This window comes from Blastococcus carthaginiensis (genome assembly GCF_030731085.1).
Classification (GTDB): Bacteria; Actinomycetota; Actinomycetes; order Mycobacteriales; family Geodermatophilaceae; genus Blastococcus; species Blastococcus carthaginiensis.
Window position 1 is genome coordinate 282,813 of record NZ_JASNFN010000001.1, and the last position, 111,147, is coordinate 393,959.

Consider the following 111,147-nt stretch of genomic DNA (forward strand, 5'->3'; position numbering starts at 1 on the left):
CCGGTGACGGCGTAGACCGCGTCCGCGGGGAGCTCCACCCCGCCGGCGGGGCCGAACGCGTCGACGTCGGTCATGTCCTCGACGACGAAACCGGGCCGGCCGTCGAGCTCGAGCAGCGGGGCGAGCGCCGACACCGGGGCCCGGTCGGGGTGCACCACCAGCAGGGCACCCGGGGGGAGGGTGCCCGCGGCGGCGCGGAGCTCCGCCGGGTCGAGGCCGGCGATCCCGGGCACGCCGAGGGCGATCAACCGCTCGGCCTGCGCGGTGGCGGCCGGGAGCGGGGCGGCCGGGAGGGGGGCGGCCGGGAGCGGGGCGAGCGGGAGCGGCGCGAGCGGGTGAGCGGTGGGCGTGGTGGGCACGGCGGGACCTCCGAGGCGGCGAGGGGGTTGCCGCTCAACGCGGGTGGGGCTGGTGAGGTTCCCGTCGGAGGTGGCCGGCCGGGCGCGGATCCGGTCGGTGACCAGCGAGGACGGTCCGGCGACAAGGCGCGGTGCGCGCGAGCGCCTCGGAGGCGAGGTGACGGACGCCGGTACGCTCGACCTCGTGCCCCGTGGTGATGGACGGCTGACGCACGACCTCGATCCCCAGTTCCCCGGCCCCCAGGACGCCTGCGGCGTCTTCGGTGTCTGGGCGCCGGGTGAGGAGGTCGCGAAGCTGACCTATTTCGGCCTGTACGCCCTGCAGCACCGAGGGCAGGAGGCGGCCGGCATCGCGGTGTCCGACGGCGTCTCGGTCGTCGTCTACAAGGACCTCGGCCTGGTCAGCCAGGTCTTCGACGAGCCGACCCTCGGCAGCCTGCGCGGCCACCTGGCGGTCGGCCACGCCCGGTACTCCACCACCGGGGCCTCCACCTGGGAGAACGCCCAGCCCACGTTCCGCACCACCGAGGCCGGCACCGGCCTGGCGCTGTGCCACAACGGCAACCTGGTGAACACCGCCGAGCTCGCCAGCAGGGCCGCCGACGCCGGGGTTCCGGGTGCCTTCGTGGCCACCAACGACTCCGACCTGGTCACCGCGCTCATCGCCGCCCGCCCCGACCTCTCGGTCGAGGCCGCCGCCATGGAGGTGCTGCCGCAGCTGCGCGGCGCGTTCAGCCTCACCTTCATGGACGAGGACACGCTCTACGCCGCCCGCGACCCGCAGGGCGTGCGGCCGCTGGTGCTCGGCCGCCTGGAGCGCGGCTGGGTCGTGGCCAGCGAGACGGCGGCACTCGACATCGTCGGGGCCTCGGTGGTCCGCGAGGTCGAGCCCGGTGAGCTGATCGCGATCGACGAGAACGGCCTGCGCAGCCAGCACTTCGCCCCTGCCGACCCCAAGGGCTGCGTCTTCGAGTACGTCTACCTCGCCCGCCCGGACACCACGATCTCCGGCCGCGGGGTGCACGCCGCCCGCGTCGAGATCGGCCGGCGGCTGGCCGCCGAGCACCCGGCCGAGGCCGATCTGGTCATCCCGGTCCCCGAGTCCGGCGTGCCGGCCGCGGTCGGGTACGCCGAGGCATCGGGCATCCCCTACGGGCTGGGCCTGGTCAAGAACTCCTACGTCGGGCGCACGTTCATCCAGCCCAGCCAGACCATCCGGCAGCTGGGCATCCGGCTCAAGCTGAACCCGCTGCGCGACGTCATCCGCGGCAAGCGGCTGGTCGTCGTCGACGACTCGATCGTGCGCGGCAACACCCAGCGGGCGCTGATCCGGATGCTGCGCGAGGCCGGGGCGGTGGAGGTTCACGTGCGGATCGCCTCCCCCCCGGTCAAGTGGCCCTGCTTCTACGGGATCGACTTCGCCAGCCGGGCCGAGCTCATCGCCAACGGCCTGGACATCGACGGCGTCCGCGCCTCGATCAACGCCGACTCGCTGGGCTACGTCTCCGAGCAGGGGCTGATCGCCGCCACCGAGCAGCCGGTCAACCGGCTGTGCACCGCCTGCTTCACCGGCGAGTACCCGATCGACCTCGGCGAGCCCGAGGTGCTCGGCAAGCACGTGCTCGAGGGCATCGGTCAGCGTGCCGTGAGTGGCTGGACCGGGCAGCAGGCCGGCAGCGCGATCGTGCCCGGTGGCGCCGAGGACGCGCTGAGGCGGCCGTGAGCGAGACGTTCACCTACGCCGCCTCCGGTGTCGACATCGACGCCGGTGAGCGTGCCGTCACCCTGATGAAGGCCGCGGTCGAGCGCACCCACCGGCCGGAGGTCGTGGGCGGGCTCGGTGGGTTCGCCGGCCTCTTCGCCCTCGACGTGCAGAAGTACCGGCGGCCGCTGCTGGCCTCCTCCACCGACGGCGTCGGGACGAAGCTCGCCCTGGCCCGGCAGCTGGACCGGCACGACACGGTCGGCATCGACCTGGTCGCGATGGTCGTCGACGACCTGGTCGCCTGCGGCGCCGAGCCGCTGTTCCTCCAGGACTACGTGGCCTGCGGCACGGTCGTGCCGGAGCGCATCGCGGCCATCGTCACCGGCATCGCCGCCGGCTGCACGCTGGCCGGCGCCGCGCTGGTCGGGGGCGAGACCGCCGAGCACGGCGACCTCATGGACGCCGACGAGTACGACCTCGCCGCCACCGCGGTCGGGGTCGTGGAGGCCGACGCCGTGCTGGGCCCCGAGCGGGTGCGCGCCGGCGACGCGGTGATCGCCATGGCCTCCAGCGGCTTCCACTCCAACGGCTACTCGCTGGTGCGGCGCGTCGTCTCCGCCGCCGGGCTGGACCTCACCGCCACGCCGGCGGGCCTGGACCGGCCGCTGGGCGACGAACTGCTGGAACCCACCCGCATCTACGCCCGTGACTGCCTCGCCCTGGTCGCGGAACTCGGCGTCGGGGCGGTGCACGCCTACGCCCACATCACCGGCGGCGGGCTGGCCGGGAACACCGCGCGGGTCGTCCCCGAGGGCCTGCAGGCGGTCCTGGACCGCTCCACCTGGGCGCTCCCGGCCGCCGTCCGACTCATGGAGGAGCACGGGGTGCCGCGGGCGGAGAGCGAGCGGGCCTTCAACTGCGGCGTCGGCATGGTGGCGTCGGTGGCGCCGGAGCAGGCGGACGCCGCCGTCGCGCTGCTCACCGCGCGCGGCGTGCCCGCGTGGGTCGCCGGCACCGTGCGCGAGCACGCCGGCGGCGCGCCGGCCGCCGAGCTCGTCGGCACCTACCGCTGACGACGCCCCGGGCGTTCCACCCCGGGTCCGTGGTCGCCGGCTGAGCGCTGCGGAGCCGGGGCGGCGACGACGTGCCCGGGATCACGCGGGCTCAGGGCTCGCGCGGCGCCGCCGGACGACCCGGATCCCGGCACGCAACGCCACGACACCGCTGCCCCGGAGGGCTGCGGTGTCGTGGGATCGGACGGATCAGCTGGTCGGGCCGCCGGTCAGCGGCTGGCCGCCCAGTCGTCGTCCGAGTCGTCGTCCGCCCAGCGGTCGGCGTACTCGTCGTCCTCGTCCTCGTCGTCGTTCGCCGCGCTGGGCGCGGTGTACGTCGACGGAGAACCGGCCAGCTCCCGCTGCAGCGCGGAGAGGTCGGTGTTCGGTGAGCTGTACTTGAGCTCACGGGCCACGCGTGTCTGCTTGGCCTTCGCTCGGCCGCGCCCCATCGGCTCGACCCCCTCATTACGGAGTGCGGAGGCCCAGCCAAGCGGCTGATGCGGCCCGCGTGGCGACCCCGACTGAGTGACTATGTCTCGGACAACATTACGACACGGATCGGCGAGGGGCACACGCCCTCCCCCTCCCGAGGTGCGCGAGCCCTCCGCCGCTCAGCGCGGGAGCCGGATCGTGGCCAGCCGGCCGACCGAGTCGATCCGCTCCTGGGCCAGCCGGTCGGCGGCGACGGCGGGGGAGACGCCCTCGGCGTCGGCCAGCGCGAACACCCGCAGGGCGACGTCGAAGATCCCCGACGCCTTGGCCCGGGCGCGGTCGAACGAGAAGCCGTGCCGCTCGTCCTCCACCTGGATCACGCCGCCGGCGTTCACCAGGTAGTCGGGTGCGTAGAGGATGCCGCGGGCGCGCAGCCGCTCGGCCGCTTCCGGGTCGGCGAGCTGGTTGTTCGCGCCGCCGCAGATGATCCGGCCGGTCAGCGCCGCCACGGTCTCCTCGTCCAGCGCCCCGCCGAGGGCGCAGGGTGCGTAGACGTCGTGCGGCGTCCGCACCAGGGCGGCGGTGTCGGCGGCGGCGCGCACCTGCGGGTGCCGGGTCCGCACCCGCTCCACGGCGCCGGGATCGACGTCGGTGACCACCACGTCGGCGCCGTCCTGGACCAGGTGGTCCACGAGCCACGAGCCGACCTTGCCCACGCCCGCCACGGCGACCGTCCGGTCCGCCAGCGACGGCGTCCCCCAGCAGTGCTGGGCGGCCGCCCGCATGCCCTGGAAGACCCCGTAGGCGGTCAGCACGGAGGAGTCGCCGCACCCGCCGTAGGCCTCCGACCGGCCGTGCGCATACCGCGTCTCGCGGCCCACGAGGTCGAGGTCGGCGTTGGACGTGCCGACGTCGCAGGCGGTGAGGTAGCGCCCGCCCAGCGACTCCACGAACCGCCCGTAGGCCCGCAGCAGCGCCTCGGTCCTGTCGGTGCGCGGATCCCCGATGATCACGGCCTTGCCGCCGCCGAGGTCCAGGCCGGCCAGGCTGTTCTTGTACGACATGGCGGCCGAGAGCCGCAGCACGTCGGCCACCGCCGCGTCCTCGTCGGCGTAGGGGTAGAAGCGCGTGCCCCCCAGCGCCGGCCCGAGCGCGGTCGAGTGGATGGCGATGATCGCCCTCAACCCCGATCGGGGATCGCTGCAGAAGACGACCTGCTCATGACCGGATGTCAGCACGTCCACGATGAGAGCCTAGGCCGCCCGGACGGCGTGGAGCGCCCGATGGGCACGCTCTCCGGCGGCGAGCGGCAGTCGGTGGCGATCGCGCTCGCGCACGAGCTGGAGCGGCCCGGCGGCCAGTGCGGGGTGGTCGGGCAGGCCGCCGGTGTCGACATACCGATCGCAGCGAGACGGTCACCGAGCGTTCTCAGCGCGGCCCGGCGTGGGCACCGCGTGTTGCCTTTGTGACTCCCGGTGACAGTGGGACCGTTCGCAGGCCACACCGCCCCACCCTCTTCCCCAGGGAGCGAGCACATGTCCCAGCGCCGTTCGCACGGACCGGCGACTCCGCGGGCCGGCCGCCGCTGTCCCGTCGCGGGCCGCTCACCCCGCCCGCTGCGCACCGCCCTGGTCGGGGTCGTCGCCGGAGCCGCGCTGGTGCTCACGACTGCGCCCGCCGTCGCCGTGCCGGCGCCCCCGCCGAACCCGACCGACGGCCAGATCGGCGCGGCGCGGAGCCAGCAGGACGCGGCCGCCGCGGAGGTGGGCCGGATCCGCGCCCTCGTCGCCACCGCCGAGGCCGACCTCGAGCGCGTCGGCGTGCTGGCCGAGGCCGCCGGGACGGCCTACGAGGCGGCGGTGGAGGAGCTGCAGCTGGCCCAGGAGGCCGCGGACCGGGCGGCCGCCGAGCTGCGGGCCGCCGACGAGGCGGTCGTGGCGGCGGAGCAGCGGATCGCGGAGTTCTCCCGCGACAGCTACATGAACGGCGGAAGCCTGACCAGCTCCGCGGCCCTGCTGGACTCCGAGGGGCCCGGCGAGCTGATCCAGCGCGCCGCGATGCTCGACTACGTCGCGGCCAACCAGCTCGACGTCCTGGGCCAGTTCGAGATCGCCCGCGTCCGGCAGGCCAACGCCGAGTCGAGCGCGCGGGCGACGCGCGACGAGCGCGCGACCGCGGAGGACACCGCCGAGGCCGCCAAGGCGGCGGCCGACGCGCAGCTCGCCACCCAGCAGGCGGCCTACGCCGAGATCGAGGCGCAGAAGGCGGAGTATGAGCAGCAGCTCCAGGCGGCCCAGATCCAGCTCCTCGAGCTGCAGGGCGCGCGCAACGCCTACGACCAGTGGGCCGCGCAGAAGGCCGCCGAGGAGGCCGCCGCGCGGGAGGCGGCCGAGCGCGCCGCCCGGGAGGCCGAAGCCGAGGCGGAAGCGGCCCGGAACCGTGCCAACGCGGGCGGCGACAGCAGCAGCGGGGGTGGCGATGGCGGCGGCGGTGCGGTCGGCGGGTCCGGGTACGTCAAGCCGACGTCGGGCCGGGTGTCCAGCTGCTACGGCTGGCGCTGGGGGGCCCTGCACGGGGGCGTGGACATCGCCGCCCCGATCGGGACTCCCGTGTACGCGGTCACCAGCGGCGTCGTGCGGCGCGCCGGCACCGCCACCGGCTTCGGCTACGCGGTCTACATCGAGGGCGACGACGGCGCGGTCACCGTGTACGGCCACGTCAACCGGTACTTCGTCTCCGCCGGTGAGCGCGTGTCGGCGGGGGAGCGGATCGCCGAGGTCGGCAACCGGGGCCAGTCCACCGGCCCGCACCTGCACTTCGAGGTCCACCCGAGCGGGCGGATGCACGGTGGTCACGTCGACCCCGTGCCGTGGCTCAACGCGCGCGGGGTGTTCGTCGGCGGCTGCGGCGGCTGAGCGCGGGCCGCGCCGCCGGCGCTCAGCCGGTCGGCGCGCTCTCCTCGGTGGGCAGGCCCAGCCCGCACTCCTCGACCAGGTACTGCTCCACGTTGTCGGAGGACTGGCTCAGCTCCTGCTGCAGCGGGGCGAGCCGCTCCTGGAGGGTGGCCAGCGCGTTCGGGTCGGTGGGGTCGATGTCCTGCAGCGTGGTCGCGATCTCCTCGACGCCGTCGGCCAGCGCGTTCCAGTCCGCGGCGAGCTCCTCGGGCGCCTCGATCGCGCGGATCTCCTCCGCCGCGTCCCGGAAGGTCTGCGGCAGGTCGGCGGGGTTCCCGGTCGTGGCGTTGCTGGTGAGCCGTTCCACGATGCCGGTCGCCTCCGTGCAGAACTCGCTGCCGGCGGCGGACGGGGTCCCGGAGGCGGTGGTCTCCTCGGGCGCCGAGGTCTGCTGGGAGGCGGTGGTCTCCTCGGACGCGGTGGTGTCCTCGGGCTCCGAGCCGCTGCAGCCGGCGAGCAGGGCGAGGGCGGTCGCGGCGGGGAGCAGGCCGGAGCGGAGGAGGGAGCGATGCATGGGCGGAGGGTAGCGGCCGGCTGGGCGTCGCGGCAGCCGCGCGGCTAGCGTGCCCGGCGTGGCCGTTCCGACCGATCCCCGTGCCTCGTGGGGGCTGCCCGCGCCCGGCGCGCTGCCGCGCACCGCCGAGCTGGAGCCGCTGGTCACCCGGGTCCTGGCGCCCAACCCCTCGCCGATGACCCTCGACGGCACGAACACCTACGTGGTCGGTGCGCCCGGCAGCGGCCAGGTGGTGCTGGTCGACCCGGGGCCCGACGACCCCGCCCACCTGGCGGCCGTGGAGGCGGTGCTCGCCGCCCGGGCGGCGCGCTGCGTGGCGGTCCTGGTCACCCACCACCACGGCGACCACGCCGAGGCGGCGCTGCCGTGGGGTGCCCGTCTCGACGCGCCCGTCGCCGCCGCGTCCGGCGACGTCGCCGGGCCGGACGGGCGGCTGCTGGCCCCGGGGGAGCGGCTCCCCCTGGCCGGCACGGCGATCGACGTCGTCGGCACCCCCGGTCACACCGCCGACCACCTGGCGTTCCGCCTGGAGTCGGGGGCCGTCCTGGTGGGCGACCACGTGCTGGGGCGAGGGACGTCGGTCGTCACCCACCCCGAGGGCGACGTGGTGGCCTACCTGGAGTCGCTGCGCCGGGTGCACGACCTGGGCCCCAGCGCCCTCTACTGCGGCCACGGTCCGGAGCTGACCACCGACCCCGGCGCGGTGCTCGAGTACTACCTGGTTCACCGGGCGCACCGCGAGCAGCAGCTGCTCGACGCCCTCGCCGCCGGAGCCGGCAGCGTCGACGAGCTGGTCGCCTCCGTCTACGCCGACGTGCCCCGCGAGGTGTGGCCGGCGGCCGCGCAGTCGACCCGGGCCACGCTGGACAAGCTCGCCGCCGACGGCCGCGTGGAGCTCACCGGCGACGGCGGGGTGCGACCGGCGTGACCGGCGTCCCCGTCGTGACGGCGGCCGGCAGCGAGCGCGACCAGCGCCGTGCCGCCGCCGCGCTGACCGCGGCCGGGGTGCGGGAGGGGGACCGGCTGCTGGTCTCGGCGGCGGCCTCGCCCGCGCTGCTGGCCGTCGTCCTCGGAGCCCTGCGCACCGGCATCGTGCCGGTGGTGCTCGATCCGGCGCTGCCGGCCGGGGAGCGGGCGGCGCTCGCCGCCGACGCCGATCCGGCGCTGGACCTCGGCGCCGAGCCCGAGCGGCTGCTGGGCGAGGCCGAGGCGCCCCTCGCCCCGGTGCCGCTGGCACGCCCCATGCACTACACCTCCGGCACGACCGGCCGCCGCAAGGGCGTGTGGTCCGGCGTTCTCGCCGGGGACGACGCACGCGCCCTGGCCGGCGAGGAGATCGACCTGTGGGAGTTCGGGCCGGGGGACCGGCACATCGTCCTCTCCCCGCTGCACCACAGCGCGCCGCTGCGGTTCGCCGTCCACACGCTGCTCGCCGGTGGCGAGGTGCTCCTGCCCGGGCCCTTCGACGCCGCGCGTGCGGCGCGGGTGCTCTCCACCCTGCGGCCGACGACGGCGTTCTGCGTGCCCACCCACCTGCAGCGGCTGCTCGCGCGCGACGACGTCGACTGGTCCTCGTTCCGCCGGCTGGTGCACGCCGGCGCGCCCTGCCCCGAGCCGCTCAAGCGCGCCGTCCTGGCGGCGCTGCCCGCCGGGAGCGTCTGGGAGTTCTACGGCTCCACGGAGGCGCAGTTCACCGTCTGCTCCCCCGAGGACTGGCTGGCCCACCCGGGCAGCGTCGGCCGGGCCCGCCCGGGACGGCGGCTGGAGACCGACGAGCGCGGGCAGCTGTGGTGCGCGGTGCCCCGGTGGGCCCGGTTCGAGTACTGGCGGTCCCCGGAGAAGACGACGGCGGCGTGGCGCGGCGACCGGGTGACCGTCGGCGACCTGGGCCGGGTGGACGCCGACGGCACGGTCTGGCTGGACGGCCGGCGGGAGGACCTCGTCATCTCCGGCGGCGTGAACGTCTACCCGGCCGAGGTGGAGGCCGTCCTCGACGCCCACCCCGGGGTGGTCGAGAGCGCCGTGTTCGGCGTCCCCGACCCCGACTGGGGGCAGCGGGTGGTCGCCGCCTACGTGGGCGGGGCCGGGGCCGACGAGCTCGCGGACTGGGCCAGGGAGCGGCTGGCGCCCGCCAAGCGCCCGAAGTCGCTGCACCCGCTGGCCGAGCTGCCCCGCACCTCGACGGGCAAGGTGCGCCGGCTGGACCTGCCGGGGGTGCTCGGTCTCGCCGGTGGCTGAGCACTGGGACGTCGTCGTGGTCGGCGCGGGCACGGCCGGGTGCCCGCTGGCCGCCCGGCTGGCCGACGCCGGCCGGCGGGTGCTGCTGCTGGAGGCCGGCGCGCACCACCCCGATCCCGCGGCCGCCCCGGCCGAGCTGCGCGACGCCGCCACCCTGCGCGCCGCGGTGAGCGGCCACCCGGCCAACTGGGACCTCCCCGGGCTCCTCCCCGGCGGGCGGGAGGTGCGGGTGCCCCGCGGCCGGGTGAGCGGTGGCTCCAGCGCCGTCAACGCCGCCTACTTCGTGCGCCCGACGCCGGCCGACGCGGCCGGGTGGGCCGCCGCCGGCAACGACCTGTGGGCCTGGGAGCGGCTGCTCCCGGCGCTGTGCCGGCTGGAGAGCGACCGGGAGTACGGCGGCCGTCCCGGACACGGGGCCGACGGGCCGGTGCCGGTCACGCGCCCCACCGGCGGACCGCCGCTCGCGGGGGCGTTCGCCGCGGCCGCCGAGGAGCTGGGGCTGCCCGCCGAGCCCGACAAGAACGCCGGCGCGCCCCCCGGCTACGGCCCGCTGCCGCGCAACGTGGTCGATGGCGTGCGGATCAGCACGGCCGCGGCGTACCTGGCCCCGCGGCGCGGGCACCCCGGCCTCACCGTCCGCGGCGGCGTCCGGGTGCTGCGGGTGCTGGTGTCGCGGGGCCGCGCGGTGGGGGTGCGGACGACGGCCGGCGACGTCCGCGCCGACGAGGTGGTGCTCTCGGCCGGGGCCGTGGGCTCGGCGCACCTGCTGCTGCTGTCCGGCATCGGCCCGCCCGACCGGCTGCGCACCGCCGGCGTCGACGTGCTCGTGGCCGCGCCCGGCGTGGGCGAGGAGTGCTCGGACCACCCACTGGTCTACCTGCCCTTCCGACCCCGGGCCGGCACCACCGCCCCGACCGGCGGGTCACCGCTCGCCGGCGTCCTGCACGCGAGCTCTGCGGGAGCGGAGGTCCCCGGAGACCTCGAGGTGCTGCCCTGGCTGGCGCCGTTCGCCCAGGTGATGACCGGTCACACCGCCCCGGAGGGCGAGGTGGTCGAGGTCGGGGTCGCGCTGCAGCGGACGGCCGGCCGGGGGCGGTTGGTGCTCGCCGAGGACCCGGACGGGCCGCCGGTCGTGGCGTACGGCCACCTGGTCGAGGAGGTCGACCGGCGCCGCATGCGGGAGGGCGTGCGGCTGGCGGCGGAGCTGCTGCGCACCCGCGCGCTGGCGGCGCTGGGCGAGCCCGGTCCGGTCCCGGCCGAGGACGCGGCGCTGGACGTCTGGATCCGCGACCGGCTGACCACCGCCGTGCACCTGTCGGGGACCGCGCGCATGGGTCCGGAGAGCGATCCGGGGGCCGTGGTCGACCAGGAGCTCCGGGTGCGGGGCGTCGAGGGGCTCCGGGTGGCCGACACGTCGGTGCTGCCGCGGGTGCCCAGCCGCGGTCCGGCCGCCACCGCGGTGCTCATCGGCGAGCGGGCCGCCGAGCTCGTGACCGGCTGAGTCCGGCAGCAAGGGGGTGGGGTGGGAGACGACGGAGCCCCTCGGACCCTCTGCGCCACCCCCCGGTGAGGCCCGTGAACGTCACGTCGGGCCGCTCCACCGGACGTCCAGCCGCGTCACGGCGCGGCTGAACCTCCGGTGGCACGGCTCAACCCGCGTGCTGGCGGGGTGCTGCGGGCCCGTGGGCGCACGCACGCGGGTCCCGGCGGCGCGAGGACGCAGCCGCCGGGACCCGGGCTCGTGGCGTCAGCGGACGGCGGGCATCTCGCTGGTGGAAACGGTCGGAGCCGACCAGGCGTCGGGGTGCGGCCGGCCGGCATCGGCCACCCAGGCCGGCGTGCGCGGTCCGCTCTGCGTGCCGCGGCTGGTGGTCGCGGGACGGGCGCTCAGGCTCACGATCACGGCCAGCAGCACGAGCAGACCGACCAGCACACCGCCGATGACCAGGAGCGTCGAGAGCATGTACTCAACGTAGGCGTCTGAACGTGCGCTGTCATCAGGCAGAAGTCTCCGAAGATCGACGGCGAGTTCCGCAGAGTTCACCCGCGATCCGCCCGTCCCGCCCCGCCGAGCTCGGCACCTCTCGCCGAGGCCGCGGGGACGCGCCCGGGACAAAGCGGTGGCGCCCCTTCGCCACGCTGCGGGCCACCGGGGCGCACGGTCCGCTTGGCACCGGGCTGCGCTTGGACGCGGTCCGCAGTCCGCCCCGGGGCTGGTGGCCGGCGGTCCGCTCGCCCGTTCCCGGGAGCCGGCCTACGCGATCGGCCGCGGGTCGGCTCGTGACGCGCCGGTCACGTCGACTCACCCGATGGAGTTGGTCACGGGTTGGTCCGGAGATCGATGGGGTAGGCATGACCGGCGCAGCCGCAAGGACGTCGGTGGGCGCTGAGGACGTCGAGCGGCACCGTGGTGCTGTCGTGAGGCTCGATCGCACGAGGAGAAGCGCCGCCGCGTGACGCACGCAGAATCCCCGCTCCCGGGGCTGCCCCCTGTGCCGGGGACGGGCATCCGGGTGGTGTCCATCCCGCACGCCGCCCCCTACGTCGACGCCGTGCTGCCCCCCGGGGTGCTCCGGGTGGGCGGGCCCGCCGAACCGAGCCCGTGGCTGGACCGGGCCCACCTGACCGCCCACGCCGCCGAGGTCGACGTCGTGCACCTGCACGCCGGGCTCGGTCGCCTGGAGGTCGCGGAGCTCGAGGCGTGGGCCGAGGAGCTGCAGCGGCTGGGCATCCCCCTGGTCGTCACCGTCCACCAGCTGCGGGACCCCGGGCACCCCTCGCCCGCACGTCACGACACCCACCTCGCCGCGGTGCTGGCCACGGCGGAGGTGGTCCTCACCCTGACCCCGGGAGCCGCCGACGAGATCGCCGAGCGCTACGGGCGCACGGCGATCGTGGTGGCCCACCCGTCCCTCACCGTCCCGGACCCGGAGCTCGGTGCCGAGCGCGGGCTGGTCGGCGTGCGGCTCGGCCCGGCGTCCAGCGCGGTGCCCGACCCCGTGGGGATCGTCCGCGCGGCGCTCTCCGGCGCGCTGTCCGGCGGCGGCCGGCTGCGCATCCTGGTCGACGCGGCGGTCGCCCCGGCGCTGGACCCCGAGGTCGTCGCCCTCGCCGACCGCGGTGAGCTGGAGATCGTCCGGTACGGGGACGGTGAGTGGGCCGCCCAGCTGCAGCAGCTGCACGTGGCGGTGCTGCCGGAGCGCTGCGGCACCCACTCCCCGGACGTGGAGGTCTGCCGGGACGTCGGCACCCGGGTCGTGGCGCCGAGCTGCGGGTGGTTCGCCGACCAGTGGTCGGAGGTGGTGCCCTACACCAACGACGAGCGCGCGGGCCTGGACCCGGTGTCCCTGTCCGCCGCGATCGGTGCCGCCCTGACCCGCCCGATGCCGCGGCCGGCCGACCGCGGCTGGCGCGAGGAGCAGCGCACCGCCGTCCGCGAGGTGCACGGTGAGGTCTACGCGCAGGTGGCGGCCGACCGCAGCTGGGCCTGAACGACGACGGGCCCGGCAGCTGCCGGGCCCGTGCGGGGTGGAGGTGTGGGCAGGGGCGGGGTCGAACCGCCGACCTCTCGCTTTTCAGGCGAGCGCTCGTACCGACTGAGCTACCTGCCCCTCCCGGTGATCTCACCGGAGAGCGACCCTGACGGGACTCGAACCCGCGACCTCCGCCGTGACAGGGCGGCGCGCTAACCAACTGCGCTACAGGGCCTTGCTGGTGGTGCTGGTGCTGCGTGCCCCCAACGGGGTTCGAACCCGTGCTACCGCCTTGAAAGGGCGGCGTCCTGGACCGCTAGACGATGGGGGCTCGTGTTCGCCGGGGGCAGCGAGAACAATACATGCCCCGGGGACGGCTCCTGACGCGGGGGCCCCGAGAGGGGGGCGCGTCGCTCAGCCGACCGTGGCCCGCAGCTCCACCGAGTCGTCGGTGACACTGGAGCAGGCGAGCTCCAGGGGGCCGGCCGCCACGCTCTCGCCCTGCGCGCAGGAGACCGTGGTCCCGCCGACGCTCAGCGAGGCCCGGCCGTCCTGGACGCTGCCGACCGAGAGCGTGGTGCCGAGGATCTCGGCCTCCGCGCCCGCGCCGGAGAGGGTCACCGTGCAGGTGCCCCCGCTGCAGGAGACGTTCTCGGAGGAGAAGCTGCACCCGGTGAGGGCCGCGAGGGAGAGGCCGCCGGCGAGAACTCCTGCGGCGAACCGGGCGGCGCGCGTCGTCGACGTCATGCGGCCGAGCCTAGGACCCGGCGATCAGTCCGCCGGGGAGGCCGGGACGAGCGGCCCGTCGGCCGGGACGGGCGGACCCGCCGTGCCGCCCCCGGCCGGGAGCTCCACCCCGTCGGGGGGGGGGGGGGGCGCCGCCGCCCCCCCGGGGGGGGGGGCGGGGGCGGCGCGCGGCCCCCCGCCCCCCCCCCCCCGGCGGGCCCCCCCCCCGGGGGGGGCGGGCCCCCCCCCCCCCCCCCACGAAGGGTCGGCGGCGACGAGCGTGCGCTCCACGGTGACCTCGGTCGCGCCCAGCCCGCCGAGCGTGATGTCGTCGTAGGCCTGCAGCGCACCGGTCTCCGGGTCGAGGTAGAGCACGGTGCAGGTGAGCGGCTCGGGGTACTCGCCCTCGAGCGCCCGCAGGCCGGCACCGCCGGTCGAGCCCTGCACCATCAGCAGGGTGCCGTCCTCGAGCTCCTCGACCTGCCGGTCGTGCGTGTGCCCGGCCAGCACCAGCGGCACCAGTCCGTCCAGCGGCGGGGCCTGCTCCGGGTCGTGGACCAGCGCGATGGCCGGGTCCTCGGCGAGCGTGCGGGCGTAGTCGGCCAGTTCCTCGCCGGAGCGCTCCAGGACGTCGGCGCCCGCGTCGTCGTCACCGGTGCTCTTGTCGGGGGTGAAGCGCGGGTCGGGCGTACCGACGACGCGGATGCCGGCGACGGTCACGGCCGAGTCGTCCAGGACCGTGACGTTGGGCTGGGCGGCCAGGATGCCCGCCGTGGTGGCCGAGTCGTGGTTGCCGCGGATGTAGACGTAGGGGACGTCGAGGTCGCCGACGGAGGTGATCAGCCGGTTCTCGGGCTCGGAGCCCCAGTCGGTGATGTCACCGGTGTCCAGGATGCCGTCGACGTCGAACTTCTCCGCCACCTGCCGGACCAGGTCGAAGCCGGCCGGGTTGAGGTGGATGTCGGAGATGTGCAGCAGGACCACCGAGTCCCCCGTGTTGCTCGGGGTGGGCAGGGCGGACAGCGTGGCGTAGAGGGTGCCCACGTTGGCCACCAGGTCCTCCAGCGACGCGCGGTAGGCGTCGAACCGGGCGACGAGGTCCTGCGCGCTGCCGATGAGGCTGTTGGCGTTGACCAGCAGACCGGTGTAGGTGGGCTGGGAGAGCGCCTCCGGTCGCCACGTCGCGGCCCCGAGGCCGCCCGTGCCGGCCAGCAGCGCCGCGCTGATGCCCAGGGCGATCACGGGTTCCCGGCGCCGGCGGAGCACCGCCCAGGAGGTGAGCGCCGCGCCGGCGAGCGCCACGAGGACGGTCACCCAGACCAGCCGGACGACGGCCGCCTGCAGGTCCTCCGTCACCCGGTCCACGACGCCGGCCAGCCGCACCGGATCGGTGGCCAGCGCCTGCGCGCGGGCCTGGTCCACCGACTGCAGCGAGATGTCCAGCCGGAGGGGGCCGTCGTAGGCGTCGACCGCGAGGGAGCCCAGCGGGGGGACGGCGACCTCGGCCCCGCCGGACGCGGGACGGAAGGACAACGTGGCGTCGAAGGGGCCGATGGGGGCCGAGACCTTGGCGAACAGCAGGACGGCGACGAGCGCCCCGACGAGCGCGAGCGCGACGCGCGCCGACCAGAGCGCGGCCACGCGGGCGCGGCCCGGCCACGGGGACGTCGACGCGGTGGGCTCGCTCACCGGGCCCACGCTAAGCGATGCCCGGACCGTGGTTCAGGTCCCGGCGGCGCGTGTCAGGCCCGCGCCGGCGCCGGGCGGAAGATCCAGCGCAGCGCGATGAATCGCAGGAGACCGATGAAGGCGGTCACGCCGACGACCGTCGCGATCTGCAGGACGGGGTGGTTGTCCCCGGTGAGGGCGTCCAGCAGGCCGAGGGCGGTGCTGGTGGCCAGCAGGCCCAGGACGGTGACGCCGCCGGCCTCCCACTGCGCGGTGAACCAGTGCACCCGCTCGTCGGCATGGAAGGTCAGCCGGCGGTGCAGTTCGTTGGCGAGCACCGTCGATGCCGCCGTCGCCACGAGGTGCGCCGTCAGGTAACCCCAGCCGTGCCCGGCGACGAAGAGCAGCGCGTAGACGACGGTGCTCGCCCCACCGACCAGCACGAAGCGCAGGAACTGGGCCGGGATCGAGTCCCCGCGCAGGCAGGCGGTCAGGCGGTCGGAGACCGGGCGCTCCCCGGGCGCCGGCGCGTCCGGCAGGTCACCGACGGTGTCGGCGGCCTGGCCGCGGCGGAGCAGGGACGCGCAGGTCACGGGGGTCCTTCAGCAGGTGGGCGGGACGGTGGGACAAGGATTCACCTCGGCAGAACCGCTGTCACCTGTGAACATGCCTGGTCGAGCTGAGATCCACCCGTGTCCTTGCTCACGGTCACCTGTGCGTGCCCCGGCGCAGTCGTCGTCGTCCCGTGCGTCGGGCCGGGGTCGTGCGGGTAGGGGGCGCCCATGAGTCTCATGGGCTTCCTGGACCGCATCGCGGACGTGACGGCGTTCGACAAGGCCATCGAGCCGGCCCGGCGTGCCGTCCAGGGCATGCCGAGCGCGGTCAAGGACGTCCTGCACGGCACCTGGCTGGGGCACCCGCTGCACCCGGTGCTGGTGCAGGTGCCGGTGGGCAGCTGGGTCTCGGCCGCCCTGCTGGACGCCGTGCCGCCGCTGCGACCGGCCGCCACCGTGCTGATCGGCACCGGCGTCGCCGTCTCCGTCCCCGCCGCGCTGTCCGGTGCCGCGGACTGGTCGGAGCAGGGCGCCGGGGTCCGACGGCTGGGTGCGCTGCACGCGGTGATGAACACCGCGGCGGTGGGGCTCTACGGCGGATCGCTCGTGGCCCGCGCGCGCGGGCGGGGGACGCTGGGCCGTGCGCTGGCCTACGCGGGCCTGGGCCTGGCCGGCAGTTCGGCGGCGATCGGCGGGCACATGTCCTACGCGCAGTCCTCGGGTGCGTCGCACGCGGCGACCGCCGTCCGCGCCCTGACCACCGACTGGGTCGACCTGGGGCCGCTCGACGACCTGCCCGAGGGCCGGCCGACGATGCGCACCGGCAAGGGCGGCAGCATGTCGGTGCCGCTGGCGGTCGTGCGCCGCGGCGCGCGGGTCGACGTCTTCGTCGGCGCCTGCTCCCACCTGTCGGGCCCGCTCGACGAGGGCACCGTGGAGACGGTGCGGGGCAGCGAGTGCCTGGTCTGCCCGTGGCACGGCTCCGCCTTCGACCTCGACGACGGTGAGCCGCGCCGCGGGCCGGCGGCCAACCCGCAGGAGAAACTCGAGGTGCGCATGGACGCCGGCCGGGTCAAGGCCCGGGTGCCGAGCCGCCACCGCTGACGCGGGCGCCGCCCTACGCTGCGGCGGCATGGGGCGGAGGGCCGTGGTGCTGGCGGGGGCGCTGCTCCTCGCCGCGTGCGGCGGCGAGCCCGTCGAGCCGCGGGCGGACCCGGCGCCGGCGAGCGCCGCGCCCACCGCGCAGCCACGGGTGCCGGGGGTCGCCGCCGAGGCGGTCCGCCTGCGCACCGACGAAGCCGTCGGCGGGCGGGTCCAGGTGCGGGTCACCCACACCGGGGGTGCGCCGTACACGGTGACCGGGGTGGCGCTGGACGCGCCCGGGTTCGCGCCGCTCCCGCCGTCCGGGGTGACCGCCGGGTTCGTGCCCGGGCGGGTCATCGACCTGCCGACCCCCTACGGCGAGGCGGTGTGCCCCGCCGGCAGCGGGGCCCCGGTCGCGCGGTTGACGCTCGCCCGGCCGGACGGCTCGGTGGAGGAGGTGCGGGTGCCGCTGGAGGGCGACGCGCTCGCCCGGGTGCACGCGGAGGAGTGCAGGGCCCGCGCGGTGGCCGAGGCGGTCGAACTCCGGGTGGACGGGCTGCAGGCGGGCCCCGAGCGGCTCACCGGCCGTCTGGCCCTGGCCCGGCTGGGAGCCGACGACGAGGTCGTCGTCGGCCGCGTCGGGGGCAACGTCCAGTTCGACGTCGCGGCGGAGCTGCCCCTCGAGCTGCCCGCGGGCGCGGCGACGACGGCCGGCGCCGTGACGTTCACCCCGGCCACCTGCGACGCGCACGTCCTGGCCGAGGTGAAGCAGCCGCACCTGTTCCCCGTGGGGGTGCGGATCGGCGAGCGGCCGGAGGTGGTGGTCGACCTCCCGGTCGACGACGGCCTGCGGGAAGCGCTCACCGAGCTCGTGCGGCAGGTGTGCCGGCGCGCCTGAGGTTGCGGGGAAGAAGCCGGCCCGGCCGCCCCGGGGGGAACGGGTCAGCCGGGCCGGGGTCGTACCCGCCCGGCGCCGGGGCGCGGGAGCGGACGATGCGGCGGACGGGGCGCGGTGTCGCGCTCCCGACCGAACGACGATGACGGTACGTAATCGTCCGGGTCGGCCGCGATCCCCTGATCGGGTGGTCCGGGCCCTACCGGGGTGACGCCCTGCACATGAGGTGTGGGCTGCCGGGGTCGGCGGGCACCGGCGGAGGGTGTTCTTCCTCTTCTCCAGCCGTCTGGGCTGCCTCGGGTCGCTGCTCGTGTCGGCGCTGCTGACCCTCGTGCTGCTGCTGGCGTTCGACGTGCTGTGACGACGACGCCCGGGTGGCCCGTCCCGTGGGGGACCGGCCGCCCGGGCCCGGGGTCGCGCGGTGGATCAGCCGTTGAGCTCCAGCGTCTGCGTGGTGTCGGCGCGCACCTCGGCCAGCAGCGCGGGCTCGTCGTTGAGCGGCCGGCCGTAGGAGGGGATGGCCTCCTGCAGGCGCGGTCGCCACGCGTCCAGCCGCTGCGGGAAGCAGCGCTCGAGCAGCGTCAGCATCGCCGAGACGGCGGTGGAGGCGCCGGGCGAGGCGCCGAGCAGGCCGGCGATGCTCCCGTCCCCGCCGACGATGAGCTCGGTGCCGAACTGCAGGACGCCCTTGCCGCTGTTCGGGTCCTGCTTGATGACCTGCACCCGCTGGCCGGCGGTGACCATGTCCCAGTCGCGCTTCTCGGCGGTGGGCACGAAGGCCTGGAGGGTGCGGTGCCGGGCCGAGCGGGACTGCACCAGCTCGCCGATCAGGTACTTGGTCAGCGCCAACTCCTTGCGGGCCACACCGAGCATGGAGCCCAGGTTGTTGGGCTTGACGCTCTTGGGCAGGTCGAACATCGAGCCGGCCTTGAGGAACTTGGGCGAGAAGCCGGCGTAGGGCCCGAACAGCAGCGAGTACTCACCGTCGATCAGCCGCAGGTCCAGGTGCGGCACCGACATCGGCGGGGCGCCGACGGCGGCCTGGCCGTAGACCTTGGCCTGGTGGCGGCTGACCAGCTCGGGCGACCGGGTGCGCAGGAACATGCCGCTGACCGGGAAGCCGCCGAAGCCGCGGATCTCGGGGATGCCGGCCTGCTGCAGCAGCGGGAGCGCACCGCCGCCGGCGCCGACGAAGACGAAGCGGGTGCGCATCGTGACGCGGTCGCCGGAGCGGGTGTCGCGGACGGTCACCTTCCAGCGGCCGTCGCTTTCCTTCTCGAGGGCGTCCACCCGCTGGTTGACGTGGACGTTCACGCCGCGGGTGGCGGCGTCGTCGAGCATGAGGCGGGTGAGGGCGCCGAAGTTGACGTCGGTACCGGCGACCGAGCGGGTGGCGGCGACGATCTCCTCCGGATCGCGGCCCTCCATCATCAGCGGCAGCCACTCGGCCATCTCGGCCTGGCTCTCGGTGTACTCCATGCCCTCGAACAGGGGCTGGGCGCTGAGGGCGGTGTACCGGTTGCGCATGTAGGTGCGCCCCTGCTCGCCGCTGACGAAGCTCAGGTGGGGGACCGGCGAGATGAAGTCCTTGGGCGAGCCCGTCATGCCGGCGCGGACCAGGTGCGACCAGAACTGGCGCGAGACCTGGAACTGCTCGTTGATCGTGATGGCCTTGCTGGGGTCGACCTGCCCGTCGGGGCCGGCCGGCGTGTAGTTCAGCTCGCAGAGGGCGGCGTGCCCCGTGCCGGCGTTGTTCCAGGGGCCCGAGCTCTCACCGGCGACGGCGCTGCCCGACTCGAAGACCGCCACGCTCCACTCGGGGGCGACCAGGTGCAGCAGCTGCGCCAGCGTGGCGCTCATGATGCCGCCGCCGACGAGTACGACGTCGGGGTTCGCGCTGTCGGGAACGCTGCGCTCGGAAGTCACGTCTGCCTCTCTGGCTGTGTGCTCGGCCCGGCGCCGCGGCGCCTCCTCTTCGATCGTCGGCCGGATTTGGCCGCTGCATGCGATCGCGGGCGTATGAGGTATGTCACCGCGCCTCGTGGGCGCAGCCCCTCAAGGTTAGGGCCGCCTCTGTCGGTGCCGCTGCGCGGGCCGATCCAGCACGTCCGCCGTCCGGTCCGCCGGCCCTCGTCCGCAACCGCCGCGTGGCCGTCTCCGTCCTGGCGCCAGGATCTATCGGGCCACCGGCGGTAGCCTTCCGCCGGGTGCCGCCGACCCGTCGATCGCGCGCTCCCGGGCCTCTAGCTCAACTGGCAGAGCAGCGGACTTTTAATCCGCGGGTTGAGGGTTCGATCCCCTCGGGGCCCACCGTGTGATGTCGCAGGCAGGTCAATTCCCGGGCCGGAGAAGGGGGCTGCAGTCTCCAGCTTCGTTCAGACCCCTTCGGACAGCTCGAGGCCGAGCTCCACGGCGATCCTCGAAGCCACCTCGGGTAGGGCGAGCCCGAGGCGGTCGGCCGCGGCACGGCTGTACAGGACGACGGCCGAGACGGCGTACGTCCACAGCCTCGGCTCCCAGCTGCCGGCTTCCATCAGCAGGTCGGGATGCAGTCCGCCGCGCATGCAGGCGGCCGCGTAGATGGCGTACTGCGTCCGGCGGCGCACGGTGCGGCCGTCGAGCAACAGGTCGGCCAGGTAGCGATCCGTCAGCCCCTCGTACTCCAGCCGCTCGCTCCCTGGCGGGCAGGCAAGCCCGAGCGCCGCCGCTGCCACCTCGAGCAGTGCGACGTCCGGCGTGAAGTGGCCGCGGACGTCGTACGGCTGGACCGAGAGCATGAGCTCGGAGGCATCGTCGATCCCGCCGGCGAGACCGGCCAGGATCGCGGTCTGCGCTGCCCGGTGGAGAACCTCCGGGTCTTCACCGTGTCGTTCGGCCATGGCGAGATCGTTGCCCGCAACGCCGCATGACATGCACGGTCAGCGCCCGCCTGCTCGTGACGACGAGTTGGTGAGACCGCCGGTGCACGAGGTGTGCGCCTCATGAACTTGCTCGTCTCCAGCGTCGGGCGCCTCGCGCGCCGATGATCGCCCCTTCAGGGCGATGGCGTCAGCCTGCCGCTGATGACGTCCAGGTCGGCGTCCAACTCGCCGTGAGCGGGTCAGCGCCTCTGGTCAGGACAGGCCGGAGGCGCTGCCCCGCCCGAGTGACCTGCCGGTGGAAGATTGTCACGTATTACGGCACGTCATACACTCGGCCGCGTGATCGAGAAGGTCGACTGGACGTTCCTGGCGGTCGACCACATGTTCAGCCGCCACCAGGTGGCGCCGGGGGAGGCCACGGAAGCCGTCAACGACGTCGATGTTCTGTGGTTCGACCCGGACCCGAGGAGCCGATCAGGTCTCAGCGTGCGTGTCATCGGCTACTCGCAGACCGCCCGCGCCATCCTCACCGTCATCCTGCTGCACGCCGACACCGAGTTGGCCGGAAGCGGCTGGTACGGGGTCAACGGGTGGCGCTCCAACAGCACCGACAGCCGCAGGTATCGAGAGGAGGCGGAAGAATGAGCCAGCTCACGCACGAGGAGTTGCAGAGGATCGCGGTCGACGAGCGGAATGCTTCGGAACTCACTCGCGGGGAGGATCTGCCCGCGGCCGGCGTTCGACGCAACCGCAATCGAGCACAGGTGTTCTCCGTCCGTCTGGACCCGAACGACATCGCAGCCATCGAGACCATCGCACGTCGGATGGACGTACCGGTGTCGACCCTCGTCCGCGGATGGATCCTCCGCGGCATGGTCGAGCACGACAACGGATCGTTGTCGAACATCGTCGAGCGACTCCAGGTCGACGTGAAGCGGCTGGGTGAACTGCTCGGTTAGCTCGATGAACCGGGTAGGGGCCCCGGTCCACGGAGCGCCTGCCCGTCGTCGGACCGCCTTCGGTCCCGCCCTTCGGCGCAGGCGGGTCTCGTGGGCACCAGGCACTGCGGCGGGCCGCTGACCTGCTCGAGGCCGCAGAGGCATGGACGGCGAGTCGCAGCGCTCAACCAGCGACCGATGACGTCCGGCGACCGGACGTCACACCCCGATCGCGCGTCTGAACCACCTCGCTGGCCAGTACAACCTGTGTGGGCGAGCAGCGGCCACGCGCCTGATCGGGAAGGCTGCAGCCCGCTCGGTCACCGGGCGAGTCGACCGGAGGGAGCCGTGCTCATGGAGACGCTGCTGGCGATCGGCCTGGGCGTCCTGGTCGTCGTCCTGATCGTCGGCCGGTACGTGCTGCTCGCACGGTTGACCGACAGGAGGAAGAAGCGCCGCGACGCCCGGGGCGGGTGAGGGCCGCGGCGTTCGGCGGCCCGCGTTGTCACCCCCGGCCGCTAGCGTCCGTTCATGGCCGAGATGGTGCTGTTCCACCACGCGCAGGGGCTGACCTCCGGGGTCCGCGCGTTCGCCGACGACCTGCGGGCGGACGGGCACGTCGTCCACACGCCCGACCTGTACGAGGGGCGCACCTTCGCCACCCTCGACGAGGGCGTCGCGCACGCGCAGGAGATCGGCTTCGGCACCGTGCTCGCGCGCGGCCGGGCGGCCGTGGCGGAGCTGCCCGAGCGGTTGGTCTACGCGGGCTTTTCCCTCGGCGTCATGCCGGCGCAGCTGATGGCGCAGACCCGCCCGGGAGCCGCCGCAGCGGTGCTCATACACGCCGCCGTCCCGCTCGGGGAGTTCGCCGACGAGTGGGCCGCCGGGGTGCCGGTGCAGTTCCACGTCATGGACGCCGATGACCGGGGGGACGTCGACGTCGCGCGCGAGCTCGCCGGGGCGGTCGACGGCGCCGAGCTGTTCCTCTACCCGGGGGACCGGCACCTGTTCACCGACCGGAGCCTCGCCGACCACGACGCGGCGGCCGCGGCGCAGGTGCTCCAGCGGGTGCGGACCTTCCTCGCCGCCCTGGGCTGATCCGCGACACGCCGGGGCGCCGGGGCGGCCGCGGGATGACCGACCCCTCCCCGAGCCCCCGCCACGTTCGCGGACGGGCGGTTTGTCGACAGGTCGGCGGCCCGGAGGAGGGGTCACCGCCCGCCCGGGAGGGGCTGCGCAACGAATGGGACACGGGCCCGGTCCGGAACCCGTCGCAGGGGCCGTCGCGGGGCCTCGCCGTCCCTAGCCTTCGGGACGTCCGCGGTGCTTCCCAGCCGCGGAGATCCACCTGCGAGGAGCCTCCTGTGCACGCCACCGCATCACCGGTCCGCAAGCCGTCCTGCCACGCCCCGGAGGCCGCCGACGACGGCCTGGCCCTGCTGAGCGAGCTGATGGTGGACGAGCCGGCCGCCGCGCCGCCGGCACCCCGCCCGCCCCATCCCGGGTGGACCGCCCGGGTCCAGGAGTGGACCCACCGCGCGTCGGCCTGGGGCGAGGGGCCGCAGGGGGCCTGGCGTGCCTGGTGAGCTGCTGGCGGTCCTCGCACCGGTGCTGGGCTGCGGCGCGCTGATCGCGGTCGTCGTCGTGCTGGGCGCCAGCTCCACCGCCCGCTACGAGTTCGAGCGCAACGCGGTGCAGGCGCAGCAGCGGGCGGCGGTCCGGGCCGCTCAGCCGGCGGGGCCGCCTCGTGCCTCCGGTGACGTCCCGGCCGCCGAGGCGGGCAGGAGCGACGTCGAGCGGCCCGCGGTGGAGCGGTCGGCCGTCGGGCTCGCCACCCACCCGCAGGGGCCGCGCCTCCCCGCCGGCCCGTCGGCGACCGGTTGGTGGCTCGTCGCCGAGCACGACGGCGCCGCGGTGGCCGGCCCCTTCGCCGACGCGATCGACGCCGGGTGGGCGCGGCTCTCGGCGGACCTGACCGACACCACGCGCGTCGTGCACGGCGGCCGGCGCCCCGACGGCGGGGTGGTGCGCCGGCAGGCGCCGGAGGAGCGGGAGTGGCTGGCCGACCTCGGCGACCAGCTCGACCGGCTCCCGGAGGACTGGGACCCGTTCATGGTCGACGACGAGGACGTGCTCACCACGCTCGCCGTGGACGTCACGGCCGCGCTGCTCGAGGCCGGGCTGCCCCTGCACGACTGCGAGGGCCGGGAGGGGGCCGGGCACGCCGCGGGCGGGGTCTGCCTGACCCCGCACCCGTACGGGGCGGGCGTCCTCGTGACGTGGCGCCAGCACGACCGGATGAGCGTGCACCAGGCGCGCGGCGGGGCGCTGGAAGTCGCCGTGCAGCGGACGATGACCGCCGCCGTGGCCACCGTGCTGGGGCAGATGGGCTTCGGGGTCGTCGAGTTCGGCTCGCCCGGCTGCCACCTGGTGACCGCAGCCGGCCGCTGACCGGGCCGGCGCCGGAGCGGTCAGTGCCGGCGCTCGGCCTCGGGCGCGGGCGGCACGACCAGCACGGGCCGCTTGCGCAGCCGGGCCGGCAGGCGGCGGCCGGCCGCCGGCAGGCGCACGGCGTCGGGGTGGGCGGAGCGGACGGGCAGGTCGATCACGGATCTCCTCGGGGCTGCGGTGTGCCGCCAGCCTCCCCGGTGGGTCTGACGGTTCTTCCCACGCCGGCTGCGAAGTGCCTGGCATTCCCGATCCGTGACGCGTCTCACCTGCACGGGTGGGGGGCCTCTCAAGCGTTCCGCACCAAGGCCGATAGGAGCAGTGTGCGCACATCCCCGGACGTGGACCGCCGACGGCGGCGCGGGGTGCCGCTGTGGCGGTACCTGGCCGCTCTCGTGCTGCTGCCGCTCGTCGGCGTCGTCGTCCTCACCGTGGCGGCGGCCCAGGCGCGGTCGGCCGAGGTCGCCGGCGCCGAGCGCGCCGAGCAGGCCGTGCGCGCGCTCGCCCTGCTCGACGCCGCGCGCAGCGGCGTGGAGCAGGAGATGATCCCCGCCCTCATCCTGTCGCTCATCGACGACCCGGCCGCCGCGGCGGCGCTCGGGCTGCCCACGTTCTTCCTGCGGGGCCAGGAGCAGGCCGCCCTCGACGAGGCGGCCCGGGCGCGCGCCATCACCGACCGGGCCCTGGACCGCGTCGCCGAGGGCCCGGTCGGTGCGGAGGCGGCGGCGCACGCCGCGGAGGACGTGGCGAGGCTGCGCCGCGCCTACGAGGGCGGGCAGCTGGACATCGAGACGCTGCACCTCCGGTTCCTCGGAGTCTCCAAGGACCTGATGGCCGCGCAGGCGGACGCGGCGGCGACCGCGACCTCCGCGGGCGTGCCCGGCGCCACGCTGCGGGCCGTCCGCGACGTCCAGACCGTGGCGAAGCTGGCGCAGACGGCGGCCCGGCAGATGCCGCTGTTCCTCGGTTCCCTCCTGGTCGACGGCCAGGAGCAGATGATCGGCACCCGGACCGCCGTGGAGACCTCCTGGATGGACTACCGGGACGCCCAGCGCCGGATGGAGGGACTGTCGGGGCAGCCGCTGCGCGAGGCCTGGCAGCAGGTGCGCGCCTCCGACGTCGTCGCCGACCTCGACGGGCTGTTCGCCCGCGGTCGCGCCGGCGAGGTCCGGGACCTCGCGTTCTCCGATCTCGTCGCCGCGCTCTTCCAGAGCCAGGAGCGCGGCACCGTGCTGGCCGGGCTGGTCGGGACGGCGGTCGAGGAGGTGCAGCTGCTCGTCGAGGCCGACCGCGAACGCGCCGAGGACCGGCTCCAGGCCGTCCTCGTCATGGGCGCCGGCCTGCTCGCCGGCTCGGTGCTGGGCGTCGCCCTGCTCGGCCGCAGCGTGACCCGGGCGCTCCGGCTGCTGGCCGGGCAGGCGACCGAGGTCAGCCAGGGCTCGCTGGTCGAGGTGGAGGTGGCCGGCCCGCGGGAGGTCCGGACGGTGTCGGCCGCCCTCGGCTCGGCCGTGGCAGGGCTGCGCCGCATCCAGGACCAGGCGCAGGCCGTGGCGCGCGGCGATCTGGACGACGCGCTCCTCGACGAGCCCCTGCCCGGCCCGCTGGGCGAGGTCGTGCACGCCTCGGTCAAGGCGATCGTCACCTCGGTCCGCCAGCGCGAGGAGCTGCAGTTCGCCCTCGCGCACCAGGCCACCCACGACCCGCTCACCGAGCTGCCCAACCGCGCCCAGGCGGTCACGCTGGTGACCTCTGCCCTGCACCGCGGCCGGCGGTCCGGCGAGATGACCGGGCTGCTCTACGTCGACCTGGACGGCTTCAAGGCGGTCAACGACGCGCACGGTCACGCGGCCGGCGACCAGGTGCTGCGCGAGGTGGCGGCCCGGCTGCGCGCCGCGGTGCGGCCGGGCGACGTCGTCTGCCGCCTCGGCGGGGACGAGTTCGTCGTCCTCGTGGAGCCGGTGCACGCCGAGCACGACCTGCTCGACCTGGCCGGCCGGCTGATCGCGTCGATCAGCCGACCGGTCCCCGTCGGGACGGCGACGGCCGGCATCGGCGCGAGCATCGGCGTGGCGGTCAGCCGCGACGGTGGCACCGACGCCGACGTGCTCTTCGCCGAGGCCGACACCGCCGCCTCCCGGGCCAAGGCCCACGGCCGGGGTCGGGCCGAGATCTTCGACGAGACCCTCCGGCTGCAGCTCGCCCGGCAGGCCGAGCTCGAGGCCGCCATCTCCCGCGGCCTGGCCGGCGGCGAGATGCACCTGCTCTACCAGCCGGTCGTCGACGTGGCCTCGGAACGGCTCACCGGGTACGAGGCGCTGGTGCGCTGGGAACGTCCGGGTGTGGGCCTGGTCCCGCCTGACCGGTTCATCCCGGTGGCCGAGCGCTCCGGCCTCATCGGGGACGTCGACCGCTTCGTGCTGGGGGAGGCCACCCGGCAGCTGGCCGAGTGGTTGGCCACCGCCCCGGGGACCCCGGGCCGGCCGGAGCCGACCGTCGCGGTCAACATCTCCGGCCGGCACCTCGCCGACCGGCGGGTGGTCGCCGACGTGGCCGAGGCGCTCGCCGCCTCGGGGCTCCCGGCACGGCTGCTGGTCCTCGAGGTCACCGAGACCGTCCTGGTGGACGACCCGGCCGCCTACGACCACCTGACCGAGCTGCGGGGCATGGGCGTCGGCATCGCCATCGACGACTTCGGCACCGGCTACACCTCGATCGGGCAGCTCCGCAGCATGCCCGTCGACACGCTGAAGATCGACCGCAGCTTCGTGGCGTCGGCGGAGCCCGCCCACCTCGAGCTGGTGACCCTGATGATCCGGGCCGCGCACACGTTCGGCCTGACCGTCGTCGCCGAGGGGGTGGAGGAGCCGGCGCAGCTGGCGCGGCTCCGGGCCGAGGCGTGCGACCGGGCGCAGGGCTACCTGCTCTCCCGGCCGCTGCCCGCGGCCCAGGCCGGCGCGCTGCTGCGCCGGGACGGGGTGACCGCGCCCGCCGGCTGACCTGGCGGCGGGTGGGCTCCACCGGGCGCAGCCGCTGCCGGGACCGGCCAGGTGTGCCACCATCCGCCGGTGAGCGGCACACCTCCACCCCTGGCTTCCCGCCCCGTCTCCACCGGGCGGGGTGAGCCGGCGTGAGCGACACCGACGTCCGGCCCGACGAGGCCGGGAACGGGCTGAAGCGCCGCGTCTTCTACGGGTCGGTCGCCGGGGTCCTGGCCATCGCGCTCTGGGCGACGGCGAGCCCGACGTCGGCCGCGAGCACCATCGGCTCGCTGGTCGGCTGGACCTCCGAGTGGTTCGGCTGGTTCTACATCGCCTTCGCGACCGCGGTGCTGGTCTTCGTGCTGGCCATCGCCTTCTCGCGGTACGGCAAGGTGAAGCTCGGCCCCGAGCACTCCACCCCGAGGTTCAGCACCTTCGCGTGGGCGTCGATGCTCTTCGCCGCCGGCATCGGCACCGACCTGATGTTCTTCGCCGTCGCCGAGCCGGTCGCGCAGTTCCTCGCCCCTCCGGTGGGGGAGGGCGGGACCGCGGAGGCCGCCGCCGACGCGACCGTGTGGACGCTGTTCCACTACGGCATCAACGGGTGGGGCATGTACGCCCTCATGGGCATGGCCCTGGCCTACTTCGCCTACCGCATGAACATGCCGCTGGCGATCCGCTCGGTGCTCTACCCGATCTTCGGCAAGCGGGTGCACGGGACGCTGGGCGACGCCGTCGACATCGCGGCGGTCCTCGGCACGATCTTCGGCGTCGCGACGTCGCTCGGCATCGGCGTCGTCCAGCTGAACTACGGGCTGTCGGTGCTGTTCGGCATCCCCGAGGGCCGCGCCGCCCAGCTGGGGCTGATCGCCCTGGCCGTGGGCGTGGCGACGGTGTCGGCGGTGAGTGGCGTCGACCGGGGGATCAAGCGGCTCTCCCAGCTCAACGTCGTCCTCGCCCTGGGCCTGGCCGGCTTCGTGCTGGTCACCGGCAACACCGCGTTCCTGCTCAACGGGCTGGTCCAGAACGTCGGCGACTTCGTGAGCAGCTTCCCCGGCCTGACGACGGAGACCTTCGCCTACGACCGGCCCGACGAGTGGCTGAGCGCCTGGACGCTGTTCTTCTGGGCCTGGTGGATCGCCTGGGCGTCCTTCGTCGGGCTCTTCCTGGCCCGGATCTCGCGCGGTCGGACGATCCGCCAGTTCGTGGCCGGCACGCTGCTGCTCCCGTTCAGCTACATCCTCATGTGGGTGTCGATCTTCGGGAACAGCGCGATCGACCGCATCCGGCAGGGCGACGCGGCGTTCGGGGAGACCGCGATGAACCTCCCCGAACGGGGCTTCTACACGCTGCTGGCCGACTACCCGGCCTTCCCGTTCATCGCCTCGATCGCGACCTTCATCGGGCTGCTCTTCTACGTGACGTCGGCCGACTCCGGCGCGCTGGTGATGGCCAACCTCTCCTCGCGCCTCCGCCGTCCCCAGGACGACGCGGCACCGGGCGTGCGCATCGTCTGGGCGGTCGCCACCGGCGTCCTCACGGCCGCGATGCTGCTGGTCGGCGGCGTGCCGGCGCTGCAGAACGCGACCATCATCATGGGCCTGCCGTTCGGCTTCGTCATGGTGCTGGTGATGGTCGGGCTCTACCGCGCGCTGCGCAGCGAGGCCGACCGCGCCGTGAACCGGCACCGCATCGCCCCGTCCGGCCGGCCGGCCGCACGACGCCGGGCCCGGCTGCGCCGTCGCCGCACCCCGGGTCCCACGGGCCGCGAGCGGGTCGACCAGTACCTGCACGAGACGGCGCGGCCGGCCCTCGCGGAGGCGGCGGCCGAGCTGCGCGCGCGGCACCTCGCGTCGGACACGCGGTGGGTGGTCGACGACGCCGGGACGCCCTGCGTCGAGCTCACCGCGCAGACCGACGACGGTTCGCCGTTCCGCTACCGCATCCGGCCCGGGCGCGTCCCGCACCGCGGCGGCGCCCGGCCGTCGTCGGACCCGGGGGCCTCGCGGCTCGACGTCCAGGTCGAGCCGGGCGGCCGGGACGGCGCGGTCGGCTACGACGTCATGAACTTCACCCACGCGCAGCTGATCGACGACGTGATGGACCGCTTCGAGCAGCACGTCGACGGTCGGGTCGCGCGCGGCTAGGTTCGGCAGCAAGGTGACTTTCCGGTAGGAAAGCCGGTGGACGGTCGCTCCGTGGGCCAGCAGCACCTGTTGCCACGAGGGTTGAGTCGCTCCACCGACCGTTGAGCCGCGCCCTGACGCGGCCTATCGGTCGGTGGAGCGGCTGAAGGTCACCTTGCTGTCGAACTCACCCGCGGCCCAGTAGCCGAGCGGCTCAGCGGTCGAGGAACGACTCGACCACGGGGGCCAACTCGTCGGCCTCGGTGACCAGCGCGATGTGCCCGCCGCGGTACACGTGCAGCTGCGCCCGGGGGATCAGCCGGGCCATCACCCGCGCGTTCACCACCGGGATGATCGGGTCGTCGTCCCCGGCGACGACCAGCGTCGGCTGCCGGATGAGCCGCAGGAACGGCAGGCTGCTCCAGCCGGTGCTCGAGGCGAGCTGGTAGTAGTAGCCGCGCTGCGGGCCGACCCGGGTGTGGGCGTGCAGCGCCGCCGCGGCCCGCTCGGGCTCGGTGCGCACCGAGCCGCCGTAGATCTGCCCGGCGATGCGGCGGGCGTACTCGGGGTCGCGGTGCCGCCGGGGGGTGAGCATGTGGGCCAGCACGCGGGGGCTGGCGGGCACCATGAGCGAGCCGGTCGCCGTCGCGGCCAGCACGAGCCGCCGGCACCGGCGCCGGTGCTGCACCGCGAAGTGCTGGGCCAGCCCACCACCCCAGGACAGGCCCAGGACGTCGACCGGGCGGTGGTGGCCCAGCCGGTCCAGCAGCCCGGCGACGACCGGGCTCAGCGTGGAGAGCAGGTACGGGACGACGGGCGGGGGCGAGCCGCCCACCCCGGGCACGTCGAACCGGATGACGGTGCGCCGGGGGTCCAGCGCGTCGACGAAGGGCTGCAGCACCTCCAGACTGGCGCCGATGCCGTTCATCAGCAGCAGCGGTGGCACGGCGTCGTCGGTGCCCGGCCGCACGGCGGTGCGCAACGTCCGCCCGCCGATGGTCAGGCTGCGGACGACCTCCCGGCTGCTACTTGTCGAAGACATACGTGCCCGGTGCGTCGGCCAGCGGCTCGAGGCCGTCGCCGCCCAGCTCCCGAGGGGCGGGGATCTCCTCGCCCGACCGCTCGCCGAGCCAGGCCACGTAGTCCGGCCACCAGGAGCCCTTGACCGTCTCCGCCTGCCGGAACCACTCCTGGGGGTCCGGCGGGGTGGACGGCGCCACCTGAAAGGTCGACTTCGGGTTGCCCGGTGGGTTGACCAGCGAGGCGATGTGGCCGCTGGTCGAGAGCACGAACCGGCTCTCGCCGCCGAGCAGCTGGGTGGTCCGGTAGCAGGCCTGCCACGGGCAGAGGTGGTCGGCGACCCCCGCGGTGACGTAGGAGTCGACGGTGACCGCCGACAGGTCCACCGGTGAGCCGAGCATGGTCGCCCGGCCCGGGTCGGTGAGCGCGTTCCCCAGCGCCACCTCGATGAAGTCGCGGTGCAGCGCGGCGCTCATCCGGGTGGTGTCGGCGTTCCAGAAGAGGATGTCGAAGTTCGGCGGCGGCTTGCCCTGCAGGTAGTTGTTGACCCAGTAGTTCCAGATCAGGTCGTTCGGGCGCAGCCAGGCGAACACCTCGGCGAGCTGAGCCCCGTCGAGGTAGCCCTTCTTGCGCGAGCGCTCGATGGCGGCCTGCACCGCCTCGGGGTCCATGAGCGCGGACAGGGTGCCGGCGCGTTCCCAGTCCAGGACGGTGACGGCGAAGCTGGCCGAGCGGATGCGGTCCTGCCGCCCGGTGGCGGCCAGGTGCGCCAGCACCATCGCGGTGATGATCCCGCCGGAGCAGAAGGCCTGGACGCTCGCCTGCTCCTGGCCGGTGATCCGCTCGACGGCGTCCAGGGCGTCCAGGACCGCCTGGCCGTAGGTGTCCAGGCCCCAGCCGGCGTGCCGCTCGTCGGGGTTGCGCCACACGACCATGAACACCTGCTGGCCACCGGACAGGTAGTGCTCCACGATGCTCCGGCCGGGCGCGAGATCGGTGATGTAGTACTTGTTGATCGTCGGCGGCACGATGACCAGCGGCACCGACCGGACGGTCTCCGTCGTGGGCCGGTACTGGACGAGCTCGAAGACGTCGGTGCGGAAGACCACGGCCCCCGGGGTGACGGCGAGGTCCTCGCCCACGGTGAAGGCGTCCGGCTCGACCATCGAGGGCACGCGCGGCGGGCTCGCCAGGTCGTGGACCATGCGCCGCACGCCCTCGACGGCGTTCTTCCCGCCGGTGTCGATGACCGCCTTGAGGGCCAGCGGGTTGAGCACCGGCACGTTGCTGGGGGCCAGCGCGTCGACCAGGTTCGTCGCGGTGAAGCGGATGCGCTCGTCGTCCTGCCAGTCCAGGTCGGCGTCCTCGATCAGCTCCCAGGCGACCCGCGCCGTCGCCAGGTGGGCCTGCATGGTCCGCCGGAGCAGCGGGTTGCCGCTCCACGCGGGGTCGGCGAACCGCTTGTCCTTCTTGCCCGGTGCCAGCTCGGAGCGGCCGAGCGCGACCTTGCCCAGTTCCCGGGCCAGCTCTCCGCCCCGCCGGGCGAGCGCGTCGGGCCGGCGGGCCAGGGCGGCCCCGAACCGCAGCACGGTCCCGGCCGGCGGGATCAGGCGGCGCAGCGGCCCGGAGGCGGCGTCCACGAGCACCATGTCCAGGCCCGTGGCCGCCTCGACCGCCTGCTCGGGGCCCCCGTCGGCCGGGGCGCCGTCGGGGACGGCGCGCGGCTCCGAGGCGCTGCGGGGCGGGTCGGTCGCGGGCTGGGCCATCGCGGTCTCCTTACGACGCGCTGCCCCGGGGAGACGACGGTGCCGCCCCCCGGGACGCGGTTGTGACCTCGAACACTCAACCACAGCCCGGGCGGTCCGGCAGCGCGCTCCCGACGGCCGGCCCGCGCCGCGAGCCGGGGAGCACCGGCGGTCACGCGGCCTCCGGCACCAGGTCGGTGCGGGGGGCGGCGTTGGGCTCCCGCCGCCAGGAGCGGTTGTGCCGCCAGAACAGGTAGCAGCCCACGCCGAGCGGGATCGGCAGGACGTAGCTCAGCCCCCGGAACAGCAGCACCGCCGCGGCCACCGGCGCCCGCGGCCCCCCGGCGGCCGCCAGGCCGGCGATCAGCGCCACCTCCACCACCCCGAGCCCGCCGGGCGTGAGGGGGACGGCCGTGAGCAGCCGGGCGGAGGAGAAGACGACCAGCGCCTCGGCCACGCCGACCTGGTCGGCGCCCACGCCGGTGAACCGCAGCGAGAGCAGCAGCAGCAGGAACAGCGACAGGTGGCTCACCAGCGTGGCGAGGGTGATCCAGTGCCAGCGTGCCCGGAGCAGCAGGATGGTGCGGTCGCGGAACTTCGTCGTCGCCCGGTCCCAGCCCTCCACCGGGCCGCGGCCGAACGGGCGGCGCGCGGCCGTCGCCGCCCGGGCGGCCGCATGGCCGAGCCGGACCGCCCCGGTGGCGCTGCGCAGCACGCCTCCCAGCAGCGCGACGGTGGCCCCGAGGGCGCCGAGCGCCACGAGGCCGGCGACCACCCGTCCGGCCGACGGCGGGGCGGAGAACGCCAGGAGCGCCAGCGCGAGGACCGGCAGGCCGAGCTTGGCGAAGTTGTTCCACAGCCCGGCCACGAGCAGGGCCACGGAGGTGCGCGAGCGGGAGAAGCCCCACGAGCTGTTCATCGCGTACGTGAGGCCGACGGCGACCGCCGCCCCGCCGACCACGGTGTTGGAGACGGCGGTCGCGGCCTCGGTGGCCACCGTGGCCTGCCGCAGGGTCAGGCCGGGGGTCGTGGCGACGACGACGAACTGGTAGGTCGCCAGGTTCCAGCCGGCAGCCAGCAGCAGGGCCACGACCTCCACCCAGGTCATGCCCGCGATCGCCGCCCAGACCTGCGACAGGCTGGTGAACTGCGGCAGGAACCAGGCGAAGACGGCGACGACGAGGCCCGCCGACAGCACCGGGCCGAGAGCGCGGGACCACGGGCGGGGAGCCCGGCCGCCCGCCGGGGCGGTGGCGCCGCTCACCGGCCACCGGCCGGGGGGTCGAGCTGGAGCTCCCCGTCGGTCTGGTCGAGGACGGCGGCCCGCACCTGGTCACGGGTCACCGCGCCGATCCCCTGCGTCGCCACGGCCAGCGGCTCGGAGCGGTTCTCGCCGGACAGCCGGAAGAGCACGCTCACGCACCCGCCGGCGAAGACGTAGTACCGGGTGCCGACGTACCGCGGGCTCACCTGGCCGACCCGCTCCCACCGGCGCATCCCCTCCCGCTCGCTGGGGATCTCCGTCGCCGCGGTCGTGTCGCAGGACGCGGTCAGCGCCACCTCCAGCGCGCGCACCCCGTCGCGGTCGGAGTCCAGCCAGAAGCGCGCGGAGGTCTCGTCGGCCTCCAGCCCGGCCAGGTCCCAGCCCAGGGGCATCGCCTCCAGGCAGGGCACCCAGCCGGCGCTGGGCACCGACTGGGCCATGAGGACGACGCCGTTGGCGGGGTGCCCCTCGTCGCCCCGCTCGCAGGCCAGCGTCTCCTCGCCCAGCACCACCGGCTGCCCGCACCCGGCCAGCAGCGCCGTCCCGAGCAGCAGCAGCGCGGCCCGGTGCGCTCGCGCGGTCACAGCGGCGACCCGAGCAGGCCGGCCGACACGTAGACGGCGATCCCGGCGGCGGCGAGGGTGACCACGGTGAGCCCGGCCCGCCGCCAGGTCCAGCGCTGGATGCGCACCGGGGGCAGCCGGAACGGCAGCAGGGCCAGGAACTCCTCCTGCAGGTCCCGCCCCTGCTGGCGGAGCATGCGCCGCAGCTGCGACGGCATGGTCAGCCCGCGGGTGGCGGCGAAGGCCTCGGCGATCTCCTCGTCGGAGAAGTGCAGCCGCGCCCGCCGGTACACCCGTTCCGCGTCGGTGCGCAGCGCCAGGACCAGCATCATGTTGGCCAGGTCCACGGCCTGCCGCCAGGGGCTCGGGCGCACCTCGGCGAACGCCGAGTCGATGAGGTACAGCGTGCCGTCGCGCACGAGCAGGTTGGCCGGCTTGATGTCCCGGTGGGCCATGCCGATCTCCCACATGCGCCGCACGGCCGCGAGCCCCTGGTCGATGACCGCGTCGTCGACCTCGGCGTCGCCGGCCTCCTTCGCCCCGGCGATGAACTCGGTGACCAGCAGGTACTCCCGCTCGGGCGTGATCTCGACGATGCCGAGCGGCTGCGGGACCGGCAGCCCGCCGTCGCAGAGCACCCGGAGCACGTAGTCCTCGTACTGGACGAGCCGCCGGACGCTGGTGAACGGCTTCTCGTCCTCCAGCCGGCCGTACAGCAGCGTCCGGCCGAGCTTGTACCAGCGGTCGGAGCGGACGTGGGTGGCCGCGTAGAGCTTCCCGAACACGCTGCTCTCGCCGTCCCCCTGCGGGTCGTGGGCCTTGACGGTGATCCGCAGCGGTGTGGAGCCGCCCGAGCCGGCCAGGCCGAACGGCGTGACCGCGGTGGCCACCAGCCCCAGCTGGTCCTGCAGCGCCCGGACGATGGCCGCGCCCCGCTCGCCGGAGACGTCGAGGTGGGCCGGCCGCGCGCGGGTGTAGCGCACCGGGTGCACGGAGTTGGGCGTGAGCAGCCGGAAGGCGGCCAGCGGCGTGGCGACGCCGAGGACGACGCCGGCCAGGACGCCGGTCGGGTGGTCCTGGGCCAGGTAGAGCCGGGAGGCGGCGGTGACCACCAGCAGCCCGCAGACCACCCACTTGCCGATCGCCCGCCTCCGGCCGGGCGGGACGAGCGAGTAGAGGGTGCTGACCAGCAGGGCGGCCAGCAGGGTCACCGGGAGGGACGGCATCGCGAAGCCCGACCAGTCGCCGAGCACCTCCACCTCGAACGGCCGGGGCCGCTGGAGGGTGGTCGCCATCGCGGTGCCGACGTTGATGACGAACAGGCCGACGCCCAGCCACACCAGCAGGTGCCGCCAGCGGCGGAAGGCGGCGAGCAGGACCAGGTCCGCCAGCCAGAGGGCGTGCAGCGCCCCCGCGCTGGCCAGCATGCCGGCCAGATCGGCCACCGTGGTCAGCGCGGGCGAGCGGACGCTCGCGATCGCCTGCAGGATCCGGGTGTCGGCGACGTCGACGTACCGGATGGTGCCGGTGACCACGACGGTGAGGCAGGCGAGCAGGACGAGGGCGCTGAGCGCCAGCCACCACCGGCCCGAGGCGCGGAGCTGGCGGGGGAGCGGCGGCGGTTCGCCCGAGGGGCGGCGACGGCGGCGGACGCGGGCTATCGGGGGCGGAGCGGGGCGCTCGACCGGCCCCGTCGCCCGTGGCTCCGGCAGCGCCTGCGGCAGCGACGCCATGCGGAGATGCTCCACCTCCGCGCGGGTGCGGACCATCCCTTTTCCCCCGGTCCGGCGCTACGGTGGCGGTCGCGCGCGGTCGTCCCCGGACCGGGGGCGGCACGTGGCCGGGAGCGGCGAGAGGTAGCTGCCGTGCGCGCTGGCCGGGCCCTGAGAGCGGTGCTGCTGGCGCTCGCCGTCCTGACCGGCTGCACCCGCGCGGAGGCTCCGCCGCCCGACCCGGACGTGATCCGGTTCGCCTCCTACGACTTCCCCGAGAACCAGATCCTCGTGGAGGTCTACGCCGAGGCCGCCCGCCGCCGCGGCCTGCCGGTCTCGGTGCAGCACGGCATCGGCACCCGGGAGGTGGTGTCCCCGGCGCTGCAGCAGGGCGTGGTCGACGTCGTCGTCGACTACCTCGGGACGGCGCTCTCCTTCGCCCGCCCGCGGTTCCCCCGCCCCCCGGAGGAGCCCGCGCAGATGCACGCCGTCCTGTCCCGCACGATGGGCGGGCGCGGGGTGGACGTGCTGACCCCCGCCGCGGCGGAGGACCAGAACGGCTTCGTCGTCACCGGGGAGTTCGCCGCCGCGCACGGGGTGAGCCGGCTGTCCGACCTCGCACCGCTCGCCGGCGACCTGGCCTTCGGCGGGCCGCCGGAGTGCCCCGACCGGCCGTTCTGCCTGCTCGGCCTCGAGCAGGTCTACGGGCTGCGGTTCGGGACCGTGACCAGCATGCCGTCGCGGGCGGCGACGCTCGAGGCGCTGCTGTCGGGCCAGGTTCAGGTGGGGATGCTGGAGACGACGGATGCGCGGCTGGCCGTGGCGCCGGTCGTCCTGCTGGCGGACGACCGCGGGTTGCAGCCCCGGGAGAACGTGGTGCCGATGGTCCGGGCGCAGGTGCTCGACCGGTGGGGCGAGCCGTTGCGGGATGCCCTCGACGGCGCGAGCGCGCGGCTGACCACCGGCGACCTGGTCGAGCTGAACCGGGCGGTCGAGTTCGACGGTCGCACGCCTGCCGAGGCCGCGCGCGCCTGGTGGGACGCCCAGTAGGAGCATTCAGACGATGGCGCTCGCCCCGGTCACCCCGCGCCCGACGATGAGGGTGTTGACCTCGCGGGTGCCTTCGTAGGAGTAGATCGCCTCGGCGTCGGCGACGTACCGGCCCACGTGGTTCTCCAGCAGGATGCCGTTCCCGCCCATGAGCTCGCGGGCCCAGCCGACGGTCTCCCGCATGCGCATGGTGCAGAACGCCTTGGCCAGCGAGGCGTGCTCGTCGGTCATGGTGCCGGCCATCTGCAGCTGGGACAGGCGGGCGCACATCGCCGCCGAGGCGGTGATGTTGCCGAGCATCCGCACGAGCAGGTCCTGCACGAGCTGGAACTCGGTGATGCGCTGCCCGAACTGCTCGCGCTGCAGGGCGTAGCGCAGCGCGTGCTCGTAGGCCCCGCGCGAGCACCCGACGGCCGACCACGCCACCCCGGCGCGGGTCGCCCGCAGCACGTTCGCGGTCTCCCGGAAGCTGTGCGCCTCCTGCAGCCGGTTCTCCTCCGGCACCCGCACGCCCTCCAGCGTGATGTGCGCGTTCTGCACGGCCCGCAGCGCGATCTTGTCCTGCAGGTCGACGGCGGTGAAACCCGGCGTCCCCTGCTCGACGACGAAGCCGAGCACGCGGTCGGTCTCCACGTCGCGCGCCCAGATGATGACCAGGTCGGCGAAGCTGGCGTTGCCGATCCACTTCTTCTCGCCGTCGAGCACCCACGAGTCGCCGTCCCGGCGCGCGGTGGTGCGCAACCCGCGGGCGACGTCCGAGCCGTGGTCGGGCTCGGTCAGGCCGAAGGCGCCGATCAGCTCCATGCGGGCCATCGCCGGCAGCCAGCGCTCCTTCTGCTCCTCGGAACCGCAGAGGTCGATCGACCCCATCGCCAGGCCGCCGTGCACGCCCATGAACGTGGAGATCGACGGGTCGCCCTTGGAGAGCTCCATCGCGATCATCCCGTCGACCAGGGAGGACCGGCCGGGGCAGCCGTGGCCCTGGATCGCGGTGCCGGCGATGCCGAGCTCGGCCATGGCGGGGATCAGCTGGCGGGGGAACTCCGCGCGCGTCCAGTACTCGTTGATGATCGGGGTGACCTGCTCGTCCATGAAGGAGCGCACCCGGTGCAGCAGCGCCCGGTCGTCCTCGTCGAGCAGCGCCTCGAGGTCGTAGAAGTCCGACGTGATCGTCGACGGGTCCCTCATCGCGGTACGGCCTCCTGGGTGGGGATCGGTGGCCTGCACCTACCCGGGGGAGGTGGGAGCAACCGAGGCATGCCCCCGGGTGCACCGGGCACGAGCCCGGACCCACCGACCGGCGGGGCGCCGTGACCAGATCCATCGCCGACCAGACCACCGAGGAGCTGGGCGGGCCGGGCAGCGAGCTCGCCCGCCGGCGCCGCGACCACGTGCTGCGCCCTGCCTCACCGAGTACGACGAACTCGTGGTCATCAGCCCTCGATGACCACGAGTTCGTCGCACTCGGCCGCGACGACCCCCTCCCGGAGCGGGAGGAGGCCGTCGGTGGGCGGTGCCGCGTCTACGTCGTCTGCTTGTCGTCGGGCTCGTCGCGGGCGTCGAGCTGGATCTCCTTCTCGGCCCGCGGCACGCCCTCCTTCAGCTCCTTGGTGCGCTCCACCTCGGCGTCGAGCTCGATACCGAAGAGCAGCGACAGGTTGATCAGCCAGAACCAGATGAGGAAGATCACCACGCCGGCGAGCGCCCCGTAGGTGGCGTTGTAGCTGCCGAAGTTCGCCACGTAGAAGGCGAAGGCGGCCGAGGCGACGACCGCCACCAGGATGGCGATGCCCGCACCGGGGCTCACGAACTTGAAGCCGCGCAGCTTGGCGTTCGGCGTCGAGTAGTAGAGCACCGCGATCATCAGCGCGAGGACCACGAGGATGACCGGCCACTTGACCCACGTCCAGATGGTCAGCACGGTGCTGCCCAGGCCGATGGCCTGCCCGATCGCGTCGACCACCGGGCCGCTCAGCACCAGCATGGCCACGATCAGCGCGGCGAACAGGATGCCGACCAGGGTGATCAGGATCTGCAGCGGCTTCAGCTTCCAGATCTTCCGGCCTTCGCGCGTCTCGTACACGATGTTGGCGGCGCGGGTGAACGCGCCGACGTAGCCCGAGGCCGTCCACAGGGCACCGACGAGACCGAGGACGAGGGCGAAGCCGGCGGCGCTGTTGCTGCCCGCGACCTGCTGGATCACCGGGTTCAGGGTCTCCGCCGCGGACTGGGGGATCACCGTGGTGAGGGCGTCGGTGAGCTGCTGCGGCGTGGTGAACAGACCCACGATGGCCGCCAGCGCGGTCAGCGCCGGGAACAGCGCGAGCACGCCGTAGTAGGTGAGCGCGGCCGCCCAGTCGACGAGGTCGTCCTCGCTGAACTCCTTGAACGTGCGCTTGAGCGTGCCACCCGTCGTGGGCTTGGGGTCGGCGCCGGTGGGCGCGTAGTCGGCCCGCGTGCCGCTGACGTTGTCGTCGTGCGGTGCGGGATCGCCGCCGGCGCGGTTGTCGGTGAAGCGCGTCTCAGCCTTCGTGCGGCTGGACGAGCCGGTGGGTCGGGCCATGTGGGTCCTCCGGGGACGAGGGCGGTCGCGCCTCTCGATGCCCCGGACGGAGCCGTTCCATGCCGGACGCGCCCGTAACGGTTCGAGCGCGCCGGTGCGCGACGCCCTCAGCGCACCCCGGAGACCGGCGACCACTCGCCCGCCCCGGCGGTCGCCTCCTCCACCTCCGCGAGCGGGTCGTGGCGCCGGTGCGGCGACCCGCGCCGGTCGCTGCGCAGGCCGATCAGGGCCACCAGCACGACGACGACCGAGGCGCCCGCCCCGATGAGCGCGACCAGCGTGAAGGCCAGGGCTCGCGGCAGGCCCGTGGCCGGGTCGAGGCTGCCGGCGATGAGCGTGACCGCGAGCGTGCTGCCCAGCGCCTGGCCCACCGAGCGGGCGATCGAGTTCACCGCGTTCGCCACGCCCGTCTCGTCCTCCCGCACGGCGTCGACGACGAGCGCGGGCAGGGCCGCGTAGGCCACGGTCACCGACACCTGGGTGAGCAGGCCGGCGACGATGACCAGCCACGGCTCACCGCGCGCCCCGGCGAGCAGCCCGAAGCCCGCCACTCCGAACACCGCCCCTGCGGTCAGCGTGGGCAGGCCCCCCACGCGGCCGACGACCCGGCCCGCGAACGGCGCGAGCAGGATGCCCACCACCCCGCCGGGCAGCAGGTACACGACCGCCGCCTCCAGCACGCTCGCGTCGAACCCGTACCCGGTGACCGCGGGGTCGGCCTGCACGTACTGCAGGACGGCGAGGAAGGAGGCGAACAGCGCGATACCGCTCATGACGCCGGCCACGTTGGGCACGACGGTGCGCCGGTCGGTCAGCATGGCCGGCCGCACCAGCGGCTCCGCGGTCCGCCGCTGCAGCACCACCCACCCCGCGAGGACGGCGACCGCCCCGATCCCGCAGCCGATCGTGCCCGGCGACACCCAGCCCCAGGTGGGGCCCTGGGAGAGCGGCAGCAGCAGGAGCACCAGGCCCATGCCCAGCACCAGCGCACCCCACCAGTCGATCCGCCCGCGGGCGGAGGCCGGGCGACGGGGGAGCAGCCAGGCGGTGAGCACCAGGGCGAGCAGGGTGATGCCCAGCCCGAGCCAGAAGGCGTGCCGGTAGTCGCCGCCGTCCCCGGTGAGCAGCCCGGTGGCGACCAGGCCGGCGACGCCGCCGACGGCGAGCGTGCTGCTCACCACCGACATCGCCACGCTGAGCCTGGCTTCGGGGAGCTCGCGGCGCAGCACGCTGATCGACAGCGGGAAGAGGCCGTAGGACGCGCCCTGGAGGATGCGGCCGACCAGCAGCAGCGGCAGCGACTCCGTCAGGACGATCAGCAGGGTGCCCAGCGCGACCGCGACCAGGATGCCCAGGATGACCGGGCGCGCGCCCCTCAGGTCACCGAGCCGCCCCAGCACCGGGGTCAGGACGGCGGCGGCCAGCAGGTTGGCCGTGAGCACCCAGCCGGCCGCGCTCGGCGAGACGCCGAGCTGCTCCTCGATCCGCCCGAGCGCCGGGACGACCAGGCTCTGCAGCAGCGACAGCGTGGTGACGCCGAGGGAGAGCGCCAGGACCAGCGCCACCGGACGGGTGCCGCGACCTGCACCGACCCCGGGGGCTGCTGTGGGTTCGGGCACCTCCTGATGCAACCACGCTCGGCATCCCCGCTCGGCGGGGGTGACGGCTGTGCAACGTGTCACACCCCCTCAGGTGAACTCTCGGAACCGACGATTGAGACGGCGTCGATCGGGGGACAGTGAGCCTCGACGACGTGCCGCTTCCCGTGACCCGGTGGCGGCATCCGCGAGTTCTGCGAGGAGAGCGATCTGATGATGTTGTGGCCGGCCGTGACCCTGCTGGGGTTCCTGGTCCTGACGGCCCTGGTCATCGCGATGGGCACCCAGTCCACCGCCCGGTACGAGCAGGAGCAGCGCGCGGCGACCCGCGCCGCGAAGGCGCGCCACGCCGGCTCCGAGTCCGTGGGGGCCGTGCGCGCCTGAGAGAAGAAGTTCGACCGCCCCGCCGTCCTGCTGGACGGCGGGGCGTCGTCGTCTCAGAGCCAGGCGTCGCGGGCGTCGAGCACCGTGCGGTCCAGCGACTCCAGCAGGTCGAACCAGGCCCGCGTGCGGGGCAGCTCCCAGCGCCAGAAGTACCGGGCCGCGGCGCGCTTGCCCTCGTGGAAGTCGGTGCTGCCCGCCTCGGCGGCCAGCGCCTGCTCCAGCCACAGCCAGGCGACGACGACGTGCCCGGCGGCCTCCAGGTAGACGTGCGAGTTCGCCAGGGTCAGGTCGGGGTCGCCGGTGCCCCACAGGGTCGCCGTCACCGACCCCATCCGGGCCACCGCGGCGTCGAGGTCGGCGGCGAAGCCCGCCCACTGCGTCCCGGCGGCGCGGGCGGTCGTCGCGCTGATCGTCTCGCCCAGCAGCGCGAGCCCGGCGCCGCCCTGCATGACGACCTTGCGGCCGAGCAGGTCGAGCGACTGGATGCCCTGGGTGCCCTCGTGGATCGGGTTGAGCCGGTTGTCCCGGTAGAACTGCTCGACGGGGTAGTCGCGGGTGTAGCCGTAGCCGCCGTGCACCTGGATGGCGAGGTCGTTCGCGGCCAGCCCCCACTGCGAGGGCCACGCCTTGGCGATCGGGGTGAGCATGTCCAGCAGCAGGTGGGCGCGGTCGCGTTCCTCCTGCGTCTCGGCGGTCTGCTCCTCGTCGACCAGGCGCGCGCAGTACAGCCCGAGCGCCAGGCCGCCCTCGGCGTAGGACTTCGCGGCCAGCAGCATCCGGCGGACGTCGGGGTGCTGGACGATCGGCACCATCGGGGAGGCGACGTCCGTGGACGCCGTCGTCCTGGCGCCGGCCGGGCGCCCCTGGGTGCGGGTGCGCGCGTACTCGAGCGCGTGCAGGTAGCCGGTGTAGCCCAGCACCGTCGCGCCCATCCCGACGCCGATCCGGGCCTCGTTCATCATGTGGAACATGTAGGTGAGGCCCTTGTGCTGCTCGCCCACCAGGTAGCCGACGGCGCCGGGCTGCCCGCCGGGCGTGTGCACGCCCTCGCCGAAGTTCAGCAGCGTGTTCGTCGTCCCCCGGTAGCCCATCTTGTGGTTCAGCCCGGCCAGGACGACGTCGTTGCGCTCACCGAGCGAGCCGTCGGCGTTCACCAGGAACTTCGGGACGATGAACAGCGAGATGCCCTTCACCCCGGGCGGGCCGCCGGGGATCTTGGCCAGCACCAGGTGGACGATGTTCTCGGTCAGCTCGTGGTCGCCGCCGGAGATCCACATCTTGTTGCCGCTGAGCCGGTAGGTGCCGTCGTCCTGCGGCACCGCCTTCGTGGTGATGTCGGCGAGCGAGGAGCCGGCCTGGGGCTCCGACAGCGCCATGGTGCCGAACCAGCGGCCCTCGACCTCCGGCGCGACGTAGGTGTCGATCTGCTCCCGGCTGCCGTGCGCCAGCAGCAGGCGGGCGTTGCCCATCGTCAGGAACGGGTAGGCCGAGGTGCCCACGTTGGCCGCCTTGAACCAGGCGAAGACGGCCTGCCCGACCACGTGCGGCAGCTGCATGCCGCCGAACTCCTCGTCGAACTCGCCGGCCATCAGCCCGGCGTCGGCGAAGACCCGCAGCGCCTCGGCGACCTCCGGGATCAGCTCGACCTTGCCGTCGACGAACCGCGGCTCGTTCTCGTCGGCCTTGCGGTTGTGCGGGGCGAAGTGCTCGGTGGCGATCTGCTCGGCCAGGTCCAGCACCGCGTCGAACGTCTCCTGCGAGTGCTCGGTGAACCGGGCCCGCTTGGTCAGGGACTCGACGTCGAGCCACTCGTTGAGCAGGAAGTCCAGGTCACGGCGGGACAGGATCAGCGACGACGACGGCACGGGATCTCCAGGCGCGGGTACGGCGGCGAGGTGCGAACCACTCCACACTAAGCCGGACGCCCGGCGGCCCGGCGGGGGCGGGGCGGGGAGCGCCCGCAGCCGATCCGAGGAGCACGGACCGGCCCGGACGTGATGCCGTGCGCCGAGCGGTCGCCGCTGTTCGAGGAGAGGACGACGGCTGTGTGCCGCCCCGTGGTGCTCGACGACCCCCTCCCGCGGTGCGGGAAGGGGTCGTCGGCTGCCGGGGTCAGCGGGGAACGCGGGGGGTGTCGCCCGGCTGCCCCACCGGCGGCGGGACCGAGGTGGGTGCGGCCGCGCCCACGGCCTCGGTGGCCTCCTCGGCCGGGTCGCCGGGGTCGCTGGTCGCCGTCCCGGCCGCCTCGCCCTGCCGGGCCTGGATGCCCGACTGGGTGCTCAGCGCGAGCTGGGGGAGGAACAGGAAGACGAAGAACCCGACCGCCACGACGCCGGCGGCGATGAGGAACACCAGGTCGATCGAGTTCGAGAAACCGACCTTGAACGGCTCGGCCAGCGCGGCCGGCAGCTCCTGGATGAAGGAGGTGTCGTCGAGGGCGCCCCCGCTGCCGGCGCCGAGCTGCTGGAACTGCGGGGCCAGCTCCGGGTCGGCCCGCACGGTGTCCTGGACGGCGGCGTCGATGTCCTGCGGCAGCCGGGTGAACAGGATGGACAGGAACGCCGCCGTCCCGATGGTGCCGCCCATCTGCCGGAAGAACGTGACCGAGGAGGTGGCCACGCCCATCTCCCGCGGGGAGACGGCGTTCTGCACGGCGAGGATGACCGGCTGGAAGTTGAAACCCAGCCCCAGGCCCAGCAGCACCATGAACGGCACCAGCGTCCACACCGAGGTGTCGGCGTCGACCAGGAAGGACATGGACAGCAGCGCCGTCACCATGAGGGCGATGCCGACCAGCGGGAACACCTTGTACCTGCCGGTCCTCGAGATGGCGATGCCCGAGCTCATCGCGCCGACCATGATGCCGGCGACCAGCGGGATCATCTGCAGCCCGGCCACGGTCGCGCTGGAGCCCTGCACGATCTGCAGGTACTGCGGGAGCAGCAGCAGCCCGCCGAACATCCCGGCGCCCATGACGATCGAGCCGATGCCGCTGACGGCGAAGCTGCGGTTGCGGAACAGCCGCAGGGGCAGCAGCGCGTCGTCCCGGTAGGCCCGCTCGGCCAGCACGAAGAGCGCGAAACCGACGGCGCCGATGACGTAGCAGGTGACCGCACCGGAGGAGGTCCAGCCCCAGACGCGGCCCTGCTCGGCGACGACGAGCAGCGGCACCAGGAAGGTCATCAGCGCCAGGGCGCCCGGCCAGTCGATCCGGTGCGGGCGGCGCTCGTGCGGCAGGTGCAGCACCCGCCAGACCGCGGCGAAGGCGAGCAGCCCGAGGGGCACGTTGACCCAGAAGATCCAGCGCCAGCCGTCGACGCCGAGCAGCGAGCCCTGGCCGGCGAAGAAGCCGCCGATGACCGGGCCCAGCACGCTCGAGGTGCCGAAGACCGCCATGAAGTAGCCCTGGTACCGCGAGCGCTCCCGCGGCGGCACGATGTCGCCGATGATCGCCAGGGCGAGCGACATCAGGCCACCGGCGCCGATGCCCTGCACCGCGCGGAACGCGGCCAGCTGGTACATCGTGTCGGCGAGGCCGCACAGCGCGGAGCCGACCACGAAGATCACGATCGCGAAGAGGTAGAACGGCCGTCGGCCGTAGATGTCGGAGAGCTTGCCGTACAGCGGCGTCGCGATCGTCGACGTGATCAGGAAGGCCGTGGTCGCCCAGGCCTGGAGGTCGTAGCCCTGCAGGTCGTCCGCGATCGTGCGGATCGCGGTGGCGACCACGGTCTGGTCCAGGGCGGCCAGGAACATCGCGACCATCAGACCGGCCAGGATCGTGACGATCTGCCGGTGGCTGAAGACGCCGCTCGCGTCGGGTGCGGCGGCCGCTGCACGGGCGCCCCTGCGCTCGGCTGCGGTGCTGCGGGTGGAGGTCATGCGGACACCGGCCGGGAGGAAGACGGGTTCTGGTCGTTCGGGAGGGTGGCGGCGATGCCGTCGAGCAGCCGGTCGAAGAGCCCGGTGAAGGTCGCCAGCTCGTCGTCGGTCCAGTCGGCGACGACGGTGCGCAGGAAGGCCACCCGCTCGGCGCGGAGCTCGTCCAGCTCGCTGTGCCCGGCGTCGGTGAGCACCAGCCGGCTGGCCCGGCCGTCGGACTCGTCCGCGACGCGGACCACCAGTCCGCGCTCGACCAGGAGGGTGATGTGCCGGCTGATGGTGGAGGGGTCGGCGTGCACGAGTTCGGCCAGCGCGCTCTGCCGCAACGGCCCCAGTCGCTGGAGCGGGAAGAGCAGGACCGACGCAGCCCGGTCACGGCCGCCTTCGGCCGTGTGCTGGGCCTTGATGCCGTGGATGAGCCGCATGAACCGGGGCATCTGCTCGCTGAGCGCCAGCAGCCCGGAATCGCGGCGCACCTCGGACGGGGACGTCGACATGGGGAACCTCGCGTGTCGGTGGAAACTGCATGCAACCTACACCTTGTTGCTGGGCGCATGCATCGATCTGGTCATGTGTCCCCGGCCACGGCGCCGGAGGTGGGATCCTGGGCGGGTTGCCCGCCGTCCGGTCAGGGCCGCGGGGCCATCGCACGGAGAGGACGCCGGGACAGACCGTGAGCGCACCGCACGACGACCTCCGGTCGCGGCTGTCCGGGTTGACGCTGGCCGACGAGCACCGGCTGCGCCGCCGGCTCGACGGGTTGCGCCGCACCAGGGAGGCGCGCGCCCGTGAGCAGCAGCGCGAGCGCATCGCGGCCGACGTCGCCGCTGCCGAGGAGCGGATCGCCCGGCGCCGGGCGGCCGTGCCGGCGATCTCCTACCCCGAGGACCTGCCGGTCAGCGCGCGGCGCGAGGACATCGCCGCCGCCCTCCGGGACGCGCAGGTCGTCGTCGTCGCCGGCGAGACAGGGTCGGGCAAGACCACCCAGCTCCCCAAGATCGCCCTCGAGCTCGGCCGGGGCGTGCGGGGCCGGATCGGGCACACCCAGCCCCGGCGGATCGCCGCGCGCAGCGTGGCCGAGCGGATCGCCGAGGAGCTGGGGACGCCGCTGGGCGAGACCGTCGGCTACAAGATGCGCTTCAACGACCAGGTGTCGGACGCGACCCTGGTCAAGCTGATGACCGACGGCGTCCTGCTGGCCGAGATCGCGCACGACCGGCTGCTGCGCCAGTACGACACGATCGTCATCGACGAGGCCCACGAGCGGAGCCTCAACATCGACTTCCTGCTGGGCTACCTGGCCCAGATCCTGCCGCGGCGCCCGGACCTGAAGCTGGTCATCACCTCGGCCACGATCGACGTCGAGCGGGTGGCGGCCCACTTCAGCGGCGCGCCGGTCGTGGAGGTCAGCGGGCGCACGTACCCCGTCGAGGTGCGCTACCGCCCGGTCGTCGACCCCGACGACCCGGACTCCGACGAGGACCGCGACCAGGTGACGGCGATCCTGGACGCCGTCGACGAGCTGGTGGCCGAGGGGCCCGGGGACATCCTCGTCTTCCTCGCCGGCGAGCGGGAGATCCGCGACACCCAGGACGCGCTCGCCGACCGCGCGCTGCCGGGCACCGAGATCGTGCCCCTCTACTCGCGGCTGTCGGCGGCCGACCAGCACAAGGTCTTCGCCCCGCACACCGGCCGGCGCATCGTGCTGGCCACCAACGTCGCCGAGACCTCGCTGACGGTGCCGGGCATCCGCTACGTCATCGACCCCGGCACGGCGCGCATCTCCCGGTACAGCCATCGCACGAAGGTGCAGCGGCTGCCGATCGAGCCGGTCAGCCAGGCCTCGGCCCGGCAGCGCTCCGGTCGCTGCGGGCGGCTCGGGCCGGGCATCGCCATCCGGCTCTACACCGAGGCCGACTACGAGTCCCGCCCCGAGTTCACCGACCCGGAGATCCTGCGCACCAACCTGGCGTCGGTGCTGCTGCAGATGGCCGCGCTCGACCTCGGCGCGGTGGAGGACTTCCCGTTCGTCGACCCGCCGGACCGGCGGGCGGTCGCCGACGGGCTGGCCCTGCTCGAGGAGCTGCACGCGCTCGACGAGCACGGCCGGCTCACCCCGACCGGCCGGGCGCTGGCCGCGCTGCCGCTGGACCCGCGGATGGCCCGCATGGTGGTCGAGGCCGACCGGCGCGGTGTGCTGGAGGAGGTGCTGGTCATCGCGGCCGGGCTGACCATCCAGGACCCGCGCGAGCGGCCGACCGAGCACCAGCAGGCGGCCGACCAGATGCACGCCCGGTTCGCCGACGAGAACTCCGACTTCCTCGCCCTGCTGAACCTGTGGCGCTACCTCGGTGAGCAGCAGGAGGCGTTGTCCGGAAACCAGTTCCGCCGCACGGTGAAGCGGGAGTTCCTGCACTACCTGCGCATCCGCGAGTGGCAGGACCTGCACGGCCAGCTGCGCGGCACCGCCCGCCGGCTCGGCATGACGCTGAACGGCGCCGCCACCGAGCCTGACGAGCGCGGCATCACCGCCGCCCTGCTCGCCGGCCTCCTCAGCCACGTCGGCATGCAGGCGGAGGTGGTGAAGACGCGGGACGGGAAGCCCGGTCGTCCCGGCCGCGAGTACCTGGGCACGCGGAACACCCGTTTCGTGCTCGCCCCCGGCACGCCGCTGGCGAAGAAGCCGCCGCGCTGGGTGGTGGCCGCCGAGCTGGTCGAGACCAGCCGGCTGTTCGCGCGCACGGTCGGCCGCATCGACCCCGAGACGGTGGAGAAGCTCGCCGACCACCTGGTCAAGCGCCAGTACTCCGAGCCGCGGTGGGACGCCAAGCGGGGCTCCGTCGTCGCCACCGAGCGGGTCACCCTCTACGGGCTGCCGCTCGTGGTCGGCCGCCGGGTGCAGTACGGCTCCATCGACCCGGCCGTCTCCCGGGAGCTGTTCATCCGGCACGCGCTGGTGCAGGGGGAGTGGACCACCCACCACCGTTTCTGGGCGGAGAACCAGCGGGCGATCGAGCGGGTCGCCGAGCTGGAGGAGCGCGCCCGCCGGCGCGACATCGGCGTCGACGACGAGACGCTGTTCGAGCTCTACGACGCGCGGGTCCCCGCCGACGTCGTCTCCACCCGGCACTTCGACACGTGGTGGAAGCGGGCCCGCCACGAGCAACCCGACCTGCTCACCTTCACGCCGGAGATGCTCACCAACGCGGCCGCGGCGGCGCAGGTCCGCCCGGAGGACTTCCCCGACGAGGTGCGGCTGTCCCAGGCGCTCACCCTGCCCCTCTCGTACGCGTTCGCCCCCGGCAGCGCCGAGGACGGCGTGACGGTCGACGTGCCGCTGGGCGTGCTGGACTCGGTGGCCCAGCGGACGTCGGGGGAGTCGCTGGCCTTCACCGTGCCCGGCCTGCGCGAGGAGCTGGTGACGGCGCTGCTGCGCACCCTGCCCAAGGGCCTGCGCCGAGCGCTGGTGCCCATCCCCGACCGGGTGCGGGCGGTGCTGCCCGGGATCGACCCGGGGGAGCCGCTGCTGCCGGCGCTGGAGCGCGAGCTGCGCCGGGCCGCGGGCGTGGTGGTCCCGCCCGACGCGTGGCAGCCCGGTCAGGTGCCCGATCACCTGCGCGCCACCTTCCGCGTGCTCGACGACCAGCACCGGCCCCTGGCCACCGGCAAGGACCTCGCCGCGCTCAGGGCGCAGGTGGCCCCGCAGGCCCGGGCCGGTCTGGCGCGGGCGGCCTCGGACCTCGAGCGCACCGGGTGCACGTCCTGGGAGTTCGGCGAGCTGCCCCGCACCGTGGAGGTGCGTCGCGGCGCCCACGTCGTCACGGCGTACCCCGCGCTGGTGGACGAGGGGACGACGGTGGGGATCCGCGTCGTCCCGACCGAGGCCGAGGCGACCCGGCTGACCTGGCGCGGCGCCCGCCGGCTGTTGGTCCTGGTCGCCGGCTCGCCGGTCAAGCAGGTGGTCAAGGGGCTGGGCCCGGCCACCCGGCTGGCCCTGCAGTTCAACCCGGACGGCGAGATCCCCGACCTGGTCGCCGACTGCGTGGACGCCGCCGCCGACGAGCTGATCGCCGCCGCCGGGGGGCCGCCCCGCGACGCGGCCTCCTTCGGCGCCCTGGTCGCCGCGGCGAAGGGGCAGCTGCTCCGGCTCACCGTCGACACGGTCGGGCGCGTCGAGGCGGTGCTGACCCGGGCGCGCGAGGTGGCGGTCGCGATCGGCGGCGCGCCCGCCCGCCGGGTGCCCGACGCGGCCGTGGCCGACCTGCGGCGGCAGATGACCGGGCTGCTGCACCGGGGTTTCGTCGCCGCGACCGGCCGCCGCCGGCTGCCCGACGTCGTCCGGTACCTGACGGCCATGGCGCACCGGCTGGAGAAGCTGCCGGCCAACGCGGTGCGCGACGAGCTGTGGATGCAGCAGGTCGCGGCCGTGACCGCGGAGTACGAGCAGCTGCGGAGGCAGGTGCCCCCGACCGGGGCGCCGGACGACCCGGTGACCCGGGTGCGCTGGATGCTCGAGGAGCTGCGGGTGGGGCTGTTCGCCCAGAACGTGGGCACGCCCCGCCCGGTGTCCGAGCAGCGCATCTACAAGGCGATCGACGCGATCGGCGTCTAGGACCCCGGCCCGGCCCCGTTCTCCTTCAGCAACGCCGAGATGCGCTGCCGGGTGACCCCGAAGAGGGCGGCGATCCGGTTGATGCTCACCTGCTCGCGCTGCAGGGCCGCCGCCTCCTCGCGGCGCCACTGGGAACCGGCGGTCGCCAGGCAGGACAGCACCGTGGAGATGCTCTCCACGACGAGCGGGCGGGACTCCTCGGTGACCAGCTCCAGCCACGGCTGGCCGGCCCGGCGGGCGGCCAGCAGCGCCTCGGCGCGCGCCCGCGCCCTGGCCAGCTCGTCCACCGACTCGTCGATGCGCCGGACGAGCTCGTCGAGCGCATCGAGTGCCGTGTCGTCTCCGGTTGGCCGGGGGGCACTCATGCGCGCTCCTCGAGGTGTGGGCGACAAGGACGTGCGGAGTCTAGATGTAACCCCCATTGCATGCAGCGGCGGTTGCATGCAATGGGGGTTGCGCATCCGGGTGGCGCTGGGGATAGTCGTGGGCAACGTATTGAGTTCTCCGGCCGCCCTGCCGATGTCGTCAGCGATGGGCCTTCCCGCTGCTCCCTCGCCCACTGCCAGAACGGAACGCCGCATGTCCACGCTCAGCGCCAGCCTCGACCTCCCCCCGGTCGCCGCCAGCGTGCCGGTGGCCCGGCGGCTGGTCCGCGAGCTGCTGCGGTCCTGGGGTGCCCGCCAGGACCACGAGGACGCCGCCCTGCTGGTCACCGAGCTGGTGGCGAACGTGGTGGACCACGTGGGCGGCACCGCCTGCCTCACCGTGGAGGCGACCCTCTCCGAGGACTGGCTGCGCCTCGCCGTCGTCGACTGCTCGCCCGCCCGCCCGGCGGTGCAGCCGTTCTCCCCGGACCGCCCCCGGGGCCGGGGGATGCTCATGGTGGAGGTGCTCGCCGACCGGTGGGGCTGCGAGGACCACCGCGACGGCAAGCGCGTGTGGTTCGAGCTGCGCCCACCCCGGCTGTGACGCACCGGCTGGTTTGCCGGGCTCGCCGATCGGGGACCGGCGAGGAGGAAGCCAGCCGAAGGAGGGACCGCGCGATGAGCGAGCCGAACACCCACGCCGCCGGTGAGGACGTCTCCGACGAGGAGATGATCGAGACCGTGGCGGGCCAGACCGACAGCGCGTCGGAGAACGCCGACGTCGCGGGCAAGGACTGGGACGGCGACCCGGGGTCCGCACCGGCCCCCGGCGACCAGGCCTGAGCGCCCCGCACCGCCCCCGTCCCGTTCCCGGGCCGGGGGCGGTGCCACGTGGGGGCCCGGCGTTGGCACACTGCGGTGATGAGCGCCACAGCGGAGCAGCTGAGCCGGCCCGCCCGCACCGCGGCCCGCTGGGCGGTCCGGCACGGCCTGCCGGCGGTGTACCTCTCCCGCAGCGCCCGCCGGGGTGACGCCGTCGGCCGGCTGATGCGCGACCCGGCCCTCCGCGAGCAGCCCTACGGGCTGTACGAGGAGCTGCGCGCCCGCGGACCGCTCACCGGCAGCAGCCTGGGGCTGGTCACGACGTCCCACCCCGTGGCCCAGGAGGTGCTGCGCAGCGACCGCTTCGGCGTGGGCTGGGACCGCGCGACGGCGCCGCGGCTCGTCCGCTGGGCGCTGCAGTTCGGTGACGACCCCACCGCGGCCGGGGTGGCCGAGCCGCCGTCCATGCTCGTCGTCGACCCACCCGACCACACCCGGTTCCGCCGGCTGGTCAGCCGCGCCTTCACCCCGCGGGCGACGGCGGCGTTCGAGCCGGCCGTCCGGCGCACCGCCGAGCGGCTGCTCGACGACCTCGAGCGCCGGGACGGCGTCGTCGACCTCGTCGAGGCCTATGCGGCACAGCTGCCCGTGCTGGTCATCGCCGAGCTCCTGGGCGTCCCCGTGGCGCGCCGCGAGGACTTCCTCCGCTGGGGCGCGGCGGCGGCCGCCACCCTCGACCCGGGCCTGCCGCTGGGCCGTTTCCTGGCCGCGGAGCGGGCGCTGCGGGCGATGCACCGCTTCCTCGGCGAGCACTTCGCGCGGCTCCGCCGGGAGCCCGGCGAGGACCTGGTCAGCCGGCTGGTCACCCTGCCGCCCGACGAGGCGCTCGACGACCGGGAGCTGCACGCCACGGTCCTGCTGCTCCTGGGCGCGGGCTTCGAGACCACGGTCAACCTGCTGGGCAACGCCGTGGTGCTGCTGGACGCGCACCGCGACCAGTGGGACGCCCTGCGCGGTGGGGACGCGAGCTGGGACGACGCCGTCGAGGAGGTGCTGCGGCTGGACAGCCCCGTGCAACTGACCGGCCGGACGGCGCGCGCGGACCTCGAGCTCGCCGGACGGCGGGTGGGCGCCGGCATGCGGGTGACCCTCCTGCTGGGCGCGGCGAACCGCGATCCCGACGTCTTCCCCGACCCGGCGCGGTTCGACGTCACCCGGGCCAACGCGCGGGAGCACCTGGCGTTCTCCGGGGGCATCCACTACTGCCTGGGCGCGGGGCTGGCCCGGCTGGAGGGCGCCGTGGGCCTGCAGGCACTGGGCGAGCGCTTCCCGGGCCTGCGCGTGGCCGGCCGCCCGGAGCGCCGGGACCTGCAGACCCTGCGCGGCTTCGGAGTGCTCCCGGTCGCGCCCCGCTGACCCCTTGTCGATCAGGTCACCTGGTCGTCCGGGGTCCTGGCTCGCGGTCGGCGGTGAGCCAGGACCCCGTCAGGTGAGCCAGGACGCCACCGGTCCGTCAGCTGCCGGGGACCAGCATGCCCGCGCCGACGGTGGCGTTGGTCGCCTCGTCGACGAGGATGAAGCGCCCGGTCACGCGGTTGCGCGAGTACTGGTCCACGAACAGCGGCTGGGTGGTGCGCAGCCGCACCCGGCCGATGTCGTTCAGGCCGAGCTCGGTCGCGTCCTGCTCGCGGTGCAGCGTGTTCACGTCCAGCCGGTACTGCAGCTCCTTGACCACCGCCCGCACCGACCGGGTCGTGTGCTTGACGGCCAGCCGCTGCCGGGGGCGCAGCGGCTCGTCGGTCATCCAGCACACCAGCGCGTCGAGGTCCTGCGTCACGTGCGGCGCGTTCGCCGGCCGGCAGATCAGGTCGCCGCGGGAGACGTCCAGGTCGTCGGCCAGCCGCACGGTCACCGACATCGGGGCGAACGCCTCCTCGACCGGGCCGCGGGGCCCGTCGATGCCGGCGATCGTCGTCGTCAGGCCGCTGGGCAGCACCTGCACCTCGTCGCCGGGGCGCAGCACGCCGCTGGCGACGGTCCCGGCGTAGCCCCGGTAGTCGTGGTGCGCGTCGGACTGCGGCCGGATCACGTACTGCACCGGGAAGCGCACGTCGATCAGGTTGCGGTCGCTGGCCACGTGCACGTGCTCGAGGTGGTGCAGCAGCGAGGGGCCCTGGTACCAGGGCGTGTTCTCCGACCGGCGGACGACGTTGTCGCCGTGCAGCGCGGAGATCGGCACCACGGTGAGGTCGGGGACGTCGAGCTTGGCGGCGAAGGAGGTGAACTCGTCGCGGATCGCCTCGTAGGTCTCCTCCGACCAGTCGACGAGGTCCATCTTGTTGACGGCGACGACCAGGTGCGGCACCCGCAGCAGCGAGGCGAGGAAGGCGTGCCGCCGGCTCTGCTCCAGCATGCCCTTGCGGGCGTCGACCAGCACGATCGCCAGGTCGGCCGTGGAGGCGCCGGTGACCATGTTCCGCGTGTACTGCACGTGGCCCGGGGTGTCGGCGAGGATGAACGTGCGCCGCGGGGTGGCGAAGTACCGGTAGGCGACGTCGATGGTGATGCCCTGCTCGCGCTCGGCGCGCAGGCCGTCGGTGAGCAGCGCCAGGTCGACGTAGTCGCCCTTGCTGGCCCGCTCGACCGCCTCGTACTGGTCCTCGAAGACGGCCTTGCTGTCGTACAGCAGGCGGCCGATCAGCGTGCTCTTGCCGTCGTCCACCGAGCCGGCGGTCGCGATGCGCAGGATGTCCTTGCGCGCGGTGGCGATCTCGGCGGCCGCCTCGGCGGCGGCCGAGTGGACGTCGACGGGGGCGTCGGGCTGGGCGGCGGTCATCGGGCGGTCTCCTGGCGCAGGACGGCGGCGTGGCGGACGCTGGTCTCCGTCGACCGGGGAGGCAGCGGGTGTTCGTGTTGCTCGCCGTGCCGGGACTGCTCGTCGTGGTCGCGGGCTACGTCGTCGGCTTCGCCGTGGCGGACTGGGTGTGCGGGCTGCTGGGCGCGCGGCCGGGCGGGACGCCGGAGCTCGCCGGCTGGCTGACGGGGCTGCTGCTGCTCGCCGTCGTGCTGCGGCTGCTGGTGGGCCGCCTGCGCCGCCGGAGCAAGGACGGCGGGCATCAGAAGTAGCCCTCCTTCTTGCGGTCCTCCATGGCGGCGTCGCTGACCTTGTCGTCACCGCGGGTTGCCCCGCGCTCGGTCATGCGGGTCACCGCGATCTCGGCGATGACCTCCTCGACCGTGGCGGCGGTGGAGGGGACGGCGGCGGTCAGGTTGGCGTCGCCGACCGTGCGGTAGCGGACGCTCCGGCGCTGGACCTGCTCGCCCTCGCGCGGGTGGATGAACTCGTTGACCGCGTAGAGCATCCCCTGGCGCTCGACGACGTCCCGCTCCTGCGCGAGGTAGAGCGGGGGGATGGCGATCTCCTCGCGCAGGACGTACTGCCAGATGTCCAGCTCGGTCCAGTTCGACAGCGGGAAGACCCGGATCGACTCGCCGAGGTGGATGCGGCCGTTGTAGAGGTCCCAGAGCTCGGGGCGCTGGTTCTTGGGGTCCCACTGGCCGAACTCGTCGCGGAAGGAGAAGACGCGCTCCTTGGCCCGCGCCTTGTCCTCGTCCCGGCGGGCGCCCCCGAACAGCGCGGTGAAGCCGTGCTCCTCGACCGCGTCCAGCAGCACCGGCGTCTGGATGCGGTTGCGCGAGCCGTTGGGCTCCTCCTTGACGGTGCCCGCCGCGATGGCGTCGGGCACGGAGGCGACCACGAGCTGGACGTCCAGCTCCGCGACCCGCCGGTCGCGGAACGCCAGCACCTCGGGGAAGTTCAGCCCGGTGTCCACGTGCATGACCGGGAACGGGATGCGGGCGGGCGCGAACGCCTTGCGGGCCAGCTCCAGCATCACGATGGAGTCCTTGCCGCCGGAGAACAGCAGCACCGGCCGCTCGAGCTCGGCGACCACCTCACGGATGACGTGGATGGACTCGGCCTCCAGCGTCTCCAGCTGGCTGAGCCGGTAGTCGGGCGTCGTCACGCGCGCATGCTCCACGGGGTAGGGATCGGGTCGGCGACCGGCGCAACCCGATCGGATCGGTGCGGATTCCCGCCCAGTCTCCGCTATCGGGCCGCGGCGACCGCAGCCAGCACCTCGGGCGCCAGCTCGGGACGGGCCACGACCAGGTCCGGCAGCGAGGGATCGGGGGCGTTGTAGACCAGCGGCGACCCGTCCAGCCGGCAGGTCACCAGCCCCGCCGCGCGGGCCACGGCGACCGGTGCGGCGGAGTCCCACTGGTACATGCCGCCGCCGTGCACGTAGGCGTCGACCTCCCCGCGCACGACCGCGAGCGCCTTGTAGCCCGCCGAGCCCATCGGCACCAGCTCGCCCCCGAGCGCGTCGGCCACGGCCTGCGCCTCGGCCGGGGGCCGGGTGCGGCTGACGGCGATGCGGACCGGTCCGTCCGGGCGCGGCGGCAGTGCCGGAGCCGGGTCGGTGACGTGCATTTCGTCCAGCGCCGGCAGGGCCACCGCGGCGGCCACGAGCTCGCCCCCGGCCCAGAGGGCGACGTGCACCGCCCAGTCGCCGCGGGCCGGGTCGGAGTACTCGCGGGTGCCGTCGAGCGGGTCGACGATCCACACGCGGTCGGCGGTCAGCCGGCGGGCGTCGTCCACCGCCTCCTCGCTGAACACGGCGTCCCCGGGGCGGGCGCCGGTGAGCACCCCGAGGATCGCCCGCTGCGCGGCGGCGTCCCCGGCATCGCCCAGCGCGCGCCCCTCCGGGCCGCCGGTCCGCAGCGGCAGCAGCGCGTCCGCCGCGGCCCGGGCCGCCGCCTGGGCGACCTCGACGTCCCGGCCTACGCCGGTCACACCTGCTCCACGACGGTGGCGTCCCCGGGGTTGCCCGGCGGGCGGTGCGCTCCGGAGACGTCGGTGACCGAGCCGAAGTAGCTCTCCAGCTTCTCCGGTCGGGGCATGACGAAGATCCCGCGCGCCTCGACCAGCGGCCGGTCGGGTGCGTCGGCCAGCGCGATGGATCCGGCGATGACCGACTTGCGGCCCGAGGTCTCCTCCACCCAGCCGCGGAAGGCCAGCGGGCGGCCGAGGGGAACCGGCCCCCGGTAGTCCAGCTCGAGGTGCGCGGTCATGCCCCACAGCCCGTTGACGGCTGCGGTGTCACCCAGCACCTGGTCCATGAAGAGCGCGCTCATCCCGCCGTGCAGGAACGTGGGCGGGCCCTCGTAAGCCGCGCCGAGCGTGGCTTCGGCGCTGACCACGCCGTCGGTCACCCGGAACCGCAGCGGCGGGGCCATGCCGTTGGCCACGCCGCTGACCGGGTTGAACGTCCGCCGCCGGGCGGCGGGATCGTCCAGGCGCGGCAGCTGGGACAGCGGCCGGCGGGGGCCCTCGAGCTGCCCGGTGGCCGCCCGCACCAGCTCGGCGGCCGAGCGGACCGCGGTCGCATCCGCCGTGGTGGTCGCCGAGAGCTCGATCAGCTCGCGCAGCGCCGCGGCCAGGTCGACCGAGGCGGTCATCAGGTCGGCGTCGGCCGGAGCGCCGGGATCGGGAGCGCCGTCGTTCGTCGTCACCGGGCGATGGTCCCAAGCGGCCTCAGGCGGCGGGTGCGCCACCCCCGGAGGGCCCGCTCCGCGGCAGCCGCACGGTCACCGCGAGCCCCTCGCCGGGCGCGGTCTCCAGCGACGCCGACCCGCCGTGGGCGGCGGCCAGCGACGCGACGATCGACAGCCCGAGGCCGGTGCCGCCGGCGGCGCGGGTCCGGGAGGCGTCCGCCCGGTAGAACCGCTCGAACGCGCGGTCGGCGTCGGCCCGGTCCATCCCCGGGCCCTCGTCGGCGACCCGCAGCAGCAGCGCATCGGCGTCGTCGGGGGCCTCGGCCACGGAGACCAGCACCCGGGTGGACGGCGGGGTGTGGGTGAGCGCATTGGTGACGAGGTTGCCGACCACCTGGCGCAGCCGGCTCTCGTCGCCGAGCACGACCGGGACGTCGGTGAGCGACTCGTCCAGGTGCAGGCTGATCGGCCGGTCGGGCTGGACGGCGCGGGCGTCGTGCACCGCGTCGCCGGCGACCGCGGCGAGGTCGACCGGGGCCACGGACAGCGGCCGTTGCTGGTCCATGCGGGCCAGCAGCAGCAGGTCCTCGACGAGGAGTCCCATGCGCCCGCCCTCGGCCTCGATGCGCTGCATCAGCCGGGCGACATCCTCCTCCGAGCGCACGGCGCCCTGGCGGTACAGCTCGGCGAAGCCGCGGATCGAGGTCAGCGGGGTGCGCAGCTCGTGGCTGGCGTCGGCGACGAACCGGCGCATCCGGTGCTCGGACCCGCGCGCCTGCTCCTCCGACGCCTGCTGGGCGCGGAAGGCGGCCTCGATGCGGGCGAGCATGCCGTTGAGCGCCGTCGAGAGCCGGCCCACCTCGGTGCGCTCGTCGCCGACGGGGACGCGCCGGGAGAGGTCGCCCGCGGCGATGGCGGCGGCGGTGCGCTCGACGTCGACCAGCGGGCGGAGGCTGTTGCGCACCAGCACGTACCCGGCGGCACCCAGCAGCACCAGGAGGGAGAGCCCCACGACCAGCTCGATGCGGACCAGGCGGGAGATGGCCCGTTCCACGCCCGCGTTGTCGTCGCCGACGACCAGGGTGTACCCGCCGGGCAGCTGGCCCGAGGTCATCCGCCACCGCTCGCCGTCGACCCAGACGGTGAACGGGCGGTTGTCCGCCCGGAGCCGCTCCACCGCCTTGCCGCTCAGCTCGGGCACGTCGTCCCCGCGCGGCCCCTGGGGCTCGCCGAGGACCACCGGCTCGTCGCTGTCGGGCGCGAGGCACGCGACGTACAAGGGGTTGGGCGCGGGGTCGCCGGGCTGGCGGCAGGCGGCGGCCACGTCGGGGCGCAGGTTGTAGTCGACGAAGAGCCCCAGCTCGGCGTCCCGCTGGTCCTGCAGGTAGTCGCGCAGCAGCGAGGTGGTGGCCAGCCCGGTCGCCAGCAGGGCGGCGCTCAGCAGCGCCACAGTCAGCGCGACGAGGGTGACCCGGAGCGGGACCCGTGGGCCCCGCACCGGCGCGGGAGGAACCGTCATGCGCCCCGCGGCAGCCGCAGCGTGTACCCGACCCCCCGGATGGTGTGCAGCAGCCGCGGCTCGGTCGTGTCGATCTTGCGGCGCAGGTAGGAGATGTAGGACTCGACGACGTTGGCCTCGCCGTTGAAGTCGTAGTTCCACACGTGGTCGAGGATCTGCGCCTTGGAGAGCACCCGCCCGGCGTTGGCCATCAGGTAGCGCAGCAACTTGAACTCGGTGGGGGAGAGGCTGATGACCTCGCCGGCCTTGATGACCTCGTGGCTCTCCTCGTCCAGCTCGATGTCGGCGAACGTCAGCCGCGGGGCCTCGGCGGCCCGCTGCGCGCCGACGGTGCGCCGCAGCACGGCGCGGATGCGTGCCACGACCTCGTCCAGGCTGAACGGCTTGGTGACGTAGTCGTCGCCGCCGAGCGTCAGGCCGGAGACCTTGTCCTCCGCGGCGTCCCGGGCGGTGAGGAAGAGCACCGGGGTGTGGCGGCCGCTCTCGCGGAGACGCCGGACGACGCCGAAGCCGTCCAGCCCGGGCATCATCACGTCGAGCACCAGCAGGTCCGGCCGGAACGAGGCGGCCAGGGCGAGAGCCTGCTGGCCGTCCGCGGCGGTGGCCACCTCGAAGCCCGCGTAGCGGAGGCTCGCCGAGAGCAGCTCGCGGATGTTCGGCTCGTCGTCCACCACGAGCAGGCGGGCCTCGGGGGCCGTGCGCCCGGTGGGCTGGGTGCCGGACATCGTTCCTCCGGGGGCGTGCGCCGGTGCCGTTGACATGCACCCAGGGTGGGCGCGCCGGCTGCAGTGGGTCTGGACGCTACCTGTGAACCCGCTGGGAGCGGGTCAGTCGCGAGGCGGGGAGAGCACCGACGGTGTACGCCGATGCGCAGTTTCCGCGCGGCAGAGTGTGCATCCGCGCACCTTGTCGGTACCGGGTCAGCCGGCGGGGGACATGGCGCGCCCGCGCCGCCAGTAGCCGATCGCGTGGTGCTGGGCCCGGCCCAGCCCCCAGCGCCCGCGCAGGTCGGCGCGGATGGCGCGCACGGCGGCCGACTCCGCGCCCACCCAGGCGAACACGTCGTCGCCCGGGGGCCGCTCCAGCGAGGCCACGGCGTCGACGAGCAGCGTGCTCTCCCCGGGCGGGGTGGCGCCCCGGTGCAGCCAGCGCAGCTCGACCCCCGGCGGGCCGGCCAGCCCCTGCTCCTCCTCGGGGCCGGCGACCTCGAGGTAGGCGATCCCGGTGCTGTCGATCGGGGCGGCGCCGAGGATGCGGCTCACCGCGGGCAGCGCCGTCTCGTCCGCCACCAGGAGCAGCCACCGGGCCGGGCGCTCGGCGAGCGAGGCGGCGCCGGCGACGCCGAGCAGGGCGCCGGGGCGTGCCGCGGCGGCCCAGGACGCGGCCGGGCCGTCGCCGTGCAGCACGAAATCGATGTCCACCTCGCCCACGGCTGGGTCCTGCCGGCGGGCGGTGTAGCTGCGCAGCGCCACGCCGTGGCTGCCGTCGGGCCACACCACGCGGCCGTCGCGCTGGAGGAGCGGCCAGCGGGGAGCGGCATCGTCCACCCGCGGCACCAGGAGGTTCACCGTGGGCCCGGCGGCGGCCACGGCCTCCGGCGTCCCCGACAGCGTCACCCGGCGGACCGAGGGGGTCACGTCGGTGACCGCGACGACGGTGAGGACGTCGACCGGGCGCAGACCGTCCACGAGGGCGGCGTCGTTCGCGGTGGTCACGTCGTCCGAGCCTAGGCGGGCAGGCGATCGGGCCCCCGATGTGTGTGCGCACCGCGCTGCGGGCACCGGCAGGGGCAGCACCGTCCGACGAAGGAGAAGACGATGGCCGACGACTTCGAGAAGGGCGACCACGTCGCCTGGAAGAGCCACGGGTCGAAGACCGAGGGCACGGTGGAGAAGAAGATCACGTCCGACACCGAGGCCTCTGGTCGCACCGTGCGCGCCAGCAAGGACGACCCGCAGTACGAGGTCCGCAGCGACAAGTCCGGGCGCACCGCGGTGCACAAGCCCGGCGCGCTCGACGAGGCCTGATCCTTCGCGGACGGACCCACGGCCCGGCGCTGCCGGGCCCGATCAACAGGAGGCACACGTGACCGAGTCCGCAGGCGCGTCCTCGCGCAGCACCAAGCACAACCCCCGGCTCGACGAGGAGCTCGAGCACGAGGTCCAGGGCATGCTCAAGGCCGAGCGGGCCACCCGGGCGCACGAGTGGCGCGAGGTGGAGCCGGTCGCCGAGGGGCAGCCGGACATCGACGCGGACCCGGCGGGCACGCTCGTCGGCGGGACGCCGGTGGGCATGGACGAGGACGCCGTGGTGGCCCGCGCCGAGCTGTCGCGCTGGCTGGACCGGGCCGACTTCCCGAGCAGCGGACCCGACCTGGTCGAGGCCGCGCGCGACCACCGGGCGCCCGACGTCGTCGTCGCCGAGCTGGAGCGGTTGCCGCAGGGCGAGACGTTCGAGCGGATCGGCGACGTCGTCCGGGCCCTGGGGTACCCGACCGAGACCGGCCCTGGCCCCGGGGCCTCGGAGCCCGCGCAGGACTCCTGACCCACGGGCGGCGAGGGCGCCGGCTCAGCCGCCGGCCCCCTCCCGCGCCACGTGCGCCGCGATCTCCTCGGCGCCGCGGCGGGGGAACAACCGCGAGCCGGGGAAGCCCTTCACGATCTGCCGCATGTCCTGCACGGTGTCGACCAGGTCGTGGACGTCGGTGCCCACGTTCTCGAGTCCCTTGAGAGCGGGCAGCACCTGGTCGTCCAGGTGGCCGAGCACCTGCGGCAGCCGGTCGATCAGCGTGATGAGCGCGTCGACCTCCGTCGCGTCGAACTCGGCCGCCAGCCGCCGCAGCGACGGCGCCAGCGCGACGAGGGCCGGCTCGTAGTCGGCGAGCAGCGGCTCCGCCCGGCCGACCATCCCCTCGGCCCGGCCGACGAGTTCGTCCGCCCGCCCGACCGTGCTGCCGACGTCGGTCACGGCCTGCTCGGCCCGCTGGCGGGTGCCGTCCATGTCGGTGATGGCCTGCTCGGCGCGCTGGCGGGTGCTGCCCATGTCGGTGATGGCATCGTCGGCGCGCTGGCGGGTGGCGCCCATGTCGGTGATGGCGTCGTCGGCGCGCTGGCGGGTGGTGCCCATGTCGGTGATGGCCTGCTCGGCCCGCTGGCGGGTGCTGCCCATGTCGGTGATCGCCTGCTCGGCCCGCTGGCGGGTGGTGCCCATGTCGGTGATGGCGTCGTCGGCGTTCCGGCGGGTCTCACCGATCCCAGCGATCGCCTCGTCGGCGTTCCGCCGGGTCTCACCGATCCCCGCGATCGCCTCGTCGGCGGTGGCGCGCGTGGCGTCCAGCCGGGTGATCGCCCCGTCCGCGCGGTCCAGCAACGCATCCACGCGGTCGACGGCGCCGGACACCCGGCCGAGCAGCCCTTCCAGCTCGCCGAGCACGGCCGCGGCGCGGGGCACGAGCGCGAGCGCGTCACCGAGGCCGTCCCGCACGCCTCCTACCAGCGCGACGACGTCGGAGGGGCCGGGCACGGAGGGCATGCGCACCGTGCGAACGCTACGCAGTGCGCCCGTGGGCCACCATCCGATCGTGCCCGGTCCACCCGACGGAGGTGGTGCCGGCTCGGGAGTGCCCCGCGCGTCGGCGTGGTCATCGCAGATCCGCCCGTATCGTGGGACGACGGGCACGGACATGCGGACGACGAGAAGGTGTCGACACCTGTGGGGGATCAGCCGACGTGGGACGACGCGGGTGACCGCGACCTCCCCGGTCGCAAGCGCCGCGGGCGCACCCCGGAGGGCGGCGCCGCCGAGCCGGTGACGGTGGAGCAACTGCTCGCCCGGCAGGGCAACGACGTCGGTGGCCGACGGGCCGCCCGGCGCAGCGCCGCGCAGCCGGCCTCCCGCCGCGGCGCCGCGGCGCCCGACGCCCGCCGGACGGGGGCGGACGACCGCCGGGACGGTGCCCCGTCCCGGCCGGCCGACCGCGGCGAGCGAGCGCGGGGCGGTGCCGCGGACGATCCCGCCGTCCGGTCGGGGCTCCCACCGGTTCCCGGCGCCGCGCAAGCCGGGAACGTCCCGCGTGTCCAGCCCGGCCTCCCGCCGGTCCCCGGCGCCCGGCCGGGGTTCCCGCCCGTCCCCGCTGCCCAGCCGCGACCGCCTGCACGGACCGGTCCGGCCGGGACGCCGGCAGCGTGGGCGCCCGACGAACGGCCCTCCCGGCGCAGCGGCCCCATCCCCCCGCTCCCCGGCCTGGCTGCGCCGCCCCCGTCGGGCGCCACCCGCCGTCGGGTGCCGGCCGGCCGCCCGCCGCGCAGCCCGGGCCGCAGGCGCCTGATGCGTGCCGTCACGGCGCTGGCCGCCGTCGTGGGCGTCGTCGTCCTGTACCACCTGGCCCTCTACTTCTACGTCGACCAGCGCATCGACCGGGTCGACGCGCTGGCCCTCGACGGTCCGGAGATCCTCGCCCCCGACCTCCAGGACGCCGCAGAGACCTACCTGGTGGTCGGCACCGGGGTCCCCGGGCAGACCGGGGCGGACTCCGTGGCCACCCTCCTCGTCTCCGTCTCGGCCGAGGGTGACCGTGCGGCGCTGGTCAGCGTGCCTCCCACGGCCCTCGTGGACACCCCGATGTGCCGCACCCCCGAGGGCACCCTGCGCAACCCGGTCACCGAGGCGTTCGCGAGTTCGCTGCTCGACGGCGGGCCGGCGTGCATGGTGCGGGTGATCCAGCAGCTGTCCGGGCTCCGGGTCGACCACTACCTGGGCGTGGACCTCACCCGACTCCCGGGGATGGTCGACGCCCTGGGCGGCGTCCCCGTCTGCATCGTCCCCACCGCAGCGACCGCGGCCGCGGCGACCCCGCCCGTGGCCGGCCCCTCGGAGCTCTCCGGCGACGCGGCGTCGGGCTTCCTGCAGCCGGACGACAGCGGCGTCGACGTCACCGGGGCGGCCGTCGCCGAGCGGGCGCAGCGCCTGCTCACCTCGACCCTGCGGGCGGCGATGTCCGCGGACACGCTGCTCGACCCCGTCACGCTGACGCGCTTCCTGTCCCGCGCGTCGGACGCGCTGACCGTCGACGACCAGACGACGCTGGGTGATCTGCGCGCGCTCGCCGGGACCCTCGGCGACCTCTCCGGCGACGCGGTGCAGCGCGCCGGGCTGCCGGTCGCGCAGGTGGGGTACGTACCGGCTGGAACCGACCGGGCGTACGTCGTCCTCGATGCGCCGGCCACCCGGTCGCTGTTCGACGAGGTCATCGACGGCGCCGGGGTGCCCGCCGAGCTCCTGGCCGTCCCGGACGCGGCGCCGGGCGTGGCCGAGCCGGAGCCGGCGCCCGAGCCGGTGGCGCCGTCCGTGCCCGAGCCGCTCACCGCGGCCCCCGGGGAGATCACCGTCGACGTGCTGAACGGCACCGCCACCACCGGCCTGGCCGCGACGGTGGCCGACGCCCTCCGCGGGCAGGGCTTCGGCATCGGCACGGTGGGGAACGAGCCCGGCGCCGTGAACGAGAGCGTCGTCCGGTACGGGCCGGCCGCGCTGGACCGGGCGCGCACCGTGGCCGCCGCCGTCCCCGGTGCGGTGCTGCAGCCCAGCGACGCGCTCGGCGACGCGGTGCAGCTGGTCATCGGCCCGGGCTACTCCACGGTCGTCCCGGTCGAGATCGGCGCCCCGGAACCCGTCCAGGTGGCGCCGGACACGGCAGCGGCCGCCCCCGAACCGGAGGCGGCCGCAGTCCGCTGCTAGAGCCCCGCCTGCCGACGTCCGCCCTCAGCGGCCCACTCGGAAACAGTTGCGGGCCCGGCTCGCCGCCTGTCCGATGCCGTCCGAGGTCCTCACCGGCGTCGCGTCCCACGCCACCATGCGACGCACATGACCAGCGCGCCGACGAGTGCCAGCGGCCCGAAGAAGGTGTAGACCACTCGATCCTGGCCGTCGGCTGTGAGACCCCGGGACAGGAGGAAGCCCCCCGGCGACGACGCCCACGGTCACCCGCGCGGCGAGAGGACCCGGTAGCGGGGCCACGGGCGGTCACCACACGGTGCGCCGCCGGGCGTCGACCGTGGTACCGGGTGGCGGGCTGACGTCCTGGCTCAGCTGATTGGGTCCTGGCTCACGGTCGACGGTGAGCCAGGACCCCTGATGACCAGGTCACCTGATCGTCAGCCGAAGCGGCCGGAGATGTAGTCCTCGGTCGCCTTCTGGTCGGGGTTGCTGAAGATCTTCTCGGTCGGGTTGAACTCGATCAGCCGGCCCGGCTGCCCGACTCCGTTGAGGTTGAAGAAGCCGGTCTGCTCGCTGACGCGGGCCGCCTGCTGCATGTTGTGCGTGACGATGACGATGGTGAACCGCTCCTTGAGCTCGGTCATCAGGTCCTCGATGGCGAGCGTGGAGATCGGGTCGAGCGCCGAGCAGGGCTCGTCCATGAGCAGCACGTCGGGCTCCACGGCGATGGCGCGGGCGATGCAGAGCCGCTGCTGCTGACCGCCGGAGAGCCCCGACCCCGGCCGGTCGAGGCGGTCCTTGACCTCTTCCCACAGGTTGGCGCCCTTCAGCGAGCGCTCCACCAGGTCGTCCAGGTCGGACTTCTTCATCTTGACGCTGTTGAGCCGGAGCCCCGCGGCGACGTTCTCGTAGATCGACATCGTCGGGAACGGGTTCGGCCGCTGGAAGACCATGCCGATCTGGCGGCGCACGGTGACCGGGTCGGTGTCGGCGCCGTAGAGGTCCTGGCCGTCCATGACGACCTTGCCCTCCACGCGGGCGCCGGGGATCACCTCGTGCATCCGGTTGAGCGTGCGCAGGAAGGTGGACTTGCCGCAGCCGGACGGGCCGATCAGTGCGGTGATGCTCCGGGGCTCGATCGAGACGTTGACGCCCTCGACCGCTCGGAAGCTGCCGTAGTAGATGTTGAGGTCGGAGACGTCGATGCGCTTGGCCACGGGGGTTTCCTCCGGGTCGGTCCGGTCAGCGACCGGTCTTGGGGGCGAAGAAGCGGCTGATCAGGCGGGCGACGACGTTCAGCCCCATGACCAGCATGATGAGCAGGAGCGCCGCCGTCCAGGCCCGGTCGATCGCGAACTCGGGCGGCACACCTGGCTGGGTGAGCTGGTAGTAGGCGTAGACGGGCAGCGTCGCCATGCGGCCGTCGAAGGGGTCGAAGTTGGTCGCGTTGGTGATGCCGACGGTGATCAGCAGCGGCGCGGTCTCGCCGATGACGCGGGCGATGGCGAGCGTGACGCCGGTGCCGATGCCGGCGATCGCGGTCGGGATGACGACCTTCGTGATCGTCCGCCACTTGGGCACCCCGAGGGCGTAGGAGGCCTCGCGCAGCTCGAGCGGGACGAGCTTGAGCACCTCCTCGGCCGACCGGACGACCACCGGGATCATCAGCACCGAGAGGGCGACCGCGCCCATGATCCCCAGGCGGATGCCCGGGCCGAAGATCAGCACGAAGAGCGCGTAGGCGAACAGGCCGGCGACGATCGAGGGGATGCCGGTCATCACGTCGACGAAGAAGGTGATGGCCCGCTTGAGCCGCCCCTGCGCGTACTCGACCAGGTAGATGGCGGTCATCAGGCCGATCGGCACCGAGATGAGCGTGGTGAGGCCGGTGATGATCAATGTGCCCATCAGGGCGTGGTAGGCGCCCCCGCCCTCGCCGATGATGCCGTACAGCGACGCGGTGAAGAACTCGGCGTCCAGCCGCTCGGCGCCGCGGCTGACGACCTCCCAGATCAGCGCCACGAGGGGCACCATGGCGATGCCGAAGGCCGAGGTGACGATCGAGGTGACCGTCCGGTCGGCGGCCCGGCGCCGGCCTTCGCGCACCCGGGAGACGACGTAGACGGCGAGCGTGCCCAGCACCACGGTGTAGATGACGAACAGGGCGATGTTGAAGCCGCTCAGCAGGGCTGCGACCACGGCTGCGCCGGCGAACGCGGCCGTCGGCGCCCAACGCGGCAGCGTGCCCTCCATCCGCTGCTGCGGGGAGGTGGCGGCGCTGGCGCCGGACAGGGGGGTGGGCGGCGTCTGGACGCTCATCAGTTGGCTCCGGAGAAGTCGGCCCGGCGGTTGACGATCCAGCGCGCCAGCATGTTCACGCCGAGGGTGATGAGGAACAGGGCGAGGCCGCTGGCGATCAGCGTGTTGACGTCGATGCCGGTGGACTCGGGGAACTCGAGCGCGACGTTGGCCGCGATGGTCGACGGGTTGCCGCTGCTGATCAGGTTGAAGGTGATGCCGCCGGAGACCGAGAGGATGATCGCCACGGCCATCGTCTCGCCCAGGGCGCGGCCCAGACCCAGCATCGAGCCGCCGATGATGCCGCTCTTGCCGTAGGGGATCACCGCCATCTTGATCATCTCCCAGCGGGTGGCGCCCAGGGCGAGCGCGGCCTCCTTGTGCAGCGTCGGCACCTGGAGGAACACCTCGCGGGAGATCGCGCTGATGATCGGCAGGATCATGATCGCCAGCACCACGCCGACGGTGAACATCGTCCGGCCGGTCGCGGAGGTCGGGCCGGCGAAGAGCGGGATGAACCCGAGGTTCTCCTCGAGCCAGCGGTAGAACGGGAGCAGCTTGGGGGCGAGCCAGGTGATGCCCCAGAAGCCGTACACGATGCTCGGGATCGCGGCCAGCAGGTCGACGACGTAGCCCAGCCACAGGGCCATCCGCCGCGGCGCGTAGTGCGTGATGAACAGCGCGATCGCCACGGCCAGCGGGGTGGCGACGACCAGCGCGATGGTGGCGGAGAGCAGCGTGCCGAACAGCAGCGGGGCGATGTAGGAGACCAGGCCCTCGTCGCCGGGGATCTCCTCGGCGGGAGCGGTGAGCGCCGGCAGCGCCTCGTACAGCAGGAAGGCGGTGACGCCGGCCAGGATGACGAGGATCAGGATGCCCGCGCCCCGGGCGGTGCTCGCGAAGATGCGGTCGCCGGGCCGGCGGGGCGGCTTGCTGGTGCTCTGGTCGGACGGGGTCCGGGTGGCTGTCACCGCTGCTCCGGGAGGTCGGTGGGGGGAACTGCTGGGAACTTCCTACCCGTCGCCGGGCGGCGCAGCGGCCCGGGACGTCGGATGACGCTCCGGGCCGCTGCCGTGTCGTGCGGTGTCACCGTGGGTCAGGTCACCCCGCGGAGATGGCGTCGATCGCCGACTGGGCCTGCTCGCGCAGCCCGTCGGAGATCGGCGCCGAGCCGGCGGCCTCGGCGGCCGCCTGCTGGCCCTCCTCGCTGACGACGAAGGACATGAAGTCCGCCACCAGGTCGGCGGTCTCCTGGTCGTCGTACTGGATGCAGCCCACGTGGTAGCTGACCTGGACGATCGGGTAGTTGCCCGACTCGGTGGTGTCGCGGCGGATGTCGATGGCGTAGTTGTACTCGCCCCCGCCCTCCACGCGCTCCGAGTTCTCCACCACAGCGGACGCGGCGTCGGGCGACGGGGCGACGAAGTCGCCGCCGACACCGATGTTGGCGACGCCGAGGTCACCGGCCTGGCTGGGGTCGGCATAGCCGATCGCGCCGTTGCCGGCGCCGACCGCGCTCACCACGCCCGAGGTCCCCTGGGCGGCCTCGCCACCGGCGACCGGCCAGTCGCCGCTGACCTCGTAGGTCCAGACGTCAGGGGCGACCGCGGCCAGGTACTCCGCGAAGTTCTCGGTGGTGCCCGACTCATCGGACCGGTTCACGGGGGTGATCGGCAGGTCCGGCAGCGTCACGTCGGGGTTGGCCTCGGCGATCGCCGGGTCGTTCCAGTTGGTGATCTGCTGGGCGAAGATCCCGGCGACGACCTCCGGCGGGAGGTTGAGCTCCTCGACGCCCTCGAGGTTGTAGACGACGGCGATCGGGGCGATGTAGTTGGGCAGCTGGAAGATCTCGCCGCCGGCGCAGCGCTCCTGGGCCCCGGCGAGCTCCTCCTCGTCCAGGTAGGCGTCCGTACCGGCGAAGTCGGTGGCGCCCTCGATGAACTGCTCGCGGCCACCGCCCGAGCCGACCGGGTCGTAGTTGACGGTCACCTCGGGCTGGACACTCGAGTAGGCGGCGGTCCAGCCCTGCATCGCTGCCTGCTGGCTGCTGGCGCCCGCGCCGACGAGCGTGCCGCTCAGCTGGGTGCCGGAGCCGGTGTCGCTGCCGCTGCCGGTGTTCGCGGTCTCGTTGGAGGCAGCGCAGGCGGTGAGTGCGAGGGTGCTGGCGAGCGCAACGGACAGCGTGGTGGCGCGCGTCTTGGTGCTGAGCTTCAACTCAGGGCCTCTCAGGTTCGCCCGGACCGTTTCCGGGCAGCGTGGGACCGACGAGGACGACGGTAGGGAGCCCAGGTGGCGGTCGACCCGTGTGCGGGTGAACGGATGGTGAACGACCTCTGAGGTCTTCGATGATCATGGGTGGTGCGGCTCACCCCGGATGACGGCATCCGGTCGGGTGCCCGGCCCGGGCTGGGTCCGCAGCGTGGGACGGGCATCCGCGGCGGCCCCGGAGGACCAGGGCCTGGTGGGTCGACGGCGCCTTCCTCGGGTGCCGGCATGCTCCGTCGAGGAGGCGGCACCGGGTCGGGCAGCGGCGCTACCGGATGCTCCGGGGCTGGTAGGCCTCAGCGACGGGGACGTCCCGGCCCCGAAGGGAACCCGATCAGCGCTTCCACGCCCGTTCGGACTGCTGCTCGTAGTCCTCGTATGCCTTGTGCAGGCCGAGCAGCACCTCGGCGGTCGTCTCCATCAGGGCCCGGGCCTGCGCGTCGTCGACCTTGGCGACGTCCTCGCGAGCGTGGTCGGCGGTGTCGCGCAGCATGCGCTTGATCTTGATCGTGTGATGCCGTGGGTCGCTCTCGGGGAACTGCTGACGATCGGTCATCGATCTCTCCGCCCGGTAGCCGTCTCGGTTCCCGTCACCGTATGCCGATACCGGACGCCGACGCAGGGTCAGGCACCGACTCCGAGGACGGGCGATCCGACGTCCCGGCATCAGGCCGTGGTGCGCCGCCAGGAGACGTCGACGGCGTAGCGGCGGAACCCCCGGCCCTCGTACAGCCGCACCGCCGCCGCGTTGTCCTCCTCGACGTAGAGCAGCACCTCGTCGAGGCCCTGCGCGCGCAGGTGCGCCAACCCCAGGTCGGTCAGCGCGCGCCCCAGTCGCAGCCCCTGGGCGGCCGGGTCGATCCCCAGCACGTACACCTCCCCGACCGGGGCGGGTCCGGCGTCCCCGGCGGGGTGGACCTTGGTCCAGTGGAAGCCGAGCAGGTCGCCCGAGCCGGGTTCGCCCCGCCAGGCCAGGAGGAATCCCTCGGGGTCGAACCACGGCTCGGCCTCGCGGCGCTCGAGGTCGGCGCGGGTCATCCGGCCCTGCTCGGGGTGCCAGTCGAAGGCGCGCGCGTTGACCCGCAGCCACGCCTCCTCGTCCCGGCCCGGCACGAACGGCACCACCCGGACGTCGCCCGGCAGCTCGGGCCGCGGGTCGGCGTCGAGACCGGCCAGGTCGCACCGCATCTGCAGGAGGACCCGCGCCCGCCGGAACCCGTGGGGTGCCAGCAGCTCGGCCGACCCGGGCAGGTCCCCGTGCGCCCAGATGCTCAGGGGCCGCTCACCGGCGGCAGCCAGCAGGCGGAGCAGCAGCGCGGTCCCGTGACCGCGGCGGCGCCGTCCGGGGTGCACCACCAGCTCGGCGGTCTCACCGTCGAGCCGGGCGTAGCCGGCCAGCGCGCCGTCCGCGTCCCGGACCGTGAGGTCCTGCCCGTCGGGCGAGCCGTGCCGGAGGCGCAGCTCGCCCTCCTCGGAGACCGGGCGCACGCCGTCGGCGGCGCCGGCGGCGCGGAGCAGGGCGAGGACGCCGGCGATGTCGCGTTCGTCGATCACCGGGCCATCAGACCAGCTCGGCGCCCGCCCCGGCGTCGGCGGTGGCCGCACGGTCCTCGGCGGCGGTCCGCGCGGTCGCGTCGGCCACCTGCTGGTCGAGCTTGTAGCCGACGTTGCGCACGGTGCCGATGAGCGCCTCGTGCTCCGTGCCGAGCTTGGCCCGCAGCCGGCGCACGTGGACGTCGACGGTCCGGGTGCCGCCGAAGTAGTCGTAGCCCCAGATCTCCTGCAGGAGCTGGGCGCGGGAGAAGACCCGGCCCGGGTGCTGCGCCAGGTACTTCAGCAGCTCGAACTCCTTGTAGGTGAGGTCGAGCGGCCGGCCGCGCAGCCTGGCCGAGTAGCTGTGCTCGTCGATCACCAGCTCGCCGGCCCGGGTGAGCCCGCCGTCGCCGTTGTCGGCCGGGGTCGCGGCGGCCAACCGGCGGGAGGTCGCCCACTTCAGGCGGGCGTCCACCTCCGCGGGGCCCGCGGTGTCCAGCAGCACGTCGTCGACGCCCCAGTCCGCGGAGAGGGCGACCAGGCCGCCCTCGGAGAGGACGGCGACCAGCGCGGCGGCCACCCCGGTCGAGGAGAGCAGCCCGCACAGGGTGCGCGCCTGGATGAGGTCGTAGCGGGCGTCGACGAGGACGACCTCCCCGGAGTCGCCGCCCAGGAGGCTCGAGAGCTCGGGGGCCACGACGCGGACCTGGTGGCCGAGCAGCCCCAGGGCGGGCAGCACCTCGGTCGTCGCCTGGCGGGCGGCGGTCATGAGCACGAGTCGCATGTCGTCTCCTCAGGGGTCCGGGGCCGGCGGGTGCCGACCGGACCTGCGACGCCGCTGTCGAGGTGAGAGGGCAGGATAGCGGAGCGGCCGGCTCCGGGCCGGACGCGTCCTGCATCCGCCGCGCTCCGGCGCCGGACACGCCGAGCCCGGAGCGGGCGCTCCGCTCGTCGAGCGGATCGGACGCCGGGCTTCTGAGACGATCGGGCGGTGAGCTCCACCGCGGTCCCGTCGACGACGCCGGCCCGCCCGCACCACGTCCCGGCCGCGGGCCTCGCCGTCGTCGCCGCGGGCCTGGTCGCCGGCCTGCCGCCGCTGGTCGGCGAGGTGGGGGCGCTCGCCGCCGTGCTGGTGCTCCAGCTGGCGCTGGTGCTCTCCTGGGTCCTCGCCACCGGGATGCAGGGCTTCGCGGCCTCGCTGGCCGTGGGCACGGCCGCCGCCGTGGCGGCCGATCTCGCGCTCGTGCTGCCCGAGGACCCGGTGCTGGGCGGCCTGCTGGCCGTGCTCGGCGTCGGCTTCCTCGCCGCCGTGCTCCAGCAGATGCTGCGCACCCCCCGGGACGCCCTGGTCGACTCGCTGGCCGGGTCCGCCGTCCTGCTCACCGCCGTCGGCGCGCTCGCGGCGCTGCTCCTGCTGGGCCGGGCCGACGACGGCGGCCTGGCCGCCACCGCCCTGGTCGCCGGCGTCGCCCTGGTCGTCGGTCACCTGGTCGACCAGGTGCTGCCGCGGCCCCAGCTGGCCCCCGGTGTCCCGCGCGGGCTGCTCGGCGTCGTGCTCGCCGTGCTGGCGGGCGCGGCGACGGCGTGGGCGGTCCGGGACCTGGCCGAGCTGGGTGCGCTGCGCGCGCCCGCGGTCGGTGCCGTCGTCGCCGGGGTGGTGGCGCTGGCGGCCGTGGCCGGCAGCTTCCTCGCCGTCGGGACGACGGCCGACGGCGAGGCGGAGGCGCTGTCCCCGTGGGCGCCCACCGTCGTGCAGGTCGTGCTGCCCTTCGCCGCCTGCGCCCCGGTGGCCCTCGCGCTGGTGACCGCCCTGTGAAGGTCGTCGCCGTCGTGCTCCTGCTGCTCGTCGCCGCGGGGATCGTCCTCGACCGCGTCGCCGAGAGCATCGCCGAGGGCCAGGTGGCCGAGCAGCTGGCGAGCCAGGGAGCGCTGGCCGGCACCCCCGAGGTCGAGATCCGCGGCTTCCCGTTCCTCACCCAGGCCGTCGCCGGGCGCTACGAGGAGGTCCGCATCTCCCTCACCGCCGACGAGCTGGGGCAGCCCGAGGGCACCCGTGCCGACGTGACGCTCCGGGGTGTGCACCTGCCCCTGTCGGCGGTGCGGGCGGGCACCGTCGAGGAGGTGCCGGTGGAGCGCATCGACGCGACCGCGACGCTCTCCTACGAGCTGCTGGCCGGGGAACTCGGCGGGGACACCACCCTGGAGCGGGAGGGCGAGGGGCTGCGGATCACCCGCACGGTCGAGGCGCTCGGGCGCACGCTGCCGCTCACCGCCGCCGGCACCGTCTCGCTGGACGGGGACGAGCTCGTCATCGACGTCGACCGGGCGTCCGGGGTGGGCGTCGACGTGCCCCGCGTCCTGGTCGACCGCGTCACCGACCTGCTCGACCTGCGGTACCCGGTCGACCTGCCCTACGGGCTGCGGCTCACCGACGTGACCCCCCGGGAGGACGGCGTCGCGGTGCGTGCGGTGGCCGAGGACGCCGTTCTCGCCGCGGAATAGCGCCGCGGCCGGGCCCGGTTGTGCGCACCGGGGCCGGGGAGCGGAGGAGGACGTGGTGGACGCTGCGGCGGTGCTCGACCGGCTGGGCGTGCGCCCGGCCGAGGCCGACCTGACCGTCGTCCAGTTCTCGACCGCCTTCTGCGGTCCGTGCCGCGCCACCCGGGCCAGGCTCGAGCAGCTGCGGGCGAGCCGGCCGGGGCTGGTCGCCGTCCACGTCGACGCGGAGAGCCACCTGGACGAGGTCCGCGAGCTCGGGATCCGGCGGACGCCGACGCTCTTCTACCTGGACCGGGCCGGGCGGGTGGTCGGCCGCAGCAGCGGGGCGCCGCGGCCGGCGGAGCTGACCGCCCTGGTGGATGCCCACGTGGGTGGCCGGGCGGGTGGCCCGGCGTGATCGGCTACCCTCGCGCCGTGGGCATCCTGCTGACCTCGCGCCGCACAGTCGACCTGTGCCGCGTCGGCAGCTGCCTCTGTCCCGCCCTCTGAGGGCGGCACCGCGCCGTCCAGACGCGCTCTCCGCGCCGTCGGGATGCCCCTCTCTCCCGTGAGTTCCGCGCTGCGAGCGATCCGCGTCGTCCCGCACCACCCGAACGACCGACCGCACACACCGATCACCCGGAGGACCACCACCATGAGCCGCAACGACGTGCTCGTCACCGTCGACTGGGTCCAGGAGCACCTGGGCCGGCCCGGCATCGTCCTCGTCGAGGTCGACGAGGACACCACCGCCTACGACGGCGGCCACATCGAGGGCGCCGTCAAGCTGGACTGGAAGAAGGACCTGCAGGACCCGCTGCGCCGCGACTACCTCGACAAGAGCGCCTTCGAGGAACTGCTGTCGAGCCGCGGCATCGGCAACGACGACACCGTCGTCCTCTACGGCGGCAACAACAACTGGTTCGCCGCCTACGCCTACTGGTACTTCAAGATCTACGGCCACTCGGACGTCAAGCTGATGGACGGCGGCCGCAAGAAGTGGGAGCTGGACGGCCGCCCGCTGTCCAAGGACGCCGTCGAGCGGCCCGCGACGCAGTACGTGGCGAGCGAGCCCGACCTGTCCATCCGCGCGTTCCGCGACGAGGTCGTGGCCGCGATCGGCAGCAAGAACCTGGTCGACGTGCGCTCGCCCGACGAGTTCTCCGGCAAGATCCTCGCCCCCGCGCACCTGCCGCAGGAGCAGTCCCAGCGCGCCGGCCACGTTCCCACGGCGATCAACATCCCGTGGAGCAAGGCGGCCAACGAGGACGGCACGTTCAAGTCCGACGAGGAGCTGGCCAAGCTCTACGCCGAGCAGGGCTACGACGAGAGCAGGCCGACCATCGCCTACTGCCGGATCGGCGAGCGCTCGAGCCACACCTGGTTCGTCCTGCGCGAGCTCCTCGGCCGGACCGACGTCAAGAACTACGACGGCAGCTGGGTCGAGTACGGCTCGCTCGTCGGCGTCCCGATCGAGAAGTGAGCTGACATGTGCGGAGCGCCGAAGCAGGGCGGTGTCCTCGACGGCATCGACCTGAGCACGCAGACGGTCATCCAGGGCTCGGTGTGGCACGACGGTGCGCCGGTGGCCGGGGCCTACGTCCGGCTGCTGGACTCCACCGACGAGTTCACCGCCGAGGTCGTGACCAGCCCCGAGGGCGAGTTCCGGTTCTTCGCCGCGCCCGGGCCGTGGAAGCTGCGCGCCCTCGCCGCGGTCGGCAAGGGCCAGCGCACCCTCTCGGCCGAGGTCGGGCTGAACGAGACCACGGTCGCGATCGACTGATGATCAGGTGACCTGATCACCAGGGGTCCTGGCTCATGGTGGACCGTGAGCCAGGACCCCATCAGCTGAGCCAGGACGTCCGCCTGGCGCCACAGGCGTCCGGGCGGCTATCCCACCCCGGGAGGCAGCCGGTTGGGTCCGGCTTCGGCCGGCCGGGGGCGGTCCTCGGGGAAGGCGCGCACCGCCACGATGGCGACGTCGTCGGCGCCGGGCTCGGGCACCAGCCGGGCGAGCACGGTGTCCAGCAGATCCTCCAGCGGCGTGGCACCGAGGTCGCGCAGGGCCTCGCGGAGCCGCTCGATCCCCTCGTCGAGGTCGATGTCGCGGCGCTCGACCAGCCCGTCGGTGACCAGCAGCAGGGTGTGCCCGTCGTGCAGGTCGACGGACTGGTCGCTGCGGGGTGCGTCCGGGTCGATGCCGAGCATGAGCTCCGGCGTGCTGGTGAGCATCGTGACGGAGCCGTCGGGGGCCAGCAGGACCGGCGGCAGGTGCCCGGCGTTGCTCCACCGCAGCAGCCGGCGCCCCGCCACCGGCACGTCGGGGTGCCGCTCGATGCGTGCGAGGACCGCCGTGGCCAGGGTGGAGACCGCCAGCCCGCGGGCGGCGTGCTCGACCCGGGTGAGGGTCGCCGCCGGACCGTCCTCGTCGGCGTAGGCGAGCGCCCGCAGGAGGCCGCGGACCTGCCCCATCGCCGCGGCGGCGCTGCTGTCGTGGCCGACGACGTCGCCGATCACGAGCATCGTGGCGCCGTCCGGCTGGAGGAAGGCGTCGTACCAGTCGCCGCCGACCTGCGCCTCGTGCGCCGCGGGGCTGTACCGGACGGCGATCTGCAGGTGGTCGGGCTCGGGCGGGGGCGTGAGCAGGGACTGCTGCAGCCGGTCGGACAAGGCGCGGTCGGCGGCCGTCCGGGCGGCCAGCGCCTCCAGCTCGGCGGCCTGGCGCTGGGCCGCCAGCCGGTCGGTGAGATCGCGGAAGGAGACGACCACGCCGGTGTGCGCACCCTCCTCCACGGTGGGGACGATGACCATCTCGACCGGGATCGCGGTGCCGTCCTTGCGCCAGAACGTCTCCTGGTCGGCGACGACGGTGCGGCCCGTGCGCAGCGCCTGCCAGACCGGGCACTCCTCGCGGGGGTAGGGGGATCCGTCCGGGCGCCGGTCGTGGAGGAGCGCGTGCTGGTCCTGGCCGAGCTGCTCGCCGGGCCCGTACCCGGTCAGCCGGGCCGCGGCGGGGTTGAGGAACTCCACCCGGCCCTCGTCGTCGAGGCCGTAGATGCCGTCGGCGACGTTGGCCAGCACCCGCTCGGTGATGGCGAGGGCCCGGGTGAGCTTGGCCTCGGTCTCGCGCAGCACCTCCAGGTCCCGGGCGCGCGCGGTGGCCACCTGGCGCAGCGTGGTCGCCTCGGCTCCGGCGGCCCGGGCCTCGGCGGTGAGCCGCTCGGCGTGCAACCGGTCGGTGATGTCCATCCCGGTCGCCAGCAGGAACTGCTCCTGGTCGCCGTCGCGGACGAGCTGCATGGTGAGGTCGGCGGTGCGTCGCCTCCCGTCGGCGAGGAAGAAGCTGGTGACCGCGCGGACCGGCGCCCCGCCGGCCGCGACCTCCAGGCACCAGCCGCGCACCGTCGCGCCGACGTCCGGGTCGCCGGCCCACCAGCCGGCCTCCCAGAGCGGACGGCCCAGCTGCTCGCGGCGGTCGAAACCGCGGCCCTCCACGGCCAGGCGGTTGGCGGTGAGCAGCGTCCCGTCGAGGTCGCAGACGGCGGCGAACATGAACGTGGACTCGTGGAGGACCGAGTACCAGGACGGCGTGCCCGGCAGTGCCTCGACGTCCGGGGGCGGGGCGATGCCGCGGCCGGCCTCGGCCATCTCGATGACTGCTCCTCCCACCGTGCCCCGCCGTCCGGGGTGTGTCCAGCCTGCCGTACGACCCCCCGGCGGCACCAGCGACGCCGCCTGTCGCGTCGGCCTCACTGCGGGCACGCACGGCGGCGCCCGCCCCGGCCGGATGCCGGAGCGGGCGCCTGGGTGGTGCGGAGGCTCAGTCGCAGAGCCCCTCGGGGATCGAGGTCAGGCACCGGTTGTCGTCGAACTCGACGGACCCGCTCCCGTCCCAGACGAGGTCGGCCGGCTCGTTGCCCTTGGCCTTGTTGCGCTCGACCTCACCGCTCGGGTCGAAGCCGGGCGCCAGGACCTCGGGCAGGGAGTTGGTCGAGAGGACGACGATGCCGCCCTCGAGCACGCTCGCGGCGTCCGACCTGTTGTCGCGGACCACGTTGTCGCGCACGCGGAAGTCCTGCGCGCCGACCAGTGCGATGCCGGCACCGCTGAGCGCCGGGACCCCGTCCTCCGCGTTGCCCTCGCACACCTTGTTGTTCGCGGAGACGTCGTTCTTCCGCAGTTCCCAGTCGGTGACCGGCCCGGGGGCACCGGCGAGCAGCAGGGTGCCGACGCAGTTGCCGACGGCGACGTTGCCCTGCATCTTGCCGACGCTGGCGTTCCGGAAGAAGAAGCCGAGCTCGTTGTCCTTCGAGTAGTTCCCGCGGACGTCGGCGTCGGCCTCCTCGCTGTCTCCGATGTAGAAGCCCGCCTCGGCGTTCCCGGTCGACTTGTTGCCGTGGAAGGTGACGCCGTGGGCGACGAAGGCGGCGGCGCCGTACCCGCCGTTGTCGGTGAACCGGCTGTGGCTCACCTCGAGGTCCTCGGTCGCGAGCGCGATCAGCCCGTCGCCGGTCGCGCCGGTGACGGTGACGCCGCGCACGCTGACCCCCGTCACCCGGTCGACGGCCTCGAAGGTCTCGGGGTCCACCTCGCCCAGGATGCAGATGCCCGACACGCGGTCGGTCTCGGGGCCGTCGATGGTGTCGCAGCCGGTCGGGGCCGCCCCGGCGGGTGCGATGACCACGCGGTGGCCGAGCAGCGTGATGCCGTCCTCCTGGATGGTGACCGACTCGTGGTACGTGCCGGGTGGGATGCGGATCGTGTCACCCGGTTTCGCGGCGTCCACCGCGGCCTGGATGCTGAAGCCGTCGTGCGGGCCGCGCTTCTTGCCGTCGTCCGCGGCGGCCGGTCCGGCCACCCCGACGGCGACGAGGGCGGCGGTGGATGCCACCGCCAGGAGACGTGCTCTGCGCATGTGCATGGGTGCTCCCCGGATGTGGGCGCCCGGCCCCCCGGTCGGCAGACGTCGGTGTCCGCCGCCGCGTCGCCCCTGAGGAGGGCAGCCTGCTCCCGGGCCACGGTGGAACGGAATCCCCCGATCTCGGGGGGTCGGCGCCGCCGGTGGCCGGTCAGAGGCCGAGGCCGGCGGCGAGCTCTCCCATGGCGCGGTCGAACCAGCGGTCGGTGTCCAGCACCGACCCCACCAGGTGGCCGAACAGCTCGAAGCTGATCGTGCCGAACATCGCGCTCCAGGCGAGCAGCGCCCGCACGCGCACCGCCTCGTCGAGAGCCGGGTGCTCGCCGCCCAGGATCGCGACCGCCTCCTCGCTGATCAGGGCCGGGTCGCGATCGCCGGCCGCCTCGGGGAGGGCGCCGGAGCGGGCTGCGTCGCCGAGGATGCGCCCGAGGACGACGCCGGCGCGGGCTGCGGCGGGCACGGTCTCGGCGGGTGCCCGGTAGCCCGGCACCGGCGAGCCGTACAGCAGCGCGTACTCGTGCGGGTGCTCCCGCGCCCAGCCGCGCACCGCCCGGCAGACGGCCAGCCAGCGCTGCCGCGGGGGATCCCCGGGCGCATCGGCCGCCTCGGCGGCGGCGCCCAGGTCGTCGTAGGCGTCGATGATCAGCCGCGTCAGCAGGTCGTCGCGGCTCGGGACGTAGCGGTAGACGGCCGAGGAGGCCATGCCCATCTCCCGCGCGACGGCCCGCAGGGACAGGGCGGCGGCCCCCACCTCGGCCAGCTGCCGGCGCGCGGCACCGGCGATCTCGGCGGTGATCTCGGCGCGGACGCGCTCGCGGGCGGTGGGCATCCGATCAGCGTGCCGCACGAGAGCGGTGCACGCAAGAGCGAGCACCGCTCTTGACAACGGTCGATGGCGAGCGCGAGCATCGGTCTACGACGAGAGCACCGCTCTCACTTGAACCACTGGAGCAGCCATGGCACTGCACGTCGTCGTCGGCAAGGGGCCGGTCGGCCTGACCACCGCCCGCGAGCTGCGGGACCGCGGGCACGAGGTGCGCGTGCTCTCCCGGTCCGGCGGGGTGTCCGCGGACGGGATCGAGCACCGGCGGGTGGACGCCGCCGACGCCGCCGCGCTCGCCGGTGCCGCGCAGGGGGCCGCCGCCCTCTACAACGCGGTCAACCCGGCGTACCACCGGTGGGCCACCGACTGGCCGCCGGTCGCCGATGCGCTGCTCGCGGCCGCCGAGCGCACGGGCGCCGTCCTGGTCACCATGTCCAACCTCTACCCGTACGGCCGCCCGCGCGGCCCCATGACGCCGCGCTCGCCCCTCTCCGCCACCGACACCAAGGGCGTGGTGCGGAGGCGCATGTGGGAGCAGGCGCTGGCCGCCCACGAGGCCGGGCGGGTGCGCGTCACCGAGGCGCGTGCCGCGGACTTCGTCGGGCCGCAGGGTGGGGCGCAGTCCCACCTGGTGCGCCAGCTGCCCGCCCTCCGGCGCGGACGCACCGCCTGGGTGGTCGGCGACCCGGACGCACCCCGCAGCTGGGCCTACCTCCCCGACGTGGCGGCCACCTTGGCCACCCTGGGCACCGACGAGCGTGCGCTCGGCCGGGCGTGGCACGTGCCGAGCGGGCCCGCGCGCTCTCAGCGGGCCGCCCTCACCGACCTCGCGGCGGCCATGTCCGCCCCCGCGCCCACCGTGCGCGGCCTCCCCTGGGCGGTCCTGCGGGCGGCGGGGCTGCTGTCGCCGGTCATGCGCGAGGTGCTCTCCGTGCGGCACCAGTTCGACCAGGAGTACGTCATCGACGCGGCGGAGACGACGGCGACGTTCGGCATCCCGGCGACCCCGTGGGCCGCGGTCGTCGCCGCGACCGCCGGCCGCGCACCGGCGGCCGCCTGACGCCGGGCCGCGGCGCCGTCACTACGGTGGTCGGCATGGTCTCTGCCTGGCTCCTGGTCACCCTGACGGCGTCGTGCGCCGTGGCGCTGGGCTACGGCGCCGTCCGGCTCTCCCGCGCCCCGAAGGCGGGCCGGCGGTGAGCGCGCCCACCGAGCTCCCGGTGCCCGACACCGCCGACGTCCGCAGCGGCCCGGAGGTCTCCCCGGAGCTCCTCTCCGTGCTGCCCCTGCTGGGGGAGTGGCACGGCGAGGGGCAGGCGGCCGGCGCCGGTGGCGACCACCGGTTCGGCCAGTGGATCCGGTTCGCCCACGACGGCCGGGGGTTCCTGGCGTACGAGTCGCGCACCTGGCGGCTCACCGACGACGGGCAGATCGTGGGGCCCGACGTCCGGGAGTCCGGCTTCTGGCGGCCCCGCGGTGAGGACGACGTCGAGCTGCTCGTGGCGACCCCCGACGGGCTGGTGGAGATCTACGTCGGCACCGCGCGCACGACCACCAGCTGGGAGCTCAGCAGCGACGTGCTGGCCCGCACGCCGGACGCCCCGGAGGTCACCCGCTCGGTGCGGCTCTACGGCATCGTCGAGGGCGCGCTGATGTACGCCATCGACCGGGCGGTGGGGGAGCAGCCGCCGCGCCCGGTGATGTCGGCCCGCCTGGAGCGGCTGCGGTGACGGCACCGTCGCCCGCCCGCCCGACGACTGCCAGGCAGGTCGCCGACCGCTACGTCGACGCCGTCTGCGACCTGGACCCGATCGTCGCGACCTCGCTGGGGGCCCGCCCGGGCGACGACCGGCTCCCCGACGTGAGCCCGGCGGGGCTGGCGGCAGAGGCCGATCTGGCCCGCGCCACCCTGGCCGAGCTGGACCGGGTGCAGGCGGCCGACCCCGCGCTCGACGACGACCCGGTCGAGCGCCGCTGCGCCCGCCTCCTGCGGGAGCGGCTGGGTGCCGAGCTCGCCGTGCACGAGGCGGGTGAGGGCTTCCGCTCCCTCAACAACCTGTTCAGCCCGCTGCACGCGGTCCGCCAGGTCTTCATGCTCATGCCGGCGGCGACGGAGGAGGACTGGTCCGTCCTCGCCCGCCGGCTCGCCCGCGTGCCGGAGGCCTACCGGGGCTACCGGGAGACGCTGGCGGAGGGGGCGCGCCGCGGCCTGCTCGTGGCGCCGCGGCAGGTGCGGACCGTCCTGGCCCAGCTCGACGAGTGGTCGAGCGGGCCGTTCTTCGGCTCGTTCGTCGCCACCGGGCCGGAGGTGCTGCAGAGCGAGCTCGCCGCGGCCGCCCGCGCCGCCGACGAGGCCGTCGCCGAGGTGCGCGACTTCCTCCGCGACGAGTACGCCCCCCGCACGGAGGGGACGCCGGACGCCGTCGGCCGCGACCGCTACGCCGTCGCCGCGCGCCGCTGGACCGGCTCCGACCTCGGCGCCGGTCGGGGGCTCGAGGAGGCCTACGCCTGGGGCTGGGCCGAGCACCGGCGGATCCTGGCCGAGCAGCGCGTCGAGGCCGAGCGGGTGCACCCGGGCGCGACGCCGCTGGAGGCCATGCGCCGGCTCTCCCTCGAGGGTCCCGCGGTCGAGGGCGTGGAGGCGATCCGCGAACGGCTGCAGCAGATGATGGACCAGGCGATCGAGGCGCTGGACGGCACCCACTTCGACCTCGCCGAGCCGGTCAAGCGGGTGGAGGCGATGATCGCCCCGCCCGGGAGCGCCGCCGCCCCGTACTACACCCGCCCGGCCCAGGACTTCTCGCGGCCCGGCCGCACCTGGCTGCCCACCCTGGGGCGCACCCGTTTCCCGCTGTGGGACCTGGTGTCGATCTGGTACCACGAGGGCGTCCCGGGGCACCACCTGCAGCTCGCGCAGTGGGTGCACGTGTCCGGGCAGCTGTCGACGTACCAGGCGTCGCTGGGGTCGGTGGGCGCGAACGTCGAGGGCTGGGCCCTCTACGCCGAGCGGCTCATGGACGAGCTCGGCTACTTCGCCGATCCCGGGGAGCGGCTGGGCTTCCTGGACGCCCAGCAGCTCCGCTCGGTGCGCGTGGTGATCGACATCGGCATGCACCTGGGGCTGCCCGTGCCCGACGACGCCGAGGGCGTGCTGGCCGAGCACCGCGGCCGGCCGTGGACGCCCGAGCTGGCGCGTGCCTTCCTGGGCGGGCACTCGGGTGCGGAGGTCGCCTTCCTCGACAGCGAGCTGGTGCGCTACCTCGGCCTGCCGGGGCAGGCGATCAGCTACAAGCTCGGCGAGCGGGCGTGGCGGGACGGCCGGGCCGCCGCCCAGCGGGCCCGCGGCGCGGGCTTCGACCTCAAGGCGTGGCACATGGCGGCGCTCTCGCAGGGCTCGCTGGGGCTGGACGACCTCGCCGGGGAGCTGGCGCTGCTGTAGCGGCTCAGCCGCGCAGGGGCAAGAGGTTGACCGGGTCGTCGGCGTGGCCGACCCGGTCCTCCGCCGCGCTGGGCAGGACCTCCAGCCCCGGCGCGGCGAGGAGCTCGGCGACGCAGGCGATGCTGCCCCCGACGTAGGTGCTCATCAGGTCGATGTCGGTGGCCACCACCCACGCGCGGTCCTCGGGCCACCACAGGTTGGCGCTCTGCTCGGACGGCTCGGGCGCCAGGTTGCGCGCCGCGTCGGCGACGGCGCCCCGCGCCAGCACGGCGTCGCGGCCGCGGGGCAGCGGCAGGGCGGCCAGCCCGCGCAGCGCCGCGGCATCGAAGCCGAAACCCGCCCACCGGGCCAGCAGGCAGTCGCCGGGGGTGCCCGTGTGGCGGGCCAGCACCGCCGCCATGCGCGCGGCGACGGTGGTGGGCAGGTGCCCCTCCGCGGGCCCGCCGTCCCAGTCGGGGGGCTGGCTGTCCTCGTTCAGGTACTCCCAGCCGCCGGTGATCGCGGGCCACTGCATGAGCGGGTGGACCGCGGTGCCGTTGAGCGCGGCGACGGCGGTCCAGGGGACCTCCACGTCGTCGTCGCCCTCGTAGCGGTAGGCGGGGTGCAGCACGCGGGCGTAGGCGGGGAACAGCGGCGGCACCAGCGAGGCGACCGTGCCCCAGTGGGCGCGGGCGACGGCCTCGGCGACCCAGGTGCCGGCGGAGACGTCGGTCTCGACGGGCAGACCGCCGAGCTGCACGCGCGCCTCCTGGGAACGGACAACCCCCGGGCTGCTCCGCGGCGCTCCGCTGGGGAGCAGCACGCGGGCCGACTGGACAAATGTCGGCGGCCCGGGGGTCGGGTGACTGTCCGGTTCTCGCTCGCCGCCGTGCGACGGACGGGCGATCGTGCCGTCGCTCAGACTGTCGTCTGAACGGGCGGCCCATCTGGACGGCGGCTAGCGGACAGCCACCTCACGAGTCCTGTAGCTCAGCAAAGTTACGGACCACCTCCTCTCTCGTGTGCCACGACGGTACGACCGCGCGCGCGGGAGCGGCAACAGATTTCCTCCGCTCTGGGCGAACACGCTGGTGGGTGCGCCCGGATCGGCGTGTCCCGGCGGCCGTCAGGCCCCGTCGCCGGGACCGAGCGTGCGCCCGGGCGGGCGGGTGCCCTCCCAGTGCGGGTCGTGCTCGGCCTCGTCGTCGACCGTCTCGTAACCCGGGTGCGCAGCCTCCTCGCCGAGCTCGGCGGTGGCGGCGGTGGCGCCGGGGCCGGGCGGCGGCGCCACCGCCCGGGGGCGGGGCGGGGGGGCGCGGGGGGGGGGGGCGCCCCCCCCCCCCGGTCGGTGGCGTGGTCGGCCCGGTCGTCGACGGTGTCCCAGGCGTCGGGGATGCCGTCGCGGTCGACGTCGCTGATCTCGTGCAGGTAGATCTGCTTGTAGCGGCGGTTGCGCAGCCGCAGGATCACGCTGGCCAGCAGCGCCGCGGCCACCGTGCCGGCCAGGATGCCGACCTTGGCGTGGTCGTAGCTCTCGCTCTCCGCGCCGTAGGCGAGCTCGGTGATCAGCAGCGAGACGGTGAACCCCATCCCGCCGAGGAGGGCCAGCCCCACCACGTCCGGCCAGCCGAGGTTCTCGTCCAGCTGCGCCCGGGTGAAGCGGGAGACCAGCCACGTGGCGCCGGTGATGCCGATCGCCTTGCCGGCGACGAGCCCGACGACGATGCCGATCGCGATGCTGTCGCCGAGCGACTCGCCCAGCCCCGACAGCCCCCCGACCGCCACACCGGCGGAGAAGAACGCGAAGACCGGGACGGCGACACCCGCCGAGAGCGGGCGGATCCGGTGCTCGAAGTGCTCGGCCATGCCGGGCCCGCCGTCCGGCCCCCCGGCGGCGTCGCTGCGGACGACCGGGACGGTGAAGGCCAGCAGGACGCCCGCGACGGTGGCGTGCACCCCGGACTCGTGGACCAGCACCCAGGTGACGGCGGCCAGCGGCAGCAGCAGCCACCAGGACCGGATCCGCTTCTGCACCAGGAAGCCGAACAGCGCCAGCGGGACCAGGGCCAGCAGCAGCGGCGTGACGGCCAGCGAGGCCGTGTAGAAGATCGCGATGATCGTGATGGCCAGCAGGTCGTCGACGACGGCGAGCGTCAGCAGGAAGGTCCGCAGCGAGCTGGGCAGGTGGGTGCTGATGACGGCCAGGACGGCGAGCGCGAAGGCGATGTCGGTGGCCGAGGGGATGGCCCAGCCCTGCAGTGACCCCTCGGGCCCGCCCAGGTTGAACAGCACGAAGAACAGCGCCGGGACGACCATGCCGCCGACGGCGGCGGCGATGGGCAGCGCCGCGCGGCGGGGCTCGCGCAGGTCGCCGGCGACGAACTCCCGCTTGAGCTCCAGTCCGGCGACGAAGAAGAAGATGGCCAGCAGGCCGTCGGCGGCCCAGGTGCCGAGGCTGAGGTCCAGGTGCAGCGACGCCGGCCCCACCCGGGTGTCGCGCAGCGCCTCGTAGCTCTCCGCCCAGGGGGAGTTGGCCCAGATCAGGGCGATCGCCGCGCCGATCAGCAGCAGGGCGCCGCCGACGGTCTCCTTGCGGAGCACCGAGGCGACGCGCTGCGCCTCGGTCCAGGACCCGCGTCCGAAGAGGCGGGCGGGGGCGGGCGTCGTCACGGGGCGGCTCCGGGGGTGCGGGGTCGGGTCGGGTCGGGACGCGCCCTCGACGGACACGCTGCCGACCAGACTTCCCGGCGCACCTGGATTTCACGCTACCCGGCGAGCAGCTCCCCGACCCGCGGGGAGAGCCCGGCGTCGCCCCGCCGGACGCCGTCGAGGGTGTGCACGGCGACGGCGCCCCGCACACCGGAGACCAGCCACACGGCGTCGGCCGCGTGCAGGTCCTCGACCGTCCCCGGGGTCGAGGCGGTGGGCCAGCCGGCCGCCCGTGCGGCGGCGAACAGCCGTGCCTGGGTGGTGCCGGCGAGGATCCCGGTCTCCACCGGCGGCGTGTGCAGCGTGCCCGCGGCGGCCCAGACCACGGTCGAGGTCGGCCCCTCCAGCACCCGGCCCTCCAGGCTGGTGAGGACGACGTCGTCGGCGCCCAGGGCGTGCGCGTGCCGCTGGGCGGCCATGTTCACCGCGTAGGAGAGCGTCTTGGCGCCGCCGAGCAGCCAGGGGGCGCCCGCGCGGAAGTCGGCGGGCACCCCGAGCCCGAGCGTCACCACCGCGATGCCCTCCGTGCGCTGCCGGACCGTCTCCGCCGGCACCGGTGCCAGCAGGGCCAGCGCCGTGGGCGGCGTGCCCTCGCCGAGCCCGCGGGTGAGCACGAGACGGCACACGCCCTCGACGTCGGTCGGCCAGCCGGCCAGCGCCGTCGCCACCAGCGCCCGCCAGGCGGTGGCGCCGGGATCGGCCAGCCCGAGCAGGTCCGCGGAGCGGACCAGCCGGGCCAGGTGCGCGTCCAGGTGCGGCGTGCGCCTGCCGAGGACGGCCACGGACTCGAAGACGCCGTCCCCGCGGGCGAGCCCGAGGTCGAAGGCGGTCACGACCGGCTGGTCCGCGGGCACCGGCACCGCCGCGCCGTCCCGCCAGACCGCCACCCTGCGCTGCTCGATCACGCGGCCAGCCTGCCGTACGCGGGGCATAGGCTCTCGCCATGGGGACCGACGACGTCGCCGCTCCGCTCGCGGAGCAGCTGCGCGCGCGGGGGCTGCGCCTGACCGCGCAGCGCGCCCGGGTGCTGTCCGCGGTCGCGGCCCTGGCGCACGCCACCCCGGAGGCGATCGGTGCCCGCTTGCGCGAGGAGGCCGGCCCCGGCGGCAGCGCGCCCGACACCTCGACGGTCTACCGCACCCTGGAGCTGCTCGAGCGGCTCGGGCTCGTCTGGCACACCCACCTGGGGCGCGGCGCGCCGGTCTACCACGCCGCCGAGCGCCCCCACCTGCACGTCGTCTGCTCCTCCTGCGGCGAGATCTCCTCCGCCGCGCCGGACCTGCTCGACGAAGCGGCGGAACGTCTGGCGGTCGAGCTGGGTTTCACCGTGGACGTCGGCCACGTCGCCCTGTCGGGCACGTGCCGCGCCTGCCGAGACCGCGCCGGAACGGAGTCCCCATGACCACGCCCTCGCCCCTCCTCGCCCGCCCCGGGGCGGTCGCCGTCGAGCCGGGGCCTGAGGTTCCCCGCACCGTCGCGGCGCACTACGGCGACCCGTTGCGCGAGCAGCGGCTGCTCGCCGAGGGTGCCGGCCTGGTCGACCGCAGCGACCGGGACGTCCTCTCGATCCCCGGCGCCGACCGCCTCTCGTGGTTGCACAGCATCACCAGCCAGCACGTCGCGCAGCTGGTCGACGGCGTCGGCAGCGAGACCCTGGTGCTCAGCCCCCACGGGCACGTCGAGCACCACCTGGTCGTCGCCGAGCTCGCCGGCACGACCTGGGTCGACGTCGAGCCGGGCGCCGGCCCCGCCCTGCTGGCCTTCCTCGAGCGGATGCGGTTCATGCTCCGGGTGGAGCCGCACCTGGTCACCGACGACCGGGCGCTGCTCTCGCTCGTCGGTCCCGGGGCCGACGCGGCCCTGGCGGCGGCCGGGTTGCCGGTACCCGCCGAGCCGTACGCGGTGGAGCCCCTCGGCGAGGGCTGGGTGCGCCGCATGCCGGCGATCGGGAACGGGACGGCCGTCGTCCACGACCTGCTGGTGCCGCGGGCGGAGGTCGACGCCCTCGCCGACCGGCTGGGCGTCCCCCTCGCGGGTGCCGCGGCGCACGAGGCGCTGCGCGTGGAGGCCCGGCGGCCCCGGTTCGGCGTCGACAACGACCACCGCACCATCCCCAACGAGCTGGAGTGGCTGCGCACCGCCGTCCACCTGGACAAGGGCTGCTACCGCGGGCAGGAGACCGTCGCCCGGGTGCACAACCTGGGCCGCCCGCCGCGCCGGCTGGTGCTGCTGCACCTCGACGGCGTCAGCGAGGACCTGCCCGCTCCCGGCGAGCCGGTGCTGGCGGGCCCGCGGACGGTCGGCCGGGTGGGCAGCGTCGTGCGGCACCACGAACTGGGCGTCGTCGCCCTGGCGCTGGTGAAGCAGTCGGTCGCCCAGGGCACCGCGCTGACCGTGGCCGGATCGACCGCCGCGATCGACCCCGACGACGCCGCGCCGGCGCTCGACGACACCCAGGTGGCGGCGCGCAACCGGGTCCGGGCCGTCCGGTCTGGGACGATCGGCTGAGCGCGCCGCGGCCGCCCGCTCCCGGGTGGGCAGGCCGGGGTCGCTGACCTACGCTCCGCCCAGCGCCCGCCGCTGACCACCGCCGATGCCCGCGTGCCGGGCGTCCCGCACCTGGAGGCCCCCCGTGAGCCCGAAGCCGTCCCCCGCCGGGGGTGCCGCCGTCGACGCGCTGCTGGACCCCGCGTTCCTCGAGAGCGCCGTGCGCCGGCCGATGGGTGACGTGCGGCGGCTGCGCCGCGAGGCCGAGCAGCAGGAGGTCAACCTCTCCTACACCCGCCGGCTGCTGCAGGGGCGCCTGGACATCGTGCGGCGCGAGCTGCAGCGGCGCGCCGAGCACGACGGGCGCTCGCTGGTCGACCTGCTGCCGGAGATCCTCGCCGAGAAGGGCCGCGGCCCCGCGCACGGCCTGGGCCGGCACCAGACGGTGCAGCCGGCGGATCCGCAGGAGTACGAGTCCTGGGTGCACTCGCTGACCCCGGGGGCCGACCTCTCCGCGATCACCGAGCTCTCCGATGCCGCGCTCGAGGCGGCGGCCCGGTCGCTCGCCGACGCCGAGAAGGGGCTGTCGGAGCGCCGCCGCGGCGTGCAGCAGGTCATGGACGGGCTGGCTGCGGAGCTCGGCCGCCGGTACCGCGACGGCGAGGCCGATGTCGCCGCCCTGCTCGCCGACGAGGGCCGGCACTAGGAGGACCACGCCTCCCTCCGTGCCGCGCGGGAGCGGCATGGGACCCTGAGGCATGGCCGAGACCGCAGCCGGCGACGCTGTCGCCACCTCCCCGTGGCCCGACAACCCGGTGCTGGTCGAGGTGTGGCGGTCGGGGTTCCTCGAGTCGGTGCACCGCGGGTCGGTGGTGGTCCTCGGTGCGGACGGGGAGGTGCTCGCCGGCGCCGGGAACGTCGCGCGGCCGGTGCTGCCCCGCTCGGCGAACAAGCCGGTGCAGGCGACGGCGCTGCTCGCGGCCGGCTGGGCGCCACGCTCGGGTGAGGAACTGGCGATCGGCGCCGGCTCCCACGTGGGCGAGGACGGGCACCGGGAGCTGGCCGCGGGGATGCTCGCCGCCGTCGGTCTCGGCCCCGACGACCTCGGCTGCCCCCCGGCGCTGCCCTCGCACGAGGCGACGAAGGCGGCCTGGCTGGTCGCCGGGCGCGCCCCGGAACGCCTGGCCATGAACTGCTCGGGCAAGCACGCCGCGATGCTCTCGGCGTGCGTGGCGGCCGGCTGGCCGACGGCGGGCTACCTGGAGCGGGACCACCCCCTGCAGGAGGCGATCGAGGCGCGGCTGGGCGAGGCGGCCGGCGAGCCGGTGGCGGCGGTCGTCGTCGACGGCTGCGGTGCGCCGCAGCACGCCCTCTCGCTCACCGGGCTGGCCCGCGGCGTGCTCTCGCTCGTCCAGGCGCCCGAGGGTTCGCGCGACCGGGCGGTGGCCGACGCGATGCGGGCCCACCCGTGGTTCGTCGCCGGCACCGGCCGGGAGGACACCGACCTGATGCGCGCGGTTCCCGGCCTGCTGGTGAAGGGCGGTGCCGACGGCGTGCACGTCTCGGCGCTGCCCGGGGCGGGCGCCGTGGCGCTCAAGCTCGACGACGGCGGCGACCGCGGGCGCACGCCGGCGCTCGCGGCCGGGCTGCGCCGGCTCGGCGTCCCCGCGGAGGTGCTTGCTCCCTGGGCGCGCACGCCCGTCCCCGGGGGCGACGGCGTCGTCGGCGAGGTCCGGGAGTCAGCGGCGCTGGACGCCTGACCTGCGCTCCCCGGTGTGGGCGCGATCACGCCCGGGTGCTAGCCGCTCCGCTTGCAAGAGCTAGCACGCGGGGCTACCGTCGAAGGCGTGCAGACCCCCGGTGAGTTCGTCCGCGAGCAGGTGACCACGGTCCGTTCCACGGTGGACCGGGTCGCCGGCAGCGTCGCGGACTCCGTCGCGGACGCCCCCGGCGTCTCGACGGTCGGCTCGTCGGTGGGCGACTTCATCCGCGAGCAGCGCAACGCCGCGCGCGTCTCGCTGCGCGAGCTGGCCCGCACCGCGGGTGTCAGCAACCCCTACCTGTCCCAGGTGGAGCGAGGCCTCCGCAAGCCGTCGGCGGAGATCCTCGCGTCGATCGCCCGGGGCCTGAAGATCTCGGCCGAGACGCTCTACGAGCAGGCGGGGATCCTCGACCGGCGTTCCGGCAACCCGGACACCGTGGCGGCGATCCGCTCCGACGACGCGCTCTCCGAGCGGCACAAGGCCGTCCTGCTCGAGCTCTACGAGACCTACGTCCGCGAGCACCGGGCCTCGTCCCCGGCCGTCAGCTGACCATCCCCCCATCTCCCACTCCCGAGGAGTCCGGCATGACCCCCACCCAGACCGTGAAGCAGTACGGCGAGTTCGCCGTGGCCCAGGGCCGCACCCTGGCCGAGCAGGCCCGCACCCCGCTGCTGGCCTTCGTCGGCGCCGGTGACCTGGCCGTCGAGCGCGCCCGCACCGTCGTCGCGCAGTTCCGCAGCACCGCCGAGGCGCTGCCGGGCGAGGCGCAGGTGCAGGCCGACCTCGCCGTCAAGGAGGCCCGCACCCGGGCCGCCGAGGCCGCCGGCACCGCCCGCACCACGGCGCACCAGCTGGCCGTCGCGGCCCGTCCCGAGGCGCTGCGCAGCACCGTCGCCGGCCTGGTCGGGACCGCCCGCACCCAGGCGATCGCCACCGTGGAGACGCTGGCCGGGCGCGGCGCCGTCGTCGTCGAGGACCTGCGCCGCCAGCCCGGCGTCCGCCGCATCGTGCGCCGCGCCGAGGAGGCCGTCGACACCGTCGAGGAGCGCCTCGAGGACGTCTTCGAGGAGGGCGCCGAGGCCGTCGTCGAGGCCTCCAACGAGGTGACCTCGGTGGCGCAGAAGACCGCCGCGAAGGCGACCAAGGTCGCCGCGAAGGCCGAGGCCGAGGTCGAGGACGCCGCCGGGGCGGCCAAGGCCACCGCCGAGGAGGCCGTCGCGCCCCCCAAGCGCCGGACGACGGCCAAGAAGAGCACCCCCGCCGCCCGCAAGTCGCCGGCCCGGTCCACCTCGGCCCGCGTGACCCGGGCCCGCACGGCCAAGCCGGCCGACCCGACCGCCGTGCCCGCCAAGAAGAACTGACGCCACGGCACCACCGACCAGGGCCCCGGAGCTGTTCACCAGCGCTCCGGGGCCCTGTCGCGTCCGCCGCCCTTCCGGGCGAGTCGGCCGCTCGCCCGGCCCGGAAGGGCGCGGGCCGCGAGTAGGCTGGCGGGCATGGGTCTGTTCGACGGGTGGCTGCTGCTCGGCCTCTACTGGGCCTCCCTGGGGCTGACCGCGTGGGCGTTCGTCGACGCCCTCATCCGGCCTGCCGCGGGGTACGTGGCCGCCGGCAAGCTCACCAAGCCCGGTTGGGCGGCGATCACCGGCCTGGCCCTGCTCATCATCTTCTGGCAGAAGACCCCGCTGTCGCTGCTCGGCCTGCCCGCCGTCATCGCGGCGATCGTCTACCTGGTCGACGTGCGTCCCGCCGTGGGCGGGATGCGCCGCGACAACACCTGGTAGCGGCCGCCCGCGGGGCTCAGCGCCGGTCGTCGGCCGGCATGACCACCCAGAGCAGCAGGTAGGCCACGAACTGCGGGCCGGGGAGCACGCAGGAGATCAGGAAGGCCACGCGCAGGCCGCTGCGCGAGAGCCCGTAGCGCCGGGCGATCCCGGCGCAGACGCCGGCGACCATCTTGTGGCGGGTGTCCCGGCGCAGCCGGTGCGTCGAAGGCGTCGTCATGAGTGAAGCCTAGGGCGGCGGGCCGGGTCCGACCGGCCGGCGCGGCGGTCGGGCGCCGCAGCCGGTCGGGTGGTCAGCGGCCGAACACGCCGGCGGGTGGCTCGGGCGAGGGTTCGGCGTCGGCGTCCGGGACCGGCGGGGCGTTGCCGGTGAAACGGTCCAGCTCGTCGCCGTCGACCACGCGCGACGGCATCGGGTCGCGGGCGCACGCGCGGCTGAGCTCCGCCAGCGGCAGCTCCGCATCGGACGCGACGGCGACCAGGTTGCCGAACCGCCGGCCCCGGAGGACGCCCGGTTCGGCCAGCAGGCAGACGTGCCGGAATGCGGTGCGCAGCGTGGCGACCTGGCCGCGTGCGAAGCGCAGCGGCGGCCCGTCGGCGACGTTGGCCGCGCAGACGCCGCCGGGCCGCAGCGCCCGCGCGACCTCCGCCGCGAACTCGACGGTCGTGAGGTGGGCCGGCGTGCGGGCGCCGGCGAACACGTCGGTGATGACGACGTCGGCGCTGGCCGGGTGCAGCGCGGCGAGCGCCTCCCGTGCGTCGGCGGCCCGCACCCGCACCCGGGCCGACCGCGGCAGCGGCAGGTGCGCGCGAACCAGGTCGGTGAGCGGCTGGTCGATCTCGGCCACCCGCTGGCGGGACCCGGGGCGCGTGGCCGCCACGTAGCGGGGGAGCGTCAGCGCCCCGCCGCCGAGGTGGAACACGTCGAGCGGGGCGCCGGGCTCGGCCGCGGTGTCCAGCACGTGCCCGATCCGGCGGACGTACTCGAACTCCAGGTGCGCCGGGTCGGCCAGGTCCACGTGCGACTGCGGGGTGTCGTTCAGCATCAGCACCCACGAGCCGTCGCGGTCGGCGTCGGCGAGCAGCTCGGCGGTGCCGCCGTCGACGGGGACCGGGCCCGGAGGTGTCCTCACCGTGCCGTCCCCGTCCGGCGCACGGCCGTCCCCGCTGACATCGGGGTCATGGTCGCACCCGCTGCCGTGGGCAGGCCTGAGTGGCTACCGTCCCGGGCGTGCGCCGGGTCCGCCTCTCCCCGCGGGAGATCACCGCCTTCGGCAGCCGTGGCGTGTCCATGGTCGCGCCGGCCCGGGTGCTCGAACCGGTGTCCGGCTTCGCCGTGCACCTGGCGACCTTCGCGGCCGGTGCGGTCGTGGGCCGGCACGAGACCCGCCTCTGGCAGCTGTTCGCGGTGGTCTCCGGCGAGGGGTGGGCGGCCGGCGCCGACGGCGTGCGGGTGCCGCTGGCCGCCGGGGACGCCGTCCTGTGGGAGCCCGGTGAGCTGCACGAGAGCGGATCGGACGCCGGGATGGTCGCCGTGGTGGTCGAGAGCCCGGCCGCGCCGGTGCCCGACGAGGGCTGAGGCCCGGTCAGACGGGCGCGACCGCCGACCACCGCACGGTGACCTCGCCCTGCCGCCAGCGCCGGCTGGAGCCCACCAGCGGCCAGCCCTGCTCGCTCAGGCCCCCGACCGCCGCCGTCCAGCGCTGGCGCGGGCCGAAGGTGCCCATGCCGGCGGCGGCGGCCCAGGCGGCATCGAAGGCGCGGAGGAACTCGTGGACCGGCTGGCCGGGCACGTTGTGGTGGATCAGCGCCTTGGGCAGCCGCTCGGCGAGGTCGGACGGCGTCGCGATGTCGGAGACCCGCGCCGCGAGGGTGAGGGTGAGCGGGCCGTCGGCGTCCAGCGCCACCCAGGCCGAGCGGCGTCCCCACTCGTCGCAGGTGCCCTCGACGACCAGGCCGCTCGGCGCCAGCGCCCCGCGCATCGTGTCCCAGGCGCGGGCGGCGGACTCCTCGTCGTACTGGCGCAGCACGTTGAAGGCGCGCACGAGAACCGGGCGCAGCCCCGCGAGCTCGAACCCGCCCACCCGGAAGTCCACCCGCGGGGGGGCGCGGTCGGCGGCCACGGCGGCCACCCGGTCGGGATCGATCTCCAGCCCCACGACCTCCAGGCCGTCGACCTCCGGGCCGAGGCGCTCGACCAGTTCCAGCGTGGTGACGGCGGAGGAGCCGTAGCCGAGGTCGACCACGAGCGGGCGGGCGGCGTCCCGCAGCCGGGGGACCTGCGTGGCCAGCAGCCACCGGTCGACCCGGCGCAGCCGGTTGGCGTTGGTGGTGCCGCGGGTGGGCAGGCCCAGCGCGCGTGCCCGCCCGGCGGCCAGCCGGGGCGCCCGGCGCTGCGGCTGGGGGGACAGCGAGGCCCGGCGCTTGTGCTCGTCGCCCGGCTCGTTCACGGGGTCACAGGCTAGCCCCGGCTACCGTCGAGCCGTGCAGGTGCGATCCGACGTCCCCCTCGCGGAGCTCACCACCCTGGCCGTGGGTGGTGCCGCCGACCGGTTGATCGAGGTCGAGACGGCCGCCGAGCTGGTGGCGGCGGTCCGCGACGCCGACGAGTCCGGCCGCCCGCTGCTGCTCCTCGGCGGCGGCTCCAACCTCATCGCCCCCGACGAGGGGTGGCCGGGCGACGTCGTCGCCGTCCGGTCCCGGGGCATCGAGCGCAGCGGCGACGCCCTCACCGTGCAGGCGGGGGAGGACTGGGACGCCCTGGTCGCGCACACCGTCGAGGAGCGGCTGGCGGGCGTGGAGGCGCTCTCGGGCATCCCCGGCTCCACGGGGGCGACGCCGGTGCAGAACGTCGGCGCGTACGGCCAGGAGGTCGCGCAGACCATCACCGCCGTGCGGGTGTACGACCGCGCCGAGAAGGCCGAGCGCACCTTCGCGCCGGCCGAGTGCGGGTTCGCCTACCGCGACAGCCGGCTCAAGCGCGAGCCCGGCCGCTTCGTCGTCCTGGAGGTGGGGTTCGCGCTGCACCCCGGCGAGCTGTCGCGCCCGGTCGGGTACGCGGAGCTGGCCCGCAGCCTCGGCATCGAGGTGGGGGAGACCGCGCCGCTGGCCGCCGTCCGCGATGCCGTCCTGGCGCTGCGCCGCGGCAAGGGCATGGTGTGGGATCCGGCCGACCCCGACTCGCGCAGCGCCGGGTCGTTCTTCACCAACCCGATCGTGCCCGCCGACCGGGCGGTCGAGGGCTGCCCCAGCTGGCCGGCCGGGAACGGGGCGGTCAAGCTCAGCGCCGCCTGGCTGGTGCAGCACGCCGGCTTCGGCCGCGGCACCCGCGACGGGCGGGTGGGGACGTCGTCGCGGCACAGCCTGGCGCTGACGACCGAGGACGGCGCGACGGCGGCGGAGCTGCTCGCCTTCGCCGGGAAGGTCGTGGCCGCGGTCGAGGAGCGGTTCGGCGTCACCCTGGACCGCGAACCCACCGCCGTCCGCCCCTGACCGGACCCTGCCGCCCGACGGTGTGCGCAGATGCGCAGGGATCCACGCCAGAACTGAGCAGGTGCGCTCACGGTCGGCGCAGTCTGGTCGCGCCGAGTGGGCCCCGGAGGGGTGCGCGTAGGCGCGACGAAGCGGCTCAGCGGCGGACGGGGACGCTACCTGGCCGCGGTGCGATCCGGAGGATCGCGATGAACCTTGTGCTGGGCGGCCTGCGCGCGCGGCCGCACCACGAGCAGGTCGACGTTCACGTGGTGCGGGCGGGTGAGCGCCCACGCGATGCAGTCGGCGACGTCCTCGGCCACCAGCGGCTCGCGCACCCCGCGGTAGACGGCGTCGGCCCGCTCCTGCGAGCCGGTCCGGTTGAGCGAGAACTCCTCGGTCCGCACCATCCCGGGGGCGGTCTCGATCACCCGCACCGGCTCCCCGCAGAGCTCCAGCCGCAACGTCTCGGCCAGCGTGTGCACCCCGTGCTTGGCGGCGGTGTAGGAGGCGCCGCCCTCGTAGGAGACCAGGCCGGCGGTGGACCCCACGAACAGGACGTCCCCCGCGCCGGACGCGCGCAGCTTCGGCAGCAGGGCCTTGGTCAGGCGCACGGTGCCGAGCACGTTGACCTCGTAGGTGCGCGCCCAGGAGTCGAGGTCCGCCTCGGCCACGGGCGCGGCGTCGAAGGCCCCGCCGGCGTTGTTGACCAGCACGTCGACCCGGTCGAGCGCGGCCGTGAACGCCGCCACGGACGCGGGCTCGGTGACGTCCAGGGGGAGGGCGCGGCCCCCGATGGACGCGGCGAGCGCCTCGAGCCGGTTCAGCCGGCGGGCGCCGACGACGACGTCGAAGCCCTCGGCCGCCAGCCGCCGGGCCGTCGCCGCCCCGATCCCGCTCGAGGCACCGGTGACGACGGCGGTGCGGCCGGTACCGGGCAGCTGGCCGGCCCCCGCGGCGACCGAGGGTGAGGTACCTGACATGCCCCCATCCTGGCGCTGTTGCAAGATGGAGGACCGACAGGGGTGCTGGTCGGGGGCCCTCGCAGAGCAGAGCGGAGGTCCGTGGTGCCCGCTCGCCGCTTCCCCGCACCCGGCCGCCCGGCGCGCGTCGCGACGCTGTCGGTGCACACCAGCCCGCTGGACCAGCCCGGGGCGGGCGACGCCGGGGGCATGAACGTCTACATCGTCGAGGTGTCCCGCCGGCTGGCCGCCCGCGGCATCGAGGTCGACGTCTTCACCCGGGCCACCTCCAGCGAGCTGCCCCCGGTGGTGGAGGTGAGCCCGGGCGCCACGGTGCGGCACGTCAGCGCCGGGCCGTTCGAGGGCCTGGGCAAGGATGAGCTCCCCGCCCAGCTCTGCGCCTTCACCGCGGCGGTCCTGCGCGCGGAGGCGCAGCACGAACCGGGCTACTACGACGTCGTCCACTCGCACTACTGGCTCTCCGGGCAGGTCGGCTGGCTGGCGCGCGACCGGTGGGGCGTGCCGCTGGTGCACACCGCGCACACCCTGGCCAAGGTCAAGAACGAGGCGCTGGCCGACGGCGACCGGCCCGAGCCGCGCGCGCGGGTCATCGGCGAGGAGCAGGTCGTGGCCGAGGCCGACCGGCTGATCGCCAACACCGACGAGGAGGCCCGCCAGCTCGTGCGCCTCTACGGCGCCGATCCCGCGCGCACCCTCGTCGTCCCGCCCGGGGTCGACCTCGACCGGTTCGCACCGGGCAGCCGGGCCGCCGCCCGCCGCGCCGTCGGCGTCCGCGACGACGCCGTCGTCCTGCTCTTCGTCGGGCGCATCCAGCCGCTGAAGGCCCCCGACGTGCTGCTGCACACCGCCGCCCGCATGCTGGCCGACGACCCGGCGCTGCGGGCCCGCCTGCAGGTGCACGTGGTGGGCGCGCCCAGCGGCAGCGGCCTGGACGCCCCCCGCCAGCTGGAGGAGCTCGCCCGGTCCCTCGGCATCGGCGAAGTGGTGCGGTTCCACCCGCCCCAGCCGCCCGCCCGGCTGGCCGAGTTCTACCGCGCCGCGGACGTGACGGTCGTGCCCAGCCACAACGAGTCGTTCGGGCTGGTCGCCCTCGAGTCGCAGGCCTGCGGTACCCCGGTCGTCGCGGCGGCCGTGGGCGGCCTGCCGACGGCGGTGCGCGACGGCGTCTCCGGGGTGCTCGTCGACGGCCACCGCGCCGACGACTACGCCGCTGCGGTCCGCGCGGTCCTCGCCCGCCGCGAGCTCCTCGCCGCCGGCGCCGGCCGGCACGCGGCCGCGTTCTCCTGGGACCGCACCGCCGATGCGCTCGTCGCGGCCTACACCTCCGCGGCCGCCGAGATGGCCGCACCGCAGGCCCGCCCGCTGCGGGACCGCCGGCCCGGGCGGCTCCGGGCCCTGCCCGGGATGGGGGTGGCCCGGTGAGCCGGACCGTGGAGGAGCTCGACGCCGTCATCGACCGGACGCTGCGCGACACCGAGCTGGTGCACGAGCACCCGCGGCCGGGCACCTGGCTGGTGGACCTGCCGGGGACCAAGAAGCTGAAGACGGTGTGCGGCCTGATCGTGGGGGACCACGCGCTGCGGGTGGAGGCGTTCGTCTGCCGCCAGCCCGACGAGAACCGCGAGCAGCTGTGGACCTACCTGCTCCAGCACAACGCGCGCATGTACGGGGTCGCGTACTCGATCGACTCCGTGGGCGACGTCTACCTGACCGGCCGGCTGCCGCACGCCGCCGTCACGCCCGAGGAGCTCGACCGGCTGCTCGGGTCGGTCCTCAGCTACGCCGACGACCACTTCAACACGATGCTGGAGATCGGGTTCGGCACGTCGATCCGCCGGGAGTGGGACTGGCGGGTCAAGCGCGGGGAGTCCCTGCGCAACCTGGAGGCCTTCGCGGCCTTCGCCGATCCCAGCCGCCGCTCCGGCGCCGACCCCGACAGCAGGGCGTGACGGCGACCGACAGGTCCCGGCCGGGCGCGGTGGCGCCCGGCGACGAGCTGCCTCCCGGGTACGCCCGCCGCTGGTGGGTGCTGGCCACCATGACGATCTGCCTGCTCGTGGTGATCATGGGCAACACGATCCTCAACGTCGCCCTCCCGACGCTGCAGCGGGAGCTGGACGCCAGCCAGGGCGAGCTGCAGTGGGTCGTCGACGCCTACATCCTCGTGTTCGCCGGCCTGCTGTTCACCTGGGGCGTCATCGGCGACCGGATCGGCCGCCGGCGGGTGCTGCTCATCGGATTGGGCATCTTCGCCGTGGGGTCGGTGCTCGCCGCACTGAGCGACAGCCCCCTGGAGCTGATCGCCTGGCGGGCGGCGATGGGCATCGGCGGGGCGGCGGTCCAGCCCACGACGCTCGCCGTCATCACCAACGTCTTCCCGCCCCGCGAGCGCGGGCGCGCCATCGGCGTCTGGGCGGGGACGGCGGGGATCGCCGTCGCGGGTGGCCCGCTGGCCGGCGGTGCGGTCCTGGGGCACTTCTGGTGGGGCGCGGTCTTCCTCGTCGGCGTCCCCGTGGCGGTGCTCGGCATCGTCGCCGTGCTCGCCTTCGTCCCGGAGTCGAAGGACCCCTCCCCGGGCCGGCTGGACCTGCCGGGCGTGCTGCTGTCGATCGCCGCGCTCGCCGGCCTCGTCTACGGCATCATCCACGGCGGGGGCGGCGCGGGGTGGACCACGCCGGGCGTCCTCGTGCCGCTGCTGGGCGGCCTGATCCTGCTGGCGCTCTTCGTCTGGCTGCAGCGCCGGTCGGCCCACCCGGCGCTCGACGTCTCGCTGTTCCGCAACCCGGCCTTCTCCGCCGCCGCGGCGGCCCTGGGCCTGAACTTCTTCGCGCTCCTCGGCGCCACGTTCTACCTGGTGTTCTACCTGCAGGGCGTGCGTGGCTACTCGCCGCTGCAGAGCGGCGCGGCGCTGATCCCCGTGGCGCTCGGCATGGCGCTCATGGCGCCCCGGAGCTCCGGGCTGGCCGAGCGGTTCGGGGCCAAGGCCGTCTGCGCGACCGGCTTCCTGCTCATCACCCTGTCGTTCCTCGGCGTGCAGTTGCTCGACCTCACCTCGCCGGTCTGGCTGCTGCTGCTGGTCCTCTCGGTGCAGGGGCTCGGCATGGGCGCGGTGATGGCTCCCGCGACCGAGTCGATCATGTCCGTCGTGCCCCGGGAGAAGGCCGGCGCCGGGGCCGCGGTCAACAACTCCGTGCGGCAGGTGGGTGGCGCCCTCGGCGTCGCGATCCTGGGCTCGCTGCTCGCCGCCACCTACTCGGCGCAGCTGGGCTCCGCGGCGGACGGGCTGCCGGCCGGAGCGCGTGACGACGCCCGGCAGTCGGTCGTCGCGACGCTGGACGCCGTGCGGCGCGCGCAGGCCGAGGGGACGCCGGAGGTGGCCCGCGCCGCCGCCGCGGTGGTCGACCCGGCCCGCGACGCCTTCGTCACCGCGATGCACCTGACGGCGATCGGCACCGCCACGGCCACCCTCGTCGCGGCGGTGGTGGTGCTGATCTGGCTGCCCGGCCGGCCGAAGCGGGTGCCGTCGGTCACGCACTGACCCGATGGGGCAACGGAGAGTTGACGACGGCGGGTCCGCCGCCCAGGCTGGCGCGCGACGCGAGCGGGACTCCCCGCGCCGAACCGGAGGGAGTCCCCCGTGCCCGACCATGCCCACCACCCGGGCACGGGGCGACGCGACCCCTTCGCCCCGCTGCTGCAGAACCCGCTGGCCGCCCTCTTCCGCGAGCACACCCGCACGGGCGTGGCCACCCACGCCGTCCCCACCGGCGGTGCCCCCCTGCCGGTGACCACTTACGCCGACGGCCGGGCGCGCATCAACCTGGGCACCGGCAACTACCTCGGGCTCGCGGGCGACCCGCGCGTCATGGAGGCGGCCGGCGCCGCCCTGCGCCGCTACGGCACCAGCGCGTCGGGCAGCCGGGTGCTCAACGGGACCACCGCCCTCCACCTGGAGCTCGAGGCCGAGCTCGCCGACCTCTACGGCACGGAGGCGGCGGTGCTCACCTCCTCGGGCGTCAACGCCAACCTGGCGCTGCTGTCGACGGTCTGCGGCCCCGACGACGTGCTGCTCGTCGACGCCCACGTGCACGCCAGCCTGCACGCCGCTGCGGCGGCCAGCCGTGGCACGGTCGTGCGCTGGCGGCACAACGACCTGGACTCCCTCGCCGGCCGGCTGGAGCGCCTCGACCCGCGGGCGGGGGCCGTCGTCGTCGTCGACGGTGTCTACTCGATGACCGGTGAGCTCGCGCCGCTCGCCGGGATCACCGAGCTGTGCCGGCGGTACGGCGCCCGCCTCGTGGTCGACGAGGCGCACGGGCTCGGCGTCCTGGGCGCCCGTGGGCGCGGCGCAGCCGAGCAGGTGGGCGTGCTCGACCGCGTCGACGCGGTGACGGTCGCCCTCAGCAAGTCGCTGGCCAGCGTCGGCGGCGCGGTGATGACCTCTCGGGCCGCCGCCGACGGCATCCGCGCCGGCGCCATGCCCTACGTCTTCAGCGCCGCGAACGACCCGGCGTCGGTGGCCGCCGCCCTCGCCGCGCTGCGCATCCTCCGCACCGAGCCCGAGCGGCTGGCCCGGCTGCAGCACAACGGGGAGCTGCTGCGGGGGGCCCTGGCCGAGGCGGGAGCGGCGCCGGTGCCCGGCCGCGGCGCCGTCCTGGCGGTGCCGACCGGCAGCGAGGCGGTCACCGCTGCGGCGTGGGGGGCGAGCTTCGACGCCGGCGTCTACACGAACGCGGTGGCCTACCCGGCCGTGCCCCGCGGCAAGGGCGTGCTGCGGCTGACCGTCATGGCGACGCACATCGACGCGCAGCTGCGCGAGGCCGCCGAGGTGGTCGCCGAGGCGGTGCGCTGGGCGCGGGACGGCGAGCGGGAGATGGTGCTCGCCTGACGCTCCGCTGCCCGCCGGGACGCCGTCGGGCAGGATGATCGCCGTGACGACCTCCACGGGAACCCTGGTGCTGCTCCGCCACGGCGAGAGCGAGTGGAACAAAGCCAACCTCTTCACCGGCTGGGTGGACGTCCCGCTCACCGAGAAGGGGCGCGAGGAGGCCGCCCGCGGCGGACGCCTGATGGCCGAGCACGGGCTGCTGCCCGACGTCTCGCACACCTCGCTGCTGCGCCGGGCGATCATGACCGCCGAGCTGGCGCTGCACGAGGCCGACCGGCAGTGGATCCCGGTGAAGCGCTCCTGGCGGCTCAACGAGCGGCACTACGGCGCGCTGCAGGGCAAGGACAAGGCCGCCACGCTCGCCGAGTACGGCGAGGAGCAGTTCATGACCTGGCGGCGGTCCTACGACACCCCGCCGCCGCCCATCGAGCCGGGCAGCGAGTTCGCCCAGGACGGCGACGCCCGCTACTCGTTCCTGCCGCCGGAGGCGCGCCCGGCGACCGAGTGCCTCGCCGACGTCGTCGTGCGGATGCTGCCGTACTGGTACGACGCGATCGTCCCCGACCTGCGGCTCGGGCAGACCGTGCTGGTCGCCGCCCACGGCAACAGCCTGCGGGCGCTGGTGAAGCACCTCGACGGCATGGGTGACGACGAGGTGGTCGGGCTCAACATCCCGACCGGTGTGCCGCTGCGCTACGACCTCGACGACGACCTGCGGCCGGTGAAGGCCGGGGGCGAGTACCTCGACCCCGACGCCGCGGCGGCCGCCATCGAGGCGGTCAAGAACCAGGGCAAGCGCTGACGAGGGGGCCCGAAGGGTCCCCGAGGAAGCGCTGGACCCGCCGGGCGGATGCGGGCCAACGGCTGACGGCTGGACCTCTCCACCGGCTGAGGCGAGCCGGGTCGAGCCGGGCCACCGGACATCCAGCCGCGGCGTGCCGCGGCGGGACGTCCGGTGGTTCGGTCCGGCGGGTCCTCTCCGGGGTGCCGGGGCGGCCCCCCCCGGCCCCCCCCCCCCCCCCCCGCGCGGGCCCGCGGCGCCACGTCCGGTGGTGCGGTCAGACGTGTCCTCTCCGCGCACCACAGGGGTCGCGCAGCACCGCTGCCGCCCGCTCCGCCGGCTGAGGCGTCCTCGACCTCCCCGCGAGGCGCGTCGGCGAGCGGGGGCGCGGAGCGTTCCCCGAGTCGTCGCAGGGAAGGGCTCACCGTCACCGGGGAACGGCTCCCGGCCGCGGTGCCGTCCGGAGGACGGCGGTGTCACGGCCGCGGTGTCATCCGGAGGATGACGAGACTGCAGAGTCGTAGCGCTCGCCGGTGACCAGGTAGCAGACCCGGCGGGCGACGCTGACCGCGTGGTCGGCGAAGCGCTCGTAGTAGCGGCCCAGCAGCGTGATGTCGATGGCCGACTCGATGCCGTGCGGCCAGTCCTCGCTCAGCAGCTGGCGGAACAGCCCGCGGTGGATCTGGTCCATCGCATCGTCGTCGGTCTCGAGCTCCTGGGCGGCCTCGACGTCGCGCTTGGCGATGACCGTCGCGGTTTTCGTGATGAGCAGCTCCGCCACGTTGCCCGCCTCGAGGAAGGCCGGCCGCACCTCCTGCGGCACCGCGTGGTCGGGGAACCGCATGCGCGCCACCTTGGCGATGTGCGCGGCCAGGTCGCCCATCCGTTCGAGGTCGGCGACGATCCGCATGGCGGTCGTGATGGTGCGCAGGTCGCCGGCCACCGGCTGCTGCCGGGCGAGCAGCGTGAAGGTGCGCTGCTCGATGTTCTCGCGGGTGGCGTCGATCTGGTCGTCGCCGGCGATCACCAGGTCGGCCAGGGCGACATCGGCGTCCAGGAGCGCCGTCGTGGCCGTGCTCATCTGCGAGCCCACGGAGTTGGCCATCTCCACCAGGCAGGCGTTGATGTCGTCGAGTTCCTCGTGGTAGCTGTCCCGCACGGTCGTCCTCTCGTCGTGATTACCCGGCGACAGTAGGCGCGGCCGGGACCGATCCGGCCGCTGCGGGGTGAACTCCGGCCCACCCGCCGGTGAACAGTGACCCGTCCGAGCGGTGAACCTCTCGCCGGATCATGGTGCCTCGCCGCCGCGCACCTAGCATCTGGGCCGTGAGTCCACTGGTCGCCCTGGTGGTCGGCCTCCTCCTGGGTGGGGTGGTGGCCGCCACCGTCATCATCCGCTCCCGCCCCGACCTGGGGCGCCACCCCCTCGACGGCGGGTCCGTCCCGCTGCCCGAGGCAGCGCTGGCGCGTCGGCTCGTGGACCTGATGGACCCCGCCCTGGTCGTGGTGGGCATCGACGACGCCGTGCTGCTGGTCAATCCCGCGGCCCGCGCGCTGGGCATCGTCCGGGGCACCCGGCTGCTGGTGCCCGAGCTGCTCACGCTGGCCCGGGCGGTGCGCAGCGGTGGCACCCGGCGGGCCGACGTCCGGCTGCCCGGCGACCTGGTCGGCGCGGGGCCGCGGCTGGTCGGCGTGCACGGCGTGCGGCTCGACAGCGGCGCGGGCACGCCCGCGGGGCCGATCGCGCTGGTGCTGCAGGACGTCACGGAGGCGCGGCGGGTCGAGGCCGTGCGCCGCGACTTCGTGGCGAACGTCGGCCACGAGCTGAAGACGCCGGTGGGGGCCCTCGCCCTGCTCGCCGAGGCGATCGAGGGCGCCGCCGACGACCCGGAGGCGGTGCAGCGCTTCGCGGCGCGGATCGCCCACGAGGCCGACCGGCTGGGCCGGCTCGTGCGCGAGCTGATCGACCTCTCCCGGCTGCAGGGCGGCGAGCCGCTGCCCGAGCTGGTGCCCGTGGACGTGGACCGGGTGCTCGGCGAGGCGGTCGACCGCACGCGCACCGCCGCCCGCGCCAAGGAGCTGGAGATCGTGGTCGGCGGGCAACCGGGCCTCGTGGTGCGCGGGGTGGAGGGCCAGCTGGTCACCGCGGTCACCAACCTGCTCGCGAACGCGGTGGCCTACAGCACGGGGAAGAGCCGGGTCGCGGTCGCGGCCCGCGCGCGGTCGGGGTTCGCGGAGATCGCCGTGACCGACAGCGGCATCGGCATCCCGCGGGCCGACCGGCACCGGGTGTTCGAGCGCTTCTACCGGGTGGACCAGTCCCGCGCGAGCAGCACCGGGGGAACCGGGCTGGGGCTCGCCATCGTCAAGCACGTCGCCAGCAACCACGGTGGTTCGGTGACGGTCTGGAGCGAGGAGGGGCTGGGGTCGACCTTCACCCTGCGCATCCCGCTCGCCGGTCCCGCCGAGAACCCGGCGGCGGAGTCGTCCGCCTCCGCAACGCAGAATCGGGAGAACGAGCACCCATGAGCCGAGTCCTGGTCGTCGAGGACGAGGAGTCCTTCTCCGACGCACTGTCCTACATGCTGCGGCGGGAGGGGTTCGAGACCGTCGTGGCCGCCACCGGGCCCGACGCGTTGGCGGAGTTCGACCGCGGCGGGGCCGACATCGTGCTGCTCGACCTCATGCTCCCCGGCCTGCCCGGGACGGAGGTCTGCCGCATGCTCCGCGCCCGCAGCAACGTGCCGATCATCATGCTGACGGCCAAGGACGCCGAGATCGACAAGGTCGTCGGCCTCGAGCTGGGCGCCGACGACTACGTGACCAAGCCGTACTCGGCGAGGGAGCTCGTCGCCCGCATCCGGGCGGTCCTGCGCCGCCGGGGGGAGGCGGCCGACGCCGCCCCCGCCGAGGGCGGCGTGCTGGTCGCCGGGCCGGTCCGCATGGACGTCGAGCGGCACGTGGTCGCGGTCGACGGCGAGCAGGTCGCCCTGCCGCTCAAGGAGTTCGACCTGCTGGAGTTCCTGCTCCGCAACGCCGGCCGCGTGCTCACCCGGGCCCAGCTGATCGACCGCGTGTGGGGGTCGGACTACGTGGGCGACACCAAGACCCTCGACGTCCACGTCAAGCGGCTGCGGGCCAAGCTGGAGCCCGACCCCGCGAACCCGAAGTACCTGCTCACGGTGCGGGGCCTGGGCTACAAGCTGGAGGCCTAGGCGGACCGCCCCGGTCAGTCGTCCTTGAGGTCGTCGATCCTCTTGGACGCGTCGGCCTTCGAGATGTCGTCGGGGATCTCCTCGTCGGTACCCCGGGCCAGCGTCTCGAGGTAGCTCTTCTGGGCGCCGGTGGCGGGCTCGTCGCCGGTCACCCAGTCGTCCGGGTCCTTCTCGGTCGTCTGGTCGGCAGCGTTCGGTTCGCTCATGTGTTCGATGCTAGGCCGGGTGCAGCTCGGGCGCCTGCCGGACGGGTGCGGCGGCGCGGGCGGCCCGCGTCGCCTCCCACCGGCGGCCGGTCGGGTAGGCGTGGACCGCGCCGCAGGCGGGGCACTCCACGTGCAGCGCGATGTGCGTCGGGTGGTTGGTGACCGACCGGATGCGCCGGTCGGCGACCAGTTCGTCGGTCCTGGTGACGGGGCACGTGATCAGCAACATGGGAGAAGCCTGGCGCCGGCCGCCCGCCCGCACGAGTGGCAGGAGTGACCGCTACCGCAGCGTTTCTGCCATAGTGTGCCCATGGCAGAGGGACGCCCGCTCGTGGTCAGCCTCGTCGTCGGCGAGGGCCTCGTCGCCAGCTTCGGGCTGGGGGTGAGCAACGAGGTGTTCGGCTACGAGCGCCCGGAGATCGGCCTGCCCCGCTTCGACTTCGCGCTGGTCGCCGAGCACCCGGGCGTCCTGCGCACGGACACCGGCATCGGCATCCTCGTCGAGCACGGCCTCGACCGGCTGGACCGGTCCGACATCGTGCTGGTGACCGCCTGGGAGGTGGTCGACCGGTTGCCGTCACCGGCGCTGCTGGACGCGCTCCGGCGCGCCCACGCCCGGGGCGCGATCCTGGTGAGCCACTGCACGGGCGTCTTCGCCCTGGCCGCCACCGGTCTGCTCGACGGGATGCGCGTGACCACGCACTGGCGCTACGCCGGCGAGCTCGCCGCCCGCTATCCGCAGCTCGACGTCGACCCGGCGGTGCTCTACGTCGACAACGGGCGCATCCTCACCGGAGCGGGCACGGCGGCCGGCGTCGACGCGCTGCTGCACCTGGTCCGCCGGGAGTGGGGCGCCGCCGCGGCGAACGCGCTGGCCCGGGAGATGGTCGTCCCGCCGCACCGCGACGGCGGGCAGGCGCAGTTCATCGACGCGCCCGTCCCCGCCTGCTCCGACGACCTGCTCGGCCTGGTGCTGGAGTGGGCCGGCCACCACCTCGCCGAGGACCTCTCCGTCGACGTCCTCGCCCGGCGGGCGCTGATGAGCCCGCGCAGCTTCGCCCGGCGGTTCAAGGCCACCACCGGCACGACGCCGCACGCCTGGCTGCTCGCGCAGCGGCTGGCGGCGGCCGAGGAGCTCCTGGAGAACAGCGACGCCCCGGTCGAGGAGATCGCCCGGCTGGTCGGGTTCGGGACGGCGGCGGGGCTCCGCGAGCAGTTCACCCGCCGGCGCGGGGTCTCCCCCCGGGCCTACCGGCAGACCTTCCGGACCGGTGCGGTGTCACGCCTCGGGGCGGCGCCGGTGCAGCTGGACGGGCACCGGCCCGGCGAGGGCGGGGCTGGCCGGGTGCGGGGCGACCAGGCCCTGGTCCAGCCGCAGCTCGGCCAGCCGGCGTAGCTCGTCGTACGCCGGGCCCCCCAGCAGCGCGACCAGCTCCGCGGCGTAGGTCTCGACCAGCGGTTCGGGGGAGACGTGCGCGGTCGGGGAGCCGGTGCACCACCAGTGCAGGTCGTGGCCGCCGGGCCCCCACCCGCGCCGGTCGAACTCGCCGATCGTCGACACCAGCACGCGCGTGCCGTCGGGGCGGTCCACGTGCTCCTGCTCGCGGCGCACCGGCAGCTGCCAGCAGACGTCCGGCTTGGTCGTGAGGGGGTGCAGCCCGGTGCGCAGCGCCATCCGGTGCAGCGCGCACCCCGTTCCGCCGGCGAAGCCGGGGCGGTTGAGGAAGACGCAGGCGCCGTCCACCACGCGGGTCCGCAGCGACCGCACGGGTCCGCCGGCGTCGTCGGCGGTGCGCCCGTCCTCCGGTTCCCCGGCGGTGCGCCCGTCCTCCGGTTCCCCGGCGGTGCGCCCGTCCTCCGGTTCCTCGGGTGTGCGCCCGTCCTCCGGTTCCTCGGGTGTGCGCCCGTCCTCCGGTTCCTCGGCGGTGCGCCCGTCCTCCGGTTCCTCGGCGTCGTCCTCCTCGGTCCACGAGCCGCGTCCGACGCGGGCGAGCTGCCAGTCCTCGTCGGTCAGGTCGGCCACCGCGGCGGTGACCCGGTGCAGGTCGTCCTCGTCGGTGAAGAACGCGCCGTGGCTGCAGCAACCGTCGTCCGCACGCCCCTCGACCACCCCCGCGCAGCCTCGGCCGAACACGCAGGTCCACGCCGACGTGAGCCAGGTCAGGTCGGCGCGGACGACGTGCCCGGGATCGGCCGGGTCGGGGAACTCCACCCACTCCCGGGCGAAGTCGGGGGCGACCTCGTCGGGGGGCTCGTTCTCCACCGGGCCAGCGTAGAAGGACCCCCTGCTCCCGCTCCGCTCACCGCCTCGCGGTGGGGCCCGGCAGGGTGTCGTCCGGCAGAATCGGCCGCATGCGGCTGGGTGTGCTGGACGTCGGCTCGAACACGGTGCACCTGCTGGTGGTGGACGCCCACCGCGGTGCGCACCCCACGCCGATGCACGACGACCGCTGGCTGCTGCGGCTCGCCGAGCAGATCGGGGACGACGGGCTGCTGTCCAAGGCGGGGGAGAAGGCGCTCCTGCGGGCGGTGCAGAACGCCTGCGAGCAGGCCGAGAAGCAGGGCTGCGAGGAACTGCTCGCGATGGTCACCTCCGCCATCCGCGATGCGGCCAACGGCCTCGAGGTGCTCGACCGCGTCCGGGAGCGGACCGGCGTCGAACTGCAGGTCCTCAGCGGTGAGGACGAGGCCCGGCTGACCTTCCTCGCCGTCCGCCGGTGGTTCGGCTGGAGCGCGGGGCGGCTGCTGGTCTTCGACATCGGCGGCGGCTCGCTCGAGCTCGCCAGCGGCGTCGACGAGGACCCGGACGTCGCCCTGTCCCTGCCGCTCGGCGCCGGTCGCATGACCCGGCGCTTCCTGCCCGGGGCGCAGCGGGGCGGACGGCCGGATCTGGCGGCGCTCGACGAACTCGCGGAGTACGCCGACGCGCTGATCGAGCCGGCTGCGAAGAAGCTCCGCGACGTCGGGACGCCGGACCTGGTGGCAGCCACCAGCAAGACCTTCCGCACCCTCGCCCGCCTGACCGGCGCCGCCCCCTACTCGGCGGGGCTGCAGGTGCCGCGCGAGCTCACCGCCGACGGGCTGGGGCAGCTCGTCGGCTTCATCTCGCGGATCGAGAGCTCGGCCCTGGCCGAGCTCCGAGGGGTCTCGCCCGACCGCGCACACCAGGTTCCCGCTGGAGCGGTTGTCGCTGCCGCAACTCTGCGTGCGCTGGACGTACGGTGCGTGAAGATCTGTCCGTGGGCGCTGCGCGAGGGAGTCATCCTCCGCCGGCTGGACTCGTTGGGAGGGGCGTGATGGCCGAACCGGACTGGAACCCGGACACGGGAGGACGCTCGCTCGCCGAGATCCTGCGCGAGGCCGGCATCGAGTCCGCCGCCCGCACCGCCCGACGCCGGCGTTCCGACGACGACGATGACACGGGCATCCGCCAGCGGCGCGCCGACGCCGACGCCGGCGCCGACCGGACCGGCTACGGCCGGCGCCGCAGCGACCTGCAGGTCCCCGAGCCGGCGCCCGCGGCCGCGCGGGGCAGCCGGTCGGCCGGCCGGGCCGCCGACCCCGTGACCGCCGCGATCCCGGGGCTGCGGCCCGACCGCAAGCCCGGGGTCCCGCATCCCTCCGGTCCGGTGCCGCCGCTCCGGCGCCCCGCCGAGGCGGCGGAGGCGGCCGGTGCGCAGCGCACGACCACCCGCCGGCCCGCCCGCGGGGCGACAGCGGCCGGGGCAGCCCCTCGAGACGGCGTGCCGTCCACCGGGCCGATCCCCGTGGTGCGGGCGGACGACGCCGACCTCGACGCCACCCCGCGCGAGAGCGCGCTGGCCTGGCTCCGCTTCGCCGGCGAGCTGGTCATCGCCCTCGCGGCCGGGGTCGGCATCTACTTCGCCGCCACCGTGCTCTGGGAGTTGATCCCGCACCTGGCGGTGTTCCTGGCCCCGCTGGCCGTCACCGGGCTCGTGGCCGGGGTGAACCTGTGGCGCGAGCGCCAGGGCACCGAACCGGTGGGTGTCCGCCTGCTCGCCGTCCTGGTGTTCGCGGGCACCCTGCTCACGATCGCCCCGGCGGCGACGCTCCTCGCGACCTCCTGACCGCCGGTCAGGCGTCGGCCGGCTCGGCGTCGCGCGACGGGGCGAACTCCTCCACGATCGCCGCCCCGAAGGCGTCGAGGTCGTCGGGCTTGCGGCTGGTCACCAGGTTGCCGTCGACCACGACCTCCTCGTCCACCCAGTCGGCGCCCGCGTTGCGCAGGTCGGTCTGCAGCGAGGGCCAGGAGGTCATCCGGCGGCCGCGGACCACACCGGCCTCGATCAGCACCCACGGGGCGTGGCAGATCGCGGCCACCGGCTTCCCCGCGTCGAAGAACGCCTTCACGAAGGTCACCGCATCGGCGTCCGCGCGCACGAAGTCCCCGTTGATGACGCCGCCGGGCAGGACCAGGGCCGCGTAGTCGTCGGGGTCGGCCGAGCCGAGGTCGGTGTCGACCGTGCGCCGCTCGCCCTTGTCGATGTGGTCGTAGGCGGTGATCGTCCCCGTCGAGAACGACACCAGCTCCGGCTCGGCGCCGGCCTCCTCGAGCGCCTGCCAGGGGCGGTCCAACTCGACCTGCTCCACACCGTCGGTGGCCAGCACGGCCACCCTCATCCCATCCAGTTCTCCTGCCATGACGGCGGCGCTACCCGGTGCCCGGAGCCGGCACACGCCGGAGCACTACGGTTTCGGGCGTGCCCGTCCGTCCGCGTGCCCGCCGCGCCTCGCTGCCTCCCGTGGGCGCCGCGCGGGGTGCCGGGGACGTGGTCGGCCCGGCCGCCGGGCCGGCGGCCGTCCGGTGCCTCGACGTCCGGACGGCGGGCGACGGGGAGCCGGCCGTCGACCCACGACCGATCGCCGTCACCGGTGAGCGCGCGGCCCGGGACGACCGCGCGCCCGACAGCTGGGAGCCCGTCATGCCCTGGGGAGAACCGACCGAGGAGCAGCGCCGCCTGCCCGCCGCCGGCCACGCCGTCCGCGGGCAGCTGCCCGTCGCGGTGGTGCGGCCGTGACCGCGACCGGCCGCCGCGGCCTGGCCATCGTCGGCGGCGGCAAGATCGGCGAGGCGCTGCTGTCCGGCCTCGTCCGGCGCGGCGGGGCCGACGGGCTCCTCGTCGTCGAGCGGAGCCCGCAGCGCGCCGCCGAGCTCACCGACCGCTACGGGGTCCCCGCGGTGGGGCTCGCCGACGCCGCGGCCCGGGCGCGGGTGCTGCTGCTGGCGGTGAAGCCGCAGGACATCGACACGCTCCTGGGGCTGGTCGCGGCGCACGTCGACGACGGGCACCTGGTGGTCTCCGTGGCCGCGGGCGTGCCCACGGCGCGCATCGAGGCGGCGCTCCCGCCCGGGGTCCCGGTCGTGCGCGTCATGCCGAACACCCCGGCGCTCGTGGACGAGGGCATGAGCGTGCTCTCGGCCGGTGCGCACGCGGGGGAGGAGCACCTGGACGAGGCGGAGGCGCTGCTGGCGGCGGTCGGGCGCGTGCGCCGGGTGCCGGAGTCCCAGCAGGACGCCGTCACCGCGCTGTCGGGGAGCGGGCCCGCCTACTTCTTCTACCTGGTCGAGGCGATGGTCGACGCGGGCATCCTGCTGGGGCTGCCGCGCGCGCTGGCCGCGGACCTCATCGTGCAGACGGCGCTGGGTGCGGCGGTGATGATGCGCGACTCCGGCGAGCACCCGGTCCAGCTGCGCGAGGCGGTCTCCAGCCCCGGTGGCACGACGATCGCCGCGATCCGGGAGCTGGAGAAGCACGGCGTCCGGGCGGCGCTCATGGCCGCGATCGAGGCGGCGCACGCGCGCTCGGTGGAGCTGGGCCGGGACGCGACCTGACGACAAGTCCTGACGTCGACACGGCAGGACGCGGTGCCGGCGCCTTCCCGTGTCGACAGGTCGACGCGCACCGGGCGTGAGTGGGCGAACACGGTAGTGCACATCGGCGCGGATCTGCACCACCCTGCGTCACTGAGTTCTCACCGTGTCGCGAAACGCGCCGGAACGCGTGTGCACCGTGTTGCATAGGTGTAGTTCTGCCTAGGACGGACCGGTCCGCCTGTTCGTTTCACCCATCGCTTCAGTCACGCCCGCCCCCTTACTCTCAGTACCAGCGCGTGCGTGTTCAGTTGCCGGTGGGGAAGCCGGCGCCACGACACGAGCTAGGTACCGGAGACGAAGACATGACCATGCCCCAGCGCCACGCTGCCGCCACCGTCGTCCGTCCGGGGATGCCCATGCCCCGTCAGATGGGTCGCCCGATGAGCGCCGCGGCGGTTGCCCGCCCCGTGCCGGCCCAGCACCCCGCCGCCATGCCGATCGGCCGCCCGACCGTCCCGGCCCCCCGCGCCGCCGTCACCTTCCTGACCGTCGCCGAGGTCGCCTCGATGATGCGCGTCTCCAAGATGACCGTGTACCGCCTCGTCCACGCCGGTGAGCTCTCCGCCGTCCGCGTCGGCCGCTCGTTCCGCGTGCCGGAGCGCGCCGTGCAGGACTACCTGCGCGACGCCTACACCGACATCGCCTGAGAGGCGCACCGCTCCGCCTGCAGCGTCGCGACGAGTGGGGGCCGGAGGCTCCCGCGAGGAGTGACGGGCCGGCTCCACCCGACGGGAGCCGGCGCCTCGCGGCAGTGTCGCGCCGAGTGGGCCCCGGAGGGGTCCGCGCAGGCGTGACGGAACGGCTCAGCGCGACAGGGGCACGGCCGTTGGTCGCGGTGTCGCCCGGAGGGTGACCGTGGGAAGAGCATCGCCGCGGGGTGGCTCGGGTACGCTCGGTCGCCGGGCGACGGCAGGGCAGGCTCCTGCGGCCGCGTTCGAGCTGATCATTTCGCGAAGTCGGGAGAGCACACGTGGGTTCGGTCATCAAGAAGCGGCGCAAGCGGATGGCGAAGAAGAAGCACCGCAAGCTGCTGAAGAAGACGCGCGTCCAGCGCCGCAACAAGAAGTGAGCTGAGGCTCGTGCCGCCTGCGGTCGTCCTCGTCACCGGTGTGAGCCGGTGGCTGGGTGGCGCGCTGGCGGCCGAGCTCGCCTCCGACCCGCGCATCCAGCGGGTCATCGGTGTGGACACGGTCCCCCCGTCGCCGGCCATGCTGCGCCGGTTGGGTCGCACCGAGTTCGTCCGGGCCGACATCCGCAACCCGTTGATCGGCAAGGTCATCGCCGCGGCGTCGGTCGACACCGTCGTGCACATGAACATCAGCTCCACGCCGGCCGGCTCCGGCGGGCGGGTGCCGATGAAGGAGCTCAACGTCATCGGCACCATGCAGCTGCTGGCGGCCTGCCAGCGGGCGTCGTCGGTGCGCCGTTTCGTGCTGAAGTCGACCAGCGCCGTCTACGGCGCCTCGTCACGAGACCCCGCCGTCTTCACCGAGGCCATGCAGGCGCGGCAGGTGCCCTCCGGCGGCTTCGCCCGGGACAGCGTCGACATCGAGGGCTACGTGCGCTCCTTCGGCCGCCGCCGGCCCGACGTCGACGTGGCCGTGCTCCGGTTCACCAATTTCATCGGCCCGCGCATCGACTCGCTGCTGACCGGCTTCCTGCGCATGCCGCTGGTGCCGACGGCCCTGGGCTACGACGCCCGGGTGCAGCTGCTGCACGAGGACGATGCGCTCGCGGTGCTGACGCGGGCGACCACCGGCGACTTCGCCGGCACCGTGAACGTGGGCGGCGAGGGCACTCTCCTGCTGTCGCAGGCCATCCGCCGGCTGGGTCGCATCGAGCTGCCGCTGCCCA

113 protein-coding genes and 4 tRNA genes (2 of these 117 running past the window's edge) are annotated in these 111,147 nt (G+C 74.9%); 61 read left to right on the top strand and 56 right to left on the bottom strand.

Going from position 1 to position 111,147, the window contains the following annotated elements:
* Nucleotides 1-359, bottom strand: the 5' portion of a protein-coding gene (locus QOZ88_RS01340) for a DUF5701 family protein (RefSeq protein WP_305998036.1). The gene continues 340 nt to the left of window position 1, outside the view; 359 of the gene's 699 nt are visible here — the first part of the coding sequence; its start codon is at nt 357-359; its stop codon lies beyond the left edge, outside the window.
* Between the two features lie 157 nt (nt 360-516).
* Here QOZ88_RS01340 and purF point away from each other — a divergent pair, with 157 nt between their 5' ends.
* Both purF and purM read left to right on the top strand, forming a co-directional pair.
* On the top strand, nt 517-2,082 hold the full coding sequence (purF, locus tag QOZ88_RS01345) for an amidophosphoribosyltransferase (protein ID WP_305998037.1): 1,566 nt from the start codon (nt 517-519) through the stop codon (nt 2,080-2,082).
* Nucleotides 2,079-3,137: a phosphoribosylformylglycinamidine cyclo-ligase gene (gene purM / locus QOZ88_RS01350; protein ID WP_305998038.1), complete on the top strand. Its 1,059-nt coding sequence runs from the start codon at nt 2,079-2,081 to the stop codon at nt 3,135-3,137. The genes purF and purM overlap by 4 nt, the downstream gene beginning before the upstream one ends.
* A gap of 209 nt (nt 3,138-3,346) precedes the next feature.
* On the opposite strand, the gene QOZ88_RS01355 is transcribed toward purM, so the two are convergent.
* Both QOZ88_RS01355 and QOZ88_RS01360 read right to left on the bottom strand, forming a co-directional pair.
* Complete coding sequence (locus QOZ88_RS01355) at nt 3,347-3,568, bottom strand: DUF3073 domain-containing protein (RefSeq protein ID WP_091930118.1); 222 nt, start codon at nt 3,566-3,568, stop codon at nt 3,347-3,349.
* Nucleotides 3,569-3,730: 162 nt separating this feature from the next.
* Entirely contained in the window at nt 3,731-4,795 is a 1,065-nt protein-coding gene (locus QOZ88_RS01360; RefSeq protein ID WP_305998039.1) for a Glu/Leu/Phe/Val family dehydrogenase, read from the bottom strand.
* A gap of 39 nt (nt 4,796-4,834) precedes the next feature.
* On the opposite strand from QOZ88_RS01360, the gene QOZ88_RS01365 reads away from it, so the two are divergent.
* Entirely contained in the window at nt 4,835-5,020 is a 186-nt protein-coding gene (locus QOZ88_RS01365) for a hypothetical protein (protein WP_305998040.1), read from the top strand.
* 66 nt (nt 5,021-5,086) lie between these two features.
* A complete protein-coding gene (locus QOZ88_RS01370) occupies nt 5,087-6,466 on the top strand; it encodes a M23 family metallopeptidase (RefSeq protein WP_305998041.1) in 1,380 nt (459 codons plus the stop codon).
* A gap of 22 nt (nt 6,467-6,488) precedes the next feature.
* Here QOZ88_RS01370 and QOZ88_RS01375 read toward each other — a convergent pair whose 3' ends face one another.
* Nucleotides 6,489-7,019 carry a hypothetical protein gene (locus QOZ88_RS01375; RefSeq protein WP_305998042.1) on the bottom strand — a complete coding sequence of 177 codons (531 nt, stop codon included), beginning with the start codon at nt 7,017-7,019 and terminating at the stop codon, nt 6,489-6,491.
* 58 nt (nt 7,020-7,077) lie between these two features.
* Between QOZ88_RS01375 and QOZ88_RS01380 the strand changes: the two genes are divergently transcribed.
* The 3 genes from QOZ88_RS01380 to mftG are packed head-to-tail and all read left to right on the top strand — an operon-like array spanning nt 7,078 to nt 10,758.
* Nucleotides 7,078-7,947, top strand: coding sequence for an MBL fold metallo-hydrolase (locus tag QOZ88_RS01380; protein WP_305998043.1), 870 nt, complete (start codon nt 7,078-7,080; stop codon nt 7,945-7,947).
* Nucleotides 7,944-9,257, top strand: a complete 1,314-nt coding sequence (locus QOZ88_RS01385; protein ID WP_305998044.1) for a class I adenylate-forming enzyme family protein — start codon at nt 7,944-7,946, stop codon at nt 9,255-9,257. The genes QOZ88_RS01380 and QOZ88_RS01385 overlap by 4 nt, the downstream gene beginning before the upstream one ends.
* Nucleotides 9,250-10,758: a mycofactocin dehydrogenase MftG gene (mftG, locus tag QOZ88_RS01390; protein ID WP_305998045.1), complete on the top strand. Its 1,509-nt coding sequence runs from the start codon at nt 9,250-9,252 to the stop codon at nt 10,756-10,758. Before QOZ88_RS01385 ends, mftG begins: the two co-directional genes overlap by 8 nt.
* 246 nt (nt 10,759-11,004) lie before the next feature.
* On the opposite strand, the gene QOZ88_RS01395 is transcribed toward mftG, so the two are convergent.
* Nucleotides 11,005-11,220: a hypothetical protein gene (locus tag QOZ88_RS01395; protein ID WP_091930112.1), complete on the bottom strand. Its 216-nt coding sequence runs from the start codon at nt 11,218-11,220 to the stop codon at nt 11,005-11,007.
* 490 nt (nt 11,221-11,710) lie between these two features.
* Here QOZ88_RS01395 and QOZ88_RS01400 point away from each other — a divergent pair, with 490 nt between their 5' ends.
* Entirely contained in the window at nt 11,711-12,748 is a 1,038-nt protein-coding gene (locus QOZ88_RS01400) for a hypothetical protein (protein ID WP_305998046.1), read from the top strand.
* A 46-nt stretch (nt 12,749-12,794) separates the two neighbouring features.
* Here QOZ88_RS01400 and QOZ88_RS01405 read toward each other — a convergent pair.
* The 6 genes from QOZ88_RS01405 to QOZ88_RS01430 all read right to left on the bottom strand — a co-directional run bounded on the left by QOZ88_RS01405 (nt 12,795) and on the right by QOZ88_RS01430 (nt 15,717).
* Nucleotides 12,795-12,868 (bottom strand) — tRNA-Phe (locus tag QOZ88_RS01405).
* Nucleotides 12,869-12,891: 23 nt separating this feature from the next.
* Nucleotides 12,892-12,965: transfer RNA gene (locus QOZ88_RS01410), tRNA-Asp, on the bottom strand.
* 23 nt (nt 12,966-12,988) lie between these two features.
* Nucleotides 12,989-13,061, bottom strand: a tRNA-Glu gene (locus QOZ88_RS01415).
* An 83-nt stretch (nt 13,062-13,144) separates the two neighbouring features.
* On the bottom strand, nt 13,145-13,477 hold the full coding sequence (locus QOZ88_RS01420; RefSeq protein WP_305998047.1) for a hypothetical protein: 333 nt from the start codon (nt 13,475-13,477) through the stop codon (nt 13,145-13,147).
* A 24-nt stretch (nt 13,478-13,501) separates the two neighbouring features.
* A complete protein-coding gene (locus tag QOZ88_RS01425) occupies nt 13,502-15,145 on the bottom strand; it encodes a metallophosphoesterase (RefSeq protein ID WP_305998048.1) in 1,644 nt (547 codons plus the stop codon).
* A gap of 53 nt (nt 15,146-15,198) precedes the next feature.
* Nucleotides 15,199-15,717: a GtrA family protein gene (locus QOZ88_RS01430; protein WP_305998049.1), complete on the bottom strand. Its 519-nt coding sequence runs from the start codon at nt 15,715-15,717 to the stop codon at nt 15,199-15,201.
* A 189-nt stretch (nt 15,718-15,906) separates the two neighbouring features.
* Here QOZ88_RS01430 and QOZ88_RS01435 point away from each other — a divergent pair, with 189 nt between their 5' ends.
* Complete coding sequence (locus tag QOZ88_RS01435) at nt 15,907-16,782, top strand: Rieske 2Fe-2S domain-containing protein (RefSeq protein ID WP_305998050.1); 876 nt, start codon at nt 15,907-15,909, stop codon at nt 16,780-16,782.
* A 28-nt stretch (nt 16,783-16,810) separates the two neighbouring features.
* Nucleotides 16,811-17,659: a hypothetical protein gene (locus tag QOZ88_RS01440; RefSeq protein WP_305998051.1), complete on the top strand. Its 849-nt coding sequence runs from the start codon at nt 16,811-16,813 to the stop codon at nt 17,657-17,659.
* A 423-nt stretch (nt 17,660-18,082) separates the two neighbouring features.
* Here the strand turns inward: QOZ88_RS01440 and QOZ88_RS01445 are convergent, their stop codons facing one another.
* The gene (locus QOZ88_RS01445) at nt 18,083-19,582 is read right to left on the bottom strand and encodes a malate:quinone oxidoreductase (protein ID WP_305998052.1); all 1,500 of its coding nucleotides are present in this window, start codon (nt 19,580-19,582) and stop codon (nt 18,083-18,085) included.
* 311 nt (nt 19,583-19,893) lie between these two features.
* Here QOZ88_RS01445 and QOZ88_RS01450 point away from each other — a divergent pair.
* A tRNA-Lys gene (locus QOZ88_RS01450) sits at nt 19,894-19,966 on the top strand.
* Between the two features lie 65 nt (nt 19,967-20,031).
* Here QOZ88_RS01450 and QOZ88_RS01455 read toward each other — a convergent pair.
* Nucleotides 20,032-20,535, bottom strand: coding sequence for a hypothetical protein (locus tag QOZ88_RS01455; protein WP_305998053.1), 504 nt, complete (start codon nt 20,533-20,535; stop codon nt 20,032-20,034).
* A gap of 321 nt (nt 20,536-20,856) precedes the next feature.
* Here QOZ88_RS01455 and QOZ88_RS01460 point away from each other — a divergent pair, with 321 nt between their 5' ends.
* The 6 genes from QOZ88_RS01460 to QOZ88_RS01485 all read left to right on the top strand — a co-directional run bounded on the left by QOZ88_RS01460 (nt 20,857) and on the right by QOZ88_RS01485 (nt 23,906).
* Entirely contained in the window at nt 20,857-21,162 is a 306-nt protein-coding gene (locus QOZ88_RS01460; protein ID WP_305998054.1) for a hypothetical protein, read from the top strand.
* Complete coding sequence (locus QOZ88_RS01465; protein ID WP_305998055.1) at nt 21,159-21,476, top strand: hypothetical protein; 318 nt, start codon at nt 21,159-21,161, stop codon at nt 21,474-21,476. Before QOZ88_RS01460 ends, QOZ88_RS01465 begins: the two co-directional genes overlap by 4 nt.
* Nucleotides 21,477-21,809: 333 nt before the next feature.
* Nucleotides 21,810-21,932 (top strand): hypothetical protein, encoded by a 123-nt coding sequence (locus QOZ88_RS01470; protein ID WP_305998056.1) that lies wholly within the window; start codon nt 21,810-21,812, stop codon nt 21,930-21,932.
* A gap of 54 nt (nt 21,933-21,986) precedes the next feature.
* On the top strand, nt 21,987-22,553 hold the full coding sequence (locus QOZ88_RS01475) for a dienelactone hydrolase family protein (protein WP_305998057.1): 567 nt from the start codon (nt 21,987-21,989) through the stop codon (nt 22,551-22,553).
* 266 nt (nt 22,554-22,819) lie between these two features.
* Nucleotides 22,820-23,041 (top strand): hypothetical protein, encoded by a 222-nt coding sequence (locus QOZ88_RS01480; RefSeq protein ID WP_305998058.1) that lies wholly within the window; start codon nt 22,820-22,822, stop codon nt 23,039-23,041.
* Nucleotides 23,031-23,906: a hypothetical protein gene (locus QOZ88_RS01485; RefSeq protein ID WP_305998059.1), complete on the top strand. Its 876-nt coding sequence runs from the start codon at nt 23,031-23,033 to the stop codon at nt 23,904-23,906. Before QOZ88_RS01480 ends, QOZ88_RS01485 begins: the two co-directional genes overlap by 11 nt.
* Before the next feature lie 20 nt (nt 23,907-23,926).
* On the opposite strand, the gene QOZ88_RS01490 is transcribed toward QOZ88_RS01485, so the two are convergent.
* On the bottom strand, nt 23,927-24,064 hold the full coding sequence (locus QOZ88_RS01490; RefSeq protein WP_305998060.1) for a hypothetical protein: 138 nt from the start codon (nt 24,062-24,064) through the stop codon (nt 23,927-23,929).
* A gap of 162 nt (nt 24,065-24,226) precedes the next feature.
* Here QOZ88_RS01490 and QOZ88_RS01495 point away from each other — a divergent pair, with 162 nt between their 5' ends.
* A complete protein-coding gene (locus tag QOZ88_RS01495) occupies nt 24,227-26,899 on the top strand; it encodes a putative bifunctional diguanylate cyclase/phosphodiesterase (RefSeq protein WP_305998061.1) in 2,673 nt (890 codons plus the stop codon).
* Between the two features lie 131 nt (nt 26,900-27,030).
* Nucleotides 27,031-29,028 carry a choline BCCT transporter BetT gene (betT, locus tag QOZ88_RS01500; protein ID WP_305998062.1) on the top strand — a complete coding sequence of 666 codons (1,998 nt, stop codon included), beginning with the start codon at nt 27,031-27,033 and terminating at the stop codon, nt 29,026-29,028.
* A gap of 193 nt (nt 29,029-29,221) precedes the next feature.
* Here betT and phaZ read toward each other — a convergent pair whose 3' ends face one another.
* From phaZ to QOZ88_RS01525, 5 genes are all read right to left on the bottom strand, one after another.
* Nucleotides 29,222-30,049, bottom strand: a complete 828-nt coding sequence (gene phaZ / locus QOZ88_RS01505) for a poly(3-hydroxyalkanoate) depolymerase (RefSeq protein ID WP_244523981.1) — start codon at nt 30,047-30,049, stop codon at nt 29,222-29,224.
* Nucleotides 30,033-31,793 carry a PHA/PHB synthase family protein gene (locus QOZ88_RS01510; RefSeq protein ID WP_305998063.1) on the bottom strand — a complete coding sequence of 587 codons (1,761 nt, stop codon included), beginning with the start codon at nt 31,791-31,793 and terminating at the stop codon, nt 30,033-30,035. The genes phaZ and QOZ88_RS01510 overlap by 17 nt, the downstream gene beginning before the upstream one ends.
* Before the next feature lie 151 nt (nt 31,794-31,944).
* Nucleotides 31,945-33,036, bottom strand: a complete 1,092-nt coding sequence (locus QOZ88_RS01515; RefSeq protein WP_305998064.1) for a flippase-like domain-containing protein — start codon at nt 33,034-33,036, stop codon at nt 31,945-31,947.
* Nucleotides 33,033-33,620, bottom strand: a complete 588-nt coding sequence (locus tag QOZ88_RS01520) for a hypothetical protein (protein ID WP_305998065.1) — start codon at nt 33,618-33,620, stop codon at nt 33,033-33,035. Before QOZ88_RS01520 ends, QOZ88_RS01515 begins: the two co-directional genes overlap by 4 nt.
* Nucleotides 33,617-35,332 carry a phosphatase PAP2 family protein gene (locus QOZ88_RS01525; protein WP_305998066.1) on the bottom strand — a complete coding sequence of 572 codons (1,716 nt, stop codon included), beginning with the start codon at nt 35,330-35,332 and terminating at the stop codon, nt 33,617-33,619. Before QOZ88_RS01525 ends, QOZ88_RS01520 begins: the two co-directional genes overlap by 4 nt.
* 132 nt (nt 35,333-35,464) lie before the next feature.
* On the opposite strand from QOZ88_RS01525, the gene QOZ88_RS01530 reads away from it, so the two are divergent.
* Nucleotides 35,465-36,361 carry an ABC transporter substrate-binding protein gene (locus QOZ88_RS01530; protein WP_305998067.1) on the top strand — a complete coding sequence of 299 codons (897 nt, stop codon included), beginning with the start codon at nt 35,465-35,467 and terminating at the stop codon, nt 36,359-36,361.
* Nucleotides 36,362-36,367: 6 nt separating this feature from the next.
* On the opposite strand, the gene QOZ88_RS01535 is transcribed toward QOZ88_RS01530, so the two are convergent.
* The 3 genes from QOZ88_RS01535 to QOZ88_RS01545 all read right to left on the bottom strand — a co-directional run bounded on the left by QOZ88_RS01535 (nt 36,368) and on the right by QOZ88_RS01545 (nt 40,543).
* Nucleotides 36,368-37,549: an acyl-CoA dehydrogenase family protein gene (locus QOZ88_RS01535; protein WP_305998068.1), complete on the bottom strand. Its 1,182-nt coding sequence runs from the start codon at nt 37,547-37,549 to the stop codon at nt 36,368-36,370.
* Between the two features lie 334 nt (nt 37,550-37,883).
* Complete coding sequence (locus QOZ88_RS01540) at nt 37,884-38,924, bottom strand: YihY/virulence factor BrkB family protein (RefSeq protein ID WP_305998069.1); 1,041 nt, start codon at nt 38,922-38,924, stop codon at nt 37,884-37,886.
* Nucleotides 38,925-39,031: 107 nt separating this feature from the next.
* Complete coding sequence (locus QOZ88_RS01545) at nt 39,032-40,543, bottom strand: MFS transporter (RefSeq protein WP_305998070.1); 1,512 nt, start codon at nt 40,541-40,543, stop codon at nt 39,032-39,034.
* A 192-nt stretch (nt 40,544-40,735) separates the two neighbouring features.
* On the opposite strand from QOZ88_RS01545, the gene QOZ88_RS01550 reads away from it, so the two are divergent.
* Nucleotides 40,736-40,906 carry a hypothetical protein gene (locus tag QOZ88_RS01550; protein ID WP_305998071.1) on the top strand — a complete coding sequence of 57 codons (171 nt, stop codon included), beginning with the start codon at nt 40,736-40,738 and terminating at the stop codon, nt 40,904-40,906.
* Nucleotides 40,907-40,959: 53 nt separating this feature from the next.
* Here QOZ88_RS01550 and QOZ88_RS01555 read toward each other — a convergent pair whose 3' ends face one another.
* The 3 genes from QOZ88_RS01555 to QOZ88_RS01565 all read right to left on the bottom strand — a co-directional run bounded on the left by QOZ88_RS01555 (nt 40,960) and on the right by QOZ88_RS01565 (nt 45,285).
* Complete coding sequence (locus QOZ88_RS01555; RefSeq protein ID WP_305998072.1) at nt 40,960-42,771, bottom strand: acyl-CoA dehydrogenase; 1,812 nt, start codon at nt 42,769-42,771, stop codon at nt 40,960-40,962.
* Nucleotides 42,772-43,018: 247 nt separating this feature from the next.
* Complete coding sequence (locus QOZ88_RS01560) at nt 43,019-44,788, bottom strand: MDR family MFS transporter (RefSeq protein ID WP_305998073.1); 1,770 nt, start codon at nt 44,786-44,788, stop codon at nt 43,019-43,021.
* Entirely contained in the window at nt 44,785-45,285 is a 501-nt protein-coding gene (locus QOZ88_RS01565; RefSeq protein ID WP_305998074.1) for a MarR family winged helix-turn-helix transcriptional regulator, read from the bottom strand. Before QOZ88_RS01565 ends, QOZ88_RS01560 begins: the two co-directional genes overlap by 4 nt.
* 176 nt (nt 45,286-45,461) lie before the next feature.
* Here QOZ88_RS01565 and hrpA point away from each other — a divergent pair, with 176 nt between their 5' ends.
* Complete coding sequence (gene hrpA, locus QOZ88_RS01570; RefSeq protein WP_305998075.1) at nt 45,462-49,400, top strand: ATP-dependent RNA helicase HrpA; 3,939 nt, start codon at nt 45,462-45,464, stop codon at nt 49,398-49,400.
* Here the strand turns inward: hrpA and QOZ88_RS01575 are convergent.
* The gene (locus QOZ88_RS01575; protein ID WP_305998076.1) at nt 49,397-49,765 is read right to left on the bottom strand and encodes a hypothetical protein; all 369 of its coding nucleotides are present in this window, start codon (nt 49,763-49,765) and stop codon (nt 49,397-49,399) included. The two genes, hrpA and QOZ88_RS01575, sit on opposite strands and share 4 nt — an antisense overlap.
* Before the next feature lie 214 nt (nt 49,766-49,979).
* Here QOZ88_RS01575 and QOZ88_RS01580 point away from each other — a divergent pair, with 214 nt between their 5' ends.
* The 3 genes from QOZ88_RS01580 to QOZ88_RS01590 all read left to right on the top strand — a co-directional run bounded on the left by QOZ88_RS01580 (nt 49,980) and on the right by QOZ88_RS01590 (nt 52,003).
* Complete coding sequence (locus QOZ88_RS01580; protein WP_305998077.1) at nt 49,980-50,369, top strand: ATP-binding protein; 390 nt, start codon at nt 49,980-49,982, stop codon at nt 50,367-50,369.
* Between the two features lie 74 nt (nt 50,370-50,443).
* Nucleotides 50,444-50,608 (top strand): hypothetical protein, encoded by a 165-nt coding sequence (locus QOZ88_RS01585; protein ID WP_170852344.1) that lies wholly within the window; start codon nt 50,444-50,446, stop codon nt 50,606-50,608.
* Between the two features lie 78 nt (nt 50,609-50,686).
* A complete protein-coding gene (locus QOZ88_RS01590; protein WP_305998078.1) occupies nt 50,687-52,003 on the top strand; it encodes a cytochrome P450 in 1,317 nt (438 codons plus the stop codon).
* Nucleotides 52,004-52,100: 97 nt separating this feature from the next.
* Here the strand turns inward: QOZ88_RS01590 and QOZ88_RS01595 are convergent, their stop codons facing one another.
* Nucleotides 52,101-53,423 carry a sulfate adenylyltransferase subunit 1 gene (locus QOZ88_RS01595; protein WP_305998079.1) on the bottom strand — a complete coding sequence of 441 codons (1,323 nt, stop codon included), beginning with the start codon at nt 53,421-53,423 and terminating at the stop codon, nt 52,101-52,103.
* 68 nt (nt 53,424-53,491) lie between these two features.
* Between QOZ88_RS01595 and QOZ88_RS01600 the strand changes: the two genes are divergently transcribed.
* The gene (locus tag QOZ88_RS01600) at nt 53,492-53,713 is read left to right on the top strand and encodes a hypothetical protein (protein WP_305998080.1); all 222 of its coding nucleotides are present in this window, start codon (nt 53,492-53,494) and stop codon (nt 53,711-53,713) included.
* On the opposite strand, the gene cysD is transcribed toward QOZ88_RS01600, so the two are convergent.
* The 6 genes from cysD to QOZ88_RS01630 form a co-directional block, all read right to left on the bottom strand.
* Nucleotides 53,704-54,612, bottom strand: coding sequence for a sulfate adenylyltransferase subunit CysD (gene cysD, locus QOZ88_RS01605; RefSeq protein ID WP_305998081.1), 909 nt, complete (start codon nt 54,610-54,612; stop codon nt 53,704-53,706). The genes QOZ88_RS01600 and cysD overlap by 10 nt on opposite strands.
* An 83-nt stretch (nt 54,613-54,695) precedes the next feature.
* A complete protein-coding gene (locus QOZ88_RS01610) occupies nt 54,696-55,442 on the bottom strand; it encodes an inositol monophosphatase family protein (RefSeq protein WP_305998082.1) in 747 nt (248 codons plus the stop codon).
* Entirely contained in the window at nt 55,439-56,161 is a 723-nt protein-coding gene (locus QOZ88_RS01615; protein ID WP_305998083.1) for a PaaI family thioesterase, read from the bottom strand. The genes QOZ88_RS01610 and QOZ88_RS01615 overlap by 4 nt, the downstream gene beginning before the upstream one ends.
* Before the next feature lie 22 nt (nt 56,162-56,183).
* A complete protein-coding gene (locus QOZ88_RS01620; protein WP_305998084.1) occupies nt 56,184-57,662 on the bottom strand; it encodes a sensor histidine kinase in 1,479 nt (492 codons plus the stop codon).
* On the bottom strand, nt 57,659-58,387 hold the full coding sequence (locus QOZ88_RS01625) for a response regulator transcription factor (protein ID WP_305998085.1): 729 nt from the start codon (nt 58,385-58,387) through the stop codon (nt 57,659-57,661). Before QOZ88_RS01625 ends, QOZ88_RS01620 begins: the two co-directional genes overlap by 4 nt.
* A gap of 195 nt (nt 58,388-58,582) precedes the next feature.
* Entirely contained in the window at nt 58,583-59,377 is a 795-nt protein-coding gene (locus tag QOZ88_RS01630; protein ID WP_305998086.1) for a siderophore-interacting protein, read from the bottom strand.
* A gap of 102 nt (nt 59,378-59,479) precedes the next feature.
* Between QOZ88_RS01630 and QOZ88_RS01635 the strand changes: the two genes are divergently transcribed.
* A complete protein-coding gene (locus QOZ88_RS01635; protein WP_091931004.1) occupies nt 59,480-59,689 on the top strand; it encodes a hypervirulence associated TUDOR domain-containing protein in 210 nt (69 codons plus the stop codon).
* 58 nt (nt 59,690-59,747) lie between these two features.
* On the top strand, nt 59,748-60,206 hold the full coding sequence (locus tag QOZ88_RS01640; RefSeq protein WP_091931005.1) for a DUF2795 domain-containing protein: 459 nt from the start codon (nt 59,748-59,750) through the stop codon (nt 60,204-60,206).
* Nucleotides 60,207-60,230: 24 nt separating this feature from the next.
* Here QOZ88_RS01640 and QOZ88_RS01645 read toward each other — a convergent pair whose 3' ends face one another.
* Entirely contained in the window at nt 60,231-61,193 is a 963-nt protein-coding gene (locus QOZ88_RS01645) for a hypothetical protein (protein ID WP_305998276.1), read from the bottom strand.
* 180 nt (nt 61,194-61,373) lie between these two features.
* Between QOZ88_RS01645 and QOZ88_RS01650 the strand changes: the two genes are divergently transcribed.
* Nucleotides 61,374-63,398, top strand: a complete 2,025-nt coding sequence (locus QOZ88_RS01650; protein WP_305998087.1) for an LCP family protein — start codon at nt 61,374-61,376, stop codon at nt 63,396-63,398.
* A gap of 416 nt (nt 63,399-63,814) precedes the next feature.
* Here the strand turns inward: QOZ88_RS01650 and pstB are convergent, their stop codons facing one another.
* From pstB to QOZ88_RS01685, 7 genes are all read right to left on the bottom strand, one after another.
* Complete coding sequence (pstB, locus tag QOZ88_RS01655) at nt 63,815-64,594, bottom strand: phosphate ABC transporter ATP-binding protein PstB (RefSeq protein WP_305998088.1); 780 nt, start codon at nt 64,592-64,594, stop codon at nt 63,815-63,817.
* A 25-nt stretch (nt 64,595-64,619) separates the two neighbouring features.
* A complete protein-coding gene (gene pstA / locus QOZ88_RS01660; protein WP_305998089.1) occupies nt 64,620-65,696 on the bottom strand; it encodes a phosphate ABC transporter permease PstA in 1,077 nt (358 codons plus the stop codon).
* Nucleotides 65,696-66,646: a phosphate ABC transporter permease subunit PstC gene (pstC, locus tag QOZ88_RS01665; RefSeq protein ID WP_305998090.1), complete on the bottom strand. Its 951-nt coding sequence runs from the start codon at nt 66,644-66,646 to the stop codon at nt 65,696-65,698. The genes pstA and pstC overlap by 1 nt, the downstream gene beginning before the upstream one ends.
* Nucleotides 66,647-66,776: 130 nt before the next feature.
* Entirely contained in the window at nt 66,777-67,889 is a 1,113-nt protein-coding gene (pstS, locus tag QOZ88_RS01670) for a phosphate ABC transporter substrate-binding protein PstS (protein ID WP_305998091.1), read from the bottom strand.
* Nucleotides 67,890-68,274: 385 nt separating this feature from the next.
* Nucleotides 68,275-68,496 carry a hypothetical protein gene (locus QOZ88_RS01675; RefSeq protein WP_091931011.1) on the bottom strand — a complete coding sequence of 74 codons (222 nt, stop codon included), beginning with the start codon at nt 68,494-68,496 and terminating at the stop codon, nt 68,275-68,277.
* Between the two features lie 110 nt (nt 68,497-68,606).
* Nucleotides 68,607-69,494, bottom strand: coding sequence for a mycothiol synthase (gene mshD / locus QOZ88_RS01680; protein ID WP_305998092.1), 888 nt, complete (start codon nt 69,492-69,494; stop codon nt 68,607-68,609).
* Nucleotides 69,495-69,501: 7 nt separating this feature from the next.
* On the bottom strand, nt 69,502-70,257 hold the full coding sequence (locus QOZ88_RS01685; RefSeq protein ID WP_305998093.1) for a winged helix-turn-helix domain-containing protein: 756 nt from the start codon (nt 70,255-70,257) through the stop codon (nt 69,502-69,504).
* Between the two features lie 207 nt (nt 70,258-70,464).
* Here QOZ88_RS01685 and QOZ88_RS01690 point away from each other — a divergent pair, with 207 nt between their 5' ends.
* The 5 genes from QOZ88_RS01690 to QOZ88_RS01710 all read left to right on the top strand — a co-directional run bounded on the left by QOZ88_RS01690 (nt 70,465) and on the right by QOZ88_RS01710 (nt 73,734).
* The gene (locus QOZ88_RS01690) at nt 70,465-71,289 is read left to right on the top strand and encodes a hypothetical protein (RefSeq protein WP_305998094.1); all 825 of its coding nucleotides are present in this window, start codon (nt 70,465-70,467) and stop codon (nt 71,287-71,289) included.
* Entirely contained in the window at nt 71,286-71,975 is a 690-nt protein-coding gene (locus QOZ88_RS01695; protein ID WP_305998095.1) for an LmeA family phospholipid-binding protein, read from the top strand. The genes QOZ88_RS01690 and QOZ88_RS01695 overlap by 4 nt, the downstream gene beginning before the upstream one ends.
* Before the next feature lie 55 nt (nt 71,976-72,030).
* On the top strand, nt 72,031-72,369 hold the full coding sequence (locus tag QOZ88_RS01700) for a thioredoxin family protein (protein WP_305998096.1): 339 nt from the start codon (nt 72,031-72,033) through the stop codon (nt 72,367-72,369).
* Between the two features lie 237 nt (nt 72,370-72,606).
* Nucleotides 72,607-73,434 carry a sulfurtransferase gene (locus QOZ88_RS01705; RefSeq protein ID WP_305998097.1) on the top strand — a complete coding sequence of 276 codons (828 nt, stop codon included), beginning with the start codon at nt 72,607-72,609 and terminating at the stop codon, nt 73,432-73,434.
* Nucleotides 73,435-73,440: 6 nt separating this feature from the next.
* Nucleotides 73,441-73,734: a DUF1416 domain-containing protein gene (locus tag QOZ88_RS01710; RefSeq protein WP_305998098.1), complete on the top strand. Its 294-nt coding sequence runs from the start codon at nt 73,441-73,443 to the stop codon at nt 73,732-73,734.
* A 107-nt stretch (nt 73,735-73,841) separates the two neighbouring features.
* Here QOZ88_RS01710 and QOZ88_RS01715 read toward each other — a convergent pair whose 3' ends face one another.
* From QOZ88_RS01715 to QOZ88_RS01725, 3 genes are all read right to left on the bottom strand, one after another.
* A complete protein-coding gene (locus QOZ88_RS01715; protein WP_305998099.1) occupies nt 73,842-75,599 on the bottom strand; it encodes a SpoIIE family protein phosphatase in 1,758 nt (585 codons plus the stop codon).
* A 172-nt stretch (nt 75,600-75,771) separates the two neighbouring features.
* The gene (locus QOZ88_RS01720) at nt 75,772-76,866 is read right to left on the bottom strand and encodes a right-handed parallel beta-helix repeat-containing protein (RefSeq protein WP_305998100.1); all 1,095 of its coding nucleotides are present in this window, start codon (nt 76,864-76,866) and stop codon (nt 75,772-75,774) included.
* Nucleotides 76,867-77,020: 154 nt separating this feature from the next.
* Complete coding sequence (locus tag QOZ88_RS01725) at nt 77,021-77,698, bottom strand: TetR/AcrR family transcriptional regulator (protein WP_305998101.1); 678 nt, start codon at nt 77,696-77,698, stop codon at nt 77,021-77,023.
* Nucleotides 77,699-77,825: 127 nt separating this feature from the next.
* Between QOZ88_RS01725 and QOZ88_RS01730 the strand changes: the two genes are divergently transcribed.
* From QOZ88_RS01730 to QOZ88_RS01740, 3 genes are all read left to right on the top strand, one after another.
* Nucleotides 77,826-78,752, top strand: coding sequence for an NAD-dependent epimerase/dehydratase family protein (locus tag QOZ88_RS01730; protein WP_305998102.1), 927 nt, complete (start codon nt 77,826-77,828; stop codon nt 78,750-78,752).
* Between the two features lie 136 nt (nt 78,753-78,888).
* Nucleotides 78,889-79,422, top strand: coding sequence for an FABP family protein (locus QOZ88_RS01735; RefSeq protein ID WP_305998103.1), 534 nt, complete (start codon nt 78,889-78,891; stop codon nt 79,420-79,422).
* Complete coding sequence (locus QOZ88_RS01740) at nt 79,419-81,131, top strand: DUF885 domain-containing protein (RefSeq protein ID WP_305998104.1); 1,713 nt, start codon at nt 79,419-79,421, stop codon at nt 81,129-81,131. The genes QOZ88_RS01735 and QOZ88_RS01740 overlap by 4 nt, the downstream gene beginning before the upstream one ends.
* A gap of 4 nt (nt 81,132-81,135) precedes the next feature.
* Here the strand turns inward: QOZ88_RS01740 and QOZ88_RS01745 are convergent, their stop codons facing one another.
* The 3 genes from QOZ88_RS01745 to QOZ88_RS01755 all read right to left on the bottom strand — a co-directional run bounded on the left by QOZ88_RS01745 (nt 81,136) and on the right by QOZ88_RS01755 (nt 84,724).
* The gene (locus tag QOZ88_RS01745) at nt 81,136-81,870 is read right to left on the bottom strand and encodes a hypothetical protein (RefSeq protein ID WP_305998105.1); all 735 of its coding nucleotides are present in this window, start codon (nt 81,868-81,870) and stop codon (nt 81,136-81,138) included.
* A gap of 239 nt (nt 81,871-82,109) precedes the next feature.
* Nucleotides 82,110-83,780: a Na+/H+ antiporter NhaA gene (gene nhaA / locus QOZ88_RS01750; protein WP_305998106.1), complete on the bottom strand. Its 1,671-nt coding sequence runs from the start codon at nt 83,778-83,780 to the stop codon at nt 82,110-82,112.
* Between the two features lie 95 nt (nt 83,781-83,875).
* The gene (locus tag QOZ88_RS01755; RefSeq protein WP_305998107.1) at nt 83,876-84,724 is read right to left on the bottom strand and encodes an aminotransferase class IV; all 849 of its coding nucleotides are present in this window, start codon (nt 84,722-84,724) and stop codon (nt 83,876-83,878) included.
* Between the two features lie 38 nt (nt 84,725-84,762).
* Between QOZ88_RS01755 and QOZ88_RS01760 the strand changes: the two genes are divergently transcribed.
* The 7 genes from QOZ88_RS01760 to QOZ88_RS01790 all read left to right on the top strand — a co-directional run bounded on the left by QOZ88_RS01760 (nt 84,763) and on the right by QOZ88_RS01790 (nt 89,853).
* Nucleotides 84,763-85,221 (top strand): Fur family transcriptional regulator, encoded by a 459-nt coding sequence (locus QOZ88_RS01760; RefSeq protein ID WP_305998108.1) that lies wholly within the window; start codon nt 84,763-84,765, stop codon nt 85,219-85,221.
* A complete protein-coding gene (ygfZ, locus tag QOZ88_RS01765; RefSeq protein WP_305998109.1) occupies nt 85,218-86,327 on the top strand; it encodes a CAF17-like 4Fe-4S cluster assembly/insertion protein YgfZ in 1,110 nt (369 codons plus the stop codon). The genes QOZ88_RS01760 and ygfZ overlap by 4 nt, the downstream gene beginning before the upstream one ends.
* Nucleotides 86,328-86,451: 124 nt before the next feature.
* Nucleotides 86,452-87,012, top strand: a complete 561-nt coding sequence (locus QOZ88_RS01770; RefSeq protein ID WP_305998110.1) for an RsiG family protein — start codon at nt 86,452-86,454, stop codon at nt 87,010-87,012.
* 52 nt (nt 87,013-87,064) lie between these two features.
* Nucleotides 87,065-88,066 (top strand): asparaginase, encoded by a 1,002-nt coding sequence (locus QOZ88_RS01775; protein WP_305998111.1) that lies wholly within the window; start codon nt 87,065-87,067, stop codon nt 88,064-88,066.
* An 87-nt stretch (nt 88,067-88,153) separates the two neighbouring features.
* Nucleotides 88,154-88,618, top strand: a complete 465-nt coding sequence (locus QOZ88_RS01780) for a helix-turn-helix domain-containing protein (RefSeq protein ID WP_305998112.1) — start codon at nt 88,154-88,156, stop codon at nt 88,616-88,618.
* Nucleotides 88,619-88,653: 35 nt separating this feature from the next.
* Complete coding sequence (locus tag QOZ88_RS01785; protein WP_305998113.1) at nt 88,654-89,430, top strand: hypothetical protein; 777 nt, start codon at nt 88,654-88,656, stop codon at nt 89,428-89,430.
* 135 nt (nt 89,431-89,565) lie between these two features.
* Nucleotides 89,566-89,853 (top strand): DUF2516 family protein, encoded by a 288-nt coding sequence (locus QOZ88_RS01790; RefSeq protein WP_091931033.1) that lies wholly within the window; start codon nt 89,566-89,568, stop codon nt 89,851-89,853.
* Between the two features lie 16 nt (nt 89,854-89,869).
* Here the strand turns inward: QOZ88_RS01790 and QOZ88_RS01795 are convergent, their stop codons facing one another.
* Nucleotides 89,870-90,073, bottom strand: a complete 204-nt coding sequence (locus QOZ88_RS01795) for a PspC domain-containing protein (protein WP_091931034.1) — start codon at nt 90,071-90,073, stop codon at nt 89,870-89,872.
* 73 nt (nt 90,074-90,146) lie between these two features.
* The gene (locus QOZ88_RS01800; protein WP_305998114.1) at nt 90,147-90,986 is read right to left on the bottom strand and encodes a spermidine synthase; all 840 of its coding nucleotides are present in this window, start codon (nt 90,984-90,986) and stop codon (nt 90,147-90,149) included.
* A gap of 98 nt (nt 90,987-91,084) precedes the next feature.
* Between QOZ88_RS01800 and QOZ88_RS01805 the strand changes: the two genes are divergently transcribed.
* Nucleotides 91,085-91,432, top strand: coding sequence for a cupin domain-containing protein (locus tag QOZ88_RS01805; RefSeq protein WP_305998115.1), 348 nt, complete (start codon nt 91,085-91,087; stop codon nt 91,430-91,432).
* A 7-nt stretch (nt 91,433-91,439) separates the two neighbouring features.
* Here the strand turns inward: QOZ88_RS01805 and QOZ88_RS01810 are convergent, their stop codons facing one another.
* Entirely contained in the window at nt 91,440-92,303 is an 864-nt protein-coding gene (locus QOZ88_RS01810) for a class I SAM-dependent methyltransferase (protein ID WP_305998116.1), read from the bottom strand.
* A 34-nt stretch (nt 92,304-92,337) separates the two neighbouring features.
* On the opposite strand from QOZ88_RS01810, the gene QOZ88_RS01815 reads away from it, so the two are divergent.
* A complete protein-coding gene (locus QOZ88_RS01815; protein ID WP_305998117.1) occupies nt 92,338-93,345 on the top strand; it encodes a UDP-N-acetylmuramate dehydrogenase in 1,008 nt (335 codons plus the stop codon).
* A 155-nt stretch (nt 93,346-93,500) separates the two neighbouring features.
* Here the strand turns inward: QOZ88_RS01815 and QOZ88_RS01820 are convergent, their stop codons facing one another.
* Nucleotides 93,501-94,307 carry an SDR family oxidoreductase gene (locus tag QOZ88_RS01820; RefSeq protein ID WP_305998118.1) on the bottom strand — a complete coding sequence of 269 codons (807 nt, stop codon included), beginning with the start codon at nt 94,305-94,307 and terminating at the stop codon, nt 93,501-93,503.
* 84 nt (nt 94,308-94,391) lie between these two features.
* Here QOZ88_RS01820 and mshA point away from each other — a divergent pair, with 84 nt between their 5' ends.
* The 5 genes from mshA (at nt 94,392) to QOZ88_RS01845 (ending at nt 99,997) form a co-directional block, all read left to right on the top strand.
* Nucleotides 94,392-95,729 (top strand): D-inositol-3-phosphate glycosyltransferase, encoded by a 1,338-nt coding sequence (gene mshA / locus QOZ88_RS01825; RefSeq protein WP_305998119.1) that lies wholly within the window; start codon nt 94,392-94,394, stop codon nt 95,727-95,729.
* Nucleotides 95,726-96,256: a YbjN domain-containing protein gene (locus QOZ88_RS01830; RefSeq protein WP_305998120.1), complete on the top strand. Its 531-nt coding sequence runs from the start codon at nt 95,726-95,728 to the stop codon at nt 96,254-96,256. Before mshA ends, QOZ88_RS01830 begins: the two co-directional genes overlap by 4 nt.
* On the top strand, nt 96,253-97,845 hold the full coding sequence (locus QOZ88_RS01835; RefSeq protein ID WP_305998121.1) for an MFS transporter: 1,593 nt from the start codon (nt 96,253-96,255) through the stop codon (nt 97,843-97,845). The genes QOZ88_RS01830 and QOZ88_RS01835 overlap by 4 nt, the downstream gene beginning before the upstream one ends.
* Nucleotides 97,846-97,944: 99 nt before the next feature.
* The gene (locus tag QOZ88_RS01840; RefSeq protein ID WP_305998122.1) at nt 97,945-99,195 is read left to right on the top strand and encodes an aminotransferase class I/II-fold pyridoxal phosphate-dependent enzyme; all 1,251 of its coding nucleotides are present in this window, start codon (nt 97,945-97,947) and stop codon (nt 99,193-99,195) included.
* A 34-nt stretch (nt 99,196-99,229) separates the two neighbouring features.
* Nucleotides 99,230-99,997 carry a phosphoglyceromutase gene (locus tag QOZ88_RS01845; RefSeq protein ID WP_305998123.1) on the top strand — a complete coding sequence of 256 codons (768 nt, stop codon included), beginning with the start codon at nt 99,230-99,232 and terminating at the stop codon, nt 99,995-99,997.
* Nucleotides 99,998-100,466: 469 nt separating this feature from the next.
* Here the strand turns inward: QOZ88_RS01845 and phoU are convergent, their stop codons facing one another.
* Nucleotides 100,467-101,135: a phosphate signaling complex protein PhoU gene (phoU, locus tag QOZ88_RS01850; protein WP_305998124.1), complete on the bottom strand. Its 669-nt coding sequence runs from the start codon at nt 101,133-101,135 to the stop codon at nt 100,467-100,469.
* Nucleotides 101,136-101,302: 167 nt separating this feature from the next.
* Here phoU and QOZ88_RS01855 point away from each other — a divergent pair, with 167 nt between their 5' ends.
* Together QOZ88_RS01855 and QOZ88_RS01860 are read left to right on the top strand one after the other, a co-directional pair.
* Entirely contained in the window at nt 101,303-102,505 is a 1,203-nt protein-coding gene (locus QOZ88_RS01855) for a sensor histidine kinase (RefSeq protein ID WP_305998125.1), read from the top strand.
* Nucleotides 102,502-103,191 carry a response regulator transcription factor gene (locus QOZ88_RS01860; RefSeq protein WP_305998126.1) on the top strand — a complete coding sequence of 230 codons (690 nt, stop codon included), beginning with the start codon at nt 102,502-102,504 and terminating at the stop codon, nt 103,189-103,191. Before QOZ88_RS01855 ends, QOZ88_RS01860 begins: the two co-directional genes overlap by 4 nt.
* Nucleotides 103,192-103,205: 14 nt before the next feature.
* Here the strand turns inward: QOZ88_RS01860 and QOZ88_RS01865 are convergent, their stop codons facing one another.
* Entirely contained in the window at nt 103,206-103,397 is a 192-nt protein-coding gene (locus QOZ88_RS01865; RefSeq protein ID WP_305998127.1) for a DUF3072 domain-containing protein, read from the bottom strand.
* Nucleotides 103,398-103,407: 10 nt separating this feature from the next.
* Nucleotides 103,408-103,626 (bottom strand): hypothetical protein, encoded by a 219-nt coding sequence (locus QOZ88_RS01870; RefSeq protein ID WP_305998128.1) that lies wholly within the window; start codon nt 103,624-103,626, stop codon nt 103,408-103,410.
* An 81-nt stretch (nt 103,627-103,707) separates the two neighbouring features.
* Here QOZ88_RS01870 and QOZ88_RS01875 point away from each other — a divergent pair, with 81 nt between their 5' ends.
* Complete coding sequence (locus QOZ88_RS01875) at nt 103,708-104,793, top strand: helix-turn-helix domain-containing protein (protein ID WP_305998129.1); 1,086 nt, start codon at nt 103,708-103,710, stop codon at nt 104,791-104,793.
* Here QOZ88_RS01875 and QOZ88_RS01880 read toward each other — a convergent pair.
* A complete protein-coding gene (locus tag QOZ88_RS01880) occupies nt 104,677-105,660 on the bottom strand; it encodes a hypothetical protein (protein WP_305998130.1) in 984 nt (327 codons plus the stop codon). The genes QOZ88_RS01875 and QOZ88_RS01880 overlap by 117 nt on opposite strands.
* Nucleotides 105,661-105,749: 89 nt before the next feature.
* Here QOZ88_RS01880 and QOZ88_RS01885 point away from each other — a divergent pair, with 89 nt between their 5' ends.
* Together QOZ88_RS01885 and QOZ88_RS01890 are read left to right on the top strand one after the other, a co-directional pair.
* Nucleotides 105,750-106,694, top strand: coding sequence for a Ppx/GppA phosphatase family protein (locus QOZ88_RS01885; protein ID WP_305998131.1), 945 nt, complete (start codon nt 105,750-105,752; stop codon nt 106,692-106,694).
* On the top strand, nt 106,694-107,485 hold the full coding sequence (locus QOZ88_RS01890) for a hypothetical protein (protein WP_305998132.1): 792 nt from the start codon (nt 106,694-106,696) through the stop codon (nt 107,483-107,485). The genes QOZ88_RS01885 and QOZ88_RS01890 overlap by 1 nt, the downstream gene beginning before the upstream one ends.
* Before the next feature lie 7 nt (nt 107,486-107,492).
* On the opposite strand, the gene QOZ88_RS01895 is transcribed toward QOZ88_RS01890, so the two are convergent.
* A complete protein-coding gene (locus QOZ88_RS01895) occupies nt 107,493-108,038 on the bottom strand; it encodes a type 1 glutamine amidotransferase domain-containing protein (RefSeq protein WP_305998133.1) in 546 nt (181 codons plus the stop codon).
* An 80-nt stretch (nt 108,039-108,118) separates the two neighbouring features.
* Between QOZ88_RS01895 and QOZ88_RS01900 the strand changes: the two genes are divergently transcribed.
* From QOZ88_RS01900 to QOZ88_RS01920, 5 genes are all read left to right on the top strand, one after another.
* Nucleotides 108,119-108,436: a hypothetical protein gene (locus QOZ88_RS01900; protein ID WP_305998134.1), complete on the top strand. Its 318-nt coding sequence runs from the start codon at nt 108,119-108,121 to the stop codon at nt 108,434-108,436.
* Entirely contained in the window at nt 108,433-109,251 is an 819-nt protein-coding gene (gene proC, locus QOZ88_RS01905) for a pyrroline-5-carboxylate reductase (RefSeq protein WP_305998135.1), read from the top strand. The genes QOZ88_RS01900 and proC overlap by 4 nt, the downstream gene beginning before the upstream one ends.
* 344 nt (nt 109,252-109,595) lie before the next feature.
* A complete protein-coding gene (locus tag QOZ88_RS23240; RefSeq protein ID WP_305998136.1) occupies nt 109,596-109,940 on the top strand; it encodes a helix-turn-helix domain-containing protein in 345 nt (114 codons plus the stop codon).
* Nucleotides 109,941-110,263: 323 nt separating this feature from the next.
* Nucleotides 110,264-110,362 (top strand): 30S ribosomal protein bS22, encoded by a 99-nt coding sequence (locus tag QOZ88_RS01915; RefSeq protein ID WP_012854759.1) that lies wholly within the window; start codon nt 110,264-110,266, stop codon nt 110,360-110,362.
* Nucleotides 110,363-110,372: 10 nt separating this feature from the next.
* Nucleotides 110,373-111,147 carry the 5' portion of an NAD-dependent epimerase/dehydratase family protein gene (locus QOZ88_RS01920; RefSeq protein ID WP_091931053.1) on the top strand. The gene runs 332 nt beyond the window's last position, so only the first 775 of its 1,107 coding nucleotides appear in the window; it begins with the start codon at nt 110,373-110,375; its stop codon lies beyond the right edge, outside the window.

Coding starts and splice junctions, on each gene's coding strand:
- QOZ88_RS01355 (WP_091930118.1), bottom strand. CDS start 3,568: ATGGGGCGCGGCCGAGCGAAGGCCAAGCAGACACGCGTGGCCCGTGAG.
- QOZ88_RS01365 (WP_305998040.1), top strand. CDS start 4,835: ATGGGCACGCTCTCCGGCGGCGAGCGGCAGTCGGTGGCGATCGCGCTC.
- QOZ88_RS01370 (WP_305998041.1), top strand. CDS start 5,087: ATGTCCCAGCGCCGTTCGCACGGACCGGCGACTCCGCGGGCCGGCCGC.
- QOZ88_RS01375 (WP_305998042.1), bottom strand. CDS start 7,019: ATGCATCGCTCCCTCCTCCGCTCCGGCCTGCTCCCCGCCGCGACCGCC.
- QOZ88_RS01395 (WP_091930112.1), bottom strand. CDS start 11,220: ATGCTCTCGACGCTCCTGGTCATCGGCGGTGTGCTGGTCGGTCTGCTC.
- QOZ88_RS01420 (WP_305998047.1), bottom strand. CDS start 13,477: ATGACGTCGACGACGCGCGCCGCCCGGTTCGCCGCAGGAGTTCTCGCC.
- QOZ88_RS01435 (WP_305998050.1), top strand. CDS start 15,907: ATGAGTCTCATGGGCTTCCTGGACCGCATCGCGGACGTGACGGCGTTC.
- QOZ88_RS01440 (WP_305998051.1), top strand. CDS start 16,811: ATGGGGCGGAGGGCCGTGGTGCTGGCGGGGGCGCTGCTCCTCGCCGCG.
- QOZ88_RS01455 (WP_305998053.1), bottom strand. CDS start 20,535: ATGGCCGAACGACACGGTGAAGACCCGGAGGTTCTCCACCGGGCAGCG.
- QOZ88_RS01465 (WP_305998055.1), top strand. CDS start 21,159: ATGAGCCAGCTCACGCACGAGGAGTTGCAGAGGATCGCGGTCGACGAG.
- QOZ88_RS01470 (WP_305998056.1), top strand. CDS start 21,810: ATGGAGACGCTGCTGGCGATCGGCCTGGGCGTCCTGGTCGTCGTCCTG.
- QOZ88_RS01475 (WP_305998057.1), top strand. CDS start 21,987: ATGGCCGAGATGGTGCTGTTCCACCACGCGCAGGGGCTGACCTCCGGG.
- phaZ (WP_244523981.1), bottom strand. CDS start 30,049: ATGTCTTCGACAAGTAGCAGCCGGGAGGTCGTCCGCAGCCTGACCATC.
- QOZ88_RS01510 (WP_305998063.1), bottom strand. CDS start 31,793: ATGGCCCAGCCCGCGACCGACCCGCCCCGCAGCGCCTCGGAGCCGCGC.
- QOZ88_RS01525 (WP_305998066.1), bottom strand. CDS start 35,332: ATGGCGTCGCTGCCGCAGGCGCTGCCGGAGCCACGGGCGACGGGGCCG.
- QOZ88_RS01535 (WP_305998068.1), bottom strand. CDS start 37,549: ATGAGGGACCCGTCGACGATCACGTCGGACTTCTACGACCTCGAGGCG.
- QOZ88_RS01540 (WP_305998069.1), bottom strand. CDS start 38,924: ATGGCCCGACCCACCGGCTCGTCCAGCCGCACGAAGGCTGAGACGCGC.
- QOZ88_RS01550 (WP_305998071.1), top strand. CDS start 40,736: ATGATGTTGTGGCCGGCCGTGACCCTGCTGGGGTTCCTGGTCCTGACG.
- QOZ88_RS01560 (WP_305998073.1), bottom strand. CDS start 44,788: ATGACCTCCACCCGCAGCACCGCAGCCGAGCGCAGGGGCGCCCGTGCA.
- QOZ88_RS01565 (WP_305998074.1), bottom strand. CDS start 45,285: ATGTCGACGTCCCCGTCCGAGGTGCGCCGCGATTCCGGGCTGCTGGCG.
- QOZ88_RS01575 (WP_305998076.1), bottom strand. CDS start 49,765: ATGAGTGCCCCCCGGCCAACCGGAGACGACACGGCACTCGATGCGCTC.
- QOZ88_RS01580 (WP_305998077.1), top strand. CDS start 49,980: ATGTCCACGCTCAGCGCCAGCCTCGACCTCCCCCCGGTCGCCGCCAGC.
- QOZ88_RS01585 (WP_170852344.1), top strand. CDS start 50,444: ATGAGCGAGCCGAACACCCACGCCGCCGGTGAGGACGTCTCCGACGAG.
- QOZ88_RS01590 (WP_305998078.1), top strand. CDS start 50,687: ATGAGCGCCACAGCGGAGCAGCTGAGCCGGCCCGCCCGCACCGCGGCC.
- QOZ88_RS01595 (WP_305998079.1), bottom strand. CDS start 53,423: ATGACCGCCGCCCAGCCCGACGCCCCCGTCGACGTCCACTCGGCCGCC.
- QOZ88_RS01620 (WP_305998084.1), bottom strand. CDS start 57,662: ATGACGGTTCCTCCCGCGCCGGTGCGGGGCCCACGGGTCCCGCTCCGG.
- QOZ88_RS01625 (WP_305998085.1), bottom strand. CDS start 58,387: ATGTCCGGCACCCAGCCCACCGGGCGCACGGCCCCCGAGGCCCGCCTG.
- QOZ88_RS01635 (WP_091931004.1), top strand. CDS start 59,480: ATGGCCGACGACTTCGAGAAGGGCGACCACGTCGCCTGGAAGAGCCAC.
- QOZ88_RS01645 (WP_305998276.1), bottom strand. CDS start 61,193: ATGCCCTCCGTGCCCGGCCCCTCCGACGTCGTCGCGCTGGTAGGAGGC.
- pstA (WP_305998089.1), bottom strand. CDS start 65,696: ATGAGCGTCCAGACGCCGCCCACCCCCCTGTCCGGCGCCAGCGCCGCC.
- QOZ88_RS01675 (WP_091931011.1), bottom strand. CDS start 68,496: ATGACCGATCGTCAGCAGTTCCCCGAGAGCGACCCACGGCATCACACG.
- QOZ88_RS01685 (WP_305998093.1), bottom strand. CDS start 70,257: ATGCGACTCGTGCTCATGACCGCCGCCCGCCAGGCGACGACCGAGGTG.
- QOZ88_RS01705 (WP_305998097.1), top strand. CDS start 72,607: ATGAGCCGCAACGACGTGCTCGTCACCGTCGACTGGGTCCAGGAGCAC.
- QOZ88_RS01710 (WP_305998098.1), top strand. CDS start 73,441: ATGTGCGGAGCGCCGAAGCAGGGCGGTGTCCTCGACGGCATCGACCTG.
- QOZ88_RS01715 (WP_305998099.1), bottom strand. CDS start 75,599: ATGGCCGAGGCCGGCCGCGGCATCGCCCCGCCCCCGGACGTCGAGGCA.
- QOZ88_RS01720 (WP_305998100.1), bottom strand. CDS start 76,866: ATGCGCAGAGCACGTCTCCTGGCGGTGGCATCCACCGCCGCCCTCGTC.
- QOZ88_RS01725 (WP_305998101.1), bottom strand. CDS start 77,698: ATGCCCACCGCCCGCGAGCGCGTCCGCGCCGAGATCACCGCCGAGATC.
- QOZ88_RS01730 (WP_305998102.1), top strand. CDS start 77,826: ATGGCACTGCACGTCGTCGTCGGCAAGGGGCCGGTCGGCCTGACCACC.
- QOZ88_RS01760 (WP_305998108.1), top strand. CDS start 84,763: ATGGGGACCGACGACGTCGCCGCTCCGCTCGCGGAGCAGCTGCGCGCG.
- ygfZ (WP_305998109.1), top strand. CDS start 85,218: ATGACCACGCCCTCGCCCCTCCTCGCCCGCCCCGGGGCGGTCGCCGTC.
- QOZ88_RS01775 (WP_305998111.1), top strand. CDS start 87,065: ATGGCCGAGACCGCAGCCGGCGACGCTGTCGCCACCTCCCCGTGGCCC.
- QOZ88_RS01785 (WP_305998113.1), top strand. CDS start 88,654: ATGACCCCCACCCAGACCGTGAAGCAGTACGGCGAGTTCGCCGTGGCC.
- QOZ88_RS01790 (WP_091931033.1), top strand. CDS start 89,566: ATGGGTCTGTTCGACGGGTGGCTGCTGCTCGGCCTCTACTGGGCCTCC.
- QOZ88_RS01795 (WP_091931034.1), bottom strand. CDS start 90,073: ATGACGACGCCTTCGACGCACCGGCTGCGCCGGGACACCCGCCACAAG.
- QOZ88_RS01820 (WP_305998118.1), bottom strand. CDS start 94,307: ATGTCAGGTACCTCACCCTCGGTCGCCGCGGGGGCCGGCCAGCTGCCC.
- QOZ88_RS01845 (WP_305998123.1), top strand. CDS start 99,230: ATGATCGCCGTGACGACCTCCACGGGAACCCTGGTGCTGCTCCGCCAC.
- QOZ88_RS01860 (WP_305998126.1), top strand. CDS start 102,502: ATGAGCCGAGTCCTGGTCGTCGAGGACGAGGAGTCCTTCTCCGACGCA.
- QOZ88_RS01865 (WP_305998127.1), bottom strand. CDS start 103,397: ATGAGCGAACCGAACGCTGCCGACCAGACGACCGAGAAGGACCCGGAC.
- QOZ88_RS01870 (WP_305998128.1), bottom strand. CDS start 103,626: ATGTTGCTGATCACGTGCCCCGTCACCAGGACCGACGAACTGGTCGCC.
- QOZ88_RS01875 (WP_305998129.1), top strand. CDS start 103,708: ATGGCAGAGGGACGCCCGCTCGTGGTCAGCCTCGTCGTCGGCGAGGGC.
- QOZ88_RS01885 (WP_305998131.1), top strand. CDS start 105,750: ATGCGGCTGGGTGTGCTGGACGTCGGCTCGAACACGGTGCACCTGCTG.
- QOZ88_RS01890 (WP_305998132.1), top strand. CDS start 106,694: ATGGCCGAACCGGACTGGAACCCGGACACGGGAGGACGCTCGCTCGCC.
- QOZ88_RS01895 (WP_305998133.1), bottom strand. CDS start 108,038: ATGAGGGTGGCCGTGCTGGCCACCGACGGTGTGGAGCAGGTCGAGTTG.
- QOZ88_RS23240 (WP_305998136.1), top strand. CDS start 109,596: ATGACCATGCCCCAGCGCCACGCTGCCGCCACCGTCGTCCGTCCGGGG.